Annotated in this window: 90 protein-coding genes, 1 tRNA gene and 1 riboswitch (2 of these 92 running past the window's edge); of the genes, 40 read left to right on the top strand and 51 right to left on the bottom strand. The window is 38.3% G+C overall.

Annotated features, from left to right (window positions below):
- The 7 genes in view from P1K33_RS10255 to P1K33_RS10225 are tightly spaced (at most 50 nt apart) and all read right to left on the bottom strand, a layout consistent with a single transcriptional unit that may run on beyond the window.
- Positions 1 to 1864, bottom strand: the 5' portion of a protein-coding gene (locus P1K33_RS10255) for a DUF3858 domain-containing protein (protein WP_284652872.1). The gene continues 143 nt to the left of window position 1, outside the view; the window shows 1864 of its 2007 coding nt (coding positions 1-1864); the start codon lies at positions 1862 to 1864; its stop codon lies off the left edge, out of view.
- Between the two features lie 4 nt (positions 1865 to 1868).
- Positions 1869 to 3782 carry a DUF3858 domain-containing protein gene (locus P1K33_RS10250; RefSeq protein ID WP_284652871.1) on the bottom strand — a complete coding sequence of 638 codons (1914 nt, stop codon included), beginning with the start codon at positions 3780 to 3782 and terminating at the stop codon, positions 1869 to 1871.
- Between the two features lie 50 nt (positions 3783 to 3832).
- Positions 3833 to 4285, bottom strand: coding sequence for a D-aminoacyl-tRNA deacylase (dtd, locus tag P1K33_RS10245; RefSeq protein ID WP_284652870.1), 453 nt, complete (start codon positions 4283 to 4285; stop codon positions 3833 to 3835).
- A gap of 2 nt (positions 4286 to 4287) precedes the next feature.
- Complete coding sequence (gene rsgA, locus P1K33_RS10240; protein WP_284652869.1) at positions 4288 to 5268, bottom strand: ribosome small subunit-dependent GTPase A; 981 nt, start codon at positions 5266 to 5268, stop codon at positions 4288 to 4290.
- 41 nt (positions 5269 to 5309) lie between these two features.
- Entirely contained in the window at positions 5310 to 6392 is a 1083-nt protein-coding gene (locus tag P1K33_RS10235) for a bifunctional 3-deoxy-7-phosphoheptulonate synthase/chorismate mutase type II (RefSeq protein ID WP_284652868.1), read from the bottom strand.
- Between the two features lie 35 nt (positions 6393 to 6427).
- Positions 6428 to 7570 carry a pyridoxal phosphate-dependent aminotransferase gene (locus P1K33_RS10230; protein WP_284652867.1) on the bottom strand — a complete coding sequence of 381 codons (1143 nt, stop codon included), beginning with the start codon at positions 7568 to 7570 and terminating at the stop codon, positions 6428 to 6430.
- Complete coding sequence (locus P1K33_RS10225; protein ID WP_284652866.1) at positions 7567 to 8394, bottom strand: prephenate dehydratase; 828 nt, start codon at positions 8392 to 8394, stop codon at positions 7567 to 7569. The genes P1K33_RS10230 and P1K33_RS10225 overlap by 4 nt, the downstream gene beginning before the upstream one ends.
- A gap of 336 nt (positions 8395 to 8730) precedes the next feature.
- Here P1K33_RS10225 and gldA point away from each other — a divergent pair, with 336 nt between their 5' ends.
- Entirely contained in the window at positions 8731 to 9633 is a 903-nt protein-coding gene (gene gldA / locus P1K33_RS10220) for a gliding motility-associated ABC transporter ATP-binding subunit GldA (protein WP_284652865.1), read from the top strand.
- A gap of 32 nt (positions 9634 to 9665) precedes the next feature.
- Here the strand turns inward: gldA and P1K33_RS10215 are convergent, their stop codons facing one another.
- The 12 genes from P1K33_RS10215 to P1K33_RS10160 form a co-directional block, all read right to left on the bottom strand.
- Positions 9666 to 10415 carry a head GIN domain-containing protein gene (locus tag P1K33_RS10215; protein WP_284652864.1) on the bottom strand — a complete coding sequence of 250 codons (750 nt, stop codon included), beginning with the start codon at positions 10413 to 10415 and terminating at the stop codon, positions 9666 to 9668.
- A gap of 10 nt (positions 10416 to 10425) precedes the next feature.
- On the bottom strand, positions 10426 to 11514 hold the full coding sequence (locus P1K33_RS10210) for an acyloxyacyl hydrolase (RefSeq protein ID WP_284652863.1): 1089 nt from the start codon (positions 11512 to 11514) through the stop codon (positions 10426 to 10428).
- A gap of 456 nt (positions 11515 to 11970) precedes the next feature.
- Positions 11971 to 12927, bottom strand: coding sequence for a methylenetetrahydrofolate reductase [NAD(P)H] (gene metF / locus P1K33_RS10205; RefSeq protein ID WP_284652862.1), 957 nt, complete (start codon positions 12925 to 12927; stop codon positions 11971 to 11973).
- A gap of 1 nt (position 12928) precedes the next feature.
- Entirely contained in the window at positions 12929 to 15595 is a 2667-nt protein-coding gene (gene metH / locus P1K33_RS10200) for a methionine synthase (protein WP_284652861.1), read from the bottom strand.
- Positions 15595 to 16581, bottom strand: coding sequence for a homocysteine S-methyltransferase family protein (locus tag P1K33_RS10195; protein WP_284652860.1), 987 nt, complete (start codon positions 16579 to 16581; stop codon positions 15595 to 15597). Before P1K33_RS10195 ends, metH begins: the two co-directional genes overlap by 1 nt.
- A gap of 170 nt (positions 16582 to 16751) precedes the next feature.
- Positions 16752 to 16853: riboswitch (SAM riboswitch) on the bottom strand.
- Positions 16854 to 17013: 160 nt separating this feature from the next.
- Positions 17014 to 18222 carry a sterol desaturase family protein gene (locus P1K33_RS10190; RefSeq protein ID WP_284652859.1) on the bottom strand — a complete coding sequence of 403 codons (1209 nt, stop codon included), beginning with the start codon at positions 18220 to 18222 and terminating at the stop codon, positions 17014 to 17016.
- Positions 18223 to 18279: 57 nt separating this feature from the next.
- Positions 18280 to 19380 carry a homoserine dehydrogenase family protein gene (locus P1K33_RS10185; protein ID WP_284652858.1) on the bottom strand — a complete coding sequence of 367 codons (1101 nt, stop codon included), beginning with the start codon at positions 19378 to 19380 and terminating at the stop codon, positions 18280 to 18282.
- Positions 19367 to 20368 carry an alpha/beta fold hydrolase gene (locus P1K33_RS10180; protein ID WP_284652857.1) on the bottom strand — a complete coding sequence of 334 codons (1002 nt, stop codon included), beginning with the start codon at positions 20366 to 20368 and terminating at the stop codon, positions 19367 to 19369. The genes P1K33_RS10185 and P1K33_RS10180 overlap by 14 nt, the downstream gene beginning before the upstream one ends.
- 97 nt (positions 20369 to 20465) lie before the next feature.
- The gene (locus tag P1K33_RS10175; protein WP_284652856.1) at positions 20466 to 21758 is read right to left on the bottom strand and encodes an O-acetylhomoserine aminocarboxypropyltransferase/cysteine synthase family protein; all 1293 of its coding nucleotides are present in this window, start codon (positions 21756 to 21758) and stop codon (positions 20466 to 20468) included.
- A gap of 253 nt (positions 21759 to 22011) precedes the next feature.
- On the bottom strand, positions 22012 to 22635 hold the full coding sequence (locus P1K33_RS10170) for a chromophore lyase CpcT/CpeT (protein WP_284652855.1): 624 nt from the start codon (positions 22633 to 22635) through the stop codon (positions 22012 to 22014).
- A gap of 236 nt (positions 22636 to 22871) precedes the next feature.
- Complete coding sequence (locus tag P1K33_RS10165) at positions 22872 to 24395, bottom strand: PLP-dependent transferase (RefSeq protein WP_284652854.1); 1524 nt, start codon at positions 24393 to 24395, stop codon at positions 22872 to 22874.
- Positions 24396 to 24397: 2 nt separating this feature from the next.
- The gene (locus P1K33_RS10160) at positions 24398 to 25576 is read right to left on the bottom strand and encodes a trans-sulfuration enzyme family protein (protein WP_284652853.1); all 1179 of its coding nucleotides are present in this window, start codon (positions 25574 to 25576) and stop codon (positions 24398 to 24400) included.
- Positions 25577 to 26065: 489 nt separating this feature from the next.
- Between P1K33_RS10160 and metK the strand changes: the two genes are divergently transcribed.
- Positions 26066 to 27316 carry a methionine adenosyltransferase gene (gene metK / locus P1K33_RS10155; protein ID WP_284652852.1) on the top strand — a complete coding sequence of 417 codons (1251 nt, stop codon included), beginning with the start codon at positions 26066 to 26068 and terminating at the stop codon, positions 27314 to 27316.
- 531 nt (positions 27317 to 27847) lie between these two features.
- Here the strand turns inward: metK and P1K33_RS10150 are convergent.
- Positions 27848 to 30595, bottom strand: coding sequence for a carboxypeptidase-like regulatory domain-containing protein (locus P1K33_RS10150; RefSeq protein WP_284652851.1), 2748 nt, complete (start codon positions 30593 to 30595; stop codon positions 27848 to 27850).
- A 30-nt stretch (positions 30596 to 30625) separates the two neighbouring features.
- Complete coding sequence (locus P1K33_RS10145; RefSeq protein ID WP_284652850.1) at positions 30626 to 31531, bottom strand: GLPGLI family protein; 906 nt, start codon at positions 31529 to 31531, stop codon at positions 30626 to 30628.
- Between the two features lie 118 nt (positions 31532 to 31649).
- Here P1K33_RS10145 and P1K33_RS10140 point away from each other — a divergent pair, with 118 nt between their 5' ends.
- From P1K33_RS10140 to P1K33_RS10130, 3 genes are all read left to right on the top strand, one after another.
- Positions 31650 to 32444, top strand: coding sequence for a hypothetical protein (locus tag P1K33_RS10140; protein WP_284652849.1), 795 nt, complete (start codon positions 31650 to 31652; stop codon positions 32442 to 32444).
- Positions 32444 to 33058 (top strand): deoxynucleoside kinase, encoded by a 615-nt coding sequence (locus P1K33_RS10135; RefSeq protein WP_284652848.1) that lies wholly within the window; start codon positions 32444 to 32446, stop codon positions 33056 to 33058. Before P1K33_RS10140 ends, P1K33_RS10135 begins: the two co-directional genes overlap by 1 nt.
- 121 nt (positions 33059 to 33179) lie before the next feature.
- Positions 33180 to 33572, top strand: coding sequence for a hypothetical protein (locus P1K33_RS10130; RefSeq protein ID WP_284652847.1), 393 nt, complete (start codon positions 33180 to 33182; stop codon positions 33570 to 33572).
- Between the two features lie 7 nt (positions 33573 to 33579).
- Here P1K33_RS10130 and P1K33_RS10125 read toward each other — a convergent pair whose 3' ends face one another.
- The 5 genes from P1K33_RS10125 to P1K33_RS10105 form a co-directional block, all read right to left on the bottom strand.
- Positions 33580 to 36081 carry a beta-mannosidase gene (locus P1K33_RS10125; RefSeq protein WP_284652846.1) on the bottom strand — a complete coding sequence of 834 codons (2502 nt, stop codon included), beginning with the start codon at positions 36079 to 36081 and terminating at the stop codon, positions 33580 to 33582.
- A complete protein-coding gene (locus P1K33_RS10120) occupies positions 36078 to 36746 on the bottom strand; it encodes a copper homeostasis protein CutC (RefSeq protein WP_284652844.1) in 669 nt (222 codons plus the stop codon). Before P1K33_RS10120 ends, P1K33_RS10125 begins: the two co-directional genes overlap by 4 nt.
- A 1-nt stretch (position 36747) precedes the next feature.
- Entirely contained in the window at positions 36748 to 37740 is a 993-nt protein-coding gene (locus P1K33_RS10115; protein ID WP_284652843.1) for an isoaspartyl peptidase/L-asparaginase family protein, read from the bottom strand.
- A gap of 13 nt (positions 37741 to 37753) precedes the next feature.
- Complete coding sequence (locus P1K33_RS10110) at positions 37754 to 40021, bottom strand: glycoside hydrolase family 20 protein (protein ID WP_284652842.1); 2268 nt, start codon at positions 40019 to 40021, stop codon at positions 37754 to 37756.
- Positions 40022 to 40115: 94 nt separating this feature from the next.
- Positions 40116 to 42677 carry a sodium-translocating pyrophosphatase gene (locus tag P1K33_RS10105; RefSeq protein WP_284652841.1) on the bottom strand — a complete coding sequence of 854 codons (2562 nt, stop codon included), beginning with the start codon at positions 42675 to 42677 and terminating at the stop codon, positions 40116 to 40118.
- 165 nt (positions 42678 to 42842) lie between these two features.
- Here P1K33_RS10105 and P1K33_RS10100 point away from each other — a divergent pair, with 165 nt between their 5' ends.
- Complete coding sequence (locus P1K33_RS10100; RefSeq protein WP_284652840.1) at positions 42843 to 43562, top strand: glycosyltransferase family 2 protein; 720 nt, start codon at positions 42843 to 42845, stop codon at positions 43560 to 43562.
- Here P1K33_RS10100 and P1K33_RS10095 read toward each other — a convergent pair whose 3' ends face one another.
- The 4 genes from P1K33_RS10095 to P1K33_RS10080 all read right to left on the bottom strand — a co-directional run bounded on the left by P1K33_RS10095 (position 43563) and on the right by P1K33_RS10080 (position 48886).
- The gene (locus tag P1K33_RS10095; RefSeq protein ID WP_284652839.1) at positions 43563 to 44165 is read right to left on the bottom strand and encodes a DNA-3-methyladenine glycosylase family protein; all 603 of its coding nucleotides are present in this window, start codon (positions 44163 to 44165) and stop codon (positions 43563 to 43565) included.
- Positions 44165 to 46660: a DUF5686 and carboxypeptidase-like regulatory domain-containing protein gene (locus P1K33_RS10090; protein ID WP_284652838.1), complete on the bottom strand. Its 2496-nt coding sequence runs from the start codon at positions 46658 to 46660 to the stop codon at positions 44165 to 44167. Before P1K33_RS10090 ends, P1K33_RS10095 begins: the two co-directional genes overlap by 1 nt.
- A 128-nt stretch (positions 46661 to 46788) precedes the next feature.
- Positions 46789 to 47766: a pyruvate dehydrogenase complex E1 component subunit beta gene (locus P1K33_RS10085; RefSeq protein ID WP_284652837.1), complete on the bottom strand. Its 978-nt coding sequence runs from the start codon at positions 47764 to 47766 to the stop codon at positions 46789 to 46791.
- Between the two features lie 160 nt (positions 47767 to 47926).
- On the bottom strand, positions 47927 to 48886 hold the full coding sequence (locus P1K33_RS10080; RefSeq protein WP_284652836.1) for a hypothetical protein: 960 nt from the start codon (positions 48884 to 48886) through the stop codon (positions 47927 to 47929).
- A 254-nt stretch (positions 48887 to 49140) separates the two neighbouring features.
- Here P1K33_RS10080 and P1K33_RS10075 point away from each other — a divergent pair, with 254 nt between their 5' ends.
- The 6 genes from P1K33_RS10075 to P1K33_RS10050 all read left to right on the top strand — a co-directional run bounded on the left by P1K33_RS10075 (position 49141) and on the right by P1K33_RS10050 (position 54087).
- Positions 49141 to 49887: an electron transfer flavoprotein subunit beta/FixA family protein gene (locus P1K33_RS10075; protein ID WP_284652834.1), complete on the top strand. Its 747-nt coding sequence runs from the start codon at positions 49141 to 49143 to the stop codon at positions 49885 to 49887.
- 75 nt (positions 49888 to 49962) lie between these two features.
- Positions 49963 to 50931, top strand: coding sequence for an electron transfer flavoprotein subunit alpha/FixB family protein (locus tag P1K33_RS10070; RefSeq protein WP_284652833.1), 969 nt, complete (start codon positions 49963 to 49965; stop codon positions 50929 to 50931).
- Positions 50932 to 51165: 234 nt separating this feature from the next.
- Positions 51166 to 51792 (top strand): bifunctional nuclease family protein, encoded by a 627-nt coding sequence (locus tag P1K33_RS10065; protein WP_284652832.1) that lies wholly within the window; start codon positions 51166 to 51168, stop codon positions 51790 to 51792.
- Positions 51793 to 51859: 67 nt separating this feature from the next.
- A complete protein-coding gene (locus tag P1K33_RS10060) occupies positions 51860 to 52684 on the top strand; it encodes a thymidylate synthase (RefSeq protein WP_284652831.1) in 825 nt (274 codons plus the stop codon).
- Between the two features lie 144 nt (positions 52685 to 52828).
- Complete coding sequence (locus tag P1K33_RS10055; RefSeq protein ID WP_284652829.1) at positions 52829 to 53428, top strand: hypothetical protein; 600 nt, start codon at positions 52829 to 52831, stop codon at positions 53426 to 53428.
- Positions 53429 to 53532: 104 nt separating this feature from the next.
- Positions 53533 to 54087, top strand: a complete 555-nt coding sequence (locus P1K33_RS10050) for a hypothetical protein (protein WP_284652828.1) — start codon at positions 53533 to 53535, stop codon at positions 54085 to 54087.
- Between the two features lie 36 nt (positions 54088 to 54123).
- Here P1K33_RS10050 and P1K33_RS10045 read toward each other — a convergent pair whose 3' ends face one another.
- Positions 54124 to 54420, bottom strand: coding sequence for an isoamylase early set domain-containing protein (locus tag P1K33_RS10045; protein ID WP_284652827.1), 297 nt, complete (start codon positions 54418 to 54420; stop codon positions 54124 to 54126).
- A 238-nt stretch (positions 54421 to 54658) separates the two neighbouring features.
- On the opposite strand from P1K33_RS10045, the gene P1K33_RS10040 reads away from it, so the two are divergent.
- The 4 genes from P1K33_RS10040 to porT all read left to right on the top strand — a co-directional run bounded on the left by P1K33_RS10040 (position 54659) and on the right by porT (position 57012).
- The gene (locus tag P1K33_RS10040) at positions 54659 to 54997 is read left to right on the top strand and encodes a 2TM domain-containing protein (protein ID WP_284652826.1); all 339 of its coding nucleotides are present in this window, start codon (positions 54659 to 54661) and stop codon (positions 54995 to 54997) included.
- Complete coding sequence (locus P1K33_RS10035; RefSeq protein ID WP_284652825.1) at positions 54994 to 55479, top strand: dihydrofolate reductase; 486 nt, start codon at positions 54994 to 54996, stop codon at positions 55477 to 55479. The genes P1K33_RS10040 and P1K33_RS10035 overlap by 4 nt, the downstream gene beginning before the upstream one ends.
- A gap of 74 nt (positions 55480 to 55553) precedes the next feature.
- Positions 55554 to 56288, top strand: coding sequence for a bifunctional demethylmenaquinone methyltransferase/2-methoxy-6-polyprenyl-1,4-benzoquinol methylase UbiE (gene ubiE / locus P1K33_RS10030; protein ID WP_284652824.1), 735 nt, complete (start codon positions 55554 to 55556; stop codon positions 56286 to 56288).
- A gap of 22 nt (positions 56289 to 56310) precedes the next feature.
- Positions 56311 to 57012, top strand: coding sequence for a type IX secretion/gliding motility protein PorT/SprT (porT, locus tag P1K33_RS10025; RefSeq protein WP_284652823.1), 702 nt, complete (start codon positions 56311 to 56313; stop codon positions 57010 to 57012).
- Here the strand turns inward: porT and P1K33_RS10020 are convergent.
- Complete coding sequence (locus P1K33_RS10020) at positions 57009 to 57737, bottom strand: TrmH family RNA methyltransferase (RefSeq protein WP_284652822.1); 729 nt, start codon at positions 57735 to 57737, stop codon at positions 57009 to 57011. The genes porT and P1K33_RS10020 overlap by 4 nt on opposite strands.
- 37 nt (positions 57738 to 57774) lie before the next feature.
- Between P1K33_RS10020 and tamL the strand changes: the two genes are divergently transcribed.
- The 4 genes from tamL to P1K33_RS10000 all read left to right on the top strand — a co-directional run bounded on the left by tamL (position 57775) and on the right by P1K33_RS10000 (position 63144).
- Positions 57775 to 60339, top strand: a complete 2565-nt coding sequence (tamL, locus tag P1K33_RS10015; protein ID WP_284652821.1) for a translocation and assembly module lipoprotein TamL — start codon at positions 57775 to 57777, stop codon at positions 60337 to 60339.
- 50 nt (positions 60340 to 60389) lie between these two features.
- A complete protein-coding gene (gene fbaA / locus P1K33_RS10010; RefSeq protein WP_284652820.1) occupies positions 60390 to 61457 on the top strand; it encodes a class II fructose-bisphosphate aldolase in 1068 nt (355 codons plus the stop codon).
- An 82-nt stretch (positions 61458 to 61539) separates the two neighbouring features.
- On the top strand, positions 61540 to 62394 hold the full coding sequence (gene accD, locus P1K33_RS10005) for an acetyl-CoA carboxylase, carboxyltransferase subunit beta (protein WP_284652819.1): 855 nt from the start codon (positions 61540 to 61542) through the stop codon (positions 62392 to 62394).
- Positions 62395 to 62487: 93 nt separating this feature from the next.
- On the top strand, positions 62488 to 63144 hold the full coding sequence (locus tag P1K33_RS10000; protein WP_284652818.1) for a hypothetical protein: 657 nt from the start codon (positions 62488 to 62490) through the stop codon (positions 63142 to 63144).
- Between the two features lie 8 nt (positions 63145 to 63152).
- Here the strand turns inward: P1K33_RS10000 and P1K33_RS09995 are convergent, their stop codons facing one another.
- The gene (locus P1K33_RS09995; RefSeq protein ID WP_284652817.1) at positions 63153 to 64406 is read right to left on the bottom strand and encodes an ABC transporter permease; all 1254 of its coding nucleotides are present in this window, start codon (positions 64404 to 64406) and stop codon (positions 63153 to 63155) included.
- Between the two features lie 186 nt (positions 64407 to 64592).
- Here P1K33_RS09995 and purH point away from each other — a divergent pair, with 186 nt between their 5' ends.
- The 7 genes from purH (at position 64593) to P1K33_RS09960 (ending at position 72445) form a co-directional block, all read left to right on the top strand.
- Positions 64593 to 66152, top strand: coding sequence for a bifunctional phosphoribosylaminoimidazolecarboxamide formyltransferase/IMP cyclohydrolase (purH, locus tag P1K33_RS09990; protein WP_284652816.1), 1560 nt, complete (start codon positions 64593 to 64595; stop codon positions 66150 to 66152).
- 57 nt (positions 66153 to 66209) lie between these two features.
- Positions 66210 to 67238, top strand: coding sequence for a rod shape-determining protein (locus P1K33_RS09985; protein ID WP_121312631.1), 1029 nt, complete (start codon positions 66210 to 66212; stop codon positions 67236 to 67238).
- 73 nt (positions 67239 to 67311) lie between these two features.
- A complete protein-coding gene (gene mreC, locus P1K33_RS09980) occupies positions 67312 to 68139 on the top strand; it encodes a rod shape-determining protein MreC (protein WP_284652814.1) in 828 nt (275 codons plus the stop codon).
- Complete coding sequence (locus P1K33_RS09975) at positions 68132 to 68638, top strand: rod shape-determining protein MreD (protein ID WP_284652813.1); 507 nt, start codon at positions 68132 to 68134, stop codon at positions 68636 to 68638. Before mreC ends, P1K33_RS09975 begins: the two co-directional genes overlap by 8 nt.
- Positions 68635 to 70572, top strand: a complete 1938-nt coding sequence (mrdA, locus tag P1K33_RS09970; RefSeq protein WP_284652812.1) for a penicillin-binding protein 2 — start codon at positions 68635 to 68637, stop codon at positions 70570 to 70572. Before P1K33_RS09975 ends, mrdA begins: the two co-directional genes overlap by 4 nt.
- A 12-nt stretch (positions 70573 to 70584) precedes the next feature.
- The gene (rodA, locus tag P1K33_RS09965; protein WP_284652811.1) at positions 70585 to 71847 is read left to right on the top strand and encodes a rod shape-determining protein RodA; all 1263 of its coding nucleotides are present in this window, start codon (positions 70585 to 70587) and stop codon (positions 71845 to 71847) included.
- Between the two features lie 49 nt (positions 71848 to 71896).
- Positions 71897 to 72445 carry a hypothetical protein gene (locus P1K33_RS09960; RefSeq protein WP_284652810.1) on the top strand — a complete coding sequence of 183 codons (549 nt, stop codon included), beginning with the start codon at positions 71897 to 71899 and terminating at the stop codon, positions 72443 to 72445.
- Between the two features lie 45 nt (positions 72446 to 72490).
- Here the strand turns inward: P1K33_RS09960 and P1K33_RS09955 are convergent, their stop codons facing one another.
- Positions 72491 to 74770, bottom strand: a complete 2280-nt coding sequence (locus tag P1K33_RS09955; protein WP_284652809.1) for a carboxy terminal-processing peptidase — start codon at positions 74768 to 74770, stop codon at positions 72491 to 72493.
- 208 nt (positions 74771 to 74978) lie between these two features.
- Between P1K33_RS09955 and surE the strand changes: the two genes are divergently transcribed.
- From surE to P1K33_RS09935, 4 genes are all read left to right on the top strand, one after another.
- Entirely contained in the window at positions 74979 to 75749 is a 771-nt protein-coding gene (surE, locus tag P1K33_RS09950; RefSeq protein ID WP_284652808.1) for a 5'/3'-nucleotidase SurE, read from the top strand.
- Positions 75750 to 75814: 65 nt separating this feature from the next.
- Entirely contained in the window at positions 75815 to 76927 is a 1113-nt protein-coding gene (lpxB, locus tag P1K33_RS09945) for a lipid-A-disaccharide synthase (protein ID WP_284652807.1), read from the top strand.
- A 46-nt stretch (positions 76928 to 76973) separates the two neighbouring features.
- A complete protein-coding gene (locus P1K33_RS09940) occupies positions 76974 to 77636 on the top strand; it encodes a C40 family peptidase (protein ID WP_284652806.1) in 663 nt (220 codons plus the stop codon).
- A 40-nt stretch (positions 77637 to 77676) separates the two neighbouring features.
- Positions 77677 to 79704 (top strand): ComEC/Rec2 family competence protein, encoded by a 2028-nt coding sequence (locus P1K33_RS09935; protein WP_284652805.1) that lies wholly within the window; start codon positions 77677 to 77679, stop codon positions 79702 to 79704.
- 9 nt (positions 79705 to 79713) lie between these two features.
- Here P1K33_RS09935 and P1K33_RS09930 read toward each other — a convergent pair whose 3' ends face one another.
- From P1K33_RS09930 to P1K33_RS09890, 9 genes are all read right to left on the bottom strand, one after another.
- A complete protein-coding gene (locus P1K33_RS09930; RefSeq protein ID WP_284652804.1) occupies positions 79714 to 80196 on the bottom strand; it encodes a thioredoxin family protein in 483 nt (160 codons plus the stop codon).
- Between the two features lie 54 nt (positions 80197 to 80250).
- Entirely contained in the window at positions 80251 to 81762 is a 1512-nt protein-coding gene (locus P1K33_RS09925; RefSeq protein WP_284652803.1) for a peptide MFS transporter, read from the bottom strand.
- 1 nt (position 81763) lies between these two features.
- Positions 81764 to 83422, bottom strand: a complete 1659-nt coding sequence (locus P1K33_RS09920) for a peptide MFS transporter (protein WP_284652802.1) — start codon at positions 83420 to 83422, stop codon at positions 81764 to 81766.
- Positions 83423 to 83492: 70 nt separating this feature from the next.
- Positions 83493 to 85184, bottom strand: coding sequence for a peptide MFS transporter (locus tag P1K33_RS09915; RefSeq protein WP_284652801.1), 1692 nt, complete (start codon positions 85182 to 85184; stop codon positions 83493 to 83495).
- Positions 85185 to 85324: 140 nt separating this feature from the next.
- Positions 85325 to 86455, bottom strand: coding sequence for a hypothetical protein (locus tag P1K33_RS09910; protein WP_284652800.1), 1131 nt, complete (start codon positions 86453 to 86455; stop codon positions 85325 to 85327).
- Positions 86456 to 88651, bottom strand: coding sequence for a S9 family peptidase (locus P1K33_RS09905; protein ID WP_284652798.1), 2196 nt, complete (start codon positions 88649 to 88651; stop codon positions 86456 to 86458).
- A gap of 167 nt (positions 88652 to 88818) precedes the next feature.
- A complete protein-coding gene (locus P1K33_RS09900) occupies positions 88819 to 89424 on the bottom strand; it encodes a hypothetical protein (protein WP_284652797.1) in 606 nt (201 codons plus the stop codon).
- A gap of 2 nt (positions 89425 to 89426) precedes the next feature.
- Positions 89427 to 90041, bottom strand: coding sequence for a hypothetical protein (locus tag P1K33_RS09895; protein ID WP_284652796.1), 615 nt, complete (start codon positions 90039 to 90041; stop codon positions 89427 to 89429).
- 63 nt (positions 90042 to 90104) lie between these two features.
- Positions 90105 to 90177: transfer RNA gene (locus tag P1K33_RS09890), tRNA-Phe, on the bottom strand.
- A 100-nt stretch (positions 90178 to 90277) separates the two neighbouring features.
- Here P1K33_RS09890 and P1K33_RS09885 point away from each other — a divergent pair.
- The 7 genes from P1K33_RS09885 (at position 90278) to P1K33_RS09855 (ending at position 97791) form a co-directional block, all read left to right on the top strand.
- The gene (locus P1K33_RS09885; RefSeq protein WP_284652795.1) at positions 90278 to 91006 is read left to right on the top strand and encodes a type III pantothenate kinase; all 729 of its coding nucleotides are present in this window, start codon (positions 90278 to 90280) and stop codon (positions 91004 to 91006) included.
- On the top strand, positions 91003 to 92286 hold the full coding sequence (bamG, locus tag P1K33_RS09880; protein ID WP_284652794.1) for a BamG family beta-barrel-assembly machinery protein: 1284 nt from the start codon (positions 91003 to 91005) through the stop codon (positions 92284 to 92286). The genes P1K33_RS09885 and bamG overlap by 4 nt, the downstream gene beginning before the upstream one ends.
- An 11-nt stretch (positions 92287 to 92297) precedes the next feature.
- Positions 92298 to 93572 (top strand): tetratricopeptide repeat protein, encoded by a 1275-nt coding sequence (locus tag P1K33_RS09875; protein ID WP_284652793.1) that lies wholly within the window; start codon positions 92298 to 92300, stop codon positions 93570 to 93572.
- Positions 93572 to 94123, top strand: a complete 552-nt coding sequence (lptC, locus tag P1K33_RS09870) for an LPS export ABC transporter periplasmic protein LptC (protein WP_284652792.1) — start codon at positions 93572 to 93574, stop codon at positions 94121 to 94123. Before P1K33_RS09875 ends, lptC begins: the two co-directional genes overlap by 1 nt.
- Before the next feature lie 2 nt (positions 94124 to 94125).
- Complete coding sequence (locus P1K33_RS09865; RefSeq protein WP_284652791.1) at positions 94126 to 94323, top strand: hypothetical protein; 198 nt, start codon at positions 94126 to 94128, stop codon at positions 94321 to 94323.
- Between the two features lie 3 nt (positions 94324 to 94326).
- Positions 94327 to 95586, top strand: coding sequence for a hemolysin family protein (locus tag P1K33_RS09860; protein ID WP_284652790.1), 1260 nt, complete (start codon positions 94327 to 94329; stop codon positions 95584 to 95586).
- Between the two features lie 108 nt (positions 95587 to 95694).
- On the top strand, positions 95695 to 97791 hold the full coding sequence (locus P1K33_RS09855) for a peptidylprolyl isomerase (RefSeq protein ID WP_284652789.1): 2097 nt from the start codon (positions 95695 to 95697) through the stop codon (positions 97789 to 97791).
- Between the two features lie 50 nt (positions 97792 to 97841).
- Here P1K33_RS09855 and P1K33_RS09850 read toward each other — a convergent pair whose 3' ends face one another.
- The 8 genes from P1K33_RS09850 to P1K33_RS09815 form a co-directional block, all read right to left on the bottom strand.
- Positions 97842 to 98756 carry a GYDIA family GHMP kinase gene (locus P1K33_RS09850; protein WP_284652788.1) on the bottom strand — a complete coding sequence of 305 codons (915 nt, stop codon included), beginning with the start codon at positions 98754 to 98756 and terminating at the stop codon, positions 97842 to 97844.
- A 48-nt stretch (positions 98757 to 98804) separates the two neighbouring features.
- Positions 98805 to 100121, bottom strand: coding sequence for a hydroxymethylglutaryl-CoA reductase, degradative (locus P1K33_RS09845; RefSeq protein ID WP_284652787.1), 1317 nt, complete (start codon positions 100119 to 100121; stop codon positions 98805 to 98807).
- 74 nt (positions 100122 to 100195) lie between these two features.
- Positions 100196 to 102961, bottom strand: coding sequence for an AsmA family protein (locus P1K33_RS09840; protein WP_284652786.1), 2766 nt, complete (start codon positions 102959 to 102961; stop codon positions 100196 to 100198).
- Between the two features lie 119 nt (positions 102962 to 103080).
- Positions 103081 to 105969 carry an alpha-amylase family glycosyl hydrolase gene (locus P1K33_RS09835; RefSeq protein WP_284652785.1) on the bottom strand — a complete coding sequence of 963 codons (2889 nt, stop codon included), beginning with the start codon at positions 105967 to 105969 and terminating at the stop codon, positions 103081 to 103083.
- A gap of 64 nt (positions 105970 to 106033) precedes the next feature.
- Positions 106034 to 107488: a SusE domain-containing protein gene (locus P1K33_RS09830; RefSeq protein WP_284652784.1), complete on the bottom strand. Its 1455-nt coding sequence runs from the start codon at positions 107486 to 107488 to the stop codon at positions 106034 to 106036.
- 17 nt (positions 107489 to 107505) lie between these two features.
- Positions 107506 to 108588: a SusE domain-containing protein gene (locus P1K33_RS09825; protein ID WP_284652783.1), complete on the bottom strand. Its 1083-nt coding sequence runs from the start codon at positions 108586 to 108588 to the stop codon at positions 107506 to 107508.
- Between the two features lie 16 nt (positions 108589 to 108604).
- The gene (locus P1K33_RS09820; protein ID WP_284652782.1) at positions 108605 to 110227 is read right to left on the bottom strand and encodes a RagB/SusD family nutrient uptake outer membrane protein; all 1623 of its coding nucleotides are present in this window, start codon (positions 110225 to 110227) and stop codon (positions 108605 to 108607) included.
- 10 nt (positions 110228 to 110237) lie between these two features.
- Positions 110238 to 113174, bottom strand: a complete 2937-nt coding sequence (locus tag P1K33_RS09815) for a SusC/RagA family TonB-linked outer membrane protein (protein ID WP_284652781.1) — start codon at positions 113172 to 113174, stop codon at positions 110238 to 110240.
- A gap of 226 nt (positions 113175 to 113400) precedes the next feature.
- Between P1K33_RS09815 and P1K33_RS09810 the strand changes: the two genes are divergently transcribed.
- Both P1K33_RS09810 and P1K33_RS09805 read left to right on the top strand, forming a co-directional pair.
- Entirely contained in the window at positions 113401 to 114420 is a 1020-nt protein-coding gene (locus tag P1K33_RS09810; RefSeq protein WP_284652780.1) for a LacI family DNA-binding transcriptional regulator, read from the top strand.
- A 187-nt stretch (positions 114421 to 114607) separates the two neighbouring features.
- On the top strand, positions 114608 to 115343 hold the 5' end (the start) of the coding sequence (locus P1K33_RS09805; protein WP_284652779.1) for an MFS transporter. It continues 794 nt past the right edge of the window; only the first 736 of its 1530 coding nucleotides appear in the window; its start codon is at positions 114608 to 114610; its stop codon lies beyond the right edge, outside the window.

The following is a 115343-nucleotide window of genomic DNA, read 5'->3' as shown; positions in this document are numbered from 1 at the left end:
TTGATAAATTGTATTTAAAACTTCCCATTTCTTCGGGCATCCCGACAGCTTTCGGTTGCGGCATGGTTTCAATCACATAGCCTTCGGGTAATGTCAGGCTGATATTGAACTTGTCCTGGTTCGGGTAAACAAAATCAACAGGATACTCACGGGTTTCCTGTTTGAACGGATTTTCGGTAAGGGCAAAAAACATCAAAGGGGAAACATACATTTTGTCTCCGATAATTTCTACTGCATTGGTAGAGGTAAAACTGTAATTTTCCACTATCGGTTTTGACAGGTCATCCGCATTTTGCACATCATATTCCCCAATTTCCAATCCCTGGTGTTTCTTCTCCAATTTTTCGATATAGCTTTCTTTGGCAATACCATGGTTTTTTTCCCTGAAAACAAAGGCATTGTAGTCAAAATGTTGGTCTTTGATTTTGCCGGAAACAGAACCATCTTTATTAATAGCCCCCATAATATTGACCACCTCTTTGGAATTGGAAGTTGGCATAAGATTAATTTCTGCGGAACTGCCATTCTTTCTGATAATCCTTCCAAACCAATTCAAATCGCGGATTGGCAAAATATTGGGCAGGGAGAATTTGTTGGTTGCATCAAACAGAACCACTTGGTTGTTGAGTTCTACTCCCGAAATGACATAGTCAAAAGCCGTTCTCGACGGAAAAAGCGACACTCCGTTTGAACGGGTACTGATTAAAATCGGGTTGGCTTCAATTCCCGCATACCTTAACATTGAGGTAAGCATCAGGTTGATTTCCGCTACGTTCCCTTTCCTATCCTGATAGGCCTTGCGAACACCCTCATTGCAACCGAATCCATAACTTTCATCCCAATTCATTTTGGACTTTACAAAATTAAAGACTAACCCAATCTTTTCTTCCTGAGCAGTAACTCCGTTTAATAAAGCATCCAAGTCTTTTTCAAAATATCCGGTTTTATTCAACTCTGCTCCGAAATCGTCATCATCATAAATGGTTTTTACGACGGTTTCCCAATCGGTGGTAAAGTTTTTAAACGTTTCCCCGGGAATTTGTATTGAAGAAAGTTCATATTTTACACTGGATGTATAATTTTTAATATTATTTACATACGACTCATCTTTTAAAGCGGGCACATCCTGAAGGATAAAAGTAGTTTTGGTTTCGTTATAAGAAAATTGATCCGTTGAGAAATCGGTTCTGGTACCAAATCTGTTGGAAACCCTGTCTTTAGAAGTGTAAGAAATTGATTTGCTGCCTTTATCCGTAAGGACTTGTGGTGCTATATAACCTCGAGACATCATGTTGTAAATAAAATACTCAGGGATAGCTGTCTTAAATTCAGAATACACCACAGGTATGGTACTTTGAAAATACCATTCATCAATTGAATTTGACCGCTCTGATTCCAACTCAGCTTCATATTCAATAATGGAGCCTTCTTTTACATTGGGCAAAGTGATTTTTTTTACGGACCAATAATCATTTACTTTTTCTTCAAATTCTCCATCGCTTTTGAGTTTTGTCTTTTCGATTTTATCATTAACCAAATTATAGGTTATGGCATTAGAAAAATTAAGTTTATCTTTTCCGTTACTGCCGGTATAATACCCTAAGCTTTGATTTGCCCATTCATAACCTTCCTTTTTGTAAATCTTTATTTTAATCTTGTAGGTTTTTACAATTGAGAAACCATTGTTTGTGGAAAATTCAAATCTTACATTCCCGCATTTAATTAAATAGGCCGCTACTGCCGAGGAATCTGTCGGGCATACTTTTTCGGTCAGTTCCTCAATGGTTACTTTCCCTAATTCTTTCTTTTGAGCAAAGGCCAATCCGTTGATCAGCAATATCGATATCAAGATTATTTTTTTCATGTTTTCAGGCTTTGGTTATGACAATTTTTGAATTATCGCTTTTGGCGACCGCTTCTCTGAACTTTCTGTAGGTTTCATATTTGGTTTTATCATAAAGTCCTTTTTTGATGATCAGCTTTCTTTTGCAAAGCAGTTTATCAGGACTCACCGTTAAAAATTCGATCTTATAATTCCCAAATTCATTTTCGAGCGTTACACTATTTGGTTTTGCTTCTACCACATATCCTTGTGGCAAGGTGATTTCAGTTTCCGACTCATCGGTATAACCTCTCAGCATTTCAAAGGCAAACTCTCTTGTACGGTGTTTTTTGGGTATATAAGAATTTTGATCAAAGGCATTTAGGGCAAACAATAGCTTACCATCTGAATTTTGGGCATAACCTTCGGCTTCCATCTCTAAATCTTCTACAAATTCAACACTTTTAGGATTGTTATTCAGGTTGATTTTTTTGATGGTCAAATTGTTGATATTGCTGAACTCCTCTTTGTAATCTTTAATTTGGTCATCATGGCTTTTGCGCTCTCTGACAAAATAATTGTCATACTGTATCCCTTTGGAAACCATCTTTACCTTACCGGTAAAATCACCTTCCGCAGAGATTTGATAATTCCCTTTAATGGTTCTCAGGTTCTCTGCTTCGGTAAAGGTCTTGGTTTTAACAATTTCGCCCCCTTCGGGTTTGATAAGCAATACATTTCGGTCATCGGTAAAATCGCCCTGAAAACCAAACGGATGTATTTGACTGGTACATTCCAGCCAAACCATTCCTTTATCGGTTGTTGGTAAGGTCAAAATCACATGGTTCCCCTGTATCGAAGCAAAATCGTTTTGCAGATCTCTGGTATCATCGGCACCGGCATACACCACCGTATAGTAAGAAGTAACGCCTACCGATTTCAACAAAGACCGGGTGTAATTGGTGAGTGCCTTACAATCGCCGTATCCCAATTTGTCGACATCTTTGGCCAGCATGGGTTTCCAGCCGCCAATGCCTACCTGCACGCTGACATAGCGTGTTTTATCCTGAACATATTTATAGACAATCCTCGCTATTTCAAACTGGTTTTTTTCGTTCCCGATAAGTTCCTGAAGCTTAAGTTTTGTAGCTTCCGGGATTTCTTCGGTGTCTGCCAACAGCGATTCATAATACCATTTGCCAAATTCACCCCAATTGGCTGCCTTGCCTTCCATTCCTTCCAATGAAAAATTTTCAAGGGAAAAATAAACTTCCGGGAAAATCTCATCAAAATCTGGACTCAGTTCTTCCCGTTTTTTGGCCGTTAGGTTTTTAACCGTATAGCTTACCGAAGTTGGTGTTTCCTGCTTTTGAATGGCATATTTTGAATTAAAATTCACTTCCTTTTTCTTCAGATGCAATTCGGGTTTGAAAGTAATGGTTATAGAGGCGTTTTCTGTACTCAACAAATAACCTCCCACAGGATTCCATTGCGGAATAAAAGCAGTATTTGAAGTTTCACTTTCACTTTCAAAGACCACAGTAAAAGGGTAACTTACCGGAGTATAATCAAGGTACAATGCCCGGTTGTCATTAAAAATCGAAACCCCGTCGGCTACACTAGTATCTTTAAAATCTTTCCTGCGGTAGGTTTTTACTTCTTTGCCAAAGGAGTCATAAACGGTTGCCTCAATTTTATTTACCCTGGTGTTTTTATCGTAATGCTCCGCCAAATCCAAATTCCGCAACCCCAATTCATTTAAGATGGTGGTTACTTTGGTCGTTTTGAAAGTCATTGATTTTTGCGAAGCAATATTAATGCTCAGATGGTTCGAACGAATGACCGCGTTGGCATTCTGTTTTAAACTATCAGGAAGGGAAAGCACCGAATACTCTAACTTTTGTGCAGAAACGAATACGGGAAAAAACAGTAAAAGGAAAGGGATTTTTTTAAATTTCATCGACACCTAATTTTCCCAAATATAGAAAAATTATGTTTTTATTAATAATCTTATTCTTTATTCTTGGTATCGATGATTAAAGTTACCGGTCCGTCATTGAGCAGGCTGACTTTCATGTCGGCGCCAAACTGTCCGGTTTGTACTTTTTTACCCAATTCGGTTTCCATTTGGGCAATGAATTTTTCATACAACGGAATGGCAATTTCCGGTTTGGATGCTTTGATATAGGATGGTCGATTGCCTTTTTTGGTCAGCGCATGCAATGTAAATTGGCTCACGATTATCATCTCGCCATTGGTTTCCTTTACGGATAAATTCATTACTCCGTTATCATCCGCAAAAATTCTGAGATTGGCAATTTTAGTCGCTAGCCAATCGATATCTTCCTTGGCGTCTGAGTCTTCAAAACCAACCAAAACCAATAAGCCGTTTTGGATATCGGCTACGATTTGACCTTCGATGGTCACAGAAGCTTGAGAAACTCTTTGAATAACCGCTTTCATGACTACGATTTTCTGGTTTCGTCACTGGCAATTCGGTCGTCATTGTAAATATCCGAACGGTAATGTTCGTCATCGCCTTCGAGTATTTTGAGGTAACTGTTATAACGTGACCAGGCAATCTTATTGTCTTCCAAAGCCTGTTTTACGGCACAATGTGGTTCTTCCTTGTGCAGACAGTTGTTGAATTTGCATTGGTCTTTCAGTTTAAAGAATTCAGGGAAATAATCGCTGATTTCCTGCGGTTCCATATCCACAATCCCAAAACCTTTGATTCCCGGTGTGTCAATGATTTTGGCGTCAAAAGACAAATCATACATTTCGGCAAAAGTAGTGGTATGCTGTCCTTGTTTGCTTTGTTCGGATATGTGTTTGGTTTTCAAATTCAGAGTCGGTTCCAAAGCATTGACCAAGGTGGACTTTCCCACACCGGAATGTCCCGAAAACATACTCACTTTCCCAATCATCATGGCTTTCAGTTCTTCAATTCCTTTTTTCTCCACCGCCGAAACACGCAAACATTGGTATCCAATTTCGGAATAGATGTATTGCAGGTACAATTGCTCATCGCGCATGGCTTCGTCAAAAGTGTCTATTTTATTGAATACCAAAACGGCTTCAATGCCGTAAGCTTCGGCAGTAACCAAAAACCTATCGATAAAACTGGTTGTTGTTGGCGGATTATTGATGGTAATCAAAAGAAAAACGATGTCGATATTGGAAGCGATAATATGCGTTTGTTTGGACAGATTCACCGATTTCCTGACGATATAATTCTTTCGGTCATGGATATTGTGAATCGTTCCCGTGATATCATCGGAAGTATCATCCAATTCAAAATCGACCACATCGCCAACCGCAATCGGATTGGTGCTTTTGATGTCTTTCATACGGAACTTTCCTTTGATACGGCATTCATAAACCGCATTGTCTTCGGCTTTCACTGTGTACCAACTTCCGGTAGATTTATAAACGAGTCCGGTCAATTTTTCTTGTTTTAGATTATCCTCTGCAAAAATACATTAATTTATCTGTTTATGACTTTTTCCTGATGGCTAATACTTTCCTGGTGAATGGCTTTGAAAATCCTTAGGATAAACTCTTCGCTCAGTCCTTTTTCTTCTCCGTCTAAAATCATTTTACCCAGGATTTCGTTCCAACGCTTATTCTGTAAAACCGCTACGTTCTTCTCTTTTTTCAAAGCTCCGATTTTATCCGCTACTTGCATTCTTTTGCCTAAAATCTCAAGCAATTTTCCATCGTATTCATCAATATCCACACGGAATCTTGCCAGACGATTGTTGTAATCATCGGCATCATCGGTTTCTTTACGGATTCTCAAATCCTTGAAGATTTGTTTCAAAACCGTTGGTGTTACCTGTTGTGCCGCATCACTCCAAGCATTGTCAGGATCAATATGGGTTTCTATAATCAATCCGTCATAATTCAAATCCAAAGCCTGTTGAGACACTTCCTGAATCATGTCCCGTCTTCCGGTAATATGCGACGGATCACAAATCAAAGCCAAATCAGGAAAACGGCTTTGCAATTCGATGGCCAATTGCCATTCAGGTATGTTTCTGTATTTGGTTTTATCATAGGTTGAAAATCCTCTGTGGATGACGCCCAATCTTTTGATACCGGCATTGTACAATCTTTCTACACCGCCAATCCACAAAGCCAAATCGGGGTTCACCGGATTTTTGACCAAAACAATTTTATCTGTTCCTTGCAAGGCATCGGCAATTTCCTGAACTGCAAACGGATTTACCGTTGTTCGCGCGCCAATCCACAACACATCAATATCGTGTTCCAAAGCCAACTTCACATGCGCCGAATTCGCAACTTCGGTTGCCATTAACAAACCCGTTTCAGCTTTCGCTTTTTGCATCCATTTTAATCCGATGGCACCAACGCCTTCAAATCCGCCCGGGCGTGTTCTGGGTTTCCAGATTCCCGCACGAAAAATTGACACATCAGAATCCTTTAATTCGTGTGCAATTTTCAATACCTGATCTTCGGTTTCGGCGCTGCATGGTCCGGCGATTACCAGTGGATGACTCAAATTCAGATCATCTAACCATTTTCTGTTTTCGGCTGTTATGTTCATAGCTTTTTATCTTTTGTAAAATTAATTTCTTTTGTTTAAAATCGGGCAATTGCTTCCTGTATTTTTTCTTCGGTTACACAAAGTGAAAAACGGATATAACCTTCACCATTGCTGCCAAAAATGATTCCGGGCGTTATAAAAATATGCTTCTCGATTAAAACCCTGTCAATGAATGCTTCCGCCGAAATACCTTCAGGTAATTTGGCCCAAACAAACAAACCCACACTTTTTTTATCGAAAGTACAGTTCAGTTTTTCGGCCAATTGAAAAAGCAGATTGCGTCTAGCTGTATAGACTTCATTTTGTCTGTTAAACCAATCCTTCCCTAATTTCAAGGCTTCAATCGCGCCTTTCTGAATGCCGTAAAACATACCGCTGTCCATATTGCTTTTGACTTTCAACACCGCGTCAATCAGTTTCGGATTTCCCATGACCATTCCCACGCGCCAACCAGCCATGTTGTAGGTTTTGGATAAAGAATTCAATTCTAAAGTGACCTCTTTCGCTCCATCAATTTGTAAAATCGAAATCGGATGGTCATTCAACACAAAACTGTACGGATTGTCATTGACAATCAATATGTGGTGCTTTTTGCCAAAAGCAATCAGCTTTTCAAACAACGCTTTGGTTCCATTGGCACCGGTCGGCATATGCGGATAGGAAACCCACATCAGTTTGACTTTAGACAAATCCATTTGTTCCAATTGTTCAAAATCGGGCTGCCAATCGTTAGCTGCTGTTAAATCGTAATTCACTGCTTTCGCCTGCACCAATTCGGTGACCGAAGCATAAGTCGGATAACCCGGATTGGGAATCAACACTTCATCGCCTTCGTTTAAAAATGCCAGTGAAATGTGCATGATGCCTTCTTTGGAACCCATTAACGGCAAAATCTCGGTATTGAAATCCAAAGCCACGCCAAACTGATTCGCGTAAAAATCGGCCATGCCTTTTCGCAATTCGGGTAAGCCTTGATAGCTTTGGTATTCGTGGGCTTTGTCATCAAACATAGATTTACTCATCGCTTGAATTACGGTTTTATCGGGTGCCAAATCGGGACTGCCGATGCCCATATTGATTACCGGTTTTCCATCGGCTATGAGTTGGCGTACTTCACGCAATTTTCTCGAAAAGTAGTATTCCTGAACGCTGTTTAATCGGTTGGCTGTTGTTATCATAATCTTCCGTTTTTGTATTCGCCCAAGACTTTGAAATGGGTGGTCATCAGGGCTAAAATATTTTTGGCTTTTTCATAGTGTTTGTACTTTTCAAAAATCACATCGACAAAAAAAGAATACTGAAAAGGTGTTTCAATAATCGGCATCGACTGGATTTTGGTCAGGTTGAGTTTGCAGTTGTTCATCACGTTTAACACGGTTGCCAAACTTCCGGCGGTATCATCCAACTCAAACTTTATGGAAGCCTTATTAATCTCATCTTTGGGCCATTCTTTATTGGTCGTTTTGACAATCACAAATCGGGTTTTGTTACTCTGAATGGTGTGAATCCCGGCCGCGAGAATTTCCAAATCGTATAATTTAGCCGCAATCGGAGCCGCAACAGCACCAATCCCGATGAGTTTTTGTTCCTGAATCCTACGTGCAGTTTCAGCGGTATCGCCACTTTCGACCAATTTGATATGTGGATATTGGCTAAAGAAAACGGCGCACTGCAACAACGCAATCGGATGCGAATGGACTTCTTTGATGTCTTCAATTTTTTGGCCTTTCAAGACCATTAAATTCATGTGAATATCAAGGTAATGTTCACCAATAATATGGAGATTGTTTCTATCGATTAAGGCATAATTTGGAATAATCGAACCGGCGATAGAATTCTCCAACGCCATCACGCCTTTGTGTGCCTGATTGTTCACCAAACTTTTCACCAAATCATCAAATGACATACATTCGTCCAATGCATGTTCCTGCTGGAAATATTCCTGCGCCACTTGGTGGTGAAACGAACCTTTGATGCCTTGTATTGCTATTTTTGTTTCCATTTACTTCGTACAATTCGACCTAACGGTCTCGGGTTAATCAAAAAAAAAATCCCAACTTTCGTTGGGATTTATATTATAGTTGTTTTGAAATTTACTTTTTCACATAACACAATACTAGTCCCTTTTTCTGTCCGAAGAAGAAATAAAAGAAATAGTTATAAAATGTGTTAAATTGTCTCATTGCTTTTTTTATGTTTTGCTAATGTAGAAAAATAAAACGTCCGTTTTACAAGACTTCGCAAAAAAAGTTACGGAAACGTTTTCGCTGCATCATAAAAGCAGTAATTTTTCGTTATACTTTTATTAATTATTACATTTGCTCCAAATAGTACATTTATGTCGATAGAAGTTCAAAATATTTCCAAAAGTTACGGTGCCCAAAAAGCACTGGACAATGTTTCGTTCTCCATTAAAAAAGGAGAAATCGTCGGTTTCCTTGGTCCGAATGGCGCCGGAAAATCTACTTTGATGAAAATTTTGACGACCTATATCAATGCCGATGAAGGCAAAGCTGCCGTGAATGGCAATGATGTTAACGAAGCTCAAATCCTGGTCCAAAAATCGGTGGGTTATTTGCCTGAGCACAATCCGTTGTATCTGGATTTATACATTCGTGAATATTTGGCTTTTAATGCCGATGTATATAAAGTAGCCAAATCACGTATTGAAGAAGTGATTGAACTGACCGGTTTGACTCCCGAAAGCCACAAGAAAATTGGCCAATTGTCTAAAGGTTTCCGTCAGCGTGTTGGCTTGGCCACAGCCTTACTCCACAATCCTGACGTGTTGATTTTGGACGAACCAACCACAGGATTGGATCCGAACCAATTGGTCGAAATCAGGAATGTGATTAAGAATGTCGGGAAAGACAAAACGGTTTTTCTTTCGACACATATTATGCAGGAAGTAGAAGCCATTTGCGACCGCGTGATCATCATTGACCACGGCAAAATTGTAACCGATAAAAAACTGGACAAACTGGTTTCGGAAGAAAAGGAACAAATCATCGAAGTCGAATTTGACAAAGCGATTGACGATAGCATTTTGGCCAAACTACCCAATATCAAAACCTACAAAAACAGCGGTGATAACCTTTGGTTACTGACCTTCAGCACTGACGAAGACATGCGCCCGAAAGTATTCGACTTTGCCCACGATAACAGTTTGAAAACACTTCAAATCAGTTTGAAAAGCAAAAACCTGGAACAGATTTTCAGAGAGAAAACAAAAAAGAAATAAAACAAAAAATCCCGAATTACTTCGGGATTTTTTTATGGATAGATTACTCTTCCCTGATACAATTCATCAACATCCACAACCGGTGGTACATTTTTAAGAATGATGTTTCCGGTGCTGTTCATAACACCTATAATACTTTGAATAGGTTTCACAATCATATCATTGGAACCGCGATGGTATACTTTTACATTCTGCGCTGTTAAATTCTCGGCTTCAATTCTTCCATCTCCAAAATAGAAATTAAACTCTGCAGTATTGGTTTGTCCTGTAAGATAGAAACGGGACACATTATTGTTGGCAATATTCAAATAATCATTGTTTACATTGATGATAAAATCACCGGTTCCGGCGCCACTTTCCCCGTCACCATCTTTATCCATTGAAATAAAACTAATATACGGAAAGGTCAGCGCACCATTAGAACTAATATCCCTATCGGTTTTAGAATAAACTTCCTCTAAGGTTGGCGTGGTAACCAATATCTTTACCCGGCCATAAGAACGAACCCAATTGCAACTCGTTTCGTTTTCAAATATCAATTGGTCTCCGTTTTGCCTTACTTGCACATTATCGATAAAATTTTCACCGGCTACAATTTCCACTTTGGTTTCCGGACCGTCGGTAATAACCACTTCAATCCCGCGATATACTTTTATTTTTTTAAAGGGCGCAACGGGAACTTGCTTTGTAATAATCTCACCAGTACTTTCAATGCAATCACTTGGTTTTTCACATGAAATGAAAACCAAAACCAAAGCGATAAAGAATATTGACTTTTTCATTTTCTTGTTTTTATAATCTGTAACCAATGCCAAACTCGAGCGCTTCTGCCAAAAACATATGCGTTTTGATGGTAAATCCGCCAAATATTTTATTGGTGAAATAATATTTTATCCCAACCCTGTCATACACAGGAATGTCTTTTTTAAACGGTTGGTAAACATAATAACCTATTTGCGCTTCAAGCGAAATTCGGTTAATCATCAATTCATGCCCAACAAAAATCCCAACTCTTCTGTAATCTGTATTGGCATCCAAATGATCTTCCGGATAAGCCACCGAGTAATATTTGATATATTCCTCAATCGATTTGGTCAAAAACAATTCGGCGCCCAACTGCATAGCGGTTTTTCGATTCAAACGCTTATCGGCATAAACCCCAATATGGTAAAATGGATATTGCCCGCTGTTGATGATCGGATTTTCATTGATTCCCGAACGCAACACAAAGTTGAAATGAATGGGCTGCTTGAATGATTTCTTAACCGTAGTCGTATCAGGCTGGCGTTTAAAATCTTCTGAAAAATTATAATTCAGACCAAGGTTCAGCAAATAGGTATTGATGCCGCTATTAGGCGATTTCATCCTACCGTTGGAATAATGAGTAAATAAAATTCCGGCTTGGAAACCAACATTTTTGAATAAATTCTGATTGTCATAAGCCAAACCAATATTGGTATTGCCCATCAATTTACTACCGAAAGCTTTATTGGTACTGTTGTCAACCTTGTCATAAGGATTGGTCGTATAAGCAATTCCCTGTGATAATTTTAACTGCAAATGTCTCTTCCAAAAATAGAAATTATACAACGCACCCACTGAATAATTTTGTCCCAAAGGCTGACTGTTAAAATCCTGGTATAAAAAATAACCACCATAATCAGGGTAATTATAAGCTTGATGCCATTCTTTGGAACCATCGGTTTTTTTGACAACACTCAACATAAAGCCTTGTGGATGACCGTTAACCAAATGATACATGTCTTCGGTATGCGGTAACGCATTTCCTCTCAAAATCGACGCTTCCACTGTAAAAGGATTGGTGTTTTGACCAAAAAGCGACACGGTAAACAGTAAAAAAAGCAGGTAAGTTTTCTTCATCCTAAAATTTAAAACGCACAAATATAATGGATTTGATATTAAGAGGAGAATGTCCGGTGGACATTCGGCAAATTAAACAACTTGTTGTTTAATTACTAGGAGCGAAAAGTTCGGGCATTTTTGTTGGCTAGATTCCTGCTGTCCGCTTTACTTCGGTGTCGCTCCCATCAGGGCTAATCAGTATTTGTCTTTTGCAAAAAAACTTTATATTTGAAAAAACTATCTCGTGGAAAACCTGAATAAAAATCTAACAATTACGGTTGGTATCGAACTTATTGCTGCATTTCTAATCAATTTTCCGCTCTGGACACTATTAGCAACTGTCATTAATATCATTGCGATTGTATTTTTAATAAAATACAAACCAAAAAATTATAAGTTTTCAATAGCAGGCTTAGCTTTCCTTTTTATAGTTCCTATTTGTATTGTGTTATATCTTCGGAGTCTGATACAATCCTAAAAAACGTTTTTCGCAATCGCTTTGATGTTCTCGGCTTTCCCCATAGAATAATAGTGCAACACCGGAATTCCGGCGGCTACCAATTCCTTACTTTGCTCGGTACACCATTCAATCCCGATCTCTTTTACGGCATCGTTGTCTTTGGCTTTAACCACCGCCATGATTAAATCATCGGGCAATTCCAAACTGAATCGGTGCGGAATCAAGTTCAATTGTTTCTTGGTCGCAATTGGTTTTAATCCCGGGATAATCGGAACGGTAATTCCTGCTGCGCGGCATTTGTCTACAAAATCAAAGAATTTTTTATTGTCAAAAAACATTTGCGTAATGATATATTCCGCTCCGTTTTTAATTTTTTGCTTTAAGAAATGAATATCGCTGTCCAAACTTGGTGCTTCCATGTGTTTCTCCGGATAACCGGCCACACCGATACAGAAATTGGTTTGCGCTGAATTCTTTAAATCTTCATCCAGATAAATGCCTTTGTTCAGGTTGCTAATTTGCGTTACCAGCTCGGTCGCATAGGTATTTCCGTCTTTCTCAGGATGAAAATAGGTTTCAGTTTTCAATGCGTCACCGCGAAGTGCGACAACATTATCAATGCCTAAAAAGTCCAAATCAATCAAGAGATTTTCAGTGTCTTCTTTGGTAAAACCACCACACAAAATATGCGGAATGGCATCCACATTGTATTTGTTCTGAATACCGGCACAAATTCCAACCGTTCCCGGACGTTTTTTTACGACTTTCTTTTGCAGCAAACCGCTTGGCAATTCTTTGTATTCATATTCCTCACGATGGTAGGTTACATCAATAAACGGTGGATTGAATTCCATCAACGGATCAATGCTGTCAAAAATAGATTGGATGTTTTGTCCTTTTAACGGCGGTAAAATCTCGAAGGAAAACAAAGGTTTTCCACTGGCGTTTTCTATATGCTGGGTTACTTTCATCTTAATCTGCTATGTTTGGATTGAGCCATTTGGTGGCTGTCTCTGTACTAATTCCTCTTCTTTTGGCGTAATCGATTACCTGATCTTCTTTTATTTTCCCGAGTCCGAAATACTTGCTTTCCGGATTCGCAAAATAATATCCTGAAACCGAAGATGCCGGCCACATTGCCATACTTTCCGTAAGCCTTACGCCTATTTCCTGTTCGACATTTAAAAGTTTCCAAATGGTTGGTTTTTCCAAATGATCAGGACATGCTGGATAGCCCGGTGCCGGACGAATGCCTTTGTATTCTTCGTCTATCAAATCCTGGTTCGTCAGGCTTTCATCCGAAGCATAACCCCAGAATTCCTTACGAACCTGTAAGTGTAAATATTCAGCAAAAGCTTCGGCCAATCGGTCACCTAAAGCCTTTACTAAAATCGAATTGTAATCATCTAATTGCTTTTCAAATTCGGCTGCTTTTTCATCAACACCAAAACCGGTAGTCACACAAAAACAGCCAATATAATCCTGTTTTCCGCTGTCTTTTGGCGCTACGAAATCGGCTAACGCGATGTTTGGCGCACCGGCAGTTTTTTGGGATTGTTGGCGAAGCGTTAAAAATTTGTGATTCGTTCCTTGAACTTCAATATCGTCATCATTGACCGTATTCGCAGGAAAAATTCCAAGAATACCTTTGGCGGTCAGCCATTTTTCGGAAACGATTTGGTGTAACATTTTCTGTGCATCGGCAAATAACGAAGTCGCTTGTTCGCCGACAACGGCATCAGTCAAAATCGCCGGGTATTTCCCGAACAATTCCCACGAACTGAAAAATGGTGTCCAGTCGATAAAATCAACCAAGTCAGACAATTCAACTTCAACGGTTTTGGTTCCGATAAAATTCGGTTTCACTGGTGTGAAATTATCCCAATCGAGTTGCAGTTTGTTCTTTCTGGCGTTTTCAATTGAATGATAATTTTTATCTCGGCTTCTATTTAAATAGCCTTCACGGAGTTTGTCATATTCGGCACGAACGGTTTTGGCGTAATCGACTTTGGTTTCTGCCTGCAATAAATTACTCGCCACGGTTACCGCACGCGACGCATCGTTTACGTGAACGACAGTTTCTTTGTATTCCGGAGCAATTTTCACGGCGGTATGCGCTCTCGAAGTCGTTGCACCACCGATCATTACCGGGATTTTGATATTGAGTTTGTCCATTTCTTTGGCCAAATACACCATTTCGTCTAATGACGGCGTAATCAATCCGCTCAAACCAATGATGTCAACGTTCTCGCGAACCGCAGCTTCAATGATTTTTTCCGGTGGTACCATTACGCCCAAATCGATAATTTCAAAGTTGTTACAACCCAAAACTACTGCTACTATATTTTTACCAATGTCGTGTACATCACCTTTTACCGTTGCCATCAACACCTTACCGGCTGAGGAAGATTTTCCATCTTTGGAAGCTTCTATATAAGGTAATAAATACGCCACGGCTTTTTTCATCACACGCGCCGATTTTACCACTTGTGGCAAAAACATTTTTCCGCTTCCGAATAAATCGCCCACGACATTCATTCCGGCCATCAAATTAACCTCAATCACTTCGATTGGTTTGGAGGCCAATTGGCGTGCCTCTTCGACATCTATTTCGATAAATTCATCAATCCCTTTGACTAACGAATGGGTTAATCTATCTTGAACCGAACCATTTCTCCATTCCTGGATTGCTTTTTCATTGGCTTTAAAATCGCCTTTAAAACTTTCGGCCAAATCCAATAATCTTTCGGTGGCGTCTTCTCTTCTGTTTAATAAAACATCTTCTACATGCTCTAATAAAATTGTGTCGATTTCATCATAAATCTCGAGCATTTCCGGATTTACAATTCCCATCGTCATACCGTTTTTGATGGCATGGTACAAGAACGCCGAATGCATGGCTTCACGCACTTTATCATTCCCACGGAACGAAAACGAAACGTTACTCACACCACCGGAAACACCGGCATAAGGCAAGTTTTCACGAATCCATTTGGTGGCTCGGAAAAAATCCAAAGCGTTTAATTTGTGTTCTTCCATTCCGGTGGCTACCGGGAAAATATTCGGGTCGAAGATGATGTCTTCTGCCGGGAAATGGACTTCATCGACTAAAATATCATACGAACGTTTACAGATTTCGATACGTCTTTCGTAGTTATCGGCCTGACCATCTTCGTCGAAAGCCATTACGATAACCGCGGCTCCATATCTTTTAATCAATTTCGCATGATGGATAAACGCTTCTTTCCCTTCTTTGAGTGAAATCGAATTTACGACTCCTTTTCCTTGTACCACTTTCAAACCGGCTTCGATGATCTCCCATTTGGAACTGTCAATCATCACCGGAACTCTCGCAATATCGGGTTCGGCCGCAATCAGGTTTAGGAATTTGGTCATGGCATAAACACCATCCAACATTCCTTCGTCCATGTTGACATCGATGATTTGCGCGCCACCTTCCACTTGGTTACGGGCGATATCGAGTGCTTCTTCGTAGTTGCCTTCTTTGATTAATCGGAGGAATTTACGCGAACCGGTTACATTGGTTCTTTCTCCGACGTTGATAAAATTGGATTCCGGAGTCACAATAAGCGGCTCCAAACCCGAAAGTTTTAAATATTTTGTAGTTGCTTCCGCCATTATATCGTTTCTAAAATTCTTGGTTGGAACTCTTTGGCTACATCGGCAATGGCTTTGATATGCTCTGGTGTTGTACCACAACAACCGCCAATGATGTTGACTAAATTGTCCTGTAAATATTCTTTTATTAAGGCTTGCATTTCCTCCGGTGTTTGGTCATACTGCCCGAAAGCATTCGGTAAACCGGCATTTGGATGTGCGGAAATATTCAGCGTAGTATTATGAGCTAATCTTTTTAAGTATGGTTTCAACTGGTCTGCTCCAAGTGCACAATTGAATCCGATACTCAACAAATCGATATGCTGAATCGAAATCAAAAATGCTTCTACGGTTTGTCCCGATAAAGTTCTTCCTGACGCATCGGTAATCGTTCCTGAAACCATCACAGGAATATCGAGATTGCGTTCTTCCTTTACTTCTTCGATGGCGAATAAAGCGGCTTTGGCGTTCAACGTATCAAAGATCGTTTCCACCAAAAGCACATCACAACCACCATCGATTAACGCTTCCACTTGTTGTTTGTAAGCAATACGTAAATCATCAAACGTTACGGCTCTAAATCCCGGATCGTTTACGTCTGGTGACATCGATGCGGTACGGTTTGTTGGCCCGATGGAACCCGCCACAAAACGTGGTCGGTCGGTAAATTCATCGGCTACTTCACGCGCAATTTTTGCCGATTCGTAGTTGAGTTCGTAAACCAAATCCTCTAAGTGATAATCGGCCATACCGATGGTTGTTCCGGAAAAAGTATTGGTTTCCACGATATCAGCACCAGCCTGAAAATACAAACGGTGAACTTGTTTTACGGCTTCTGGTTGGGTGATCGAAAGCAAATCGTTGTTGCCTTTTAGCGGATGTGGAAAATCCTTGAAGCGTTCGCCACGGAAATCTTCTTCAGAGAAATTGTTGCGCTGCAGCATCGTTCCCATCGCGCCGTCGAGGACGAGGATTCTTTCTTTTATAGCGTCTTGAATTTTTGACATATTCTTATTTACAAAAATGGATAACTTATTAGCCCCGATGGCAGCAGCTACCTTGTAGCGCGGACAGCGGGAAAATGGACTGCAACAATGCGCAAGCCGTTCGCTCAAGATACTGAAACAAGTTCAGCATTAATTATAGTATGTTATCATGAAAGTGAGAAGAATTCTCGGGGTTATCTGCTCCCAATTTGGGATAGAATGTAGCACCTTCTTTTGGCAAAGGGTTGCTAAGCTTTCAACGGGTCTATTCCCTCCAGCTTTCGTGATAACGAACAAAATGTTTATGAACAGTGCAAAGTAACGGCATAGAATTGGTTTTTGCAACAGTTTTAAAAAAATAAAAACCTACAACGTTTTCGTGTAATTGTCGAGCTAAAGCTCTTGTGCCTGACTGCCACTGGCAGTCCTCCTCTTAATCTCAAAGGTTTAAGGTTAGTTAGTAAATAAAAATCTTTGGTAACTCGTATGAATGGTTTTGTAAAATAGCAAGGCTAAAGTATATACCGTTAAAATTAATGCGGTCACATAGATGGTCATTACGGTTTCATTGAAAATAAAACAGAGAATGCTGAATCGGACAAACTCGAGATGGAAAATCCAGCGTTTTTGTTCGAGCATCGCGCCGGTAACTATAACGCTTAAAACGATGAATGTGGTGAGCATCCACAAATTGGGTTGCGAAATGTAGGGTGAAAACAAAATGGTGACAAAAAGGACAATGATAGTCGTAACAGTTTTAATCTGTATAGCGCGGATGAGTTTTTCAGTGTATTGGATATGGGTTACTTTTTGGGACAATTTGCGTTCCAAAAGCGTTCGGATTCTTGGGTCATGGTCATCCGGACTGCCGAAGATGACTTTGAGTTTTCCCTTAACGGTTTTTGCCAAACGCACAGCGACAATGAGTTCGAGGAAATAGTGAAAATGTTGCCAAAGGAAACTGTGGCTTCCGAGGGATTTGGTCAGGCCATATTTGGGCTCGGTTTTTTCTTCTGCGAAAGTGCCAAATATTTTGTCCCAAATAATCAGCATATCACCAAAATTCTTATCCAGATATTCGGGATTGCTGCTGTGATGCACACGATGATGCGATGGCGTTACGATAATGTATTCGAGCCAACCTAATTTCCCAACCAGTTGCGTATGCGTGAAAAAAGGATACGTTCCGTGGATGAGCAATAATACCGTAATCATCTCTGCCGGAAATCCGATGATGGGTAAAATACTCCAGAACAAACCGCGAAATACGGCTTGAATGATGGTGATTCTTGCGGCTGCGGTATAATTGAAATCATCGCTTTGGTGATGAACAATATGAGCTGCCCAAAACAGATTGATTTGGTGTCCGAAACGATGATACCAATACCAAACCAAATCGGTCGCGAGGAATAACAAAATCCACGTAATCCAATTACTTTCGATATTGAAAATGGCCCAATTCTTATTCAGCCAGGAAAACACAAAGAAGAACGAACCGGTCGTCAACAAATCCGTAATTCGTTCGGCGATGCCGACATTGATATTGGCGACACTTTCGTTAAACTGATGAACCTCTTTGTTTTTTCTTCTGCTGATGTAGTATTCCAATACCATAAAAAAGGCAAAAAACGGAATGGCTAAGGCAATTAAATCTAATTTCATTGGTTACTCTTTTTTGTTTGTTGGTTATTAAAAGAGAAGCGATTTGGTTTAGTTGAGCTACAACCAAACCGCTTCCTTGATTTTGATTTTCTCTGCAATTTTGAGAATATCGGTCAAAACGCCACGAGCCGTAACTTGTTTTCCGGCTCCGGCGCCTTGAATGACGATTGGGATTTCGCCATAGGATTTGGTATAAATCTCAATCAGATTATCGGCACCTTTGAGTTGGCCCAAGGCTGAACTTTTTGGCACCGAAATCAGTTTCACTTCCAATTGCTTTGTCTTGACATCGAGTTCGCCCACATAGCGCAGGGCATGATCATCGGCTTGGGTGATTTTGGCAATTTGAAATGGTTTGTCGAACAATGATTTGTTTACAGAATACTCCGCTTTGGAGTTGGTTTCATTTAGGTTTGGAAGCAAAAGGGATTCTATTTTGATATCGGAAAACTCAAATTCATGTTCGATTTCACGCGCCAGAATCAAAAGCTTTCTCGCCACATCATTACCGGATAAGTCTTCACGTGAATCGGGTTCGGTATAACCTAACTTCTCGGCATCGGTCAAAATTTTGGAAAACGGCAATTCCTCCGCAGAGAAACGGTTGAAGATATAGCTTAGTGAACCAGAGAATACACCACGGATTTTGGTAATTTCTTCACCCGAAAAGTGAAGATCATTTATCGTTTGAACGACAGGCAAACCAGCGCCGACATTGGTTTCGTATAAAAAGGTTTTGTCGTATTTCTTTAGGTTTCTTCTCAGTTCCTTATAAAAATCGAAGTGCAACGTATTCGCTTTTTTATTGGCGGCAACGATACTAAATCCGTTTTGGATCAGCGGAATATAATTTTTGATGATGTCCTGACTGGCAGTCGCATCAACGGCAATCAGGTTTTCCAATTGTTGTTCCTGAACATACTCGATGATGTCTTCAATTCGGAACGGAATAGCGGATTGGGCAAAATTGGCTTCCCATTGGTTTTTCAGGCCGTCTTTTTCAAAGAAAGCCAAAGTGGAATTGGTGATGATGGGAAATCTAAGGTCGATATTCTTCTTTTCGAGAAAGAACTTTTGGCTTTCGATAACCTGATTGACTAAAGTACTACCGACATTTCCGATTCCAAAAAGGACGATATTGATTCTAAGCGTTGACATAATTGTGTTGTTTTTGTTTGTTAAAAATGGGTGATAAAATTTGGGCTAATTGTTCGAATTCGATTAAGAAAGCGTCGTGTCCGTGAATGGATTGTATTTCGTGGTAAAAGACATTTTCTTTAACTGGTTTTAAAATTTCAACCGTTTCTCGGTTTTCATCCGGGATAAAAAAGTAATCCGTATCGACGGCTACTACATGGATATTTCCCTGAATTTCGTTGGCTACCGCCAAAAAATCATTTCGATCCCGAGTAATATCATTGGTTTTAAGCAAATGATTCATCAGTTTATAAGACGACAAGCGAAAGCGGTTTTTGAGCTTTACCCCGTGATTCGCCAGCCAGTTTTCAATTTGAAACACCGATGATTCGTTAAACTTATTTCTTTGAAAACGTTGGTTGATGGATTGAGGTGTTCTGTAGAGCAACATCGCGTGCAAACGGGCATCCGCAATGGGATCATCAGAATTGTTGAGCACCTGGTCCTGGATTAATACATTGGCAATGACCCAATCGGTCGCTTTCCAATCGGTGGCAATCGGAATCAAATTTTGAACACTGCTTGGTTTCAATGTCGCCATTTCCCAGGCCACAGCTCCGCCCAAACTTCCGCCAATTACGGAGAAAACCTGATTTACTTTCAGGAAATTCAGACCTTCCCAAAAGATTCTGGCCACATCGCGAATGGTAAAATCCTTATAATTGGATATCAGATTCCCAAAGTTGTCATCATAGCCATTCCCGGGAATGTTGAAGGCAATAACCGTGAAGTAATTGGTATCGATGATGTTGCCCGAGCCAATCAAATCGTTCCACCAGCCATTTTCTCCGGTAACATTGGAATTGCCCGTCAAAGCGTGATTGACTACTACAACCGGTGCGGTACCGATTGGCTGACCAAAAGTTTGATAGAACAATGGAAGATATGGACGTTGCTTTCCATTTTCCAAATCAAAATTAAACAGGTCTATTTTTTGTAAATTTTTCATGTTGCTTCTTTTTTTCTGCTTTTAAAAGACTGCCTCCAACCTCAACTTTGAAGACAGTCTTAACAAACAAACAAAACCTAGTAATTATGGTTTATCTTTAAATTAATTGAGGTGTTTTTATCGTTATAAATGCCGCTTCCAAATCGGCTTTCAAATCGTCTATGTTTTCTAAGCCTACAGACAAACGAACCAAATCTTTGGTCACGCCGGTGGCTTCCTGCTCAGCGTCGGACAATTGCTGATGTGTAGTACTCGCCGGATGGATGATTAGTGATTTGGTATCACCGATGTTCGCCAACAACGAGAACAACTTGGTTTCGTCTGCGACTTTTTTCGCTGCTTCAAATCCTCCTTTCAAACCAAAAGTCACGATACCGCTTTTGCCTTCCGGTAAATATTCATTGGCTAAGGCTTTGTATCGGGAAGTGGCCAATCCCGGATAATTTACCCAAGCTACGGCTGGCTGCGTTTGCAACCATTGGGCTAAAGCCAAAGCATTTTCGCTGTGTTTTTTGATTCTGATTTCCAATGTTTCCAAGCCTTGAATCGTTTGGAACGCGTTGAACGGACTTAGTGCCGCACCAAAATCACGCAAGCCTTCGATTCTTACTTTGGCAATAAATGAGGCTGACCCAAGCGCTTCATAGTATTTCAAACCGTGATAACCGGCTGATGGTTCTGTAAATTCAGGGAATTTCCCGTTGCTCCAGTCGAAGTTTCCGGCATCGATGATGACACCGCCAAGCGACGTTCCGTTTCCGGTAATGTATTTGGTTAACGAGTGAATGACAATGTCAGCACCATACTGAATTGGGTTTAACAAATAAGGCGTAGCCACAGTATTATCCACAATGAAAGGTACTTTGAAAGCTTTGGCTTCATTTGAAATTGCTTTCAAATCGAGTACATCCAACTTTGGATTCCCCAAACTTTCTGCAAAAAACGCTCTGGTATTTTCCTGTGCGGCTTTGGTAAAGTTATTCGGGTTTGATGGATCAACAAAAGTGGTGGTGATGCCCAATCTTGGCAAAGTCACTTTCAGCAAATTATAAGTTCCGCCATACAAACTGTTGGAAGCCACAATGTGATCGCCGGCTTTTAGTAAAACCAACAAAGTAGTGGCGATGGCTGAAGTTCCTGAGGCAGTAACTACGGCGCCGATTCCGCCTTCAAGTGCGGCCAGGCGTTGTTCGAGGATATCATTGGTTGGATTGTTCAATCGGGTGTAAATGAATCCGGCTTCGGCTAAACCAAAAAGATTGGCAGCGTGATCCGAATTGTTGAATACATACGAAGTCGTTTGGTAGATTGGAACGGCTCTGGTTCCTGCATTTTTAGTAACGTCGTGTCCTGCGTGCAATGCGTTAGTTGCGAATTTTTGTGTGCTCATGATTTAGATTTTTTTTAGATTATTATATTTTTTTTGATTTTTAGGAATAAAAAAAGTCCTTTTGGTTGGCTTACCAAAAGGACTTTAAGAACAAGTATATATACTTCGATTAAGTCATCCGCTTTTGGCAACAGGGTATGTAGATACAACACATCATCATGTGCATCATGCGGTTCATCATCATATTTTTTCCTATTGTATTCATTGCTTTATAACTTATTTGCTTTCTATTTAATTGTTTGGCGAATGTTTATTATAATTTATCAAAAACATACCCTGCTTTTTCTGCACCCCAAACTTGTTTTCCTTCTTTGTCAAATCCCTGATCCCAGGATAAAATTTGATTTTCTAACACGGTTACTTTTGAGGTGGCATAACTGGCGCCTCTCAATTCACTCGGACAAGTTTTTTCTCCGGTTTGGCCTAGAAATTTATTTTTATCAATGCGTTTCAAAACCACTTCACAGCCTTGTTTTAACTCGATGTCATTTTCAGTAAGCGCGTCAAAAGCTTCAGGTGTATTTCCTTTGCCAATCCATTCTTTCTCGTTTTTCAAGGTATAGATTTGGCTTATGAATTTGTCTCCATCCTGAACCAATTTGTAAATTCTAACTCTATACGGCTTGTCTTGCTTTTTGAAAAGTGCCTGCTCAACAAACAAATAGTGGCCTTTGCTTTTCCAGATCGGAACCATTCTAAGAGAAATATTGAAATAACTCGTATCGGCCACCGATTGCTTCTCTGAAGAATAATGACCTTGCATGATGGTAACCAGTTCATTCAAATAAGTCTCCTTATTTTGATTCTTTTTTGATTGGGCGTTTGCAGTAAAAATGCTGCCTGCTATAAGTATTACTAAAAGAATATAATTTTTCATTTTCTGTTTTGTTTATTGAATTTTCGATTTTGATTAAATAAAAAAACCTCTGCAGTTTGCAGAGGTTCAATTGTATATTTTAAAAATTTAAAAGTATGCAATAGTGTTACTCTGCGGAAGTTTCCGACATCATACGACACATATGGCACATTGTAAATCTCATTTTTTCTTGTTGATATTTGATAGAGCAAACTTGCGGACTAATTTTCACTTGACAAAATTTTTTTTAACCTTTTTTAAAAATTTAACATTTGAGTCTTTAATTTTTTGAGCTTTTCAAAGGCGAAAATTATTTCTTCAACAGGCTCAATTCCAATGGATAAGCGCAATAAATTAGGATTGATTCCAAGGGCATTTAATTTTTGTTTTCCGGCATCGGTTTTAAGATTTTCATAGTGAGCCAAATAGACATATGGCATTGCAATGGTGAATTCTGTTCCCAAACTTGGTCCTTTGGCGAGCTCTAATTGGTCATAATAAAACGCCAAATCTTCATCAAAAACGACAGAAAGTAATCCCGGAAAAGCATGCTCAGATTTTCTGATTTTGGCAAAATTGGTTTCAGAATCCTCATGGTAAACCGAATAAATTTCTTTGACAAAAGATTGGCTTTTCAGATAATCATACAGAATTCTTGTATTTTCGGAAACCTTCTTTATTCTGGTTTCATAATCCAAAATTTGAAATCCCAACCGCTGAATTTCGCCTTCAAAAGCCGGAATGACAAATTGTTCGAATTGATTTTTTATGGCTTTTACAACCGCATTTTTATCATTTAACACAATCGCGCCCAGCAACAAATCAGCATTGCCACAGGCAAATTTGGTCAAACTTTCTACGGCAACATCACAATAAGGCAGCACCTCAACATTGAATGGTGTGGCAATGGTTGAATCCACTAATAAAACGACATTGTATTTTTGGCAAAGTGTATACAGCCAAGGCAAATCAACACATTGAATCAGCGGATTGGTGGTGACTTCGGTGATTAGAACAGCGACTTCACGGTGATTGTTTTCCAGCCAATTTTCGAGTTGGTGTTTGTGGTGAATATTGATTTGCAGATGTGAATTTGTACTTCTTTTTTCGATGATTTCCATGGTGTCAACATACAACCAGCCGAGTTGTATTATGGTATTTCTGCCTTCGGATTTTCTATGATTTACAATCGCTTCACAGGCTGAAAACAAGGCGTTCATGCCACAATTGGTCAATAAAATATTGTCTTCGTCGACCTTGGAATAGCCTTTGGACAGCAACGCTTTAATTATTTTTTCTGCTGTGATAACTGCTGCTTTTTCTTCAGGGAAAATGGATTTGATTTGGCCTAAATGATATAAAACCTGTTCTGCTTTTCGGGAACTGATTAACAAGCCAACATTGCGGATATAATCTTTGCATTTCTTTAAAAACTCAGGTTCGTTATCCAAAACAAGAAACACACAGTCTTCTTCCTGAACATACTCGAATTCAGCTTTGACGAGGTATTCCAAAATGTTTTTGGCTTTTAAAGAAGTTATTGGCAACACCATTTTATCTGGGGAAATCGCATGTTTTGCTGTCACAAACTCTACTAGTTTTTCGATCAATTTATTCTGAAAAAACCTTGGGTAACCTGATTGCATTTGTGCTATCGCGTTTTGATGACCTTCTTCATAATCAATCACATTTTGAAGCAAAGGCAAGCTGACGGAAACTGCGTGTGGATTTTCCAACGGCAACGGACAGCCAAACGGAATGGGTTTGAAATAATCGCTCATGGTCAACAACTTAAAACTTCAACAACATCTTCGACTGTCAAAGCCTGGGCAATATCCTGAATCAAATCCTCAGTGTCTTCCAATCCAACAGAAATTCGAACCGTAGCGTGGCTCAACCCTTTGGCAGCTAAATCTTCTTCGGTATTGGTAGCATGGCTCATTCTGGATGGAATTTCCAAACGCGAATCGGCGCAGCCAAACGATACTTTTTCGCCAAACAATCGGCACTTTTTGATAAACTCTTCCGCTTTTTCAGGTGATTTTAGTTCTATAGTCAACACCGCCGGAATGATTTTCAATTGTCTTTTGGCCAATTCATACTGCGGGTGCGACGGCAAACCGGGATATTTCACTTCCAAAACTTCGGGATGTCTTTCTAAAAATTCGGCTAATTTCAAAGCACTCGCTTCCTGTGCTTTCATACGATAAGTCAGTGTTGGCAATCCTAGAGAAACCAAAAACACATCAAACGGGCTTTGCGCACGGCCTTGTGCGTTCGCAATGTATTTGAACTTTTCGTCCCAAATCGCTTCTTTCGAAACAATCGCTCCTGCGGTAACACTGCCGTGACCTGAAATGAATTTGGTGCTCGAAAAAACCGAGAAATCTGCCCCTAACTCGAGTGGTTGTTGCGAAGCAAAAGTCGCCATGCTATTATCCACAGCGAATAAAGCATGATGGCTTTTGGCTAATTTCCCGAGTTCTTGAATATCAACAATCTTCAGGCTGGGATTCGTTGGCGACTCGCAAACAACCAATCTGATTGCATTGGATTTTAGTATTTTTTCTACTTCTTCCAAGTTGGTGAAATCGGCATAATGCGCGGTGATGTTGTTCTTTTCGAATAAAATATTGAGCAAACGATAGGTTCCGCCATAACAATCTTTTTCGATTAAAACATGGTCATTGGTTTTCAAAACCGTTTCAAAAACCAGCGCTATGGCTGAGATTCCGGTATTGGTACAGACGCAGCCAAAACCATTTTCTGCTTTGGCAAAAATCGTTTCTAAAGCATTTCTCGTTGGATTATCCGATCGGGAATAGTCATAGACTTGTTCATCGGGCGATTGTCTTTTCAAATCAAAAGTCGCCGTGTTGTATATCGGCAAATGCGTGGCGCCATAAGTATCTTTGATTTGGGCGTTTTGCGTGATGTTGGCTAAAAGTGTTTCGAGTTGCATTGTCTTTGTGTTTAGTGTTGTTATCTGAATTATGGGTATAAAAAAACCCCTGCGGTTGCAGAGGTTCGATTGGTATATTTTATGGTTTTAAAATTATACAATAGTGTCCTCTGCGGAAAATTTCCACATCATCATTGACATATTGTACATTGTAAAATTCATTTGTTTTTGCTGTATTTTGATTTGGCAAATGTGAAAACAAAAATTGATTTAAAAAAATAAAACGTAAAAAAATATTGAAGGGTGCTAGTTATTATATATTTAAATACTACGTATTTAGAATTTTCAATTAATCATAAAAAAATCAAAAAAAGCAAAATAGTTTTTTGTATTCTAAATAGTCTTTATACATTTGCACTCGAAAAATGAGAGGAAAAATTTGAACTGATTGCAACCTCGTTAAAAAATGCTAAAGCAGAAACTCTCCTTTAGCTTTTACGGCAATCAGCTTTTTCTTCGTAACAATTAATATTAAACTAAAATATAGTTATGGCTTATTTATTTACGTCGGAGTCAGTGAGTGAAGGACATCCGGACAAGGTTGCAGACCAAATTAGTGATGCGTTAATCGACAACTTTTTAGCATTTGATGCTGAATCAAAAGTGGCGTGCGAAACATTGGTTACTACAGGGCAGGTAATTTTGGCGGGTGAAGTAAAATCGAACACTTATCTTGATGTACAACAAATTGCAAGAGAAGTAATCAAAAAGATTGGATATACGAAAAGTGAGTATATGTTTGATGCTGATTCTTGTGGTATTCTTTCAGCCATTCACGAACAATCTGCCGACATCAACCAAGGTGTTGACAGAGCAAGCAAAGAAGAGCAAGGTGCCGGTGACCAAGGAATGATGTTTGGTTATGCGACTAATGAAACGGAAAATTACATGCCATTGGCTTTGGATTTGTCTCATGCTTTGTTGATCGAATTGGCTAACTTAAGAAGAGAAAACAACGAAATCAAATACCTTCGCCCTGATGCAAAATCGCAAGTGACTTTAGAATATTCTGATGACAACAAACCGGTTAGAATTGACGCGATTGTAATTTCTACACAGCACGATGATTTTGCTGCAGAAGCAGAAATGTTGGCTAAAATCAAAAGCGATTTGATTTCGATTTTGATCCCAAGAATTAAAGCAAAATACCCACAATACGCTCATTTATTCAATGACAATATCACTTACCACATCAACCCAACCGGGAAATTCGTTATTGGCGGACCACACGGGGATACAGGTTTGACCGGAAGAAAAATTATCGTGGATACTTATGGAGGAAAAGGTGCTCACGGTGGTGGTGCATTTTCAGGAAAAGATCCATCAAAAGTGGACCGTTCTGCGGCTTATGCAACCCGTCATATCGCTAAAAACTTAGTAGCAGCCGGATTGTGTGAGGAAGTTTTGGTTCAGGTTTCTTATGCGATTGGAGTGGCAAAACCAACTTCTATCAATGTAGTAACTTATGGTACTTCAAAAGTGAATTTGACAGATGGAGAAATCAGCAAAGTAGTTGAGAATGTATTTGATATGCGTCCGTACTTTATTGAGCAACGCTTGAAATTGAGAAACCCAATCTATAGCGAAACGGCTGCTTACGGCCACATGGGACGCAAACCTGAAACGGTTACCAAAACTTTCCAATTGCCAAACGGTAGCCCAAAAACAGTAACGGTTGAGTTATTTACCTGGGAGAAATTGGATTATGTTGACAAAGTAAAAGCAGCTTTCGGATTGTAATATTCGGAACTGATTGATTATAAAAAAACCCAACTCAATGAGTTGGGTTTTTTTATGATTATGTGATATGCAAAGAATAATTTATTTGTTCATTTTCTTTGCTTGTACAAAGAAAACGAACCAAAAGAAAGTACCCCTTTTCAAGGAATTTTTAAGCTTCGCTTAAAACCATCTGGCAAACTCCGCGTCGCTTTGCTCCTGAATCTCGGAGCTTTGCTCAGACTATTCTTCCGAAAAGGTTAACCTCCTAAGAACCATTTCAAAAAAACGAGACTTTTGGCATTAGCATCTGGCAGGCGAGTGTCAAATATTTGAAGAATCCGCAAAAATGAAAAGTTGTTTGAGCGAAGCGAGTTCTTTTCATTTAGGATTCAAAAATAAATTTGACCGCCGAAGATGCAGAGCCTTGAATTTTTGCTTCTTTTGTTTAGCTTACGCTCTGTTCGGCTTCGCCTCGAGTCAAAACAAAAGAAGAATAGCCCCGATTGCAGTGGAAATCCTCGAAGAGATTGAAACGGAAAGCGGGATGGGCTACAAATTATACTTCAGACTCAGCATCACGTAACGCGGCTGCACTCTGTACTGCGACGTTCTGGTGGAGAACTGCGAGAAGTTGTCGTCGTTTAAGGAAGTCGTGTTAAGCAAGTTGGTTGCCGAGATTTTGTATTCCCATTTGCTGTCTTTGGTCTTTTGATAAATCAAGCTGGCCGAGAGGAAATCGTATTCATTTTCCACCGATTTATCATCATTATAGTAGTGATAAAACTCATATTCACTCACAAAAGAGAAGCTTTTCAGGAAGAAATAATCCAGTCTTATCGTTGGTTTATCAGTAAAGAATTTATCGGTCGGATAATCATTGATTGTATAGCTGTAGCCCAATTCGATATTCGGCCAATCCTTAAAATTAGTCGACGCTTTAAGGGTATAAGTCTGCATAAAACTTTCATTGGTTACCTGCACATCTTCCAGCGTATTTCTGTCAATCTGGATGTTATTGTACTTAGACCAATTCAAATTGATATTTAAGGAAGCTTTGTAATATTTGAGGAAAGAACGGCCATAATTCCCAAAGAATGTCAGGTTCTCATCGGCAAAATCAGAATTATAAGGTGATGAAACCTGATTCACACCGTTGAAAAAAGCCCGAGTTTTCATACCATCAACAGTACGATTATAAATTATTGCCGCTGCGATATTTTCAAAATTGAACATATTGTATTTGAAATAACGCAAAGTATGTGATTGCTGAACCGCATTTTCCAATGTTCTGTTACCGGTTGACAAACTGCTGTAGCTGTTTAAGACAAAGCCTTCCGCCTGACGGTTGATGTCTGAAAAGTTGTTGGTAAAGGCAAAATTATACGTCAGCGTTTCTGCTTTTTTGATTTGGTACAACGCTAAGAAATCTGGTAAAACCCTGGTGAAATTTTGCTTATAGCTGGTACCTAATTGTTCATTATTCAACGCATAAGTATGGAAACTTACTCCAGGAGTAAAGGTGAATTTTCCGCTTAATACTTTATAATGCAAACCTAAAAACGCATCATTGAATCGGTAATCCACATCATTGGTATTGGCTTCGTTATCCAATTCATTAACGTTTCCGTTGTCCAGAATCTGATACATGCTTGAATTGAAACTTTGATTGGAATAGGTATTCCCCAAGGTCACATTGATGTTGCTTTTTGGCGTAAGCATATAGTAATAATCCAACTTAGAATCCAATTTGTTGGTTTTTACAAAACGGTTTTGATTCAGGTTGGTTCGGTCCTGCGTTGTATCATATCCTAAAATATTGATGTCAGGTGAAGTTGATGTAAACGGGTCGGATTGTAAATCGGCGTTATAAAAAGGATCTTCATCCTGGTATAAATGCTGGGTTTCAAAAGCAAAAACGTGTTTTTCTGCCGCAGTGTAATAAAAACTCAGGTTCTGATTTACCGTAATCGGATCTTGCTTTTTGGCAGTAAAAATATTTTCGGTTTCTAAACCATTTTCATCAATGCTTTCCCTCAACAGTGAATTATTTTCATCCTGTTTGGAAAACTTGGTCAGAATATCATAATCAAACTGGAAATTGGTATTGGGCTTATAGCTGGAACTTAGTTTGAACAACCCTAAATTACTTTTCTGATGCGCTATTTCCGCTCTGTTTTCGGTAGAAGCCACTTCGGTGGAAGTTGGATCTAAAAAGTTGGTTGTCGACTTGGTTTCCAAATCGGTAACCGAAGAGGAAAGAATGGCAAAACCACTCAATGTCCATGATTTGCTTGGATTATAGGAGAAATTGGTGGCTCCGAAATCGGTCTCAATTTCTTTGGCTCGGTTGTTTCTCAGTAGTGAAATGCCCAAGTCATTGGAAGACACATTAAAACTCGAACCGCCTTTGGCCATCATACTCCTGAAACCACCGGTGAATTTAAAATAATCCTGAATCGTCAGTGGCAATTCGCCAATATTATTGAAATTGGTGATGACATTGATGCTGTATTTCGGGCTGTAATAAAACAATTTTGGGTTGACATTATAACGGTCAAACTTGTCTTCGGGACGAAAACCACCGGCTGCGGTAATGTCACCAAACCAGAAATTTTTCTTTCCGGCTTTCAATTTGATGTTCATCGCTACATTGTCCTGATTGTTTTCAACGCCTTTCAGGATAGAATTTTCGTTGTAGTTTCTCAAAACCTGTACTTTGTCAATGGCATCGGCCGGAATGTTTTTGACACCCAATTTGGTATCACCATCAAAGAAATCTTTGCCTTCGACCATTAATTTGGATACTTTTTTACCTTCTACTTCTACTTCTCCATCGGCATTGACTTCTACTCCGGGTAATTTTTTCAGCACGTCTTCCAGCTTTCTTTCGGTACCGGTTTTAAACGAATCGGCATTGTACACTATGGTGTCGCCTTTGATGGAAACCGGCATTTCGCGTACAATCTCAACACCATCCAATTCGATTCCGCCACTTTCCATGGTGATGTTTTGGGTGATGTTTTCATTTAAAGTCGTTACCGTTATCTCTTTGTTTTTCATGCCCAGATAACTCAACTTAATGGAATAAGTCGAATTGGGTTTCAGGTTTAAAACAAATTTTCCTTTGTCATTGGTTATGGCATAAGCATCCATCGCTTTGGTGCCTTGGTTCATCGCCATAATGTTAGCCATTTCGAGTGGCGCTTTGGTATTGTCTTGTATGATTCCTTCGAATCGTATGGTTTGGGCTGTAGTTATCGTTGTGACTAAAAAGAATAGCGCGACAAGTTTTTTCATGAAGTTTTTTTGAAGTTGATGTTTCGACTATTATCGGGTCATTCTCATTTGGAAACCGCCGTTTCGGCCATTATTCATCTCCTGCATTTCCGCCATTTTTTTGACAACAATTTCATCATATTCCTTTTGGGAAACTTCTTTTCCGTTGCTTGGTGCTTTTATGTCTGCTTTCTCTTTTGGATTCAAAACAACTTTAGAACAAAGAATCGTTGTTTTTCCGTCATTCACTTCCAAAATCAATCCGGGCAAACCCCAATAACCTTCGGGACCTTGATTCACCGGAATTTCCGGCGTATACCAAGCGGTCACGGTAATTTCCTTAGGCAATTCGATTCCATCCATAAAATTGGTTGACGTAGTTTTGGCTTCTTCTTTGGTCTTATCGGCTGCTTTTTCTTTTTCTTCTTCTTTTTCTTTTTTAGGCCTGAAGTTTCTGAAATCGGTTTTGCTCGCCGGGATAACCGCTGTTGCTTTGAAACAATTATAACCGCCAATCACACGGGTTTCCCCTGACATTTGCCATTTATAATTGGTCAGTGAATCTTTAACCAAAAACTCTTTTCCCATAAATTCTTTGTCGACTTTATAGGTTTTATCTTTTACATTTTTGTAATACGTTCCGCCGCCGCCCATAAAGGATGACATCATTCTCATTCCGCCACCACTTTGCCCCGGAGCTTCCAGCTTTTCTTCTTCCTTATAGATAGAAGCCGATTTGTCGAAGTTTAGAAAAAAGGTTTTCTCAAACATTTTTTTCATGCGTTCTTCAATCATTTTCTGCATTTCGGGGGAGATTTCCTTATTGCCTTCAAAACGGGATTTGAAATCAGAAGTACTGGTTTTTGATTCATAAACTGCCATGCCTTGGAAGTCTTTTTGGGCATGAGTGGCTAAATACGAGAATACTAAAAACGAAGCGAATACTATTTTTTTCATTGTTTTTGGTTTTGTTATAACAAATATGACGATTGTAATCGAAAAGTGTTACCAATGTTTTGTTAAAATATTGAGTTGGACTTATGGAAATTCGTAAGGTTTAATGTAAATTAGCACTATGATGAAAAGCGCCCTTTCCTTTATTATCCTACTCGTTTTCTCCTATAGTTTTGGCCAGAATCCGAAACTGAGAACTACCGCAATCAACTCCGAGGAATTGGAGAACAAAACCTATGTGGGTTTTGATGGCCTGGGGAACAATTATTACATCAAAAACAATGTTTTCATCAAACAAAATGAAGCGCAAACCTGGGAATATAAGAATGTGGCCTTGGGTAAAATTACTTCTGTTGACTATGTGAATCCATTAAAAATTGTGGTTTTTTACGAAGATTTCAATACCATCATTACGCTCGACAACCAACTCAACGAAATCCAGAAACTCAATCTTTTTGAAATTGACGAAACCATTTTTGCCTCCAAAACAGGCATGGCTTCGCAGAATCAATTTTGGATTTACAATGCTTTGACACAACAGATTTTGTTGTTTGATTATCTCAAAAATACCTCCAAAAACATTGGCAATCCTATAGCCGAAAGCATCAAATACACCCAATCTGATTTTAATAATTTCTATTGGATAGACGAGATCAACAATTGGTATTCGATTGATATTTTTGGTAAGGTTACTTTGCTGGCGAATATTCCGCCATTTGAAAAAATCCAAATCGTGGACAACGAAAAATTGCTGTTTTCAAGAGACAATACTCTTTATTGCCTGAACAACAAATCAAAAACGGTTTTCGAAATCGAAATTGTTGAGAAATCGTTCCAAAATTTTTATTACAAAGACCAAATTTTAGCTATTTTTACCAACCAACAAATTAAGAATTATAAAATAAAATTACCATAATGCACATAGCGGTAGCAGGAAACATAGGAGCAGGAAAGACCACACTAACCAGATTTTTAGCCAAACATTTCAAATGGGAACCTCATTTTGAGGACGTGGTTGACAATCCGTATTTGGATGATTTCTATCACCAAATGGAACGTTGGAGTTTCAACCTGCAGATTTATTTCCTGAATTCGCGTTTCAGACAAGTGCTGCAAATTCGCGAAAGCGGAAAAAATATCATTCAGGACCGAACGATTTACGAAGATGCCCACATCTTTGCACCCAATTTGCATGCGATGGGTTTGATGACCAATCGTGATTTCCAAAACTACACCGATCTTTTCGAATTGATGGAAGGCTTGGTTGGTTCACCCGATTTGCTGATTTATCTGAGAAGCTCGATTCCGAATTTGGTTTCGCAAATCCACAAACGCGGCCGTGATTATGAAAACACCATTTCGATTGACTATTTAAGCCGATTGAACGAACGTTATGAAGCCTGGATTACTACTTATGACAAAGGGAAATTGCTGATTATCGATGTTGACAATATTGATTTTGTCAATAATCCTGAGGATTTAGGAAACATCATCAACCGAATCAACGCTGAGATCAACGGTTTGTTTTAATACAGAAGCTCCATGATTGGAGCTTTTTTTTATACCTTTACGTAACGCTTTTGAAAAGGACATCCAAGTCTATCCGCTTTTGCCATGATATCACTGAATAAATAATTTAATTCAAGTCATCATGAAGTTAAAACTCCTCAAAGCAAAATTTATTTGTTTATTTTTAGCCGTGCTTATAACGCTTCAAAGTTGCGTTGTTTACAAAAAAAACTCTATTTCAATTGCTGAAGCTGAACAGACAAAAAGTAAGGTGCTGGTAGAGACAAACTCTCGGGGTGAAAAAAAGTTTGACAGAATTGAAAAAAAAGACAGTATTTATTATGGCATAAAAGTCAAGCGTAAAGAAGTCAGTTTCCCACTTAAGGAATCGGATATCGTATCCATTCGTCCTATTGACAAAGGAATCTCAACACTATTGACGATACTTATAATCGCTTTTCCCATGACCATTATTGGCATCATTGCCACTCAGGATTATTCCCCTGATTTTGGCGGATCAGAAACAAATCGATAAACCATAATTAGTGCATTGTGTCAAAGAGCGATTTGACCATTATGGTTGACACAGGTTTCGACAATTTGATTTGCATTTTCTTATTGGGTAAAACATCAAAATAATTGTCACTGAAAAAAGTATCTTCTTCCGAAGAAAGAAACACATTTTTGGCCAACACATCTGAACTGATTTCATAAATCAGTTCATCAATTTTTGTGATTTGGATAGTCGGTTTGGTCAATTGTAAATCTTTGGGTTTGACGAAATAATACAAATTACTTACAGGTGTTTGTCTTACCACAGTACTCAGCCTTTCCTTTGGTTTAAATTGCAGCGAACAAACCACTTTGCGCAAGTCGAATTGTTCAAACACCTTTTTGGAGACTTCCAAATGGACAAAAGAAAAATTACCGGGAATATTGATAAAGGTGGTATCCTCCCAAAGAAGCTTACCGTTGAAATCAAATAATTTTGTTTCAAACTCACCGTCATAGGGATTCATATTGTCATTAGTGATGGCCACATCGTACTGATTCTCCTCTTCCTTAACCGTAATTAGAAAATCCTCAAAACTGCGCTTCACTTGGTACTGCATCGCTTTCCATTTGCCAAAATAATCCACCGAACTCCACGAAGTTACAGGCCAGCAATCATTGAGTTGCCAAAACAGTGTTCCCATACAATCCGGCATAGCCGTTCGATGCGCTTCAATCGCCATTTTCATGCCGTCAGCCTGAAGCAATTGGGACACATAAATATAGTCTTCAAAGTTCGTCGCCACTTGGTAATCGCGCGCCATATACTCATTGATGGTTTTATAACCCGTATTGTGCTTTTGGTGGTGTTTGACCGCTTCGGAATCTAATTTGAGTTCGTCCTTTTTGGCAAAAGCCTGAAACGTTTTGATATCGGGCATGCCCTGAAAACCATATTCGCTCATGAATCGCCCAACCTTTTTTTGGTACATTTCAAAAGGTTCCATTCCCCACCAAACGCCCCAATAATGCGAATCTCCACTAAGTAAACTTTCCTTTCTGCCCCAACCGATTGATGGCGATGACGGCCAATAGCGGTTTTCGTTTTTGGGTAATAAATTATCTAACGTTTGCGGAATCAATTCGTGAAACAGCTTTTGGTAATCGTTCCAAATTTTAGTCGAATCCGCTTCTGAATAGTTGTATTGTTTTTGCCAGCCCCAGTTGTGCCAACCTTCATCATTCTCGTTATTGCCACACCAAAGCGCAATGCTCGGATGGTTTTGCAAACGACTGACATTATCGATAACTTCCTGTTTTACATTCTCCAGAAACGCTTCGTCACCGGGATACATCGCGCAGGCAAACATAAAATCCTGCCATACCAGAATTCCATTTTTGTCGCATTCGTCATAAAACGCATCATCGGCATAGACACCGCCGCCCCAAACGCGCAGCATATTCATATTGCTGTCAACCGCATTTTTGACAATGGATTTATAAACCGAATCGGTTGCTCTTGGTAGAAAACTATCGGGCGGAATATAATTGGCGCCTTTCATAAAAACCGGTTTTCCATTCACTTTGAAATAAAAACTTCTTCCAATCGCATCTTTTTCCTGAACCAATTCAATGGTACGCAATCCGATTTTCACGCGCTTATCCTCTAATTTTTGTTCTCCATAATACAATGAAAAGTCAGACAGGTATTGGTGTGCCACGCCCATTCCGTTAGGCCACCACAAAATAGGGTCGGAAATGGTAAATGGAATGGAAACTGTATTGGTTCCTTTTTTTAATTTCCTTTTAAACGGAACATTGCCCGAACGGATAATGTATTCATCGGACTTTGCTGCTTCAATTACAAACTGAAATTCCAATTGCGCTATCTTTTCATTCAAGTCATTCTGCTTGTAACTGACACTTTTGAAAGTAGCATTATTCCAAAAACGAAGCGCCACTCTCTTGTATATACCCGAAGTGACAAATCTTGGACCCCAATCCCAACCATAATGATATTGCGCTTTTCGGACAAAAACCTTTTCGTCTCCGGGTAAAGTATAAGACAGTTTTTTTGCTTCTTCTTTTCCTTTTTTCACTGCCGAAGCAAAAGTGATTTCGAGTTTGTTTAGCCCAACTTTCAATACTTTTTTTACATCCACTTTCCAGGTTCGAAACATATTATTGGCGGAAAGAATTTGGGTTCCGTTCAAATAAACTTCCCCAAAAGTGTCCAAACCGTCAAATTGTAAAATGGCGTTCTGATGTGTCAGCTCTTCTTTTGAAACATTAAAAGTGGTTTGGTATTGCCAATCTTCGTTTTCTATCCATTGGAGTTGTTTTTCATTGGCACCGAAAAAAGGATCGGGAATGATTTTATTGGCCAACAAATCGGTATGAACGGTTCCCGGAACTTTAGCCGGAAGCCAATTCGAATCATTTACTTTTCTGAAAGTCCATTGTTCTGAACTCAAATTGCGTTCGGTATTTTGTGACCAAAGTACCATTGGCAACAAAAAAACAATCACAAATTTCAGTAGTAAGGTTCTCATTTTAGTTTGGCTTTTAACGCTTGTATTTCTTGAGCATTTGCGGTTTGGCTTCCATCGGTAATCGCCGAAGAATGATAAAAAACGGCTTTGGTGTTTTGTTGGATAGTTTCAATATTAGTGGAACGCAAACCGCCACCGGGCATGATGACAATGCGGTTATTGGCTGCTTTGACCAATTCGGTTAAACGGTTCATCCCATCAGTAACATTTGGTTCCTGACCCGAAGTCAGTATTGTTTTAAATCCGCAATCGATGATTTGTTCCAAAGCCTCAAAGGGATTTTCAACATCATCAAAGGCACGATGAAATGTACATGGCAACGGCTCAGCCGCTTTTATCAAAGATGTATTTGACCAGACATCAACTTTATGCTCATGGGTTAAAACCCCAAAAACAAAACCATCAACGCCGGCTTCCTTTAAGTCTTGAATTACCCAATGCATAATCATTAATTCGGTCATTGAATAAACAAAATTCCCTCCTCTTTGGCGAATCATCACAAACAAATCAATCGTCACCTTACTTCTGACTTGCCTAACAATATCGGGAAGCGGAGTTGTTCCACCCAGCTCAAAATCATCACAGAGCTCTATTCTATCGGCTCCGTTTTCCTGGGCGATAAGTGCTGATTCTAAATTAAAGCAAGCGATTTCGAGTTGGGCCATTTTATTTCAAAAAGTAATCTGAATCAATTAATTTATTTCCGGAATTGTCATTTACGGCATAATTAAATCCGCCCTGAACACAATACGCGCCATAGTTCCCTTCTTTGTCCAAAGCGATAAATCCGACCTGAATGTCTTTGAGGTTTTTGTTTCGGTTCTTGGTCAGTTTTACAATGCGCGAAACGGCTTCTTCGCAAGCCTGTTGCGGTGATTTCCCCTGACGCATCAACTCGACCACCAAATGACAACCGGCAATGCGGATTACTTCTTCGCCATGGCCTGTGGCTGTGGCGGCGCCAATTTCGTTATCGACATACAAACCCGCTCCGATGATTGGCGAATCACCAACACGGCCGTGCATTTTAAACGCCATACCACTTGTGGTACACGCTCCGGACAGATTGCCGTGTGTGTCCAACGCAATCATCCCAATAGTATCGTGGTTTTCAATATTGGCTATCGGTTTGTACTGACTGGTTTTGAGCCATTCCTTCCATTCCTTTTCGGAAGCTTCAACCAAGAGATTTTCTTTTTTGAATCCTTGTGACAGGGCAAATTGCAAAGCGCCATCGCCAACTAACATTACATGTGGTGTTTTCTCCATCACTGCACGTGCCACAGAAATCGGATGTTTGATGTGTTCCAAAGCCGCTACCGAACCAATATTGGAAAACTCGTCCATGATACAGGCATCGAGTGTAACTTTTCCGTCTCTATCCGGTCTTCCGCCATAGCCAACGCTTCTTTCCTTCGGATCGGCTTCGGGGATTTTGACTCCTGCTTCGACAGCATCGAGTGCGCGACCGTTATTTTTCAATACTTCCCAGGCAGCACCATTGGCCTGTACACCAAAATTCCAGGTGGAAATGACGATCGGCTTATTCACTTTGCCTTTTGGCTTTGCCAAATTTTCTTCTTTGGAAGTGAAAGATTGCAAGGCTAGCGCCACTGAACCTAAAGCTGCTGTTTTGATAAAATTTCTGCGATTTGACATAATGTTGCTATTTTTATTCAACCCCGATTTCATCCACAAACAACCAAGCTTCTGCTCCTTCACCAGGATTTCCTGCCGGGATTTTGCCGAGATTGGCAGCTATGATTTTGATGTATCGGGCGTTTTGTGATTTAAAATTAACGACAACTTCCCCTTTTACAGCTTTGATTTCGGCTGGAGTAAGTTGTTTGATGCTTTGGAAATTTTGGTCGTCATTCGAAATTAAAACTTCAATTCCTTTTGGATAATAAATCCAGCTACCCTGACTTTCCAATACACTAACGGTTACCTTATTGATGGTTTCTGACTTTCCTAAATCAATTGTGGCATTCAAATCCTTTCCTGATAGACCGAGCCAATCTTTCCCCAGTTTACTACGGTTAGCTGAAACGCCGTCAATTAACGTAAATGCACCGCCATTGCTGTAATTTTCGTGTGGCTGATTGACCAAAGCAATTTTCTTACCTGTGGCTTTGTTTAATAAGAAAGCTTGCTCAATCGTGGCACTTTGTTGTTTGCCATTTTCGAAATAAGCCGCTTTGATGGTTTGGTTTTTATTAATCTCGATTGGATTAACATAAGAATTGGAATTGCTATTTGGAGCCGTTCCATCGGTCGTGTATTTGATTTTTTTGGCGTCATTGGCTGAATTCAATTCGAATAGAATACCATTGGCTGAAGGGCTGACTTTGGTCGTCACTTCAAAAATGGCTTTGCTGTAATTGATGCCTTTTTTATCCAATACCGAAAACTGTTGTATCAATCTATTTTGGAAATCGGCATATTTTTCAGGATTGGCAGTTCCCCAAAGCACTTCGGATAGCGCCATCATACGTGGAAAAATCATGTATTCCACTTTTTTTTCATCTTCCATATATTCTGTCCAAACATTGGCTTGTGCACCGAGAATATACTTGGCTTCTTCGGCTGATAATTCCTTTGGCGTCGGGTTAAAGGAATAGACTTTTTCTACCGGAACATAACCGCCGATGGCTAAAGGTTCGTTTTTTGGATCACCTTGGTAATAATCGAAATAACAATGCGAGCCCGGTGTCATCACTACATAATGTTTTTGTTTAGCCGCAGCAATGCCGCCTTCGGTGCCACGCCAACTCATTACAGCGGCATTAGGCGCCAATCCACCTTCAAGGATTTCGTCCCAACCGATGATTTTTCGGCCTTTGCTGTTTACAAATTTTTCTATGGTTTGGATAAAATAACTTTGGAGTTCGTGTTCGTCTTTTAATCCATTCTGTTTCATTAAAGCCTGGCAATGCGGGCAGTTTTTCCAGCGGGTTTTCGGGCATTCATCACCACCAATATGGATATATTCTGAAGGGAATAACGCCATCACTTCGGTTAAAATATTTTCGAGGAAAGTGAAAGTTTCTTCTTTGGGACAAAACACATCGTCTAAAACGCCCCATTGTTTACCTACTTCAAATGGTCCGCCGGTACAGGAATATTGTGGATAAGCTGCCAAAGCCGCAACGGCATGTCCGGGCATTTCGATTTCGGGAACGACAGTAATGTGACGTTGTTTGGCATAAGCCACCACTTCCTTGATTTGGTCCTGTGTATAAAAACCACCGTAGCGTTTGTCATCATACTTTTGGTCGCTGTAATGTCCAACCATCGAACCGTTTCGCCACGCGCCTATTTCGGTGAGTTTTGGGTATTGCTTGATTTCGATACGCCAGCCCTGGTCATCGGTTAAATGCCAATGAAACGTATTCATTTTGTACATCGCCAGATAATCAATATACTTTTTGACAAAATCTACCGCAAAGAAATGCCGGGCACAATCGAGATGCATGCCACGCCAGGCGTATTTAGGTTGGTCATAAATCATCGCACCCTGAATCTGGAACTCTTTTTGTCCTTGGCTAGGAATAAGTTGTAGTAATGATTGTATACCAAAAAAAGCACCTTGTTTCTCTGGAGCAGAAATTGAAATTTTATTCTTATTTATTAACAAATCATATGCATCATTTCGAGTATACACTAAATCATCCCTTTCAACAATTACTAAAATTTTATTCTCTTTTCGATACTCTGATGTAATCCTTAAATCAAGTCCTGTCTGGGATTTAATTGCTTCTTTTAGGTAAAGCACTTCAAACGAAGTCGTATCTCTTGTTTCAATTATAGTTTCCTTGTTCAATTTGAATTCTGAAACAGAATAATCAATGGAAGCCGGCTTAGGAATTATAGGCAAAGGATTTTGCGAAAAGGCAATATTGAAAAGCAGTACTAAAAATACGGTCAGTCTGGAAGTCATTGAAGTGTTGTTTGTCTTGGGCTAATTTAAACAAAAAACAAACAAAAAATGCCCCACGAATGTGAGGCATTTTGAATATATTTAAATGTTGCGATTATTTTACCGCAGCCACTTTAGCTTTTACTTCCGCTTCTGTACCCTCAAATTTTTGAGTAGTAGCAGTTCCGCCTACTGTAGTAGTCACAGTTGCTGTTGCTTTACCATTAGTGTTGGTAATTTCAACTCTTACGTCTTTAGTCGCAGTAGCCACTTCCTGTTTTGCACAACAGTCTTTTTTATCAGCGATAAACTTACCATCAGCACCGTAGTGAGACAAACAAGCTTCTTTTTGCTCAGGCGTACATCCTAAAGAATCACACATTGCTGCACATTCTTCTTTAGTCATGTCTTTGCATTTGCTCATATCGCATTTGCCCATATCCTTGCACTCTTTTTTCATTTCCATAGTACAAGTCACTTCTTTAGCATCAGCTGAATGACCAGCACCCAAGATTGGAGCGATTACCAATCCGATCAAACAAGTTAATTTGATCAAGATGTTCATCGATGGCCCTGAAGTATCTTTGAATGGATCACCCACAGTATCTCCGGTTACCGCTGCTTTGTGTGCATCAGAACCTTTGTATGTCATTTCTCCGTTGATTTCAACACCAGCTTCGAAAGATTTTTTAGCATTATCCCAAGCACCACCGGCGTTGTTTTGGAACACAGCCCAAAGTACACCAGAAACAGTTACTCCGGCCATATAACCACCTAACATTTCAGCGATCAATTGGTTGTTGTCTCCGTAAACTAATTTACCTAACAATACGATTGCGATAGGGAAACCGATAGTTAAAACACCAGGTAACATCATTTCTCTTAAAGCCGCTTTAGTAGAAATTTCCACACATTTACCATATTCAGGTTTTCCTGTACCTTCCATGATACCCGGAATTTCCTTGAACTGACGACGTACTTCATATACCATGTCCATTGCTGCTTTACCTACTGAATTCATTGCCAAAGCAGAGAACACCACAGGAATCATACCTCCAACGAATAACATTGCTAATACAGGTGCTTTGAAGATGTTGATACCATCAATTCCTGTGAACGTTACATAGGCCGCAAATAAAGCCAATGAAGTTAATGCCGCAGAAGCGATAGCAAAACCTTTACCTGTTGCAGCAGTAGTGTTACCAACTGAATCCAAGATGTCTGTACGAGTACGAACTTCTTTTGGTAATTCACTCATTTCAGCAATACCACCAGCGTTATCAGAGATTGGTCCGAATGCGTCGATTGCCAACTGCATAGCGGTTGTAGCCATCATTGCAGAAGCAGCCAAAGCCACACCGTAGAAACCAGCAAAAGCATAAGAAGCCCAAATTGCACCGGCGAATAATAATACGGTTGGGAAAGTCGAAATCATACCGGTAGCTAAACCAGCGATTACGTTTGTTCCTGCACCTGTAGAAGATTTTTGTACAATCGCCAATACTGGTTTTGTACCTAAACCTGTGTAATATTCTGTTACAGAAGAGATAACTCCACCTACTACCAATCCAACGATTGTAGCGTAGAATACTCTCATTGAAGAGATTTGTTGTGCGCCTTCACCATAGAATTCCATGGTCATTGTTGCAGGCAATAAATATTGAACTAAGAAGAAACATGACACTGCAGTTAAAACGATAGAAACCCAGTTTCCAACATTTAACGCACCTTGAACTTGTTTTTCTTTTGCATCATCACTTGATATTTTTACTAACATCGTTCCGATGATAGAGAATAAGATTCCGAAACCGGCAATGGCCATCGGTAATAAAATTGGACCAATACCACCGAAAGCGTCTTCGATTTTTCCGCCCATATCTTTGATTACATAGTTACCTAAAACCATCGCAGCCAAAACAGTAGCCACATAAGAACCGAACAAGTCAGCGCCCATACCAGCAACATCTCCTACGTTATCTCCTACGTTATCTGCAATAGTAGCAGGGTTACGAGGATCATCTTCAGGAATACCCGCTTCTACTTTACCTACCAAGTCAGCACCAACGTCAGCAGCTTTGGTATAAATACCACCACCTACACGGGCAAACAAAGCGATAGATTCAGCTCCAAGAGAGAAACCGGCTAATGTTTCAAGAACAACCGTCATATCCTCAGTGTTTGTCCAAACACCACCTGGCATAAAATATCTAAATAATATAATGAAGAAACCTGTCAAACCAAGAACTGCCAAACCAGCAACTCCTAATCCCATTACCGTTCCACCACCGAAAGAAACTTTCAAGGCTTGTGGTAAACTTGAACGGGCTGCCTGCGTTGTTCTTACGTTAGTTTTGGTAGCAATTTTCATTCCCATATTTCCGGCTAAGGCCGAAAAGAAAGCACCAAAAATAAAGGCAATTACAATTAACAAGTGTGTTTTAACGCCCGGTAAAAAAGTAATACCTGCCAACACAACACTTGCAATCAATACAAACACGGCTAACAATCTGTATTCTGCTTTTAAGAAAGCCAATGCACCTTCATAGATGTAATCTGAAATCTCTTTCATCTTTCCATCACCGGCATCTTGTTTTAAAACCCAGCTTCTTTTAACTGCCATAAAAAGCAATCCAATTAATGCCATCACTATTGGCACATAAATCATCAATGATTCCATAAATATAATTTTCGTTATAAATTTTATCGGTCGCAAAAGTAACAAAACTTTAACAAATAAAAACAATATAATTGGTGAATTTAGTTCGATTGTGATATAGGTATTTAAAGTAAATTATTGCTTACTAAACCAAAAAAACTATTTTTGACCTATATTTAAATCCAAATGGCACTCAAAACCCTTTCCATCATAATTCCTGCCTACAACGAAGGTCCGACTATTTATAAAATTTTGGACAAAATAAAAGCCGTTTCTCTGATAAATGAAATTAAAAAAGAAATCATTATCGTGAATGACTACAGCACGGACAATACAGTGGAAAGCATTCAAACTTATGTCCAGAGTAATCCGGAGCTAAACATTGTTTTTTTGGAACACACTGAAAACAAAGGAAAAGGAGCAGCACTTCATACCGGAATCAAAAGTGCCACGGGAGAGGTTATCGTGATTCAGGACGCCGATTTGGAATATGACCCACAGGAATACAATATTCTTCTAAAACCCATCGCTGATGATGTAGCCGATGTGGTTTACGGCAGCCGGTTTATGGGTGGAAAACCACATCGTATTTTGTTCTTTTGGCACAGTATCGGAAATAAATTTTTGACTTTTTTGAGCAATATGTTCTCCAATCTGAATTTAACCGACATGGAAACCTGTTATAAAATGTTTCGTGCCGATATTTTAAAATCGATTAAACTACAGGAAAAACGTTTTGGCTTTGAACCCGAAGTCACCCAAAAAGTAGCGCGGATTCCAAAAATCAGAATCTATGAAGTGGGAATCAGTTATTATGGAAGAACTTTTGAAGAAGGCAAAAAAATCAGTTGGAGAGATGGTTTTCACGCCATTTACTGCATCCTGAGATACGGTATTTTCAAATAGCTAAAAAATAAATTTGCGGTTTCGCTTTACGAGATAATGGTGCCAAAGAAAATAGGTCGCCATGCTTCGATAGGGTTTCCAACTTTCAGCAATTAAAATCATCGCTTCTCTATCTTCGCAACCATACAATTCCTTAATGGTATTGACCACGGCTATATCGCCAATCGGAAGGATATCAGGTGATCCCAACGAGAACATCAGATACACATCAATCGTCCAGTTGCCGATGCCTTTGATTTTGATTAATTCACTTCTGACTTCATCGGGATGTTTTTGGGAAAGGGTTTCCAAAACCAAGGTTTTGTCTAAAATGGCTTCCGCCAAAGCTTTCAGGTAAATGTTTTTTTGACGGCTGACACCACAATTCCTGAGTGTTTCTTCTGAAGCATTTTTGATGGTTTCAGGAGTAACATCGCCTAATGCATTTTCAATTTTGACATAACAGGCACGCGCCGATTCGATAGAAACCTGCTGTTCTAAAATGAGTTTGACCAAAGTCTGAAAACCCTCCGGTCGTGACGGCACAAAAGGGTTTCCGTATTGCTGATGCAATTTTTGGAACACGGCATCCTTCTCAACCAAAAAAGAAATGGCTTGTTGCATTAGAAATAAAATCCGAATGAACCTTTAATCGTAAAGTTATTGGCATCGGGCACATTCTTGTAATTGGCTCTCCAGGCAAAATCCAAACGGAAAACCTTGAAGATATTTCCAATACCGGCACTGTATTCCCAATAAGGATCCTTAGGCGCTTTATAAACCAAACCCGAAGCATTAATTGCTATGTTTTCATCAGAAACGGTTCCGTAAACACCTCTAACGCCAATGATTTCACGGAGATTTAATTTTCTCAAAGCCGGTATTCTGGCAAAAATCTTCCCTTGGAAATTGTGTTCCCATTGGAAAGTAGCATATTCATCGGCTACAAATTCATAGAAATTCAGGTTACTGAAAGTGTTTCCAATAATAAAATAGGTTTGGTTACCCGGAACCACGCTCATCAGTCCAAGCGGAATCTGTCCAAAGGTTTTCCCTAATTCCATCGTGAAATTTGAACGGCCTATAGCACCAATAATTACCGGTTGTTTGTAGTATAACTGCAATTTCTGATAATCAAAATCGCTATCCATAAGACCTTTGATTCCCGAACTGTAATTGACAAAGAATCGACTGTATGGACTGTCAATCTCACGTCTTTCCACGCCATAACCAATGGTTTTTTTCTTCGGCGTAAATTCCACCTGAAGATTGATTTCCGATTGTTTTACTTCACTGGCTGTGGTGGTAAAAGTATCATCGGTATAATAATTCAGGCTAAAAGTTTCTGCGTCTGAAGCCGACTCTAACGTTCTGTAAGAGAATCCTAATTGGAGTGTTAAATTTTTCAATGGTTCGAATTCCATAGCCAAAGTTGTCAGATTGATATTCGTCAGCTTTCCATTGGCACCGGTAGTAAACAATCCGGAAGAAGCATAACTTCTGCCCAGAACATCATTGGTCGTGGTTAAACTGGCGCCGATTTGCTCGACATCTCTTCTATTTCCACCCGAAATGATAATCCTGTTTTTCTTGTCAATCATCCATTTTCCGGAAATGCCATACTTGAATTTGTTGTCTTTAAAACCATAAGCCGTATAGCCTTGCATACGCCACAAATCATTTGGCCCAAAATACGTTCTTCCACCGGCTCTAAGCCTCAATCCTTCCACTTCATTGAATCCTATGGTAGAAAAAATAGGTCCGTAGTCCAAATGGTATTTCGGGATTTCGATATAACCGCTACCCAAAATGGAAACCAGGCTATACATCTGCTTGAATCTTTTAACCGTTTTCAGCGTATCAATCATTTTATAGATTTTCTGCTCGTCTTTATTGAGGTTTTCAAATCGGTTTTCATCCCAATATTCATCGGATCTCATATAAACCTCATTGTCTATATAATTGACTTCATTTTTAAAGAACTTTTCAGGTTTCTTTTCATTGAATTTGAAGTTTTTGTAAAGCGTAGTTCTTTTGCCATAAACTCCTTTGGATTCTTCTTTTTTACGCAGAGCAAAATCAGACATCATATAATCGCGGGTTGGCAAAAACACTGAGTCATTCAACACTTCAAATTCCTGCTCAATATAAATGTCTTTCACCCAGTTGATGTTGGCGCTTTTGGTCACTGCCATGTTGATCTTTTTGATGGCAAAAGTGGTATCATTTACCCAAAAATCCCCTTTAAAGGTCAGCTCATTTTTGCGTCGTGGATAGAACACAATATTGTAACATACTTTATTATCAATCACTGCAGTATCGGCCAAAACGTAGTTGTACACATCGATTCCGGTTCGCGATAACGGACTGGTAAAACTCTTATCAAAGAAGTTCAGATAGTTGTCATAGATATCAAAATCATTATACAAATCTTTGATGAACATGTTCACTCCATCGCCATTGCCTAAGCCTGAATTTTTGTTGGCTTTTAGAATTTCCTTGGTTTTCTTGGTTTCGTTATCACCATAAAATTCAGAGATGGATTCGTTGATGAAAATCGGGAGATACGTTTTTCCTGTTACTTTGGAAGTATCGATGTTTTTGAAAACAAACTCCATTCCCTTGAAGATTTTGCTCTTCATAAAGGCACTGTCAATGGTGTTCATGTCAAATTCTACCTTTTCGTATTTGTCATACTGGTATTGCTTGAACATTTTCAGACCGTTTTTTCTTCGGCGCTCCCAAATTTTTCTCAAAATATCCAAAGCCGGATTGTTCTTTTTGGAAGTTTTACCCGCATAGATTTTTACTTCCTTCAAAGTGTTTCCTTCTTTCAGGACGATTTTAAAATCGTAATTGACTTGTTTTGGCAACTTCACTTCGGTATCGGGAAATCCGACGAAAGAAACAACCAAAACGGTATAATTATCCGGGGATTCAATATAAAAACGACCGTCTTCATTTGAAACAACTCCGGTGGTTGAACCTTTAAAAACAACATTGGCATACGGAACCGGCTGGTTCGTGTTATCGACCACAATTCCGCTGACTTTCGTTTGGGCGGAAAGACTGGCAGTCGAAGCAATAAGTACAATAAATAGTATAAATATCTTTTTCATGGCAAAAAAAAACTCCATCGTATTTTGTATGATGAAGTTTCAAATATAGTTATTTAGATTAATTAGATTTCAGACTACTTGGATTTTTAGGTTTTTTCTAACATTCCAAGGGTCTAATTCTCATTTTTCTATTTGTAAGCTACTTTTTTTACAGCTTTAATAACATCTTCCGCATTCGGTAACCACTCTTTTAATAAGGTTGGAGAATAAGGCGCAGGTGTATCAGCTGTTGTGATTCTTTGGATTGGTGCATCTAAATAATCAAATGCTCTTTCCTGAACCATATAAGTAATCTCAGAAGCTACACTGGCAAATGGCCAGGCTTCTTCCAATACTACCAAGCGGTTTGTTTTCTTAACCGAATTGATAATCGCATCATAATCCATTGGGCGAACTGTTCTCAAGTCGATGATTTCACAAGAAATACCTTCTTTAGCCAATTCTTCAGCGGCGATAATCGCTTCTTTGATGATTTTTCCAAAAGAAACAATGGTTACATCTGTTCCTTCTCTTTTGATATCGGCAACACCTAATGGAATGGTGTATTCTTCTTCAGGTACTTCACCTTTGTCACCATACATTTGTTCTGATTCCATGAAAATCACCGGATCGTTATCGCGAATCGCTGATTTCAACAAACCTTTCGCATCATAAACCGTTGATGGCACCACTACTTTCAATCCCGGAGTGTTGGCAAACCAATTCTCGAAAGCCTGTGAGTGTGTCGCTCCTAATTGTCCCGCAGAGGCTGTTGGCCCACGGAAAACCATCGGCATTGGGAATTGTCCGGCAGACATTTGACGCATTTTGGCTGCATTGTTGATGATTTGGTCAATACCAACCAAGGAGAAGTTAAAAGTCATATATTCTACGATTGGACGACAACCGTTCATCGCTGAACCTACTGCAATTCCGGCAAAACCAAGCTCTGCAATGGGTGTATCGATTACTCTCTTTGGTCCGAATTCATCCAGCATTCCTTTTGAAGCTTTGTAAGCACCGTTGTATTCGGCTACTTCCTCACCCATTAAATATACTGATTCGTCGCGACGCATTTCTTCACTCATCGCTTCGGCTATCGCTTCTCTAAATTGTATCGTTCTCATATTTATGATTGTGTTACTGTCAATAATTTTGAAACGCAAAAATAAAAATTAAATGCGATTAAAATATTTTTTAACCGCATTTTATAATTCTATTCAAGAAAAAGAATGATAATTTTTTACGAAATCGATGTAATTAAACTATCTCTAAAATTGTACTTCACTACTTGAGTAAATTTTTCAACTCAAACTTTTGCCATCCTTGTTTTTCGGCATACCACCAAATAGAGTTGTCTTCAAACACCAATATCACCCTTGTTCCTGATGAACTGGTGAATTTCTGATAGATTTCAAGGCTTTTGATTTTTTGTCCTTTTGGTAAACCTCCAGTTTCAAGACTTCTCCAACCTTTATCTTTAGCCGCTTTCCACCATACCGAATTGTCTTCGAGTTGCAATACCAATCGCCCTTCACTTGCCGAAGGCCCACCCATCATTGACGTTTTAAGATAAGTTGTCATATTGGCAATTTTAAACCCAGACGGTAGTCCATCCGTTTCTGTTTTTTCCCATTTTTTCCCATCTGCATACCACCAAACAGTATTGTCTGCCAAAGTAACCACATATCTTGTTTCTGAACCGCCCATCATTCCAAATTTTTGGTAGGTTGAAATGTTGGTGATTTCAACATTAGCCGGCAAACCGCTTTTGTCAATTGGTTTAAAATTTTCATCCGGAGCTGACCACCAAAGCGTATTGTCGCTACTCAACATAAAAAATCTGGTTTCTGTGCCGCCAAAACTTCCAAACTTCACATAAGGTTTGAACATTTTGATCTTTGTATCGGGCTTAATGCTTTTGTTTGGAATCGATTCCCATTTGTTATCATTAAACCACCATAACGTACTATCGTCAAGAACCGCAATCAAAGTACTGTCGGCAGAAAGGAGATTGAGTTTTAAGTAAACGTGAATCGAAGCAATTTTTTTATCCGTTGGCAGACCAGTTCTGGGAACCTCGCTCCATGGTTCTTCGGCGACTGACCACCAAACACTATTGTCCGACAACAAAGTGACAAACCTAGTACCGCCCAACTTGGTGATACATTCAATGTCCTGAATAGATTTTTGGCTCCAACTGGTTCCAATAGAAATAAATGCTAATAGAATAAATAATTTCTTCATACGGTTTCAAGGTTGTTTTTATTTAGGATGCTAATATAATTTTTTTTGGCAATGATTTTACTTTCGGCAAAAAAATAATACTATTCCTGTAAAACCGCTTTTTAAACATCCCTTTTTCAGAAAACCCATACACCGAAACCATACCTTTTACGAAATCGATTGAAATTTGAAAAAATATTATGCGTGCATATAAAAAATAGAAATATATTTTATACTTTTACGCTCTGAAAAAATTCACTTAATACATAACAGTAATGAAAATATTAGTTTGCATCAGTCATGTGCCTGATACTACTTCAAAAATCAACTTCGTTAACGGTGATTCCGAATTTGATACCAACGGTGTGCAATTCGTAATCAACCCAAATGACGAGTTCGGATTAACCAGAGCGATTTGGTTCCAAGAACAACAAGGTGCTAATGTGACCGTAGTCAATGTTGGCGGACCAGATACTGAACCAACGCTTAGAAAAGCTTTAGCAATCGGTGCCAACGAAGCGATTCGTGTTAACGCTACGCCTACTGACGGCTTTTTTGTAGCGAAGCAATTGGCTGAAGTGGTTAAAACCGGTGGTTATGATTTGGTAATCTGCGGGAGAGAATCTTTGGATTACAATGGCGGAATGGTTCCGGGGATGTTGGCAGGTTTGTTAGACTACAACTTTGTAAACTCTTGTACCGAATTAAAAATTGATGGAAATACAGCCAAAGCTGCCAGAGAAATTGACGGTGGAAAAGAAACCATTGCAGCGGCTTTGCCTTTGGTAATTGGTGGCCAAAAAGGATTGGTTGAAGAGAAAGACCTTCGCATTCCTAACATGAGAGGTATCATGACAGCCAGAACCAAAGTATTGACGGTATTGGAACCGGTTGGCGCCAATGTAAATACCAAAGCGGTAAAATTTGAAAAACCGGCACCAAAATCAGCGGTGAAATTATTCTCAGCAGATGATTTGGACGGATTGGTGAACGCTTTGCATAATGAAGCAAAAGTCATTTAAATTATTATAAATTATAAATTCTGAATTTTAAATTAATTCAAAATTTAGAATTCAAAATTCAAAATAGAAAAAGATATGTCATTATTAATATACGCAGAATCGGCAGACGGAAAATTCAAGAAAGTAGCTTTTGAATTGGCTTCGTATGCGAAAAAAGTAGCCGAATCTTTAGGAACAACGGTAACCGCTGTCACAGTGAACGCCGGAAATGTTTCTGATTTATCAAAATACGGAGTAGACAAAGTTTTAAAGGTAACCAATGACAAATTGGCCAACTTCAACGCAAAAGCTTATGCTGATGTGGTAAAACACGCTGCTCAAAAAGAAGGTGCTAAAGTTATTTTGCTTTCTTCAACCACCGACAGTTTATACATGGCACCATTGGTTGCCGTTGGTTTAGACGCCGGATTTGCTTCGAATGTGGTTGGATTACCATTGAACACTTCACCTTTCCAGGTTAAAAGAAATGCGTTTTCTAACAAAGCCTTCAACATCACCGAAATTTCAACTGATGTAAAAGTTTTAAGCTTGGCGAAAAACTCATACGGATTGGTAGAAAGCGCTGCTGCAGCAACTGAAGAAGATTTTGCACCAAGTTTAAACGACGCCGATTTCAACGTAAAAGTAGAATCCGTAGAAAAAACCACCGGTAAAGTAACCATCGCCGATGCGGATATCGTAGTTTCCGGCGGACGCGGATTGAAAGGTCCTGAAAACTGGGGATTAATCGAAGATTTAGCAGCCGTTCTTGGTGCTGCTACTGCTTGTTCAAAACCGGTATCTGATTTAGGTTGGAGACCTCACAGCGAACACGTGGGCCAAACCGGAAAACCGGTAGCAACAAACTTGTACATCGCAGTAGGAATTTCTGGTGCAATTCAGCATATAGCGGGAATCAACTCTTCGAAAGTGAAAGTGGTTATCAACAGTGATGCCGAAGCACCATTCTTCAAAGTGGCTGATTATGGGATTGTTGGCGATGCGTTCGACATCTTGCCACGCCTGACACAAAAGCTAAAAGAGTTCAAAGCTCACAACTCATAAATTATTTATTAATTCACCAAAAGAGCCGTTGAAAACTTTATGTTACAACGGCTCTTTTTTTATGCTTTCCATTTTTAGAAGCGAAAACTTTTTGTTACTTTGCAATCCATTTTCCTGCTGTTCGTTGCTAGTCCCGATAAATCGGGCGCTATCCACTGCCATCAGGGCTAAATTTAAACCATAGCCTTTCAGCCTCAACAATCTGAAAGCTAAATCTGATAGCTAAAAATCATAATGAGTTTAGTAAAACTAACCATAAAAGGAATTTCTTATAGCCAAACGCAAAACGGAGCGTATGCCCTGATTTTAAATGAAGTAGATGGCGAAAGAAAATTACCAATTGTCATCGGCGCTTTTGAAGCCCAATCCATTGCCATTGCTTTGGAAAAAGAAATCAAGCCACCACGACCTTTAACCCACGATTTATTCAAAAGTTTCGCCGACCGATTCGATATTGTAGTCAAGCAAGTTATCATCCACAAATTGGTTGATGGTGTTTTCTATTCGAGCATCATTTGCGAACGCGACAAAATCGAGGAAATCATCGATGCCCGAACATCGGATGCCATTGCTTTGGCATTGCGATTCAACGCACCGATTTTCACCTATAAAAACATCTTAGACAAAGCCGGTATTTACCTCAATACCAATCCTGCCGAATTGGAAAACCAAAATACAGATGACGAAGGTGTATTGTCAACGCCTGAAACTTTCGGGTTAGATTCTGAAGGCAAAGCAGGCGATGTGTATGTCAGCATGAGTCTTTCGGAACTGCACGATGCTTTGGAAAAAGCCGTTCAGGATGAAGACTACGAAAAAGCAGCGAAAATAAGAGACGAAATTTCGAAGAGAGAATCATAAAAGCAATTAGCCGTCAGCTCTTAGCAATCAGCTAAAAGCTAAAGGCTAAAAGATAAAAGCTAAAAAAATGAAGCAATACCACGATTTAGTGCGACACGTTTTGGAAAACGGTTGCCAAAAAGGAGACAGAACAGGAACAGGAACCAAAAGTGTATTTGGTTACCAGATGCGATTTGATTTGAGTGAAGGTTTCCCTATGGTGACAACCAAAAAACTGCATTTGAAATCGATTGTCTATGAATTGCTTTGGTTCTTAAAAGGCGATACCAATATTGGTTACCTCAAAGAAAATGGGGTAAAAATCTGGGACGAATGGGCGGATGAAAATGGCGATTTGGGTCCGGTCTACGGCCACCAATGGCGCAACTGGAACAGCGAAGAAATTGACCAGATAACAGAACTTATTGAAACGCTGAAGAAAAATCCAAACAGCCGACGCATGTTGGTTTCCGCCTGGAATCCTTCGGTGTTACCTGATACTTCAAAATCTTTTGCTGAAAATGTAGCCAATGGTAAAGCGGCTTTACCGCCGTGTCATGCGTTCTTTCAGTTTTATGTCGCCGATGGCAAATTGTCTTGTCAGTTGTACCAAAGAAGCGCTGATATTTTCCTGGGCGTTCCGTTTAACATTGCGTCTTATGCCTTGTTTACGATGATGATTGCACAGGTTTGTGACTTACAGGTTGGCGAATTCATCCATACTTTTGGCGATGCCCACATTTACAACAACCATTTTGAACAAGTGGAATTGCAATTGTCGCGCGAACCAAGACCATTGCCAAAAATGATTTTAAATCCGAATGTGAAAAACATTTTCGACTTCACTTTTGAAGATTTTACGCTGGTGGATTACGACCCGCATCCGCATATTAAAGGCATAGTGGCTGTTTAGTCATTCTGACGAAACAATCCCAACCCTATTAAATTAAACCCTTGCAGTGATGTAAGGGTTTTTTGTATATTGCTAAAGGAAAAATCAAAGAATGATTTTGAATAATTCAGGGGATCCATCCTTAATAAAAACAGATAAATTGACATGAAACATATAGATAAAACACAGCATTTGCTTCCTTTGGGCTATCTTTATCTTGTAGTTTTAGGCATATTAAAGGAAACAGCTATCTTTTACCAATTGGACATCAACATCTTAAAATACTCCTCAATCATGGATGTATTGATTAGCCCGATTGCTACTGCAACTTCAAATCCGGTTGTATTCATCACCATCGTTGCCGTTTTTATTTTTTCCTATCATTTGCCATCCATTATATACAAAAATGACCATAAGAAATGGGTTCAAAAAGCATTTGAATTAAAGAAAACCAAAGCTGAAACAGAAGATTCAGAAATCAAAAACTATTATTTATTAATTTCAACAAGATTCCTAGCCACATTTTTATTATCTATTTATCTTGGTTATGGAAGTGCCGAAGGTTATATTACTTCCAAAAAAATAAAGGAAAACAAACTACATTGTGACTACAAACTGAATTTCAACACAGGGGAATCTGAGGATGTTTTCTTAGTAGAATCCAACAGTCTTTATTATTTTTATGTAGCAAAAGGCGAAAAGCACCTAAAAATTGCACCAATCAGCGGAATAAAAAATCTGGTGGTAATCAAAAACAAAAAATAAAGGCTGACGACAAGTTGACCGGATTAAATAAAAAAAACGTTCAGATAATTCTGAGCATTTTTTTATATATTTGAGGTAAGCTAAATGCTTTTAATCAATCTCTTATGAAAATATCACAATGTTTTTTCGTTGTCTTATGTCTTTTCAATCTAAACATTGCCAAAGCACAAAAGGAAATTACCGAATCAGAAATTGAGTTAAGAAGCCAGCTCAAATTTGAAGCGCTCAAAGACAGAGAAACTTTGGGTAACGGTAGCGGCACTTTTTTTATCTTGGATCTAAGCGAAGACAATAGTGACAATGGGTATTCGGTTATTTTAATTGAAAAATCAATCATCAAAAATGCTAAAGAAGTTAAACTGTATTTTAAAAAAACAGATGGTGAGCCATTTGTTATGACCATCCCAAACAATAATAATTATGTTATTGAATCTGATAAAGAGTCAAACTTCGCCGCTATTCCGTTAGGGCAATTAAGATCCGAATATAATGCACAACAGAACCTGGTTGAACCCCTTTTCTATCCTGAAGATTTTCTCTCCAAAATTTATCCCGGCTCAGAAGAAAAAGACCTTTCGGAAATTAAAAGAGTCATGCGGATTCCAATTCCAAAAAAAATAGAGCAAACTCGTTATAAAGTAAAAAAACCGCTTCGATAAATCGAAACGGTTTTTTCTTCTAACCAAAACTAAAACCTATAGTGCCAAAACACTATTTTCTGCACCGGCAAATTCGTTATAAGCATAACTATCTGCCTCTGGATCGTTTACATAAGCACCGTCCACTAAATATTTAAATTCGAAAGAATTATCTTTTGGTAAATCAAAAGTAGCTTTGAAAGTTCCGTTTTTCAATTTCGATAATTCTCCTTCAGCCGGATTCCAGTTGTTGAAATCTCCAACTACTGCTGCTGCATTTGCTTCTTTTGCCTCGATTGAAAAGGTAACTTTAACAACCGGTTTTGTTTTTATAACTTGTTTCTTGATAGCCATAACTAATTCATTTATAGATTACTGAGGCAAAGTAAAGCGATTTTTTTATACGTTTAACACGTGGAATTATTTTTACGACATTGCTAAAAACATGGCCAATTTAAAAGAAGATATACAATTTAATCACCCTTAAATTTTACATCTGTGATTAAGAAATCGGTTTCGTAATACATTATCTCAAAATGATATTTTAACATTTTAAAAATAAATTTTACCTTTAAAGCACTAATTTCGTCATATGGAACACAATCAACACGAATTATACGAATATGCAAGGGACAGAATCAGGCAAAAAAAGCGTTTGTTTATTCACCTTATTGTTTTCTTTATAGGCAGTCTCTTTTTATTCACTGCCAATCATCTGTTGAATTTCCACGACGAAACCAATTGGTGGATTTGGGTCGTAGCAGTTTGGGGTTGCCTTTTTATTTTTCATGTTATCAAAGTGCTAATCACTGATAGTTTTATGAATAAAAATTGGGAAAGAGCACAAATAGACAAATTGATGCTCAAACAAACCAAAAAAATAGAACAATTGAAAAACGACCTGGAAAACACAAAACCATCCGAAGAATGATTACACTCATAGCCGCTGTGGCCGAAAACAATGCATTGGGCAAAAACAATCAACTGCTTTGGCATTTGCCGGATGATTTTAAGCGATTCAAAACCCTGACTTCAGGACATTATATTATTATGGGACGAAAAACCTTTGAAAGTTTCCCGAAACCATTACCCAACAGAACGCATGTCATCATCACGCGCCAAAAGGATTACCAACCTGAAGGTTGCATCGTAGTGCATTCCTTAGAAAAGGCGATTGAAGTTTGCCCCAAAAGCGAAGACATTTTTGTCATTGGCGGTGGCGAAATTTACAATCAGTCGTTAACAATTGCAGACAAGGTTGACATTACGCGTGTGCATCATTCCTTTGACGCAGATACTTATTTCCCTGAAATTGATTTGGCCCAATGGCAATTGGTTTTTGAGGAATACCATCCGAAAGATGAACGGCATAAATTTGATTTTACTTTTCAAACCTATCTCAGGAAAAAATAGAGCAATTCAAATAATGCTTTATATTTGCCACCCGAGACCGATAGGTCGAATTGAACGAAGTTAAAAATTTGAGCATGTCAAAGCAAATCACTCCTTATAAAGAATCCAACTTAGGCAAAAAAGAACAAGTCACCCAGATGTTTGACAACATTTCTGGGAACTATGATGGTTTGAACAGGGTTATCTCTATGGGAATTGATGTCAAATGGAGAAAGAAAGTAATCGAATTGATCAAGGCCAAAAATCCTGAAACTGTTCTCGACATCGCTACCGGAACGGGTGATTTAGCCATCATGATGGCCGAATCTACTGCTGCAAAACGAATCATTGGACTGGACTTATCGGTAGGCATGCTTGAAGTGGGCAAGAAAAAAATTGCCTATAAAAATCTTTCAGACAAAATAGAAATGGTGGTTGGTGACAGCGAAAACATTCCTTATCCCGATCATTATTTTGATGCGATTACGGTTTCGTTTGGTATCAGAAACTTTGAAACACTCGAAAAAGGTTTGGCAGAAATCTACCGCGTATTAAAGCCAGGCGGTATTTTTGTGATTTTGGAAACTTCGGTTCCGACAAAATTCCCATTCAAACAAGGCTATGCTTTTTACACCAAGTTTATATTACCGTTGATAGGAAAATTATTTTCTAAAGACAACAACGCTTATGGCTACCTGTCAGAATCAGCAGCCAATTTCCCTTTTGGGGAAACCTTAAACAATATTTTGCGGAAAATTTCGTTTATAGAATGTAAAGCCATGCCACAAACATTCGGAGTTGCCACCATTTACACCGCCACAAAAAACTAAAACTGAAGTTGCACGCATTATAATGAAGAAATTATTTGTCCTTTTTATCCTCTTTACCCTTAACGCTCAGGCACAATTTGGGAAAAGCATCTTTTCAAAAGACCCAATCATCAACCTGGAGAATTTTGACAAGCAAAGAGTGTATTGGGGTTATTTCTTAGGCTTTAGTACTTTCGATTTCAAAACCGATTACAAAGTTCCCGGACAAGATATCAATGTGAAAGGCAATACCGGTTTTAACGTTGGATTGGTTGGGGTTTTAAGACTTCATGAATATTTGGAATTGCGTTTTGAACCGGGATTATATTATGCCAGCCGAACGCTGACTTATCCGGGTTTTACAAACGACAGAGATGCTTTGAGAGAAGTAAAAGCCACATACATCGACTTTCCGTTGATGCTGAAATTTTCTTCATTGCGTACCGGGAATGTGAGACCTTATCTTCTTGGCGGCGTTGGAACCACTTTGAACTTATCGAGTAATTCGAAATCAAAAGATGACAACTCGGAACAAAAATTCAGGGTAAAACCCTGGACACAAAATTACACGTTTGGTTTCGGGATTGATTTATACTTTGAATACTTCAAATTTTCACCATCCATCAGAGGTGTTTTTGGATTTAACGACGAGTTAATCCGTGATGATGATCCAAACAGTCCATGGACAGGCAATATAGAGTCAATGAAAACCCGTGCAGTGTTGATCAACTTTACTTTCCACTAAGAACTTCTCCTAAACTCACTCAGGAAAATAGCCGTTGCGGTAGCAACATTTAAACTTTCGGTTTGCTGCATGTCACCAAACCTCGGAATCGCGATTCTATTTTTGATTTTCTTTTCCAAATGGGCAGAAATGCCATTGGCTTCGTTGCCAAAAACCAAAATACCATCCGTTGGTAAAATTTCTTTGTAAATGTTATTTCCATCCATAAAAGTCCCAAAAACCGGAAGTGAAGTCCTACCGATATACTCATTCAAATCCACATAATTGATCTTGACTCTGGTAATCGAACCCATCGTCGCCTGGATTACTTTTGGATTGTAAACATCAACTGTTTCATTGGAACAAACCAATTGCTTTACACCAAACCAATCACACAATCGGATAATTGTTCCCAGATTCCCCGGGTCACGAATATCATCAAGCGCTACAATCAAGCCTTTGTCTTCTATCTGGCCGGCAGCCGGAATTTTAAATATAGCCAAACAGGAACTTGGCGAAGTCAGGGTCGAAATTCTTTTCATGTCAGCGGGTTTAATCTCGGTTTTTTGTGACGCATTGACGCTTTCAAAAATGGCTTCAGTAACAAATAAATGTTCAAGCACGATGTTTGATAGTAACAATTCCTGTATTACTTTTACGCCTTCGGCTATAAACAATTGATGCTCGTTTCGGTATTTTTTGTGTTGGAGACTGGTAATTAACTTTATTTGGTTTTTACTAACCATAAAATACTGTATTTTTGAATTAAATATTTCGCACCACTTGAAAAAGAGTATCACAAAAATATCATTATTTATTCTAACTGGGCTAATTATCTTTGGCTGTAACTCGACAAAAAGAGTTCCTGATGGGAAAAGACTACTTACGAAAAACGACATTTACGTTGATACTAAAAAAGACCATGGTGAGGAAATTACCAACCAGTTGTATCAAAAGCAAAACACTTCCATTTTAGGCTATCGCCTTCGACTGAACCTTTATAATCTGGCAAGACAAAAATCGGATTCGCTTTTCAAGGCCAAAATGATCAAAAACCCAAAGCGCTATTATCGAAAAGCCAAATGGCTTTCCAAAAAACAAGTCAAGCGTTTAGGCGAATCTTTCCTCTATTCCGGAATTGACAAGTTTTTGATGAAAACGGGTGAAGCGCCGGTAATATTAGATACGACCAGTACCCGAAAATCGCTTCGCCGTTTAAGATCATACTACTACAACCGCGGTTACTTTGACGTGACAGCCAAATACAAAGTGGACAGCATCGACAATAAAAAAGTCAAACTCAGATATGATATCAAAACCGGAAAGCCTTATGTTATCGACAGTATCTTTCCTATAATTGCCAGTCAGCCACTCGATTCGATTTATCAGTTGAGAAAAAAGAATTCCTTTTTAAAAGTGGGTAAACGATTCCAGACCAGTGATTATGACGAAGAGAAAAAACGCGTTACCGAAGACTTCAGAAATAACGGTGCTTTCCGATTCCAGCAGAATTATATCAGCTTAGACATTGACACCATCAACAGAAATCACAAACCTGCCTTGTATTTCTATGTTGACAATGAAAGTATCCGAACCGAGGACAGTATCAGCACCAAACCTTTTGAATTGTACAAAATCAGTAAGGTTAACATTTACACCGATCACAGCCCGACCAATCCTACCGCTCCAATTAAGGATAGTGTAACTTATAACGATTTTACGTTATATGGCGTTGAGAAATTAAAATACCGTCCGAAAGCCATCACTGATGGGATTTTTGTTACCAAAGGGAATTATTTTTCGGATTACAGAACTTCTGTTACCTCAAGGTATTTGAGTAATCTTAAGGTTTTCAACTATCCATTGATTCAATATGTAGAAGATAAAACCCAGCAGAATAGTCTGATTGCGAACATCTATCTGACACCAAGAAAAAAATATACCTTTGGTTTCTCGACTGATTTTACCCATTCCAATATTCAGGATTTTGGTATTACCGGAAGCACTTTCTTGGGCATCCGCAACGTATTTAATGGTGCCGAAACTTTTGAGCTTGGTTTTAGGGGAAATATTGGTTCCTCCAAAGATTTGGCCAATCCAAACAACACCTTCTTCAACATTTCTGAAATTGGGGTTGATGCCAAATTGAATTTTCCACGCATCTTTTTCCCTTTTAAAACCGATAAAATCATTCCGAAAACCATGATTCCTTACACTACTTTGAGTGTGGGTTATTCAAAACAAACCAATATCGGATTGGACAAACAAAACTTTACCAGCTCACTGACTTACAATTGGACGCCAAAGAAAAATACAACCTTTAGATTTGACTTAATCAATATCCAGTTTGTAAAAAACCTGAATCCGTCGAACTACTTCAATATCTATAAGTCTTCATACAACTCACTTAATGAGATTGCCCATACTTATCTTCCGTCGACTTCCGGGTACTTTAACCAAGATCCAGATAGTAACAATAGGTTGTTAATTGATTCGGGAACTACCGGATTTACCAATGATGTTCTGGGTGATCCGCCGGTTATTTCGACGTCCAGCCGTGATTATGATGAAGTCAGAAGTATTGAAGAAAGACGTGAAAGATTGACCGAAAATAATTTGATTTTTGCATCCAATATTACGTTTACCAAAACATCCAAAAAAGATTTGTTTGACAACGAATTTTATGCTTTTAAAGCCAAAATTGAATCTGCCGGAAATGTATTGTCCTTAATCGCAAAAGCTTCCCAGCAGTTAAAAAATCAAAATGGTGCCAACACCTTTTTGGATGTGGAATTTTCACAATACATCAAAACCGAATTTGAATTTATCAAGCATTGGGATTTCACGCGTAAAAAAGTTTTGGCTGCCAAAGCTTTTGCAGGAATTGCCATTCCTTATGGCAACTCCAACAGCGTTCCGTTTTCCCGAAGTTATTTTGCCGGAGGAACAAATGATATCCGAGCCTGGCAATCCTATAGCCTTGGTCCGGGTGCCAGCGGCAGTATATTTGATTTCAACGAGGCCAATATGAAACTGACCTTTAGCACCGAATTCCGATTCAATATTTTTCAGCAATTGAATGGCGCTTTGTTTACCGATGTTGGAAATATTTGGAACGTTTTAGACAATACCAAAGATGATGCGTCCATTTTCAGCGGTTTAAAATCGCTTGAGAATATCGCGGTCGGTACCGGATTTGGATTCAGATATGACTTTAATTTCTTTATCGTCCGATTGGATTTAGGGTTTAAAACTTACAATCCGGCCATGGAAGAAAACAATAGATGGTTCAAAGAAATGCGCTTTAACCGTTCCGTTTTAAATATTGGAATAAATTATCCTTTCTAAAATTAGAAATTATTATTTTTGTAACCTTAACTTAAAAACCACACAAAACAATGGCTCACAATATCAAACCAGGAGTTGCTACCGGAGATGACGTACAGGCGATTTTTAATTATGCTAAAGAAAAAGGATTTGCACTTCCTGCGGTGAACGTAATCGGTTCGAGCACTATCAATGGTGTTTTGGAAACGGCGGCTAAATTAAACGCACCGGTGATTATTCAATTCTCCAATGGTGGCGCACAATTCAATGCCGGAAAAGGACTTTCAAATGAAGGCGAAAAATCAGCTATTGCAGGTGGAATTGCCGGGGCCAAACACGTTCATACTTTGGCAGAAGCTTACGGGGCTACTGTAATTCTTCACACTGACCATTGTGCAAAAAAATTATTGCCTTGGATTGACGGTTTGCTTGACGCTTCTGAAAAACATTTTGCTGAAACCGGAAAACCATTGTACTCTTCACACATGATTGATTTATCAGAAGAGCCAATCCACGAAAACATCGAAATCTGTAAGGAATATTTAGCCCGTATGAGCAAAATGGGAATGACTTTGGAAATCGAATTGGGAATTACCGGTGGTGAAGAAGACGGTGTAGACAATTCAGATGTAGACAGCTCAAAATTATACACGCAACCTGAAGAAGTAGCTTATGCTTATGAAGAGTTGATGAAAGTGTCTCCAAAATTCACTATCGCAGCGGCTTTCGGAAACGTGCACGGGGTTTACAAACCGGGTAACGTTAAATTGACCCCGAAAATCCTGAAAAATTCACAAGATTACGTTCAGAATAAATTCAATACAGGACCAAATCCGGTTGACTTTGTTTTCCACGGTGGTTCAGGTTCAACTTTGGAAGAAATCAGAGAAGCCATTTCTTATGGTGTAATCAAAATGAACATTGACACCGACTTACAATTTGCTTTCACTGAAGGCATCAGAGATTATATGACTTCAAAAATTGATTATTTGAGAACCCAAATCGGAAGTCCGGAAGGCGCTGATTCTCCAAACAAAAAACACTACGACCCAAGAAAATGGATCCGTGAGGGAGAAATGACTTTCAACACCCGATTAGAGCAGGCATTTGCCGACTTAAATAACGTAAATACACTTTAAATTATTTTAAATTTTAAATGTTGAATTTTAAATTATTTTCACATTCAAAATTTATAATTCAAAATTTATAACAACATAAATTATGGCTTGGTTTAAAAGAACAGAAAAAGGAATTCAGACCGCTACAGAAGATAAAAAGGATGTTCCTAAAGGACTCTGGTACAAATCACCTACGGGAAAAATTATTGACCAGGATGAATTGGCAAGAAATCTATGGGTTAGCCCGGAAGATGATTTCCACGTGAGAATTGGCAGTAAAGAATACTTCGAAATCTTGTTTGACAACAATGAATTCAAAGAATTGGATGCGAAAATGACCGCCAAAGATCCACTGCACTTTGTGGATACCAAAAAATATTCAGACCGATTAAAAGACGCTCAGGAAAAAACAGGATTGAAAGATGCTGTTCGTACTGCTGTTGGAAAATCAAAAGGAAATGACTTGGTTGTTTGCTGTATGGACTTTGCTTTTATCGGTGGTTCGATGGGTGCTGTTGTGGGTGAAAAAATCGCCCGTGGTATCGATTACGCCATCAAAAACAACACGCCATTTGTGATGATTTCAAAATCGGGTGGCGCGCGTATGATGGAAGCGGCTTATTCCTTGATGCAGTTGGCTAAGACCTCCGCCAAATTAGCGCAATTGGCTGAAGCCAAAATTCCATACATTTCATTATGTACCGATCCGACAACTGGTGGAACTACGGCTTCTTACGCCATGTTAGGAGATATCAACATCTCTGAGCCTGGTGCTTTGATTGGATTTGCCGGACCACGTGTGGTTCGTGACACCACCGGAAAGGATTTACCGGAAGGTTTCCAAACCGCCGAGTTTGTATTAGACCACGGTTTCCTTGATTTTATTGCCCACAGAAAAGAACTGAAAAACAAAATCAATTTGTACATCGATTTGATTTTGAATCAGGATGTGAGATAGATTTTATCCAAATACTTTATACCAAAAAACACAAAGTTTGCGCTTTGTGTTTTTTTTATATCTTTAAAAAATAGTAAACATCAAACAGACGATATGATTGAACATGTGAAATACTTCGGAAAACTTACGGCTACAGCCGCATTATCCTGGATAAAAATAAATGCTTTAGGATTTGTCAGCCTGGTCGTCACTTTTACTTTCAGTTACTTTATATTGTTTGACGAAAAGACAAGCAGTGCCGCTGAAGTAGCCAATTCTTCAACGCTCCTCTACACCATCACCTCAAAACCTATTCAATCGATATTGCTTTTACTGATTATATTGTGTCCTGTTTTCATTTTGATTCTTGGCAATAAGTATATTGTTTCGAAAATTATCAATCGTATCGTTAATGACAAATCAGACGCTTTGCTTTATCCTGTTTTAGATAAGATTTTGGCAAAATTCAAAACCATCCAACCGGATATTATCAAAAAAGGAGCTGATTATTCTATGGTGAAATTGAAGCTTATTCATCAGGTAAAAAATGAAACGGAGAACAAATGGATTAAGCGAATTATTATTTACGGATTGGAAAAAGTGAATCTGCACAATGAAGATTTTGCCAGCCAGGATGCTGATTTCAGCACTATTTTAAAGGTAAAAACAATGGAAGCGCTACACAATATCACCGAACCAAGCCGAAAAAGTATTTGGATAGTCCTTGGTTTGCAATGGTTGTTCCTGCTGTTGATTTGGGTTTTAAACTAACCGCAAAGTTACATTCCGCTTCTGATTGCTTCCACCGGATCTAATTTGGAAGCCGAGATTGCCGGCAGAATTCCCGAAATTAATCCAACAATGATGGACAATCCGGTACCGATGATGACATTGCCAAAGCCTAAGACGAATTCAAAATCCAATACATTGGTCATCAACATCGCCAAAAGCCAAACGATAACCAGTCCAATTGTACCACCAATCAAACAAAGGATAATCGCTTCGAAAAGGAATTGAAGCAATATAAATCTATTTTTGGCGCCCAGTGATTTTTGAATCCCGATAAGATTCGTTCGCTCTTTAACCGAAACAAACATAATATTGGCAATTCCAAATCCGCCCACCAAAAACGAAAAGAAACTAATCAAAATCCCGCCCATACGCACAGTGCCTAAAAGCTCATCAATCATATCGGTCAAGCCCGATAAAATATTGATAAAAAAGTTATTGATATCACCTTCCTTAACACCTCTGACCCCGCGCAGTTTTTGAGCAATTTCTCCTTTTAAGGCATCGATGTCAATTCCTTTTTCGGGTTTTATTATGATAACAGGCAAAACTTGCGGGTTATTGTCGCCATAAATTGTTCGCAGAAAAGTAGACGGGAAAAAAGCCGAAGTATCATCGCCACCGCCAATATCCATCGATTCCCCTTTCTTTTTGGTTACGCCAATGACGGTAAATCTTTGGCCATACATGCGTACTGTTTTTCCAATCGGGTCTATTTCACCAAAAAGATTTTGGGCAATATCATGACCCAAAACCACCACTTGTTTCCCGGAATAAGATTCTGATTCATTGAAAAATCGCCCTTCGGCAAACTCCATCCGTTGTATATCCACAAACTCATAGGTTACCGGAACCATATTTACCGAACTAGACGTTACCGATTCATAATTGATGTTTTGGCTTACGGTAAAATATTGGAAACAGGAATTTTCAACATTCGTCAAGGCCGTTTTCAAATATTGGTATTCTTCAAAAGTCACATTGGGAAACTGCTCTCTTTTCCAACGCGGTACTTCTGTTGGCCCGAAAGACTGACTGGTCAAATAAATGGTATTTTTGTCCAGTGTACTCAAATCAGCCTGTATTTTTCGGTCTAGGGAATCAACCGCCGCCAAAACCGCAATAATTGAAAAGATACCAATGGTAACACCCAGTAAAGAAAGCATCGTTCGCAATTTATTGTTGCGCAAAGCATTCATGGCAAAGGCAAAACTTTCTTTAAGCAGTCTTAAGTAGAGTAACATTTATGGCTGGTTTAGGTAATGGTAAATTTCTATAAAAATAACGAAAATCCCGATTCTTTTTTACATTGTCTTATTTGTGTCAAGAAATAAAATATTGTTACAATTCTTGCTTGAATTTTGTCCTTAAAAAAACTACTTTTGTCCTCTTAAAACTAACTGTCGATTGACAGACGCAACACACACAACATGAGCACACAAAAAACAACCCGAGACCAAGGGTCGAACGGAGCGAAGCTAATCCAATCAGCCTTGATTTCAGTCTTTTCAAAAGACGGTTTAGAGCCAATTGTTCGCAAACTACACGAACAAAATGTAACCCTTTATTCTACTGGTGGAACCGAAGAATTCATCAACAAGTTAGGAATTCCTGTAGTTCCGGTTGAAGAAATCACTTCTTTTCCTGAAATTCTTGGCGGAAGAGTAAAAACTTTACACCCGAAGATTTTTGGCGGTATCTTAAACCGTCAGGACAATTCTTCGGATGTGGAGCAAATGAAGGAGTTTGATATTCCCCAAATTGACTTAGTGATTGTTGATTTATATCCTTTTGAAAAAACAGTGGCTTCCGGTGCAAGCGAAGCGGAAATCATAGAGAAAATTGACATTGGTGGCATTTCTTTGATTCGTGCTGCTGCCAAAAATTTCAAAGACACCGTAATTGTAGCTTCAGTAAATGAATATTCTCTTTTGTTGGATTTGATTTCAACACAAGATGGTACAACCACTTTGGAACAAAGAAAAGTGATGGCTGCCAAAGCTTTCCATGTTTCTTCCAATTACGACAGCGCGATTTTTAATTATTTCAATACCGATGAGACTATTTTCAAAGTAAGCATTGATAACGGACAAGTATTGCGTTACGGAGAAAATCCACACCAAAAAGGATTCTTCTTTGGCGAATTTGACAAAATGTTTACCAAATTACACGGCAAGGAATTGTCATACAACAACTTGTTGGATGTTGATGCTGCGGTGAATCTGATTTTGGAGTTTAAGGAAAACGAACCAACATTTGCTATCCTCAAACACAACAACGCCTGCGGTTTGGCTACCAGAAACACTATGAAAGAGGCTTATTTAGCGGCGCTGGCCGGTGATCCAACTTCGGCTTTTGGTGGTGTTTTGATTGCCAATGGCAATATTGATGAAGCAACTGCCAACGAAATTAACAGCTTATTCTGTGAAGTGGTGATTGCCCCAAGTTATGATGAAAAGGCAATATCAGTTTTATCTGAAAAGAAGAACAGAATTATTTTAGTGCAACATGATGTGGAACTACCTCAAAGACAGGTAAGAACCTGTTTGAATGGTTTACTGGTACAAGATAAAAACAATATCACGGACAATAAAACACACCTAACTTACGTTACTAATACAAAGCCAACCGAGCAGGAAATAGAAGATTTATTATTTGCTTCAAAAATTTGTAAAAATACCAAATCAAACACGATTGTATTTGCAAAAAACAGTACATTAGTAGCATCGGGAACAGGTCAAACTTCGCGAGTGGATGCTTTGAAACAAGCCGTTGAAAAAGCGAACACTTTTGGATTTGATTTGAATGGCGCAGTGATGGCGAGTGATGCTTTTTTCCCTTTCCCGGATTGTGTGGAATTGGCTCACAACGCAGGAATAACGGCAGTTATTCAGCCCGGCGGCTCGATAAAAGATGAGTTGAGTATTAATTTTTGCAACGAAAATAAAGTTGCAATGGTATTTACAGGCACACGTCATTTTAAACATTAATTTGTTTAACTTTGTGCGTTAAAATTTTATATAAACGTTTAAACCCTTAAAAGACTTATGGGATTTTTTGATTTCATGACCGAGGATATAGCAATTGACCTTGGTACAGCAAACACACTGATAATTCACAATGACAAAGTTGTAATTGATAGCCCCTCAATTGTAGCCCGTGACCGAATATCAGGTAAAATCATAGCGGTAGGAAAAGAAGCCAACATGATGCAGGGTAAAACCCATGAAAACATTAAGACCATACGTCCGTTGAAAGACGGTGTTATCGCTGATTTTGATGCGTCTGAAAAAATGATTTCGATGTTCATCAAAAGCATCCCGGCGTTAAAGAAAAAAATGTTCACTCCGGCGCTTCGCATGGTCGTTTGCATTCCTTCGGGAATTACTGAGGTGGAAATGCGTGCGGTAAAGGAATCGTGTGAACGTGTAAACGGAAAAGAAGTATACTTAATCCACGAACCAATGGCTGCGGCGATTGGTATTGGTATTGATATTATGCAACCGAAAGGAAACATGATTGTCGATATCGGTGGTGGAACAACAGAAATTGCGGTTATCGCTTTGGGCGGAATTGTTTGTGACAAATCGGTTAAAATTGCCGGTGACGTTTTCACCAATGATATCGTGTACTACATGAGAACACAACACAATTTATTTGTTGGAGAAAGCACTGCGGAAAAAATCAAGATTACCATCGGTGCTGCTACAGATGACTTAGAAACTCCACCAGACGATATGTCGGTTCAAGGTCGTGACTTATTGACCGGAAAACCAAAACAGGTAGAAGTATCATACAGGGAAATTGCCAAAGCTTTAGACAAATCCATCCAACGTATCGAAGATGCGATTATGGAAACCCTTTCACAAACACCACCTGAATTAGCGGCGGATATATACAACACTGGGATTTACCTTGCAGGAGGAGGTTCGATGTTGAGAGGTTTGGACAAACGTATTTCCCAAAAAACAGATTTACCGGTATATATTGCTGAAGATCCATTAAGAGCGGTAGTTCGCGGTACTGGAATGGCACTTAAAAATATTCCGAAATTCAGAAGTATTTTAATTAAATAATTAGCCGTTAAGACTATTTATTTTTTACCTTTATTTCGGCGGATATTTATAACAAACATTATACAGTTTAAAAATGCAGCAAATTTTTAATTTTATACTTAAAAACAGTAATCGCTTACTGTTTTTGCTGCTTTTGGTAATATCCCTTTCTTTAACGATTCAGTCGCATTCTTACCACAAGAGCAAAATGATTAGCTCGGCTAACTTCTTTACCGGTGGGATTTATGAAAAGGTCAACAACATAGATGAATATTTTCACTTGAGATCACAGAACGAAGAATTGGCCCAGGAAAATGCCCGATTGAAATCGCTTTTATTCAATCAGAAAGACACGACCAAACTACCCGAAATTGACACCATAAAAGGCGTAAAAAAAACCGATATCATCGTTTCTAAGGTGATTCGCAATTCCTATAATGTTCACGAAAATTACCTGACCATCAACAATGGTTCGGCTTCGGGAATCAAACCCAATATGGGTGTTATCAACAGCGCAGGTATTATCGGGATTGTGGACAACACTTCTAAAAACTATGCTACTATCATCAGTATTTTGAATGTCAAATCTCAAATCAATGCCAAAATCAAAAAATCGAATCACTTTGGTTCTTTGGTCTGGAACGGAAAAAGCACCGGATTTGTGCAGTTGATTGACGTGCCGAGATTGGCCGGCGTTCGCAAAGGCGATACAATTGTAACTGGTGAACAGTCGGTTATTTTCCCACCAAACATTGGTATCGGAACTATAGAAAATGTATATACCGACGAGGAAACAAATTATTATACGCTCAACATCCGACTGTTTAATGACATGACCAACTTAGGTCATGTGTACATCATTAAAAACAAAGATGCTGAGGAAATTACTAATCTGGAAAATAAAACCAAGAAAGATGAATAGTGCCTTGTTAGCCAATATCGCCCGTTTCATCTTGTTGCTTGCCGCACAGGTTTTGATATTCAACAGGATTGACCTGTTTGGGTTTATCAACCCGTTTCCTTATATCCTGTTCATTATACTTTTTCCGGTTAACGGAAACAAAACAGGTTTGTTGATGGCCAGTTTCTTTTTGGGGATTTTGATGGATATGTTTTGTAACTCTGGTGGTGTTCACGCTGCGGCATGTATAACGCTAGCCTATTTCAGGCCAGCCATCTTTAAATTCTCATTCGGTTTAAGTTACGAATACCAAACCGTAAAGCTGAATGATGTTTTGACACCCGAACGCTTTTCATTTATACTCATTGCGGTCGTAATCCATCACACTATTCTGTTTGTCCTCGAAGTGTTCAAACTGAGTTTCCTTTGGGACATTTTACTGCGTACTGTTTTGAGTACTGTTTTCACCATTATCACTTGTATTATTATCATCTATATCATTAAGCCAAGTAAACGATGAGAAAAGTTCTATTGCCCACAATTATTTTCGTTGTTGCGATTTTATTGGTAATACGCTTGTTTTATCTACAGGTCATTGACGATACTTTAAAACTAAAATCCGACAATAATGCCATAAAAAAGCTATACGAATATCCCGAGAGAGGTTATATTTATGATAGAAATGGTAAACTTTTGGTAGCCAATCAACCTTCTTACGACATCATGGTCATCCCAAAAGATGTCAAAGATTTAGACACGACTGAGTTTTGTACTTTACTGAATATTACCAAAGAAGATTTTCTAAAAAAAATTACCAAAGCCAAAGTCTACAGTCCAAGACTTCCTTCAGTATTTTTAGCCCAGTTGAATAAAAAAGAATATGCCGCCTTTCAGGAAATGCAAAGAAGGTTTACCGGATTTTATATTCAAAAGCGTGCTTTGAGAGATTATCAAGTGGCTTTTGGTGCCAATGTTTTTGGTTTTATCACTCAGGTAAACGAAAAAATCATTGAAAAGAACAAATATTATAACAGCGGTGATTTAATAGGAAGGCAAGGCGTTGAAGAAAGCTACGAAGAGATACTGCGTGGTATTAAGGGCATAAAATACATCCAAAAAGACAAATACAATCGTGATATTGGTTCGTATAAAGAAGGAAAATTTGACACCATTGCGGTTCAGGGAAAAGACATCAATCTGACGCTGGATGCAGAATTGCAAAAATATGGCGAAGAGCTGATGATTAACAAACGTGGCGGAATTGTAGCCATCGAACCAAGCACCGGAGAGATTTTAGCCTTAGTGACCGCACCGTCTTACGATCCTGCGATTTTGGTTGGAAGGCAACGCTCTAAGAATTACACGATGTTGTATCATGATTCCATCGCAAAACCTTTGTATGACAGAGGACTTTTAGCCGAATATACGCCTGGTTCACCTTTTAAGATCCTAACAGGATTGGTAGCATTACAAGAAGGTGTGATTGATGAAACCACAAGTTTTGTCTGCCATCATGGTTTTAGTTATGCTCCTGGACGATTTATGAGATGTCACGATTCGGGAGTTTCGATGCTGCACAATGGAATCTACAATTCGTGTAATACCTATTTTGCGAGCATTTACATGAAAACCATTAATAAATATCCAAAGGCTCCTGTTGGCGTAGATGTTTGGAGTAAGCATTTAAAAAGTTTTGGTTTAGGACAATTCATGGGTTATGATTTGCCAACCGGTAAAAGAGGAAGCCTTCCAACTTCCAAAACCTATAAGAAAATGTATCCGGGCTGGGATTGGTCAAGTAAAACCATTGTTTCCAATGCCATTGGCCAGGGAGAAGTGTTGATGACACCAATTCAATTGGCGAATATGATTGCTACGGTGGCCAACAGAGGTTTTTATTATACACCTCATATCATCAAAAAGATTAAAGGCGGCACGATTGATAAAAAGTTCACCACAAAACACGTTACGACCATTGACCGAAAATATTTCGAGCCGATGATTAGCGGATTGTTTGATGTGTACAACCTTGGAACTGCTCATGGATTAAATGTGGAAGGCATTGACATTTGCGGAAAAACAGGAACGGCGGAGAATTATACCAAGATCAACGGAAAAAGGGTAAAGCTACAAGATCACTCTATCTTCGTTGCTTTCGCACCAAAGGACAATCCAAAGATTGCCATTGCCGTATTTGTAGAAAACGGATATTGGGGTTCACGTTGGGCCGGACCAATTACGAGTTTGATGATTGAAAAATACATCAAAAGAAAAATTACCCGAAAAGATTTAGAGAAAAGAATGTTGGAAGGAAGTCTTCAGGGAGAATACAACAAATATATTGCGAATCCTGTTGAGGATACTTTAATCAACAAAAGTATTAAAACACCCGTAAAACCGGCAGCAAAAGACACCAACGGAATTAAAAAGAGTCCGACTCCGACTCAACAATAATTTCAGCGAAATATGAAAAATCAAAGTGTAACAAATAATTTAGATTGGATAAGCGTTGTCATCTACATTATCTTAGTGATAATGGGTTGGTTGAATATCTATTCTTCTTCTTTGTCTTCCATTGAACAGGAAACTTCGATTTTTGATTTCAGTCAGATTTACGGAAAGCAGTTTTTATTTATTCTTTTTTCGGTACCCATTATTTTCATAGTACTTTCCGTTGACGCTAAGTTTTATGAAAAATATTCCAGTATCATTTTCGCTGTCGCCCTATTATCACTTGCAGGATTATTTGTCTTTGGAAAAACCATCGCCGGACAGCGCTGCTGGTACGCCATAGGGAGTTTTACATTACAACCTTCTGAGTTTGCCAAAGCGGCAACTTCTTTGGCTTTAGCCAAATATTTGAGCGACGTACAAGTCAATTTAAAAGACTTCAACCGACAGGTGCAGGCGATGATTATCATCTTTCTTCCGGTAATGCTCATTTTGCCACAGCCCGATCCCGGAAGTGCTTTGATTTATACGATTTTCATTTTGGTCCTTTACCGTGAAGGTTTGCCTGCTTGGTATGTTTGGACCGGTTTTATTGCCATTATTTTATTCGTTTTAGCGCTAATCATAAAGCCTTTGGCACTGATTGGAATTGCATTGGCCGTAATTCTTTTTATCTACTACAGAAGCCGAATCATCGACCGAAACTGGATATTAAGCGCCATTATTTTGGTACTGGTTTCCGGATTTGTGTTTTCGGTGGATTATGTTTTTGAGAATGTATTCAAGCAACACCATCGTGACCGTTTTAATATCCTTTTAGGAAAAGAAGTCGATATGAAAGGTGTTGGTTATAATACCAATCAATCGGAGATTGCTATCGGCTCTGGTGGCTGGTTTGGAAAAGGTTATCTCGAAGGAACACAAACCAAAGGTGGATTCGTCCCAGAACAACACACCGATTACATCTTCACCACCGTCGGAGAAGAATGGGGATTCATCGGTTCGCTATTTGTCATTGCCCTGTTTGTGATTCTGATTATAAGGATCATTTATCTTGCGGAACGGCAAAAGACAAAGTTCAGCCGAGTCTACGGTTATTGTGTTGCGGGAATCTTATTCATCCACTTCTTTGTCAATATCGCAATGGTTGTTGGTGTGTTCCCAACGATTGGAGTGCCGCTTCCTTTCTTTTCTTATGGAGGTTCCGGACTCTGGGGATTCACTATCCTGCTCTTTATCTTCCTTAAGATGGATGCGAATAAGGTAAACGAATGGTAATTTCGGAATGGTTTTTGTAACTTTGGGATTACACTAAAAATTCCAAATCATGAAAACAAAATTTGCTTTTTTATCCTTACTCGCTTTTGGCAGCTTTTCCTTAAATGCCCAAGTGGTAAATGACAGCGTAGCCAAACCTACAGATTCCATTGCCTTAAAGCAGGTCGAACTTCAAAACACCACAAAAGACAAAGCCGCAGAAGTTTTAACCGCAGAACAAATCGCTGTCATTCAAAAGGCCACTTTAGCCAAACAAAAAGAAGCGGAAAAATTAAAAGCCGCTGCCGAAAAACAAACCAGGGCTTTAGAAAAAGAACAGAGAAAACTCGAGAAAGAGCAAAGGCAATTTGAGAAAGACCAAAAGAGAATAGCCTCGGGTGAAAAGGACTTAATCAAAATCAAAGAGAAACTCAATGATGAAAAAGAGACACTTCAAAAGATGAAAGACAAACTCGAGAAAAACAAGAAAAAAGGAAAGCTGACCGATATTGAAATTGAAGAAGCCAATATTAAAATCAGCAAACAACAAATCAAAATCAAAGAGTTACAGGAAGACCTTGATAAAACAGAAAAGAAATTAAATAAGCTTAGAACTTAAATAAAAAAGCCTCCAAATTGGAGGCTTTTTTATTGCTGTATTCGATTAAGATTTAATCACCACTTTATCTTTTTTCAATTTAGAAGACAAACCTTTGTTATTCTCCGTTTGCAAGTCATTCAGGATATGAATCGCTTCTTCGATGTAAATGTCTTTAGACAAGCTTTCATGCCATCTGTCTCTTTTCTCTTTAAGCACAGGGTCGCTTTTCATGCTTTCCACTTCATAAGGAAGCGAATTAAAGTCAAACGCATTTTTGTAATCTACAATCGGTTTGTACTTTTTATTCTTTTCTTCCAACGCTTTCTGCTCAGCCTTAAACTTATCTATGTTCAAACTGTAAACGTTCTCTTTGTTTCTTTCGTCCAACCATTTGGCATTATCATCAATCAATTGCAATTGAGAATTATTCTGCATTCTGGCTTTGCTTTTTTGAATGGTCAAATCAAAATTGTTTTGTTTGTCCCAAACTTTATAATCAGCAGCATCGATTTTGTCCCAAGGCATGGCATTGTCAATATCGCGCTCACCCATTTTCAAATAAGCATATCGGTCCGGAATGGCAATATCGCTCTTCACACCTTCCAATTGGGTTGAACCACCATTGATTCTGTAGAATTTCTGAGTCGTCGTTTTAAGCGCTCCTAAATCACCATAAGTACTGCCACGTACAAACTGATTCAAATCGATCACGTTTTGCACCGTTCCTTTACCATAAGATTGTTTGCTTCCAATCACAACACCACGTTTGTAGTCTTGAATCGCAGCAGCTAAAATCTCTGAAGCAGAAGCCGAAAACTCATTAATCATCACTACCAATGGACCGTCCCATTGTACTTTGGAATCGCGATCATACAATACTTCTTTTTTACCGGCAGCCGATTTGATTTGTACAATCGGGCCTTGCTCGATAAATAATCCGGCAATGTCAACTACCGTTTTCAAAGAACCTCCGCCGTTATCCCTAACATCCATTACGATTCCCTGAACACCTTCTTTTTTCAGTCTTTCAACCTCAATCGCTACATCTTTTCCGGCATCACGACTGTTTTGATCTTCAAAATCGATATAGAATTTAGGCAAATAAATAATACCGTATTTGAAACCGTCTTTCTCCACCACACTCGATTTAACATAGGTTTCTTCAACTTCCACCTGATCTCTGATAATGGTAATTACCTTGATGGTTCCGTCTTGTTTCTTGACGGTTAAACGAACTTCGGTGCCTCTAGGTCCTTTGATTTTTTTCACCACATCATCCAGGCGCATTCCAACCACATCTACCGGTTCGGCATCACCTTGAGCTACTTTTAAAATGATATCTCCCGATTCCAATTGCTTTCCTCTCCACGCCGGACCACCGGAAATTAATTCTGAAATCTCCGTAAAATCATTTTTCTTTTGCAAACGCGCTCCAATCCCATCAAATTTCCCACTTATACTCAAGTCGAAACGGTCTTTTTCAGTTGGGCCAAGATAAGAGGTATGCGGATCAAAACGGGAAGCAATGGCATTCACATATACAGAAAACCAATCTTCTCTATTCAAATCTTTGATAAAGCTGAAGTTGTCATTCAAAGAACTCAAAGTACTTTCTCTGGTTTCTTTCTCTAACTGTTCATATGTTTTGGGCGTTTCAGTTTGTTTTTTCTGTGCATTCTCTACAAACTTAGCTTCCAATTCAGGAGTTGAACTTTTGCCTAAGCTTTCTTTGTACTCCTTAAGTCTTTCTTCAATTGGTCGTTTTGAATCTCTGGCAATATCTTCCTGTAGTTTTTGTTTTTCCACCAAAGAAGACAAAGTTGATAATTTAACCTGCAAACGCCATCTTTCTTTCAATTCCTTAACCGATTTACAGTAAGGCATTTTCTCATAATCGGTATTAAAGGTTTCATCCTTTTTATAATCGAATGGTTCAGCCAAAGCCTCTTTATAATAGCTTTTGCTATCCTCCATACGCTTCATCAAGCGGGTGTAGGTCAACTCAAAAAATGATAAATCCTTGTTCAAGATCTGGTCATCAATTTGGGTTTCATATTTGGCAAACTCTTCGATATCTGATTGCAGGAAGAAACGCTTAGACGGATCTAAAGCATTCAAATAATCCTTATAAACCCCTTTTGAAAAAGTATCATCGATGGTTGCGGGATTATAGTGTCCTTTTTCTATGACAAAAGCCAACAATTCGATCAGCAATTTATCTTTTTCGGGATCCGACGCTTTTTTACCCGGGAATAAACTAAATCCGAGTAATCCCACTGATAATGCTAAAACTACCAGTAGTATTTTATAATTTCTTCTCATAAACTGCATTATAATATTCATTAATTATTGGTCTAAATTAAACAAAAAACCATGCCAAGAGTTTCCTCTCCAGATAAAATTTTGTTAAAAATCAGTTTAACGCACCTTGACGAAAAGCCGATTGCTTCAAAGTTATAAAAATTTGTATGTCAGCAAAGCCTTAAAATGGTTAATTTTGCCTTAATAACAAGACACACAAAAACTGTGCTATAGACCGCAAATTCAAAACATGATTACCAAACCTACGATTTTAGTAACCAATGATGACGGCATTAATGCTCCGGGAATTCGTGCCTTAATTGATGTCATGGCTGAAATTGGCGATGTCATTGTAGTCGCACCCGACAGTCCGCAAAGTGCTATGGGTCATGCAATCACTATCAATAACACTTTATATCTCGATAAGATTTCGACAGAAAATGCTACCATTACGGAATATGCCTGTTCGGGTACACCAGTGGACTGTGTAAAATTGGCAGTCAATGAAATTTTGAAAAAGAAACCTGACTTATGTGTGTCAGGTGTCAATCATGGTTCGAATTCATCCATCAATGTGATTTATTCGGGAACGATGAGCGCCGCAGTGGAAGCGGGAATTGAGAGTATTCCGGCGATTGGTTTTTCGCTGTTGGATTATGATTGGAATGCCGATTTTGAAACGATAAAACCATTCATCAAAAAAATTGCTTTGGAAGTTTTGACTAAGAAATTACCCGAAGGCACGGTTTTAAATGTGAATTTTCCGAAATTGAAATATGAAGATATCAAAGGCATCAAGGTTTGCCGTCAGGCCAAAGCCATTTGGATGGAGAAATTTGATAAAAGACAAACACCTTTCGGCAAAGATTATTATTGGCTGAGTGGCGAATTTGTCAATCAGGACAAAGGAGAAGATACCGATGAATGGGCATTGTCCAAAGGCTATATTTCTGTGGTACCGGTTCAGTTTGATTTGACTGCTCATCATGCGATACAACAATTAAATTCATGGGATTTATAATATATTAAGAATGACACGAGCGTAGCGACTGCATTTTTTACCAATAGAAAATAAATACGCAAAAAATGAAATACTATATCATTGCCGGCGAAGCTTCGGGCGATTTGCATGGTTCCAATTTGATGAAAGCGCTTTATAAGGAAGACGCTTCGGCCGACATTCGCTTTTGGGGTGGCGATTTGATGCAGAGTGTTGGAGGTACTTTGGTAAAACATTATCGTGAATTGGCTTTTATGGGATTTGCCGAAGTCGTGATGAATCTGAAAACCATCCTTAACAATATTAAAATCTGTAAGGCCGATATCGAAAAATTCTGTCCCGATGTGATTATTTTTATCGATTATCCAGGCTTTAATATGCGCATTGCCAAATGGGCAAAAGAACGCGGCATCAAAACCCATTATTATATTGCGCCTCAAATTTGGGCCTGGAAAGAAAATCGAATCAAAGCCGTTAAACGAGATTTCGACAAACTGTTTGTGATTCTTCCGTTTGAAAAAGATTTCTTTGAAGTCAAGCACCATTTTAAAGTTGATTTTGTAGGTCATCCGTTAATAGATGCGATTCACAATCGGGTTAGAACAGATGAAGCGATATTCAGAAAAGAAAACAAACTGGATGACAAACCTATTATTGCCATTCTTCCGGGAAGCCGAAAACAGGAAATTTCAAAAATGCTCAGTGTGATGCTCAGCATTGTTGACGACTTTAAAGACTATCAGTTTGTGATTGCCGGTGCGCCAAGTCAGGAGTATCATTTTTACGAACAGTTTCTGACCAATAAAAATGTCAAATTCATTTCGAATAAAACGTATGATTTACTGAGTGTGGCCCAAGCGGCATTGGTCACTTCCGGAACCGCAACTTTGGAAACCGCCTTGTTTAAAGTCCCCGAAGTGGTTTGCTATAAAGGCGGCTGGGCTTCTTATCAAATTGCCAAAAGAATCATTACACTTAAATATATTTCGTTGGTGAATTTAATTATGGATGAAGAAGTCGTTACCGAATTGATTCAGGATAAATTCAACAGCAAAAACTTAAAGATAGAACTGTCTAAATTACTGGATACTAATTACAGAAACAATTTGTTGATAAAATATGATGCGCTCGAAACCCGCTTAGGTGGTGAAGGCGCCAGTGAAAAAACTGCTAAATTTATCATAAATGATTTAAAGTAGTTCTGATTCCAAACTAAATTTTTATTTTTGTAAAAAATATTTTTTATTGAAAAACATCGCCTACATATCGCTTCTTTTGCTATTGCTCACAGCCTGTAAACCGGCTTCGAACATAGTGACTTCAAAGGATGTTGCCGTTAAAAAAGGGATGTATTCCGAACCTAAAGCGGTTCCCAATACCGTAGTGAAAAATTCGGAAAAAAAGAAGAAAACCCAACCCAGAGAAACTGCATTAAGGCAAAAACCACTTCCAAACGTAACTAAAAAAGTGGCTGTTGACAACCGAAATGAAGATGATATCATTGTTGAAAATGACGACGCCAGTTATTTGGTAAAACAATTGATCAATAGTGCTTCAGACAATTTAGGTGTTGGCTATCGCGGCGGCGGAACAACCAAAGCCGGTTTCGATTGTTCTGGTTTGATTTATTCAACCTTCCAGAAATTTGACATCATTTTACCGCGTTCGTCTCACGAAATGGCTACTATTGGCGACAAAGTTGATTTGGCGAATGCTAAAAAAGGAGATTTGATTTTCTTTATCAACAGAGGCCAAAGAAGAATCAACCATGTTGGAATGGTCGTTGAAGTTTCTGATGATGAAATCAAGTTCATTCATTCTTCTACCCAAAGCGGCGTTATTATTTCTTCTACCAAAGAGCCATATTACAATAGAACTTTCGCACAAATAAATAGGATTATACAGTAATTTTCTTGCGTAAATTAAAATTTTCGTGTAAATTAGTTACATGAAAATCTTACAATTTCCATTAGCCAAAACAACTTTAGCCTTTATTTCAGGGATACTTTTATATCAAAAGTACCAGCCTGACTCGATTTTGATCTTCTTTTCTCTTGCTATTGGAATTTTATTTCTGTTTGCTTTTCATTTTTTGGCCAAAAGAAAACCGATTTACAAATACTCTTTTGGGGCTTTTACCCTATTCGTTTCCTTCGCCATCGGAATTTCTACAGCGGCCTTTCACCAGGAAACTTTACGCCAAAACCATTATATCAACCAAATACAGGATGATGCTCCGCATGAGTTAACGATTATCATTCATGAAAAAATAAAGAACACGGTTAAGAATTCACGTTATGTTTCAAATGTAAACGCCATTGATAATCACGCCAGTTTTGGCAAAATCATTCTCAACATCAGAGAACCAAATCAAATTGCCGATTTGCCGATTGGAAGTCAGTTAAAGGTTTACGGCAGCATTTATAAAAACAAAAACCCTTTCAACCCGAATCAGTTTGATTATGGAAAATATTTAGAAACCCAGCAGGTTTACGGACAGGTTTATGTGAGTGAAAATCAGATTAGAATTGGTAAAACCGTAACAACACTTTGGTCACGCTTTTCTAATTATCGAACGGACATCATCCAAAACCTGGAGCTTTCCCATTTCAAAAAAGAAGAACTCAACATCATGATTGCCTTGCTGCTTGGGCAACAACAGGATATTTCCCCAGAAGTCCTAAAGGATTACCAATTGGCCGGAGCGGTTCATATCCTATCCGTTTCGGGATTGCATGTTGGTTTCATCCTATTGTTTGTTACTTTTCTTTTAAAACCTATCGCAAACACCAAAAGAAACGCCATAATTAAACTGGCGATAATCCTTTTATCATTGTGGAGTTATGGCATTTTGGCCGGATTAGCGCCATCGGTAGTGCGTTCTGTGACTATGTTTTCATTTGTTGCTATCGGAAATCATTTAAGGAGAACGGTCAATGTCTTTCACACTTTGCTGGTATCCATGTTTTTAATTCTGTTGTGGAAACCTTCGTTTTTATTTGATGTTGGGTTTCAATTGAGTTATCTGGCGCTATTTTTCATCCTTTGGTTGCAACCTTTGCTTTCGGATATTTGGGAACCAAAAAACAGAATCCTGAAATACACCTGGGACATACTGACCGTTTCATTTGCGGCACAAATCGGAACAATGCCCTTGAGCATTTATTATTTCCATCAATTTCCCGGATTGTTTTTTGTAACCAACGTTGTTGTATTGCCTTTACTCGGCATCATTATGATTGTTGGGCTAATTGCCATTGTAATGGCTTGCTTTGGAAAAGTGCCGTTTTGGGTAATAAAACCTTTGGAGTTTCTGATTGAAATGCAAAATACCATTATCGAATGGATTGCTTCTTTTGATCAGTTTGTATTAAAAAACATTTCGTTTACCCCTGCCATGTTTTGGGTTTCCTACTTAGTTATCATCACTGTTATTCTTTGGTTCCAGAAACCCAATTTCAAAAGAATGACAATAGCATTGTCGAGTATCATAGTGCTTCAAATTATTTTCATCAGCACCAAAAATCAAACTTACAACACCCGGGAATTGATTGTTTTTAATGCTAAAAAGAACAGTATTATTTCTGAAAGAGAAAACAATTGGGTTACTTTATACAGCAATGACAGCATTCTAAATTCTTTAGAAAACAATATAACCGTTCAATCTTATTTGGTGGCAAATTTTTGCCAAGCCAAAGCAAAAAGGAAGGCAGCCAACTTCTTATATTTTAAAGGCAAAAAAATATTACTGATAGACAGTACTGCGATTTATCCTGAAAAAATCAACCCCGATATCCTAATTATAACCTATTCCCCAAAACTGAATATGGAACGCTTGCTTGCTACTTTAAAACCTGAGCAAATCGTTGTTGACGGATCCAATTACAAAAGTTATGTCAGGCTTTGGGAAGCTACCTGCAACAAAGAAAAAATCCCTTTTCACAATACTAATGAAAAGGGATTCTATAAATACTAACTTTAAAACTTATGTTTTTTTAGTTTTAAGATTGGCTAAAATTTGATCTGCACCTTGCAGCCAGGCACTTGGTCCACCGGCTACATAACCCGTACTTCCTATTTGCTCCAAGTTAACTTTACCATCATTTTTATTTTTAGTGGCTTTCACAAACCAAACGGTTGGATATCCTCTAACGCCTAAAGCTTGTTGCAGTTCCATGTTTTGCTTTTGGATTTCAGGTTGTTGTGGTGATTTTCTTGGAAAATCCAATTCCACCAAAACCACATTATCTTTCGCCCATTTGGCAAATTCAGGTGTTTTCAAAACCTCTTTTTGCAAACGGATACACCAACCACACCAATCGCTTCCTGTGAAGAACAACATGATTGGTTTTTTTGATTTTTTGGAAACAGCCATCGCTTTATTCATGTCAGTTTCCCATTTTAATTCTTGTGCTTGTATCGTTAAAGATCCTAAAACCAGGAATAACGTAAGTGCTAATTTCTTCATATGCTATTATTTTTTTTTACAAATATATACAAAAACAGTACCAAATAATGTCACCTATTTTACATCCTGCATCAATTTTTTTACCAAAGGTGAAATCAAAATCATCAGTAAACCAGCGATTAAGGCATATAAAGCCAATTGTTCATATCCATCGGCATACACATTTAACTTTTCCAAATTTGAAGAATTTTCGGAAGCCTCTGCAATATTGGCACCCAATAATCCAGCGAAATACTGACCATAGGCACTTGCCAAAAACCACATTCCCATAATCACGGCCTGCGTTTTTTGTGGTGACAATTTGGTCATGGCACTCATTCCGATTGGTGACAAACAAAGCTCTCCAAAAGTGATGACAAACCAACCTACCGTAAATAAGTTTAAAGATGTTTTGCCATCGGCACCTGCAAAGAATTTAGTATAATAAAAAATCCAGAAACCGCCGGCCAGGAACAAGAATCCTAATCCGAATTTGATAATTGTATTTGGCTCAATTCTTCTTTTTGACATCCATATCCAAACAATCCCGACTAATGCCGCGAATATAATCACAAACAATGAGTTGGCTGAATTATTAACCCCGTTCGGACTAACTTCGACACCTAATAAATCGTTGTTCAGATTATTTAGTGCAAACAGACTCAAGGAACCGCCACTCTGCTCAAAAAATGCCCAAAAGAAAATAGAAAAAATAATAAATACTAAAGCAGCCAGCAATTTTTTATTCTCAACAGCCGAAAAATTACGCATCTCATAAAACAAATACAAAATGGAAGCCGGCCCAATAATCATCATAAAATAATCCGTGTAGAGTGTGTTTGCCACCATCAAAATAACCACCGGGACAAACGCCAGTGAAACGATATAAGTAATGATTTCGAAAGTCTTCCTTTTATTGACTTCAAGATTAGCCAATGGTGACAACCCTATGTCGCCTAAGCTTTTTTGTGTTTGTGTAAATGTCAATAAGCTAATGAACATTACCACAGAAGCAAAGCCAAAAGCATAATTCCAACGCAAATTTTCAGGAACAAAAGAAGACATCATCGACCCTTCTGCCACAGCAATACAGATGTATCCGCCAATCAAAGCCCCGAGGTTAACCCCAGCATAAAACAAAGAGAATCCGGCATCGCGACGCGTGTCTCCGTCATGGTACAATTGCCCAACCATAGAAGAAATATTAGGTTTAAAAAAACCTGTCCCGACGATGGTAAAACTAATCCCTAAAAAGAAGAATTCCTTTGGGTTGACTGCCAAAATAACACTGCCGACAATCATGAGCAAACCGCCCCAAAAAAGTGATTTTCTAAGCCCTAAAATTTTATCTGCAAACAAACCACCAATAAACGTAAAGGCATAAACCCAGGCTTGTGTGGCACCATATTGAAGTTGGGAAGCTTTATCATCCATTCCCAATTGAGAAACCATGAATACCACCAACATGCCTCGCATTCCATAAAAGCTGAAACGTTCCCACATTTCGGAGAAAAACAAATACCAAAGTTGCTTTGGATAAGCGCCTTTAAAATTCCTGATTTGTTCCAGTGTTTGATTTGTTTCCATATTAGTTGATTCCTTTTTCTTTCATTACTTTATTCAACTGTTTCAGCAAAGCAAACATCAATAAGGTTGCAAATATCAGCAAGCAGAAATTGATCCAAAAGAAATTGGCTTTGTCATCATAGGTATCCCATAAACTGGCTAAAACACCTGACATTTTATTCCCGATTGAAGTGGACAAAAACCATCCGCCCATCATCAGTGAGGTAATGTTTTTTGGGCTTAATTTAGAAACTACAGACAATCCCATCGGGCTGAGTAATAATTCTCCAATAGTGATGACACCATAATTGGCAATTAGCCACCAAACGGAAACTTTTTCGGTTCCGTTGTTGCCAATATGAACCGCTGCTACCATCACGAGAACCGATAACGCTGAAATTAACAATCCGAAAGCAATCTTAGTTGGCGTACTCGGTTCTTTTTTCCTGCTTCGTAAAAAGGTAAAAAAGGCCACTACCAATGGCGTTAAGATAATCACCCAACCCGGATTGATAGACTGACTCAAATTGGCAGACCATGTAAATATTTTGCTTCCTTCTTCAGGCAATTTCTCTTTGTGGACATTTCTGAAATACAAAGGATAATCGACTGTTTTTATTACTTCACCATCTTTTTTCTGGATTCGGAAAGCTTCATCATACAAAGCCACTGAATCCTTTTTATAAGTTAAAGTATCGGCTTGTACCAATTTAGATGCGACTACCTGGGTAGTTCCTGTTAATTCTCTATCGGTATATTTATCCCCCCAATTGTTGAGTGCTGAACCATTTAATTTGAATACGGCCCAGAACAAAATCACCACACCAAAGATGGCCAACAATGCTCCGATTGGCCTTTTGTCTTCGACCTTAGCTTTGAAATATAAACTTCCGTAAAAGAAAATCACCGGGATACAGGCAAAGATAAAAGCATCGGTACTATCCGAACCAAATATGGCGCAATCAGGATTAGCCTCCGATTGCACTCCTTTCAAAAACCAACCAATTACCCCAAAAATGATGGAAGGAAAAAGAATAAATAAAACAATTTTGTAAAATGGCATATCGCCTTCCTGCACTCCTTTTTTCTCTGTTTTATCTCCGTAATGTTTGCTGCCGAGCATAAATACAATCACTCCAATAAACATCCCGACGCCTGCCGCCATAAAGGCTTCCTGCCATCCAAAAAGGATTTTCAGTGCGGCACCAAAGAAATTACAAATGAAAGCCCCAACATTGATTCCCATATAGAAAATGTTATAGCCTTCATCCTTTTTATCTTTGTATTTTTCATCATTATAGAAATTCCCTAATAATGTTGAAATATTGGGTTTGAAAAATCCATTACCAACAATGACCAAAGTCATGGAAACATAGAGCATCGTAAGATTGTGAATCCCAATCATCATATACCCCAAGCCCATCATTAATCCACCAATGACAATTGATTTTTTATACCCCAGATAACGATCGGCAATCAAACCACCCAAAAAAGGCGTCAAGAAAACCAAGGCAATAAAAGTTCCGTACAAATCGGAGGCTTCTTTTTCGGTCATGGCAAATCCGGCCTCAACATCTTTGAGATATAAGGTAAAGATTCCAATCATTAAATAATAACCGAATCGCTCCCACATTTCGGATAAAAACAAATAAGGCAGTGCTTTAGGATGACTTTTCCACATAATTTTTTGATTTAAAAAACAAACCCACAAGGGTTTCTTGTAGGTTTGAAAGATATAATTTAAAATGCGATTATCTCACACCGTGCATCATTTTCTTGATTACCGGTGTCAATAAGAACAATATAATAGACGCAATACCACAAAGTACTACGAACACCATAAAGAACTCATATAAGTTGTGAATTTCAAAACCTGCAAATACAGGATAGTGATCACTGATTTGGTTATCAGCCAATAATTTTAATTGTTCCGGAGTTGCTACAACTGATTTGTCTAATACACCTTGCAGGTCAATTCCCAATTCTTTTGCTTTTAAGAATTTATCCCCTGTCGCCGGTAAGATAGAACCCAAAGTTCCTGACAAGGCATAACCTGCAGCATTCGAAATAAAGAATACTCCGTAAGCCAAAGAAGCAAAACGTTTTGGTGACAATTTACCAACCAATGACAATCCGATTGGAGACAAACACAACTCACCGAAGGTTTGAATTAAGTACAATAAAATCAACCAATAGATGGCTAATAATCCGCTGTTTCCTAAATCTTTTACATTGTGTGCAATGATGAAATAACTCAAGGCGATTAAGGCCAAACCAACCGATTGTTTTACGGTAGAAATTGGCTCTCTTCCATTGGCTCTTAATTTATCCCACAACATACTGAATGGGAACGCAAATGCTACTACGAACAATCCGTTGAAGATTTGCACCATCGATGGTGGCATATTCCAGCCAAAGAAGTTTCTGTCTGTTTGGTTATCGGCAATAAAAGTTAACGAAGAACCAGCCTGCTCAAATGCTGCCCAGAAGAAGATAATGAAGAATGACATGATGTAGATTACCCAGATTCTTTGCGTTTCTACTTTGGTCAACGTTTTATCCAATAAAATCAATAAGGCCAATGAAATTCCACTCGAATAAATGATTGGATAAATAATGGTTTTCACCACATTATCACCATCGGTAAAATAATTGAAAATGAAGAACAAACCAACAAAAGCCGCAATCGCAGTTCCAACAGAACCCATTGTAAAATGTGCTTTTTGAGATTCTCCTTCTTCATAATCACCTGCATCGTTTCCTGATGGCAATCCACCGATTGGTTTTCCTTCCGGAGTTACCACATATTTATTTTTAAGGAAATAAAACACAGCTGTTCCGATAATCATCGCACAGGCAGCCGCAAGGAATCCCCATTTGAAAGCGTGTACGTCTCTGATTCCACCGGCATCTTTTACGTCACCTACAATAGGACAGATAAACTGACCCAGGAAAGCTCCGATATTGATACCCATGTAGAAAATGGTAAACGCTGTATCTAATTTTGTTTTCTCTTGTTTTGGATATAAACTTCCTACCATTGAGGAAATATTCGGTTTGAAGAAACCGTTACCAAAAATAATAACCCCTAAAGCGGTCCACATTAAAGTATTGGCCAAACCTATGTTTGTTCCGAATACGCTGGCGCTGGTAAACAATAGCAATTGTCCAACTGCCATCATCATTCCGCCCAAAAGGATGCAATTTCTGTTTCCAAAGAATCTATCAGAAATAAATCCTCCTAACATTGGGGTCAAATAACAAAGGCCAAGAAAACCTCCATAAATAATGGATGCTTCTTCTTCTTTCATCATTAAGGAATTTACGAGGAATAATGTCAGGATGGCACGCATTCCGTAGAAGTTGAACCTTTCCCACATTTCGGTTCCGAATAATACCCAAAGTCCTTTTGGATGTCCTGTTTTTACTGTAGTGTCACTCATAATTATTGTTTTGGTTTGTTAAAGTTTTAGTATTTACCAGTGCAAAATACAAACAATTTCCAAACAATACGTGAGGTACAATATCAATTCACAAAAAATAACCTTTTGTGACTAATTGTTACTGGACAAAATTTAGGGTTTTAGATGAATTCCTTATACTGACCATTGTCAATATTACCAGTAAATTCAAGGAGTAGCGAATTATTTATCTCAATACAGTCGGGCAAAAAACGAAGTCTGTATTTGGCTTGGCCGATAAAGGTAAAAAAGTCATTCCGATGTATTTTAGCATCGTTTTCGAGTTCTAAAATAGCATTTATATTGTCAATTATCCTGCTCAAATAGGTTTGGCTTACAATCTCACCGCCATTAAAAACTTCAATACACATACTTTCTTCAGAGGCAAATTTCCTTCTGATGGCAAATTTTAGGAGATTGTTGAACTGGGTAGTTTTATTCCCAAATTCTATTGTTTGATTGATGATGTTTTTTGAAGGTATGGACAAAACAATTACATTCCAATTGGTGAAATTGATTTTCATCGTGGTGGCTTCGGGCAATTGGGACAACTCTAAAACCCAGCTCGTTCCTAAAACCAAAAAAACAAATATGAGTGTTGTTTTGCTGATTAGTTTGGCCAAATCTATTTGAAAAGAATAGGATTCAAAGTTAAAAACGTAAGGGACTTGGGTAATGAATAAAACAATGATACTCAACACCGCTATGAGCGCCACACTTTTCATGTTTCGATTGTAAAACGTCCGATAAAAGGAAAGGATCAAAAACCAAGTCAATATGCCCGACAATATCAAATCGGGTATCGTATTGAAACGGAAGCCATAGGTGTTGATGGTTTCACCAAAGAACAGCGCTAATACTAAAGAAACGACCGAAAGTCCTATAAAAAAAAGCAATATCCTTGTGGTGCTCTTTTTGTTGTTATAAAGATACTTTGGCGAATTGTCAAAGTAAAACAAGGCCAAAATTAAAAACAATGAATTTAAGATTGAGCACATGTTCTGACTGATTAAAGTAATCCAATTGTTCACTTTAAACGTCATAAAACCCAGTATCAACAAAGGCGAAAACGCCCAGACAAAAACAGAAAAACTAAGAAACAAAAGCCCATTATCAAATCGTTTGATAGGAATTTCGGTAGTTAGTTTTTCTTTAAACTTATTTTGAACGACCAACCAGATTGCCACTAATAAAAAGCCTCCAATAAAGGAAATTAAAAACTCTGTTATTAGATAAAACTGATGTTGGTTCATTTACAAATTCTCTTTGATAAAAGCGGTCATTTTATTGTACAGCTGCACTCGGGTTTTCCCACCCGAAATGCCGTGTGCCTTATCAGGATAAATCGCCCAGTCAAATTGCTTGTTGGCCTGCACCAAAGCCTCAATCATCTGCATGCTGTTTTGAACGTGTACATTGTCATCACCCGATCCGTGAATCAAAAGGAATTTCCCTTTTAGCTTGCTCACATGGTTGATTGGTGAATTCTCATCATAACCAGCCGCATTTTCCTGTGGTGTCTGTAAATATCTTTCGGTGTAAATGCTGTCATAAAAACGCCAGTTGGTTACCGGAGCAACCGCAATCGCCATTTTGAATACATCTGCTCCTTTAAGGATACAATTGCTGCTCATAAATCCGCCATAAGACCAGCCAAAGATGCCGATTCTGGCTTTATCTACATAGGCATAATTCCCGATAACTTTTGCCGCATCGATTTGGTCTTCTACTTCGAGTTTACCCAATTGGTTTTGGGTACATTTTTTAAATTCTGCACCTTTGTAACCCGTTCCTCTTCCATCCACACAAGCTACGATATAACCTTGTTGTGTCAGCATCATAAACCAATAATCATCGGCAGTATTCCATTTGTTGGTCACTTTTTGATCGCCCGGTCCTGAATATTGGTACATAAAAACCGGATATTTTTTGGTGGCATCAAAATCTTTTGGCTTCAGCATCCAGGCATTCAACTTGATTCCTTTTTCTGTGGTCAGTTCGAAAAATTCTTTAACCGGTAAATTGTAGTTTTTTACTTTTTCGGCCAAAGCCTTATTATCAACAATAGACTGGATTTGTTTTCCGTCTTTGGCACTATTTAAAGTATAAGTTGCCGGTTGCGTTGTGCTCGAATAGTTATTGATGAAAAATTGAAAGTTCGGACTAAAAGTCGCGGCATTGCTTCCAACCTGTTGTGATAACTTCACTTTATTTTTTCCATCCAAACCAATTCGGAATACGTCTCTGATGGTCGACCCATTTTCTACTGATTGATAGAAAATTGTTTTTGTTTTTTCATCAAAACCATAGAAAGAAGTTATTTCCCAGTTGCCTTTGGTGATTTGATTTTTCAGCTTTCCGGTTTTGTCATACAGGTAAAGGTGATTGTAACCTGATCTTTCAGCGCTCCAGATAAAGCTGTTGTCTTTTAGGAAAGTCAGGTTATCTGTAATATCCACATAAGCTTTGTCTTTTTCATTTAAAACCACTTTCGCAGCTCCGGTTGTCCCGTCGATAAAAAGTAAGTCTAAATTGTTTTGGTGGCGGTTTAAAATTTGTGCCGATAGCACATTGGCATCATTTGTCCATTTCATTCTTGGAATGTAGAAGTCGTTGTAGTTTCCAAGATTCACTTCTTTTACTGCTTTCGAATTGATATCATATAAATGCAATGACACAATTGAGTTTTTCTCACCCGCTTTCGGATATTTGAAGGTTTCAACCTCCGGATACAATGATTTTTTATAAATATTCATTGAAAACTCCGGCACCTGGCTTTCGTCAAAACGGATGAATGCTAATTTTTTACTGTCAAGACTCCAGTCGAAGGCTCGGATAAAAGCTTTTCCTTTAGGCGAACTCGGATCATTAAACTCTTCTTCATAAACCCAATCCGTAATTCCATTGATGATGCTGTTTTTTTTGCCATCCGTAGTAATTTGGGTGGATGTTTTGGAAGCCAAATCATAAACGAACAGATTGTTCTCTCTGGCGTAAGCTATCTTACTGCCATCGGGTGAAAAGGTTGGTTCCTGAATTTGGAAATCGAAAAGTTTTGTCAATTCCTTGGTCGCGATATCGTATACAAAATAATCTGCGGTAAAGGAATGCCTGTAGATTTTATTGGAATTATTGGCAATGAGGATTTTGGTTTCATTGGCATTGAAAGTATAAGCATCAATTCCTTTTAAGGCCGCATGATTTTTAGTATCAATCAATGTGGCAACCTTTTTCAAAGTGGCAAAATCGTATAAATCAATTTGGCTGCTACCCGAAGCCCTGTCGAAGTTAAGAACAGTATACTGATTGGTTGTCTGCATTGACTCCAGAGCATCCATGCCTTGTGCCCTGAAAGCACCTGCGTAAATTTCTTCAACAGTTATTTTTTGTTGGGCTACAACGGAAAAACACGATAAAAGTAAAAGGACAAAAGTTGGTTTAAATTTCATTGTAATGTTTTATTATAAAAAGCTGTCAATTTTAGTGAAAATTTTACAATCCAACTCTTATTTTTATGTTAAATGCAATTTTGAGTGGGATTTTGGGTTTTGGAATGAGGGAAAATGAAAAACCGTCAGCTTTTCAGTGACGGATTTTATCATTATGCTAATTAAAATTATTTTACGGCATTGTACTCTGTTACCATTTCTATGAAGTTTTTACCGGTGTATTGTCCGCTTTTAATTTTGCTTACAATGGCACTGTTATCGGCAAAATAAACCGGTGCATATTTTTTGAAAAAGGCACCAAAACCTATGCCTCTTGTATCCACATGAAGAAAAGTCAAAGCTGGTTCGTTTTCCCTTTTGCAATAATAATTCATTCCCGGCCCAAATCCGCCTCCGCCGGCATAAGAACTCATATACAGATTTGTTTTCCCTTTCATAACCAATTGCACCAATACTTTATCTTTTTTTATTTTATCAGAACCGTCCTTGTACAATGGCAAAACATAATATTCAATAGGAGTTCCGGCAGTAGTCTGATAAATTACCTTATCGATTTCTTCCACTTTCCAGGTATGCTTCTCTTTTCCTTTGGCCTTAATTTTGGTCACATCCAAAGAAAGCGGAAAGTCCAATTCTCCGGTAAAGGTTTCGCCATCCAACAAGTAAATGGTGGCATCCTTAATCCCGAAATTAGCATTCACTTTATCCTTTTGTGCCAAAGCTGTAAAGGTTGTAAAAAATACAAATGGTAAAATAATAAAAAGTCTTTTCATGTCTATTTTGCGTTAAATTGTTTTAGGTATTCCGTGAGCGCTTCGTAATTTGCTTTCGCAATATAACCGACAATTTCCTGGGAATTGAAATGCTTTTTGGCATTTTGCTCATACAAGGCTGTTGTTTCATCTGACGTTGTATCGGCGTAAAGCAAATTCAAGATTGCTTCGTTTTCGCTTTTACAAAACCAAAGATTGGTATCATTTACCAACGTTGACTTTCTTTTTTTAATTTCATAACCCGAATTAGTGCCATAATAAAGGCTTTCTTTTCCTTTTATAAATTCCCGGACAAAAATTTCATCATCTTTCTTTTCATACATCGCAGCATGGTCATGTTTTAGTTTTACATAGACCATTTCGCTTCCGGCTACTTTGAAAACCAACTTTGAGACTTCAGCTTTATCGTAAGTCTTATTTTTTTTGTTATTGATTTTAACCGAAATCGTCTCAGCATAGATTTCAATAGGTTGTGCGACTGCCCCATTTACCATTGTGCCGTCTGTAAGATAAACATCTACATCAGAAAAAAGCCTGCCGCCATGATTGCGCTTAACCTGGGCAGTTAAGCCATGATTTACAATGACAACCAAAAGCAACGTAATTAGGTATTTCATAAAATAAATTTCCTAAATGTAGTAAAAAACAAAAAACCCGAACGGATTGTTCGGGTTTTTTTGTGGTATCTCCAGGAATCGAACCAGGGACACATGGATTTTCAGTCCATTGCTCTACCAACTGAGCTAAGATACCTTTCGTTGTTGCGGGTGCAAATATAGAACGATTTTTAATTTATCCAAAACAAATAATGAAAAAAATCTATTCGTACCTTAGCCACATTAAATATGCTTGTATGCTATTAGCAATAGATGTTGGAAATACCCGAATCAAAGCCGCTGTCTTTGAAGGCAATACCCTTTTTGAAGTCATCACTTTTGATAAAAAGGAACTGATTGAAAAAGTTGAATTTATTTTTCTTCAGTACTCCAAAATCAAATCAATTGTTGTGGCTTCGGTTGGAAATTTAGAAAAAAATGACTTTTTATCTTTTGAAAAAAGAGCGGTAGTTTTTTTTATTTCATATGAAAGCCGCTTTCCGTTTGACAATTTATACACTACTCCAAAAACCCTCGGCATTGACCGATTGGTTTTAGCTACCGGCGCTGTCTTACAATATCCCAATCAAAACCGACTGGTTATTGATGCCGGCACTTGCATCACGTATGATTTTATTGATGAGGACAATCGATATCTTGGCGGGGCAATTTCTCCGGGGATTCGTTTGCGTTATGAATCCTTACATCAATTCACAGCAAAATTACCTTTACTGACCAAAGCCTATCCCGAATATGTGATTGGGAATTCGACCGAAGAATCCATACATTCGGGTGTGGTTAATGGCATAACTCTTGAAATTGATGGCTTTATAAATCAGTATAAAGCCCAATACGCTAAATTTATCATAATTTTAACGGGTGGAGACTCAGAATTTTTGGCTAAACGATTAAAAAATACCATATTTGCCAATTCAAATTTTCTCCTGGAAAGTTTGAACCAAACTTTTCAATACAATCAAAAATGATTAAAAAAATTGTAGTAAGCCTTTGTTTACTTATTTCATTGTCTGCCTTAGCCCAAGAGGGAACTTCTTCACCATATTCTTTTTACGGAATTGGAGATGTCAAATTTAAAGGAACCATAGACACCCGTTCAATGGGTAGCCTTTCTGTTTTCCCGGACAGTATCCACCTGAACCTTCAAAATCCTGCTCATTTTGCAAGTCTTAAACTAACTGCTTTCGCCATTGGCGGAACTTATGGCAATACCAAATCCAAATCTGAAACAGATGATGCCAAGGCCAGAAGAACCACTTTTGATTATTTAGCTATTGGAATCCCTGTTGGAAAATTAGGAATTGGTTTCGGACTTATTCCTTATTCTTCTGTTGGATATAAGATTGAAAAAAAATCACCCGTAATCAATTCACTAACAGATACGATTTACAACCGATACAATGGTATCGGCGGAGTTAACAAAGTGTTTTTAGGCTTTGGTTACCAACTGACAAAAAAAATCAACATCGGTGCTGATGTGCAATACAATTTTGGAACCATTGAGACAACCAATCTGGAAACCCAAAACGAGGTTCAATATGGATCAAAGGAAACTAACACTTCAAATGCTCAGGGCTTTAATGTTGACTTTGGAGCAACCTATCAAACAAAAATAAACAAGAAATTTTCTTTTTTCAGCAGTTTATCTTATACCCCGGAACACAGCATAAAATTGGAAAACTCCCGTAAGATTGAGGTTGTACAGTTTTCACCTGGTGGAGAAGTTAACCCTATTCAAACCGAAACTATTGCAGTCCCTAATACCACCATCAAATTACCTTCTAAACTATCATTTGGCTCAGGATTTGGTGAATTGAAAAAATGGTTGATTGGCGGAGAAGTGACTTTTTTGAATAACAGCGTTATCTCTAACAGATTTGTTGATATTGAAGGTGCGACTTTTGAAAATGCCACCCGATATAGTTTAGGAGGTTATTTCATCCCAAATTATAATTCTTATTCAAGCTATCTCAAAAGAATTACTTATCGTGCCGGATTGCGTTATGAGAATACCGGTTTGGTAATTAATAACGAGAGTACCTATTTCCGGGATAAACCGATAAATGATTTTGCTGCAAATATTGGATTTGGACTTCCTTTAGGCGGTTCTTTTTCCAAAATCGATATCGGATTTGAAATGGGTAAAAGAGGCACTAAATATTACAACTTGGTGGAAGAAAACTATTTTAACATCAGTGTAGGTTTATCCTTGAGCGATAAATGGTTTGTAAAGCGTAAATTTGATTAAAAATTTTCATTATGAAAGCAATTTTTTCTCTTATTGGTATCTTGTTCATTACAGGTATCAATGCTCAAAAATTTGATTGTTCTTCAACAATCGCTGCCTATCAGGAACTTATTAAAGCAAAAGATTTCTCAGGCGCATTTGAAAGCTGGAGTAACGTGAGGAAAAATTGTCCAAAGCAGAGCGAAACCGTTTATACTGATGGTGTAAAAATCATTCAGTATAAAATAGACAACGCTGCCAATGCCGAGGAAAAAGAAACATTGGTGAGAGACGTGATGAAATTGTATGACCAATACAATAAAAATTTCCCGTTAACCACCACCGATTTTGAAATAAGTAAAGCCATGGCTTTGCATGACAACAAAATTGACGCAAAAGAAGAAATCCTAAGTTTATTAGACAGCGGTTTTTCCAAAGCTACCGGCAACATCAATAACGCCAATGCGATTTATACCTATTTCAGTTTGTGTTATGAAAAATACAAAGCCGGAGATAAAAAATTTACCACCGATTATGTGTTAGAAAAATACACTTTGGCCAATTCCATGCTGACACAATTGCAAGACGGAAGGGAAAAAGCAGACGACTATAAAACGGCACAACGCGCGATTATCACATTGGCAAAAGATTTAACTTCTTGTGAAAATTTGGCCGCCTATTATGAAAAAGGCTATGAATTGAACAAAGACAATAATGACTGGCTTACCAGTGCGTTAAACAGTCTTTCTGCAAGATGCAGTTCAAAACCGATTTTCATTACCATGGCGCAAAAACTATACGCAGTTAAAGCCACTCCAAAATCGGCTTACTTTATGGCATTGGCCAACTTAAGACAGAGAAAGTTTGAGGAAGCCATCAAATTCTATAATGAATCTGCCGACCTGGAAACCATTCCTCAGGAAAAGGCAAAAATATATTACACCTTAGCCACCGGATTATTGGCTAATGATATGACCAAATCTAAAGAAAGCCTAAACAAAGCCTTAAAAGCTGATCCAAAAATGGGAAGAGCTTATTTGTTCCTGGCGCAACTTTATTCTAATGCTGACCAAAGTGCCTGTGGTAAAACGGAATTTGAAAAAAAAGCCATCTATTATTTAGCGATACAAACCGCTAAAAAAGCAACTGTTGCTGAACCAAAATTAAAAGCGGCTTCCGATAAAATAGAACAGGATTTGGCGAATAAAACTTTAACTCCTGCAGATATTAAGACAGCAAAAATGAATGGAAAATCCGTAACCATCGGTTGTTGGATTAACGAAACCATTACTTTTCCGGCGCAATAATGAATCCCTATTTCAGAAATAGCATCCCATTTTTGGCCATCTTATTTTGTTTGATGATTGTTTCGTGTGAAAGCAATTTCAAAGATGTGCAAAAGATGAGCGTTTCTGAATTTACACCAAGCGGAGATGCCGATTCCATTAATTTAAAATACACCGATTCCGGCAGGATTACCGCCAATTTAATCAGCCCTAAAATGCTCGATTATGCCACGGTTGAATTCCCTTATACCGAATTTCCGAAAGGCATGCACCTGACTTTATTTGATAAAAACGGCAAGCAAACTTTTATCGATGCCAACTATGCCGTTTCACACAAAACGACTAATATCATTGACTTACAGGGTAACGTAAAAATTTCCAATCAAAACGGAGAAATACTCGAAACGGAGCAATTGTATTACGATCAAAAAAATGAATGGTTTTTTACCGAAAAAAAGTTTAAATTTACTTCTCCAAAAGGAGTTTCCTATGGTGAAGGAATTGATTTCAGTAAAGACTTCAAAAAAGTAAACTCACAAAAAATATCCGGACAAGTCCAACCATCAGAATAACTATGAACTATTTAAAATTCACTTCCTACGCTTATATCATTGTTGCCATCCTTTTTGCTGTTGAAGCCTTTATTCAATTCCAGGAAGGTGACACCAACAAAGCCATTCTTATGGCTCTTTTTACAGCAGGTAGTGTTTTCCTGTTTTTTTTCAGAAGGAATTTTGCCCGAAAATTTGAAGAGCGTAACAGAAAACCCTAGCCTATGGAAATCGGAATAATCATCTTGTGTTTGATACTTTCCGCATTTTTTTCAGGAATGGAAATCGCTTTTGTTTCCTCCAATAAAATTTATCTTGAAATTGAAAAAAAACAGGATGATTTTATTTCCAAAATCCTAACCAAGCTTACCGAAAAACCATCCAAATTCATTGCCACGATGCTCGTAGGCAATAATGTAGCCATGGTCGTTTATGGTTTTTTCATGGGTGAATTGCTGATGAAATGGTTTGTCACTTTGGGTTATCACTTTACCGATTTATCCAATTTGCTGCTGCAAACGTCACTTTCAACCTTAATCGTTTTGATGACTTCAGAATTTCTGCCCAAAGTCTTTTTCCAGATTTATGCCAACAGTTTTCTGAAGTTTTTTGCCCTGCCAGCTTATTTCTTCTACCGTTTGTTCTATTATATTTCGTCGTTTATGATTTGGGTTTCGGATTATATCCTGAAGAAATTTTTCAAAACCGAAGGCGATCAGATTACGCTTTCGTTTAGCAAAGTAGAATTGGGCAATTATATCACAGAGCAAATGAACTCGGTTCAGGATCATGAAAGTGTCGATTCTGAAATTCAGATTTTCCAAAATGCATTGGAGTTTTCGGGAGTGAAAGCCAGAGACATCATGACACCGAGAACCGAACTAGTTGCCGTTGATTTATACAGCTCTGTGGTTGATTTGAGAGAACTCTTTATCGAAACCGGTTATTCCAAAATTTTGGTTTATCTCAATACTTTGGATGACATCGTAGGCTACGTGCATTCGTTTGAGCTTTTCAAAAAGCCGCGAACCATAAAATCGGTGATGATTCCGGTTGAATTTGTACCCGAAACCATCTTTATCAAAGACGTGATGAATTTGCTTACAAAAAAGCGAAAAAGCGTTGCCGTTGTTTTGGACGAATATGGTGGAACATCGGGAATTGTAACCATCGAAGACATCGTCGAAGAACTCTTTGGCGAAATTGAAGATGAACATGATTCAGACGAAGCTTTGATCGAGCAACAACTTGATAATGTTACTTACCTGTTTTCCACAAGGTTAGATGTGGAATACCTCAATGAAACGTATAAATTGAATATCCCGGAAAGCGATTCTTATGGCACTTTGGGTGGATTTATCGTCGATTTCTCCAAAGAAATTCCGCAAAAAGGAGATCAAATTACCATCGAAAACTTCCGATTTACCATCGAAGAAGCGACGAATAAGAAAATCGAATTAGTAAAAATGATACTAATAGATTAATTTAAGAAAAAAAATCAAAAAATAGTTGAAATTATAAGTAGGTGAGTATTATTATTTCACAGATAATTGTATTTTCGCAAACTGAAATAAAAATTAACATATATAGAAATGGCAGTTTTATCAAAAATTAGAAAACGCTCAGGATTACTTTTATTGGCAATAGGTTTTGCTTTATTGGCTTTTGTCGTGCAGGATTTATTCACCAAAGGATTTAAGAGTGTATCAAAAGATGTAGGAAGTGTAAATGGGAAGGATATTCCTTTTGAAGCATTTAGAGTAAAAGTGGCTAACGTTGAGAAAAACGGACAAAATGGTCAACCGATGACTGCTTTGCAAGCTTCAAACCAAGTTTGGAACCAAGAAGTAAACATTGCTTTGCTTACTGCTGAATTTGATAAATTAGGATTACGCGTTGGTGAAAAACATATCGTTGAAGTATTCAAAGGCGATCCAAACATTGGACAAAACCAAATGTTTATGAACGCTGCAGGAAAATTTGACGTAAACAAATTCAAGGATTACTTCAAATCAAACCCTGAAGGAATTCAAATGTTAAAAGAGAGAGAAAAAGACGCAGAATTGAATGCAAAATACCAAATCTACAATTCATTGGTAAAAGGTGCATTATACACTACAGAAGCTGAAGGTAAGTTTAAATATGAAGCTGAAACAAACAAAGTGAGTTTTGACTTTGTATCAGTTCCTTTCTCAACCATCAAAGACAGCGATGTTAAAATCACTGATGAAGAAATTTTGGCTTATATGAAAACCAAAGAGAAAAAATTCAAATCGGAAGAATCTCGTGAATTGGAATATGTGCTAATCGAAGAAAAACCATCTGCTGAAGACGAAGCTGAAGTTAAAAACAAAATCAATTCGTTATTGACTTCTCATGTTGAAATGAAAAATGGTAAAAATGATACTATTCCAAGTTTCCAGTCAGCGACTGACATTGCTGCGTATGTAAACGAATATTCGGACATCCCTTTTGATTCAACTTACATTGCTAAGCAGGATTTACCAAAAGAACACGCTGAACAATTATTCGGTTTGGCAAACGGACAAGTTTATGGTCCTTATATGTTTGGCAACTACTACTGTATTTCTAAAGCTATCGGAAGAAAAGCCGGAGCTAAAGCAAAAGCAAGCCACATCTTAATCAGCTGGGAAGGAACACAAGTTCCAAACAAAAAAGAGAAAAGAACCAAAGAGCAAGCCAAAGCTAAAGCTGAAGGTTTATTAGCTCAGGCATTGGCTAACCCGTCAATGTTCATGATTTTGGCCATGTCAAACTCTGATGATTCCTCTGCACAACAAGGTGGTGATTTAGGTTATTTTGGCCCTGGTCAAATGGTAAAACCGTTTAATGATTTTGTTTTCAATAATCCAATCGGAAAAATTGGCTTGGTTGAAACGGAATTCGGTTACCACGTAATCAATGTTACCGACAAACAAGACGCGATTAAATTGGCAACTATTGCTGATAAAATCGAACCATCTGAAGCAACAAATGATAAAACCTATACTCAGGCTACTAAATTTGAAATGGATGCTACATCAGGTAAAGATTTTGAAAAATTAGCCAAAGAAGCCAAATTGACTGTTAACCCTTCGGTAAGGGTTAAAGCAATCGATGAAGGTTTCGGTCCGGTTACCAATCAAAGACAAATCGTGAAATGGGCTTTTGAAGATGATACTAACATCGGAGACGTAAAGCGTTTCGAAGTAACAAATGTTGGTCACGTGATTGCCAAATTGAAAAAAGTAAACGAAAAAGGATTGATGGCTGTAGAAGATGCAAGACCACAAGTGGAGTATGTTTTGAAAAACAAAAAGAAAGCTGAAATGATTAAAGCCAAAATGAACGGAGCTTCATTGGCTGCTATCGCTGCTTCAAACAAAGTAACGGTTGTAAATGCAGTTGATTTAACTTTAGAAAACCCAGCGGTTCCGGGTGCAGGATTTGAACCAAAAGTGGTTGGAACTGCCTTCTCTTCAAAAGCAGGAGCAATTTCAAAACCAATCGAAGGTAATGCAGGAGTGTATGTTTTGACTACAAAAGCTGTAGTTAAAGCACCAGCACTTCCAAAATATACTGACTACGTAAATAAATTGAAGCCACAGGTTACCGGAAATGCCGGAAGATTTATGCAGGCGTTGAAAAACGATGCAGACATCCAGGACAACAGAGCTGATTTCTATTAATCGTAACTCACAATCATAAAAAAACCCGAAACAAAGTTTCGGGTTTTTTGTTATAATATCATTTCGTGATAAGGAATGACGGTATCAAAACCTCTTTTCCTGAAGTAATCGGTTGGGTTTTCTTTGGAAATGCTCAACACAAAATCGCCGCCCCAGGCACCCAGGCTTTTGATAACGCCATCAAAATCCTCAAAGTAGGTTTCCTTGACGGTGGCCAATTCTAAAATATTGCTCATTTCAATTTCGTGTTGTGCCAAAGCCAAAGCAAATGTCTTTGGGTCTTTTGCTTCCACAACGGTTTTGGTAATTTCATTAATCACCGGAATGGTTTTTCTAATATCAACCTGATTGCTGTAATAAGACGCAATGGCCGATTTACTGTTTTGCTTCTTATTCAAATAGACAAAGAAGATTTTGTCTGTAAAATCGGGGTGGAAATCAATCGGTTCTATGATTGGTTTATCATCAACCAACTGATAAATCACAGCGCCATTATTTTGAGCACAGGCAATGTCATAACCACTACCTCCAAAACTTCTTTTCAGCAGTTCAAAGGCGTCAATTTGCAGCCATTGGGCAATGTTGTTGATTAGTGTAGAAGATGTCCCTAAACCCCATAATTTGGGAAAGGTCAATTCGGTTCTGATTTTATATCCTTTTCCATTAGCAATGAAATCGGAATTCATCAGATAAGCTTCATGCAGAATTTCGATTAAAGTGTTTTTAATGCTTTTGGCATCATCAAAACGCTCTTTTCTGATAATCGATGCAAACGGAATGCTGTTTTCAAACCAAATGCTCTTATTGCTGTCATAACTCGTCCATTGGATAATCCCTTTGTCAGCTTCTTCTATGGTGAGACTTTGACCATATTTGGTAGGCAACGCAAAAGCTTTGGCACCATCAAGTACCACATATTCTCCTGTAATGAGTAATTTTCCGTTGCTGTAAAAGGTTTGTTTCACGAATGCTGTTTTATCATCGTTACTGTCACACTGAGCGCAGTCGAAGTGTTATTTTCTTAGATTTTCAATCAGTTCTACCACAGAAGCATGCGTCACCGTATTATTCTGAAAATACTCGGCTATCGCTTTTCGCTCTTCTGTTGTTGCTTCAAATTGATTCAAAATATTGTTCAAATGCATTTTCATATGTCCTTCCTGAATTCCGGTTGTAGTTAGTGAACGAAGCGCGGCAAAGTTTTGTGCCAAACCGGTAACCGCAACCACCTGCATTAATTCTTTTGCTGAAGGTTTACCCAGGATTTCCAGAGCCATTTTAACCAACGGATGTAAGGTTGTCAAACCGCCAACGGTTCCAAGAGCCAACGGAATTTCCATTGAAAAGGTAAAGATGTCGTTTTCTATTTTAGCATGAGACAAACTCGAATACTGTCCATTTCTGGAAGCATACGCATGAACGCCGGCTTCCACTGCGCGGAAATCATTTCCGGTGGCCAAAACTACAGAATCAATTCCATTCATGATGCCTTTGTTGTGCGTTACCGCACGGAAAGGTTCAATCTCGGCGATGCGAACGGCTTGCACGAATTTCTCGGCAAACTCTTGTGGGTTTACGATTTGCTTTTCGGCTAAATCTTCAACCGGGCAAGAAACTTCGGCACGAACAATACAATTCGGAACATAATTCGACAAAATGCTCATCACGATGGTAATGTTCTTTTCGACTTCGTTAAAATAGGGGTAATTTTGTGCTTCCTCTTTCAGGGTTTTGGCCAATTGCTCCAGACACGAATTGATAAAATTCGCACCCATGCTGTCTTTGGTTTCAAAAGTGGCGTGCAATTGATGGTAATGATCTAAATCGGAGGTTTTATCTCTGAGTCTTAATCCTAAAATTCCGCCGCCACGCTTTTGCATGTTTTTGGTAATGCTTTCGGTCGAGGCGATTAATGTTGGTTTCACCGCTTCAAAAAAAGGCTGCAGTTTTGATTTGTCACCATGGAATAAAAAGTGAACCTGCCCTATTTTCTCTGTATTGATAACAGTGGCTTTGAATCCGCCACGTGTACTCCAAAATTTAGCCGATTTGGCTGCCGCCGCGACAACCGAACTTTCCTCAATCACCATCGGCACTGAATAATACTTTCCATTGATCAGGAAATTGGGTGCAATACCCATCGGCAGGTAGAAATTGGTTATTGTATTCTCTATGAATTCGTCATGCAATTGTTGCAATTTGGCATCGCTGTTCCAATATTGTTTGAGGATTGCAACCGCTTCGGCAGGATTACTGAAATATTCGTTGGCAATCCAATTGATTTTTTCTTCTTTGGACAATTTGGAAAAGCCTGCAACTGCATTGTTCATATGCGTAGTAATAATTTATTGGCTACAAAGATAAGGGATAGCGCTTGAATTTGTGCTCCAAAAACAATTGGAAATTATTCCGGTTTTGGTTCCGTTGATATTGGCTGAGGCACTTCGCCTTCGTATTCTGTCTCCTGTAAATCTTCGGTTTGTTTGCCAATCCTGATTCTTGGATTATCCTGTGTTCCGGTTACTTTGATTGGAATTCCGATGATACCGAATGGCGGTAAGCCCAAACGCATTTTGATATTCACCTTACCATCAAAACTGGTTTGCCCTTCAATTCTCGGACGGAAACCGGAGACTTTGAATTTGAAACGTTCAATCGTGATGATATTATTTTTGATTTTGGTATTGATATCCACTTTGGTCACATCGGGATCGGTCATGGCTTCTTTGCCGGTTTTTTTGCTCACGGCATTGAACATCTTAAAGCCTTTCATTTTCACTTTCTTCACCGACAATGTTCCTTTACCGGTTAACGACGGATAAATGGGCTGCATATTGTTGTCTAAAATTCCGGAAACTTTGTAATCGAGGGAAACAATTCCTTCGGCGCTTTCGGCGGCGCTTGCCATGTCGCGGAACATTTTGACTTCGTTGTAAGCGCGTTTGATATCAAAATCCTTGGCGGCTATTTTAAAATCGAAGAAGGCTTTCTCGGTGGATTGACTTCCGTAAACCAAATCCATATTGACATTGGCACCAACCAAATCAAAACCTGATTTTTTCAATTCCAACCGGCCTTTATTGATTTTCATATTGCCTTTGAGGTTGTCAATGGCCAAACCATCCAAATTGATTTTATTCGCCGTGGCATTGAACTCCAAATCAAAATTAGACGGAATCACAACAACTCCCGACGACGCAGTTGTTTTGGTCGTATCAGCAACCGTTGTTGCTGTTTTCGACATGAATTCATCCACATTGATGTAATCGGAATGAAGTTTGAAATTGCCTTTTAAAATGGCTCTGTCAGTCAGTACAAAATCGATGACGTTCTGCAGATAGCCATTCATCTTGAAATCGGATTGCCCATAAGTGGCGACGAAATCATTGAAATTCATTTTGTCCTGATTGAACAAAAACGTTCCTTCCTTGATGACAAAAGGCTTGGGTAAATATTCGGAAGTGGTTTTGATGTTTTTCAACTTCAAAGTTCCTTTGTTCTGCAACTTGTTATAGCGACCAGCCATGGCATCTGCCTGCGAACCTTTGAACGAAACATCAGCATCGATATAACCTTCTAAGTCCAATCCTTTTTGCGAAAACACTTTGTAGATTTTGGCCAAATCCAATTCGCCTTTGGCTTTGATGTCATATTTGATATTCTCGAAATTCTGCAATTTGGCATTGACAAAAATTGGTTTGCCTTCAAATTCAAAAGATGCCGGCGTGATATTAATCATCAAATCCTCAAGCGACCCTTTATTGTCTAAAATGGTGGCAATTACATTGATATTCTGAATCGGATTTGGGTAATATTCGGTTTTAACATAACCGTTTTTGAAATTGATTTTCCCGTTGGTCACCGGAATCTTGTTGTTCTTTTTGTCGTAAACACCATTGGATTTGATATCCATATTCAACACACCACGTAAATCCATATTCTCCAAACCAAGTGCTTTGTCCATTTGAGCCAAATCGATTTTGGAGTTGATTCTGGCGCTGATATTGGGTTTTGACAAACCTTCGGTCTTGATAATCGCTTTGACATAATCCTTATCGACATTGAAGAAAATGGAATCGATGTTGACTCTCAATTTCTCCGTATCCAACGACGGCAATTTGGTATCAAAATTCAAAAAGATATTCGACACCGGAAACGGCGCATCTTTGTATTCAATCAAACCGTCACGGATTTTCATATTGAAAGCCATATCGGGTTTTTGGTTTTTAGAAGCGATGTATTTCCCTTTTAGCGTCAACGACAAATCGGTACTTCCTTTGACTTTGGTTTTTTCGAGCCAAGTCACATATTGCGGTGGCAGAGCCGTGAAGAAATCATTCAGTTTGCTGTCTTCCGATTTGATATTGAAATCCATATCGTAGCCATTGCTCAGGAAGTCAAATTTCCCTTTGAACTCCACCGGAAGTTTATTGATTTTTAAATTGTTCTGCTCGAATATAAATGCTAAGGAATTGGTATTGATTTTGGTAATCAAATCGGCGTTTACCTTTTTGTTTTTTAGATACTGTTCACCATTATAGGTAAAATCAAAAGACTCGATTTTGGCTTCGGTATACAAATCAAAAATGGCTTTATCCAAATCGCCATTTCCGATGTATTCAAATCCGCGGGCGTCAATCAGCATCTTGGTCGAACGGTCATCATAGACCAAATGGGTATTCAAAATGGCAATTTTCTCCAGGCGAAGTGCTGTATTGCTTGTGGTATCTTTTTCGGTCTCTTTGCTATCGGAGATGTAAACGTTGTAATTGGCTTCCCCTTTTTCATTGACTTTGACATTGATAAACGCATTGGAAACGTAAATCTTATCAATGTTTACCTTTTTGTCGAAAACCAAAGAACTGAGGTCAATTCCGAATGATACTTCGTTGGCTGAAAGTAAGGTTTCCTTTTGGTATGGCGCAGAACCTTTTAAGGAGAAATCGGTCAGCGTTAAAGTCAACGATGGAAAGTGGTTAAAGAAAGAAAGATTGGCTTCCTTGAAGTCTAATTCTCCGTTTAGCTTTTTATTGGCAAACGCTTTTACTTCTTCGGCAATTTTTCCGGGGAAAAGAATCGGCATCAAAAACAACAAAAGAAGGATTGAACCAAAAGTGATTCCTGTTATCTTTAAAATCCTGACTATGATTGACTTTGATGGCTTTTTCATGGTTCAAAAATACGATTCATACAAGAGACAAAAAAATTTAAGGCGAAAATTTTTATAAAAACAAAAGCCACGCTATAAAAACGTGGCTCCTGCAAAATAATTATATAACTAATCTAACCTTATTGTTTGATGACTTTCAATGTTTTTGAGCTGTTATTCAGGTCAAATGCTTTCACTAAATAAACGCCACTATTTAAGTCATTGATATCGAATTGGTAATCTTCTGATGAAACATTATCAAATGATTTAACCAATTGACCTGTAATGGAGTAAACATCCACTCTAGAAACCTGTCCTTTGATACTAAAGCTTCCTGAGGTTGGATTTGGATACAAACTAACATTGTTGATAGCACTGAATTCGCCTGTTCCTAAAGTAGCCGGTTGATTTCCATAGACTCTGAATTCTCCTGCAGGAATGGAAATATTCATATTGGTATTGGTAACCGTAATAGTTGAATTATCCATTAAATTGTACCAAGTTCCTGTAAAAGGGAATCCTGCTCCTGTATTTAAAGTGTTATCGGAAAAGTTTGTTCTGACAAAAACATAGCTTAAAGCAGCTGTCTGTGTGGTACTTGTCCAAACATCCAATCTTGGACTACCTGTTGCGCTTAAATTCCACGCAAACTGACCATTTTCAAAAACATTCTCTGTTTTTTTCAATTCAATCATTTTAGCCCAACTATTGTAAATATTCAATCTGGCCGGATCGCCAAGCCAATTGTTGGTCCAGTGAAGTTGTGGTTTTGTATCCAACTTACAATCTGGTCCTGTAAAGGAAACAACACCATTATTACATGTCCATAAAGAAGCGGTATTCCCTAATTCTCCGAAGTGCCAAATCATTTTTGGTCCGGGAACCAAAAGATGAACAGCTCCCATTGCCGGGAATCTTTGCAATACTTTAGCTAAGTTTCCTTGTGTTTGTCCTGCTTCAGTTAAGGCTTTATAGCCTACTCTTTCTTCGTCATGACTTTCTGCATAACCAATGAATCTATTGGTTGTAGCATCAGCTACACCATTGAGATCAGCATAATTTCCTTTCAATATATTGGCATATGGATCGGTCATTTTTCTCCATTGCATTATGCCTTTGGTATCTCCTGAACGAAGGTAATTAGCCCATTCCATTTCTTCTGTAGCCGAACCACCAGTTCCCAGGTGTTCAAAAATCACTAAAAAATTAGGATCATAAGACCATTGGATATCAGCATACTGTTTCAGTTTTGCAACTCTATCTGTCAGATAACTGTTTGTACATCCTTCATCTCCGCTAGTACAAGCATTGGTAAATCCTTTTGTTAAATCCCAACGGAAACCATCAATTTTATAATCTTGTATCCAGGTTCTGATTGTTTCATTAACATAAGGCGTTATAACATCTCCACCCGGTCCTGTTGTCCTAAAATGGTTGATATCACTTCCTACGCTATAAGAGTGTCTGGCTTCCTGATTAATATAAGGATTTTCAGTTGATGTTCTAAATCCTGTTCCATTAGCCCAACCATCATTGTCTGAATCTAACATCCACATTCTTTCTAATGCTGAACGTCCGAAAACATGGTTTAAAGCAATATCAAGTATTACTGCTATACCATTTTGATGACACAAATCAATCAATTCTTTCAGTTTTGCAGGAGAACCATATCTTTTATCTAATGCCATATGGTAAACGGTATTGTAACCCCAACTCATATTCCCTTCAAATTCCATTACCGGCATTAACTGAATAGCATTGATTTTTAAATTTCTAAAATAATCTATTCTATTAATCAAATCTTGATAGGTTCTGTTTGCATCAAAATCACGAATCAATACTTCATAAATTGATAAATCTTTCTTTTTAGGTTTAACAAAGTTTGTCGTTGCAGCGCTCCAGGTATAATTCCACCATGCTGTTGGTCCTGTTTGTAAAACAGATACTTCACGTTGTTGTCCGGGTGCTATATCATTATAAACCGGCAATCCCGGGAACACTCCTAAAGTTATAATTTCCGGATCATCAAATGGAGATAAAACTAATTTTGAATAAGGATCGGCTGTTTTGACTATAGCAGGTGAACCTGCCGGTAAATTAACCACATCACAAACCCAATACTGATAAGCATACATTTGTCCTGGGGTTAATCCGGTTAATTCTAACCAAAATTTTGTTGACCCTATAGCGGTATCCTTTTTCATCGCATAAGTTGCGTTTGGCTGCCAGTTATTGAAATTACCGGCTACATAAACAAAGCTTTTTAATGGAGCATTTAGCACCAATGTTGCTTTGGTTGGATCTGATGGATTGTAATTAATTCCATCAATCAAACCGGCTGGCATAGCCAAATTATTTGCTCCCGGATTGATCACAACAGCAAATTTTGCACTAAAGGTTGTTACCCCTTGTGTAATTTGCAATTCGTAATTTTTATTTACCGTAACGTTTGTATCAGTATAAGAATACGAAGCCGTTGTTGCTGTATTAATGCTGACACCATTTGCGAAAAGGGTATAAGTAGCATTTCCGTTGGTGTTGTTAGCCGTTACCGCAACGTTTGCACCGCTGGCGATAATATTATTACTATTTAGAGCCGGTGCAGTTAAAGTATATTGAAAAGCTCCAACAGGTATAAAGGCATCCGAGGTTTGCATTGTAGCATCAGCGCTTCTGAAAATAATACAAATCTGAGTTATTGAGTTTGAAGTTCCTACACCGAAATAGGTATATAAATCGGGTGTAATGGAAAGACTATAGGTATTAGCCGTTACCTGAGTCATTGTTGGTTGTGCATTATTACCCCAAACAGCGCTTCCTTTAATGTTTTGCCATTGGACTCCATTAACCGTTACACCAACATAGGCATAAATTGTCCCTGTATAGGAAGCCAGTGGAGTTCCGGTTTTGTTAAATGTAATCGTTGCCGCTTGATCTGCAAGAACTGTAGTGGGAGATGTTGTTATCTGCCCAAAAGACAAACAAGAAAACATCACCAACATTACTAATATTAAATAGTTTTTTTTCATATCAATTTGTATTTATATAAAAGGCTATCAAATAAAATGATAGCCTTTTATTTACTCTTTTTTTTTATTGTAATAGGAATATATAACTTCCATCTAAATCATTAAACCAAATGTCATATGTTCCTGCTGTTTGAACACTGATATTACTTGGAGAGTTAAACTGTCCTGTACCATAAGGTTGAGTACTACCAGAACTGCCCCAATTAGTTGACCAATCTGCATTGGCTCTAAATTTCATCTCATTTGCAGTTAGAACTACATTAGTAATATACCAAAGATGTGGATTATTAGGGTCTTGAGTCATGTTAGTATCACTTCCCCAACCATTTGCCGTTGCAGCTCCAATAATTCCCATTGTTGAATAGGTGGTTGAAATAGATCCAGTATAAGGAGTCACGGTAAAGCTTCCGCCTTGACCTACAGTAGTAAAACTATAAGTGTAATATCCAGCCGTTGGAACATTAAAAGTACCAGGGTCTGAACCACCGCCAGGATTTACAGCTAAAGTTGAATTATCATTGGTTCCCCATTGTGGTTGCCATTGTCCTTTCACTTCTAACAATTTGAACGCTCCTGCATTAAAATAACCTGTATAAATGTAATTATTAGGCGTATTTTGGTTTCTAAATACAGGGGTGTTGTTATTATTATTATTCCATCCCGGAGTAGTCGCGTCTCCTACAAAATATAGGTTAGGGAAAGCGACATTGTATGGCGTAACTGAAATAGTTAATGTAGAAGATGTTCTAACTAAAACATCCATACTTTCGTTTGTATTACTGGCTTTTATTCTTAAATCAACGTTGCCGGCAACACCAGGTGCTAGTCCAATTCCAAGCGCAACGGCATTCAAATCAGCATGAGTTACTGCTAGCGTCGTTCCATTGCTAACTGATCCTATAGCAACAGGTGCAGCAAAGCTGGTTCCTGCAAGAGCAGCTTCAACGGTGTAATCTACATCAATGTTTAAATCTGAATTTAAAACAATATCCGACCAATTAAGTGTAAGCGCAGTATCATCTGCATTACTAAGAGACAATGCATAAGCACTTCCACCGGCAGGACTTGTGAAAACCGGAGGATTAGTAGGATATGTTGTTACAAAGTAAAGTACTGAATTACTTAAAACACTTCCTGAATTGACTCTTAAAAAGATTGAGATATCTCTAAAGTTTTGAACACCTGCGTCACGAATAGCTTGATTTAATTCATCTACAGATATTGTATACTCCTTGTTACCCGTGCTACCAAGACTGATAACACTAGTGAAGTCTCCATCAAGTGACATTTCAACAATATAGTTTGAACTACCTGTTAAATCATCCTTCCAAACAATTGTCAAAGCAGGGTTATTAGGAAGTCCAAAGTTTAAGAATACTGAATTAATCTCAGGTTCGATTAATTTAAATTCTGCATCCGGTGATGTGATTTTTAAATATTCATCGGTCCCACAAGAATTTAAAACAAAGAACAATGTTAGTAATAATATACTATTTATTTTTTTTATATGATTTTTCATTATACTTTTTTTTAAGGTTATAAATTCAATGGTATCAAAATATAATGACCTGTTAAATCATTAAACCAAATATCATAATCATCTTCAACGATTACCGGAATGTTTGCTCCATTTAATGTAGCAGTTCCTGAAAAAGAAGTTGAACCACCCCAAGAAGAACTTGTATTGGTTACAAATTTCAAATCCCCTTGAGTTAAATGCACCGTATTGGCATACCAAATATGATTGTCAGATGCTAATTGAGCCATTGGAGTACTGGCAGCTGCGCTTCCTTGAATAGTCATTGAAGAAAAATTTTCTGCCCCTGAAATTGACAATGGTTCAAATGAAAAGGTATTATTACTATAATTGATTGTAAAAGTATAATACCCTGCACTAGCTATAGGATTATTATTGTAAGGAAAGGTTCCCGGATCGGTTCCTCCGCCTGGGTTAACATTAATTCCCGAACCGCCATTAGTACCCCATTGTGGTTGCCAAAGTCCCTTAACTTCCAAAACTTTAAATTGTCCGGCAGCAAAAAAACCTGCATATCTATACAAATTAGGGTTTGAACCGTCTCTAAATAAAGGTGGGTTATTGTTGTTGTTATTCCACCCCGGTTGAGTTGCATCCCCTACGATGTAATAATCCTTAAATGGGTAATTAAAATAAGGATACACGTCAAAAGTTATTACATTGGAAGGAACAGGCATACTTGATGTTGTCCCAATTGTAGAAACAACTCTTGCGTAAGCAGCATTCCATTGAAAAGGAGGCAAACCTGCAGAACCAACTGCAGAATTCAATTGATTTACTGAAAGTGTTGCACTATTAGTACTAACCGTTGTAACCGAAACCGGATTGGTAAATGCTGCATCAGAACTTACCTGAACGTTATAAAACACAGCCGTTTGTTGCCCATAATCAGCTGAAGTCCAATTCAATGTAACTGCAGGATTATTTGGATTTGTTTGGTCTAATTCTATGCTTGTAATCTCTAAATTTGACAATACAACCGGTGAAGTTTCAGAAACTCTAAATCCTGTATTGTCATCTTCACATGAAGTAACCAGCAAAACCGCAAAGAACATTTGTATTAAAATTGATATTTTTTTCATAATTTATTATTTTAAATTAATATCCAGGATTCTGGGTTAAATTAGGGTTCGCTGCTAAAGATTGTGCCGGAAGTGGGAATAACCTTAAATTATTAGAGATAGCCAATCCATTAACACCGTTTCCTTTCCACGCCCAGTTATAAGTTCCTCCTGTATATTTTCCGAAACGAATTAGGTCTTGTCTTCTGTGCCCTTCCCAGTGTAATTCTCTTGACCTTTCGTCAATAAGGAAGTCTAAAGTAACATCTGCTGTTGTCACATTGGCAAAATTTCCATCGTTAGCTCTCTCTCTTAAGGAATTGATATAGGTCAATGATTGAGATGAAGCGTTAGCAGTACTACTACCATTTGTAGCACCATCTCTTCTCATTTGGGCTTCAGCAAACATTAAATAAACGTCAGCCAATCTGAATAATGGAAAATCTGTACTTACAAATGTAGAACTGCCTCCAGGAATTCCTGTTGAACTGATATTAGAGAATTTTGATAAAATATATCCTTGGTCTTTATTAGAAATATCTGTAATCTCTAAAGTTCTGTCTCCACCACCAGAAAGAGTTTTTCTGGCATCATAATCATAGGCTACACCGTCGAATTTCTGAACAAATTGCTTTCTTAAACGCAAAGCTCCTCCCCATCCGCCTGAGCCAACTCCGAATGAAGTTCCATTAGCTTCCAACGAACCGATTTGCCCGTTCACCATCACAGTAGTTGCACCATAACTTTGAGTCACTTGTCCATCAGCTTGAATGGTGAAAATCATTTCTTCAGAGGTATCATTATCCGCTTTAAAATTATCAAGGTAATTAGGTTTCAAGGCATATCCGCCACTGATAATTTGCGAACATTGAGTCATACAATCGTCATATCTGTTTGTTCCGGTGTATACTTCTGCATTCAAATACATTTTTGCAAGTACCATTCTGGCAAAAGCTTGGTCTAATCTACCTGCTTCATTAGTTCTAGGATTTTTCAAATTTGGCAAAATTTCGTTTAATTCACTTTCAACAAAAGTAAATAACTCTGCTCTGTCATATTCTTGTCCTGCTGTGTTTATCGGATCTGCTTCTGTAACAAAAGGTGCTTTCCCATATAAATCCATAAGGTTATAGTAAGCAAAAGCTCTTAAAGCTCTAACTTCATTTCTATAATCCTGAATATCACTTAACAAAGCAGCATCCGTAACGCCTCTACCACTCAGTTTAGCTGGTGTTGTTTGACGCAAATACTCGTTTGCCAAGGCCACTTCGGCCATAGTTCTACTAAACATTCCTAAAATGATTGGATTGCTGGCATTCCAAATATTTCTTTGTAATTCTCTAGTTCCCGGGTCATTTTCATAACTCCAAATAACTTCGTCTGTGGTCAAATCCTGCATATACCACAAACATCTTGTAAACTGGCTGGTTCCAGCATCAATTCCTTGAAGGAAAGAAGAACCTGCATCGCCAGCTCCAGTCAACGCTAAATTACCATAAACTCCTGCCAATCCTGATTTATAAGCACCAGGCTGAGCAAAAAATTGTTCCGATAAAAATACGTCATCATCTGTAGGCGCTACATCTAGATCACTTGTACATGAATTCAGTACAAAGAAAAAACCTAGAAGGTAATACGCACTAATTTTTAATTTTTTCATAGTTTTTTTTTTAAAATTTAACATTTGCACCAAATAAGAAAGATCTCTGTCTTGGATAAATTGTGTTATCTCTACCATTATTAGTAATTTCAGGATCTAATCCTGAATATTCCGTAATTAAAAGTGCATTTTGCACACCCGTGAATAATCGCAATGAAGCTTTTCCGTCAATAAACTTATCGAATGTATATCCTAAAGTTACATTATCTAACCTGATAAATGAACCATTCTCAACATAGATGTCAGATAAAACAACATCAGCAGTTGTGGTAAAACCTGTACTAAGAACAGAAGTCGGAACATTTTCTAAAACACCATTGGACAATGAATTATATTGAGCTCTTCCGGCATTAACCGCATTATAAATACGGGCCCCATAACTGGCTCTTGCGTTAAATGAAAAATCGAATTTTTTGTAATTCATTGTTGAAGCAAAACCAAAAGTCATTTTTGGATCCGCGTTTTTATAGATGTATCTATCATCACCATTAATAACTCCATCTCCATTTAAATCAGCATAAGCTCCTTCAATTGGCGAGCCTGATGCATCATACAATTGTTTGTATACATAGAAAGAATATGGGGTAACTCCTTCTCTTAAAATCTGAGCAGTTCCTCCAGTTCCTGCACCTGTATCTCCAAGTAAGATGTCGGCACCGTAAGCAAGCTCATCGATTCTTCTTTTAAATGCAGTGGTGTTGAAATTAAGATTCCAATTGAAATTATTATTCTTAACAACAGCTGCGTTCACAGAGAATTCAATCCCTTTAGTTGAGAAGCTACCAATATTTTGGTATCCTGCGTTAGAGAAGTTACCACCATCAGGGAAAGCTGCATTAACAATCAACTCATCTGATACTTTGTAAAATAAATCTAAAGCTCCTGTAATTCTGTCATCGAACAATCCATAATCAAGACCTATGTTGTAAGTTGTAGTCTCTTCCCATTTTAAAGCCGGGTTGTATGGATTTGAGATAGCGATAGGAGTTGGCGTTGTTCCAAAAATGTATTGGCTCGATCCACTTCCTGTAGTATACTGCTGAAGATAAAAATTTCTTTCATTGAAATTTCCAAACTCTTGTTGTCCTGTTATACCATATCCTAATCTTAATTTCAAATCAGAAATGGTTTTTGAGTTCTTAAACGCTACATTTTTTAATTTCCACGCAAATGCTGCCGATGGGAAATTACCATACTTTTCTGCCGAAGGGAATCTTGAAGACCCATCTCTTCTCATAGTAAAGGTAAATAAGTAAGTATCGTTAAAAGCAAACTTCGTTCTTCCAAAATATCCCAACAATACATTATCTGTAAAGTCTGTAGTTTCGGGGAAATTTGAAGGTAAGTTAGGATCTAAAATATTTCCTGATGCATAGGTTTGGTTTTGACGAATCTGATAAGAATAACCCGCTTGGGCTTCAAAATCCAATTTGCCAAAAGTTTTAGTATATACTAAATAAGCATCAAATAACTTATTTCTGGCAATACTTTCCTCATGTTCTCTTTTACCATAAGGTAAGTTGTTATTACTAGGCGCAGAAGCCGCATTGTCATTCATGAATTTATTTCTTTCCCCTTGTGCCTCATCAAAACCTAAATTAACAACCGCTCTCAAAGCAGGGAAAAAATGGAATTTATAATCAATTTCGAAATTTCCGAAAATTCTATTGTTGATACCTCTGTCTTGGGTTTGTAACAATTGAGCAACCGGGTTTCTGGTTCCTAATTGTAATGTACCATCTGCATTGTAATACTCAAAGAAACCTCCATATGGTGATGCAGGATCGTACACTGGTTGTGTTGGGTTAAATCTTAAGGCCGAACCCTCAACACCGTCAGCGAATCTATTTCTTTCATTTGTAAATGTAGCATTCAATCTTACTTTTAAATGATCTTTAAAAAATGTAGGGTTTAATGCTGTAGAAATTGTATTTCTGTTAAAAGTATTGGTTAATCTCAAACCTTCTTGGTAAGTATTTCCAAAAGACAAACGCGCCGGTATTACATTGAATAAATTTCCTTTAATGGAAATATTATTGTCCACAAAATCAGTTCTTCTGTAGATTTTATCTTGCCAGTCAGTATTGGCTGTTCCCAACATCCCAACATCTCCGGGTCTTTGTTGCGTGATTAGCTCACGATAGGCATCAGCACTAAAAACGTCAATCTTATCAACTAATTTTCCTGAAGCATACTGGAAATTGTAATCTACAGATAATTTCTTTCCTCCTCTTTTAGTGGTAATGATAATAACCCCATTCGAAGCTCTTGAACCATAAATAGCTGTAGCAGAAGCATCTTTTAAAACCGTAAAACTTTCTATATCATTAGGATTCAAAGCAGCTAAAACAGAAGTCGTCCCTCTATTGTTATCAGCATTGTTTTCAATTGGCAAACCATCAATTACAATCAATGGGTCGTTAGAGGCAAACAAAGAAGAACCTCCCCTGATTCTAATTTCAGAACCAGATCCCGGCGCACCGCTTGTGTTTACTGTCAAACCGGCAACTCTACCATTAAGTAAATTCTCTGCTGTCACATTCGATCCTTTGTTAAAATCCTTTGCTGACACTGTTGTTACGGATCCTGTTGCATCTTTTTTCTTAACGGTTCCATACCCAACCTGCACTACAACTTCTTGTAATTGGTTAGCGCTTTCATCTAAGCTGATACTTACAGTTTTCTGACCAGAAAAAGTAATCGTTTTGGAGTCATATCCTATGAACGAAAAGACAACTTTGTCTCCGTTTTTTAGGCCTCCTAACTGGAATTTTCCGTCAAAATCTGTTGAGGTGCTACTGTTTGCACCTTGAACAATTACATTTACTCCCGGCAAGGGTTGATTTGATTTTCCATCAATAACAACTCCACTTAAAGTGCTCTGTGCGAGAACACTAAAAGGCAGCAACAGGAATAAAAATAACAACTTTTTGTAAATTGTTTTCATACGTTTTGTTTAGGTTAAAAATTTAATTTTGTGCTTGTACTTTTACTTCGAATGTTAAATTTATGTAAAAAAATCAATTTTCTGAATAAACGCTTGTTAAATAACCACCGAAAACGTTTTCGTGTTGAAAACTTTTCCATTATTTCATTAATTTAAGACTAAAATTGACAGAATAAAAAATAACATATATCTTTATTCAGAAAATAGTATTTATCACATTCCCAAAATGAAAAGAAAAGTAACTTTAAAACAAATTGCCAGAGAGCTTGATGTCTCCATTTCTACCGTCTCAAAATCTTTAAGAAACAGTTTGGAAATAAGCGAAGATACCCGCCAGAAAGTTCAGGCATTTGCCAAATTATACAACTACAAACCCAACAATATTGCCCTCAGTTTAAAGAACAAAAAAACCAAGACAATTTGTATTATTATTCCTGAAATTATTCATCATTTTTTTGCCACCGTGATTAGCGGCGTAGAAAATGTTGCCAACGAAAATGGGTATAACGTTTTGGTCTGTCTTTCTGACGAATCATTTGACAAAGAGGTAATTAACATGGAAATGTTGGCCAACGGAAGCATCGATGGATTTATCATGTCGCTGTCAAAAGAAACCCAGTTGAAAAAAGATTTCCACCATATCGTCGAAGTCATTAATCAGGGAATGCCGGTGGTCATGTTTGACCGTGTAACCAATGAAATTCTTTGCGACAAAGTAATCATCGATGATAATTTGGCAGCCTTTAATGCAACCCAACATTTAATCGACAAAGGCTTTAAAAAAATTGCCCTGATTTCAACGGTAGATTATGTCAGCGTTGGGAAATTAAGAACCGAAGGCTACATCAAAGCCCTAAAAAACAACGACATTAAAGTCGATGAAAACCTGATCCTGAAAATTGAAGATACCGAAAACTTCGAAGACAGCATAGCGCATCTTTTGGCCAATAACGAAATTGATGCCGTTTTTGCCGTGAACGAGCTGTTTGCCGTAACGGCTATCAAAGAAGCCAATAAATTGGGCAAAAAAGTTCCGGAGGATCTTTCTGTCATCGGATTTACCGATGGAATTATCTCTAAATATTCTTCACCAAGCATCACTACTGTGAGTCAAAACGGCGTGAAAATGGGTGGCAAAGCCGCTAAAATGCTGATAGAAAGACTGGAAGCCGAAGAAGAGGAAGAAGAACAATACAGAACCGAAGTTATCGAGACTGAATTGGTCGAAAGAGAATCCACTAAATAAAAGGGTTTTTATCAACAAAAAACGTTTGCGTAAACTGTTAATGCCATTTTTTTTAAAGGGAACAGTTACAATATAAATTCTTTATTATCTTTACCATAATTATCAAAGCTTGTACTTTACTTCGAAAACAAATTAAAGTTTTGATAAGCAAAGCGCTTATCGTTTTATAAATCAATACATTACGATAATGGAAAAGCGTAAGTTAGGTTTCTGGGAGATTTGGAACATGAGTTTCGGTTTCTTAGGAATACAATTTGGTTTTGCCCTGCAAAACGCAAACACTTCAAGAATTTTTGACACCTTAGGAGCAGAAGTTGATAAAATAGGACTTTATTGGCTTGCCGCACCATTAACGGGTCTCATCATTCAACCAATTGTTGGTTATTTTTCAGATAGGACCTGGACCAAATTAGGGAGAAGAAGACCCTACTTTCTGGCCGGTGCCATTTTATCTTCCATCGCACTGATTTTTATGCCCAATTCACCAACCCTTTGGATAGCCATTGGAACTTTGTGGATTATGGATTCTTCCATCAACATTTCGATGGAACCTTTCAGAGCTTTTGTAGGTGATAACCTGTCCGAAAAACAACGCACACTGGGTTTTGCCATGCAAAGTTTCTTTATCGGATTAGGCGCTGTTGTGGGTTCGGCCTTACCTTACGTATTTACCAATTGGTTTGACATCGAAAATACGGCTCCTGAAGGCATCGTGCCTCCATCCGTAAAATGGTCATTCTATGTCGGTGGAATCGTTTTCTTTTTAGCCGTTCTGTGGACAGTTATGAAATCAAAAGAATATTCTCCAGAGGAATTAGAAGCTTTTGAAAATAGCAAAAAAGAGAGTCAAAAAACAACAGAGACCAACATTGAACAAGGTTGTACCGAAAAAAGACAATTTAACATTGGATTGGTTTTATCCT

Origin of the sequence: Flavobacterium terrisoli (assembly GCF_030167905.1) — a bacterium.
In the GTDB taxonomy this organism is placed as follows: domain Bacteria; phylum Bacteroidota; class Bacteroidia; order Flavobacteriales; family Flavobacteriaceae; genus Flavobacterium; species Flavobacterium terrisoli.
The sequence above is the reverse complement of the archived record's forward strand: the minus strand, read 5'-3'. Positions and strand labels throughout refer to the sequence as shown.

What these genes read in the sequence shown, in the direction of transcription:
- P1K33_RS09820 (WP_284652782.1), bottom strand. Translation starts at nt 110,227, where the DNA reads ATGAAAAAATTAAAAATTAGTGCGTATTACCTTCTAGGTTTTTTCTTT.
- P1K33_RS10145 (WP_284652850.1), bottom strand. Translation starts at nt 31,531, where the DNA reads ATGAAAAAAATAGTATTCGCTTCGTTTTTAGTATTCTCGTATTTAGCC.
- P1K33_RS10105 (WP_284652841.1), bottom strand. Translation starts at nt 42,677, where the DNA reads ATGGAATCATTGATGATTTATGTGCCAATAGTGATGGCATTAATTGGA.
- P1K33_RS09925 (WP_284652803.1), bottom strand. Translation starts at nt 81,762, where the DNA reads ATGGAAACAAATCAAACACTGGAACAAATCAGGAATTTTAAAGGCGCT.
- P1K33_RS09930 (WP_284652804.1), bottom strand. Translation starts at nt 80,196, where the DNA reads ATGAAGAAATTAGCACTTACGTTATTCCTGGTTTTAGGATCTTTAACG.
- metF (WP_284652862.1), bottom strand. Translation starts at nt 12,927, where the DNA reads ATGAAAGTAACCCAGCATATAGAAAACGCCAGTGGAAAACCTTTGTTT.
- P1K33_RS09895 (WP_284652796.1), bottom strand. Translation starts at nt 90,041, where the DNA reads ATGAAATACCTAATTACGTTGCTTTTGGTTGTCATTGTAAATCATGGC.
- P1K33_RS10160 (WP_284652853.1), bottom strand. Translation starts at nt 25,576, where the DNA reads ATGCAACTCGAAACACTTTTAGCCAACATCACGCAAAACGCCCAAATC.
- purH (WP_284652816.1), top strand. Translation starts at nt 64,593, where the DNA reads ATGAGCACACAAAAAACAACCCGAGACCAAGGGTCGAACGGAGCGAAG.
- P1K33_RS10100 (WP_284652840.1), top strand. Translation starts at nt 42,843, where the DNA reads ATGGCACTCAAAACCCTTTCCATCATAATTCCTGCCTACAACGAAGGT.
- ubiE (WP_284652824.1), top strand. Translation starts at nt 55,554, where the DNA reads ATGTCAAAGCAAATCACTCCTTATAAAGAATCCAACTTAGGCAAAAAA.
- P1K33_RS10225 (WP_284652866.1), bottom strand. Translation starts at nt 8,394, where the DNA reads ATGGAAACAAAAATAGCAATACAAGGCATCAAAGGTTCGTTTCACCAC.
- P1K33_RS10190 (WP_284652859.1), bottom strand. Translation starts at nt 18,222, where the DNA reads ATGAAATTAGATTTAATTGCCTTAGCCATTCCGTTTTTTGCCTTTTTT.
- mreC (WP_284652814.1), top strand. Translation starts at nt 67,312, where the DNA reads ATGCAGCAAATTTTTAATTTTATACTTAAAAACAGTAATCGCTTACTG.
- P1K33_RS09815 (WP_284652781.1), bottom strand. Translation starts at nt 113,174, where the DNA reads ATGAAAACAATTTACAAAAAGTTGTTATTTTTATTCCTGTTGCTGCCT.
- P1K33_RS10185 (WP_284652858.1), bottom strand. Translation starts at nt 19,380, where the DNA reads ATGTCAACGCTTAGAATCAATATCGTCCTTTTTGGAATCGGAAATGTC.
- P1K33_RS10115 (WP_284652843.1), bottom strand. Translation starts at nt 37,740, where the DNA reads ATGTCAAATCGCAGAAATTTTATCAAAACAGCAGCTTTAGGTTCAGTG.
- P1K33_RS10175 (WP_284652856.1), bottom strand. Translation starts at nt 21,758, where the DNA reads ATGAGCACACAAAAATTCGCAACTAACGCATTGCACGCAGGACACGAC.
- P1K33_RS09955 (WP_284652809.1), bottom strand. Translation starts at nt 74,770, where the DNA reads ATGAATATTATAATGCAGTTTATGAGAAGAAATTATAAAATACTACTG.
- lptC (WP_284652792.1), top strand. Translation starts at nt 93,572, where the DNA reads ATGAATCCCTATTTCAGAAATAGCATCCCATTTTTGGCCATCTTATTT.
- P1K33_RS10170 (WP_284652855.1), bottom strand. Translation starts at nt 22,635, where the DNA reads ATGAAAAATTATATTCTTTTAGTAATACTTATAGCAGGCAGCATTTTT.
- P1K33_RS10045 (WP_284652827.1), bottom strand. Translation starts at nt 54,420, where the DNA reads ATGGCTATCAAGAAACAAGTTATAAAAACAAAACCGGTTGTTAAAGTT.
- surE (WP_284652808.1), top strand. Translation starts at nt 74,979, where the DNA reads ATGATTACCAAACCTACGATTTTAGTAACCAATGATGACGGCATTAAT.
- P1K33_RS09985 (WP_121312631.1), top strand. Translation starts at nt 66,210, where the DNA reads ATGGGATTTTTTGATTTCATGACCGAGGATATAGCAATTGACCTTGGT.
- P1K33_RS10080 (WP_284652836.1), bottom strand. Translation starts at nt 48,886, where the DNA reads ATGAAGAAATTATTTATTCTATTAGCATTTATTTCTATTGGAACCAGT.
- P1K33_RS09900 (WP_284652797.1), bottom strand. Translation starts at nt 89,424, where the DNA reads ATGAAAAGACTTTTTATTATTTTACCATTTGTATTTTTTACAACCTTT.
- P1K33_RS09865 (WP_284652791.1), top strand. Translation starts at nt 94,126, where the DNA reads ATGAACTATTTAAAATTCACTTCCTACGCTTATATCATTGTTGCCATC.
- P1K33_RS09960 (WP_284652810.1), top strand. Translation starts at nt 71,897, where the DNA reads ATGAAAACAAAATTTGCTTTTTTATCCTTACTCGCTTTTGGCAGCTTT.
- P1K33_RS10000 (WP_284652818.1), top strand. Translation starts at nt 62,488, where the DNA reads ATGATTGAACATGTGAAATACTTCGGAAAACTTACGGCTACAGCCGCA.
- P1K33_RS10230 (WP_284652867.1), bottom strand. Translation starts at nt 7,570, where the DNA reads ATGATAACAACAGCCAACCGATTAAACAGCGTTCAGGAATACTACTTT.
- P1K33_RS10180 (WP_284652857.1), bottom strand. Translation starts at nt 20,368, where the DNA reads ATGAAAAATTTACAAAAAATAGACCTGTTTAATTTTGATTTGGAAAAT.
- P1K33_RS10130 (WP_284652847.1), top strand. Translation starts at nt 33,180, where the DNA reads ATGAAGTTAAAACTCCTCAAAGCAAAATTTATTTGTTTATTTTTAGCC.
- accD (WP_284652819.1), top strand. Translation starts at nt 61,540, where the DNA reads ATGGCTTGGTTTAAAAGAACAGAAAAAGGAATTCAGACCGCTACAGAA.
- P1K33_RS10195 (WP_284652860.1), bottom strand. Translation starts at nt 16,581, where the DNA reads ATGTCAAAAATTCAAGACGCTATAAAAGAAAGAATCCTCGTCCTCGAC.
- bamG (WP_284652794.1), top strand. Translation starts at nt 91,003, where the DNA reads ATGATTAAAAAAATTGTAGTAAGCCTTTGTTTACTTATTTCATTGTCT.
- P1K33_RS09935 (WP_284652805.1), top strand. Translation starts at nt 77,677, where the DNA reads ATGAAAATCTTACAATTTCCATTAGCCAAAACAACTTTAGCCTTTATT.
- P1K33_RS10090 (WP_284652838.1), bottom strand. Translation starts at nt 46,660, where the DNA reads ATGAAAAAGATATTTATACTATTTATTGTACTTATTGCTTCGACTGCC.
- P1K33_RS09905 (WP_284652798.1), bottom strand. Translation starts at nt 88,651, where the DNA reads ATGAAATTTAAACCAACTTTTGTCCTTTTACTTTTATCGTGTTTTTCC.
- P1K33_RS10085 (WP_284652837.1), bottom strand. Translation starts at nt 47,766, where the DNA reads ATGAGAACGATACAATTTAGAGAAGCGATAGCCGAAGCGATGAGTGAA.
- P1K33_RS10110 (WP_284652842.1), bottom strand. Translation starts at nt 40,021, where the DNA reads ATGACTTCCAGACTGACCGTATTTTTAGTACTGCTTTTCAATATTGCC.
- P1K33_RS09875 (WP_284652793.1), top strand. Translation starts at nt 92,298, where the DNA reads ATGAAAGCAATTTTTTCTCTTATTGGTATCTTGTTCATTACAGGTATC.
- metK (WP_284652852.1), top strand. Translation starts at nt 26,066, where the DNA reads ATGGCTTATTTATTTACGTCGGAGTCAGTGAGTGAAGGACATCCGGAC.
- mrdA (WP_284652812.1), top strand. Translation starts at nt 68,635, where the DNA reads ATGAGAAAAGTTCTATTGCCCACAATTATTTTCGTTGTTGCGATTTTA.
- P1K33_RS10250 (WP_284652871.1), bottom strand. Translation starts at nt 3,782, where the DNA reads ATGAAATTTAAAAAAATCCCTTTCCTTTTACTGTTTTTTCCCGTATTC.
- P1K33_RS09975 (WP_284652813.1), top strand. Translation starts at nt 68,132, where the DNA reads ATGAATAGTGCCTTGTTAGCCAATATCGCCCGTTTCATCTTGTTGCTT.
- P1K33_RS10215 (WP_284652864.1), bottom strand. Translation starts at nt 10,415, where the DNA reads ATGAAAAAGTCAATATTCTTTATCGCTTTGGTTTTGGTTTTCATTTCA.
- P1K33_RS10050 (WP_284652828.1), top strand. Translation starts at nt 53,533, where the DNA reads ATGAAAATATCACAATGTTTTTTCGTTGTCTTATGTCTTTTCAATCTA.
- P1K33_RS10150 (WP_284652851.1), bottom strand. Translation starts at nt 30,595, where the DNA reads ATGAAAAAACTTGTCGCGCTATTCTTTTTAGTCACAACGATAACTACA.
- P1K33_RS10040 (WP_284652826.1), top strand. Translation starts at nt 54,659, where the DNA reads ATGGAACACAATCAACACGAATTATACGAATATGCAAGGGACAGAATC.
- P1K33_RS10065 (WP_284652832.1), top strand. Translation starts at nt 51,166, where the DNA reads ATGAGTTTAGTAAAACTAACCATAAAAGGAATTTCTTATAGCCAAACG.
- P1K33_RS10165 (WP_284652854.1), bottom strand. Translation starts at nt 24,395, where the DNA reads ATGAGCGATTATTTCAAACCCATTCCGTTTGGCTGTCCGTTGCCGTTG.
- P1K33_RS09910 (WP_284652800.1), bottom strand. Translation starts at nt 86,455, where the DNA reads ATGAACCAACATCAGTTTTATCTAATAACAGAGTTTTTAATTTCCTTT.
- P1K33_RS10120 (WP_284652844.1), bottom strand. Translation starts at nt 36,746, where the DNA reads ATGGCCCAACTCGAAATCGCTTGCTTTAATTTAGAATCAGCACTTATC.
- P1K33_RS09810 (WP_284652780.1), top strand. Translation starts at nt 113,401, where the DNA reads ATGAAAAGAAAAGTAACTTTAAAACAAATTGCCAGAGAGCTTGATGTC.
- P1K33_RS09995 (WP_284652817.1), bottom strand. Translation starts at nt 64,406, where the DNA reads ATGTTACTCTACTTAAGACTGCTTAAAGAAAGTTTTGCCTTTGCCATG.
- dtd (WP_284652870.1), bottom strand. Translation starts at nt 4,285, where the DNA reads ATGAAAGCGGTTATTCAAAGAGTTTCTCAAGCTTCTGTGACCATCGAA.
- gldA (WP_284652865.1), top strand. Translation starts at nt 8,731, where the DNA reads ATGTCGATAGAAGTTCAAAATATTTCCAAAAGTTACGGTGCCCAAAAA.
- P1K33_RS09885 (WP_284652795.1), top strand. Translation starts at nt 90,278, where the DNA reads ATGCTATTAGCAATAGATGTTGGAAATACCCGAATCAAAGCCGCTGTC.
- P1K33_RS10140 (WP_284652849.1), top strand. Translation starts at nt 31,650, where the DNA reads ATGATGAAAAGCGCCCTTTCCTTTATTATCCTACTCGTTTTCTCCTAT.
- P1K33_RS10035 (WP_284652825.1), top strand. Translation starts at nt 54,994, where the DNA reads ATGATTACACTCATAGCCGCTGTGGCCGAAAACAATGCATTGGGCAAA.
- P1K33_RS09845 (WP_284652787.1), bottom strand. Translation starts at nt 100,121, where the DNA reads ATGAACAATGCAGTTGCAGGCTTTTCCAAATTGTCCAAAGAAGAAAAA.
- P1K33_RS09825 (WP_284652783.1), bottom strand. Translation starts at nt 108,588, where the DNA reads ATGAAAAAAATATCAATTTTAATACAAATGTTCTTTGCGGTTTTGCTG.
- P1K33_RS09835 (WP_284652785.1), bottom strand. Translation starts at nt 105,969, where the DNA reads ATGAAAAAAAACTATTTAATATTAGTAATGTTGGTGATGTTTTCTTGT.
- P1K33_RS10020 (WP_284652822.1), bottom strand. Translation starts at nt 57,737, where the DNA reads ATGGTTAGTAAAAACCAAATAAAGTTAATTACCAGTCTCCAACACAAA.
- P1K33_RS10075 (WP_284652834.1), top strand. Translation starts at nt 49,141, where the DNA reads ATGAAAATATTAGTTTGCATCAGTCATGTGCCTGATACTACTTCAAAA.
- P1K33_RS10135 (WP_284652848.1), top strand. Translation starts at nt 32,444, where the DNA reads ATGCACATAGCGGTAGCAGGAAACATAGGAGCAGGAAAGACCACACTA.
- P1K33_RS09840 (WP_284652786.1), bottom strand. Translation starts at nt 102,961, where the DNA reads ATGAAAAAGCCATCAAAGTCAATCATAGTCAGGATTTTAAAGATAACA.
- lpxB (WP_284652807.1), top strand. Translation starts at nt 75,815, where the DNA reads ATGAAATACTATATCATTGCCGGCGAAGCTTCGGGCGATTTGCATGGT.
- P1K33_RS09915 (WP_284652801.1), bottom strand. Translation starts at nt 85,184, where the DNA reads ATGAGTGACACTACAGTAAAAACAGGACATCCAAAAGGACTTTGGGTA.
- P1K33_RS10070 (WP_284652833.1), top strand. Translation starts at nt 49,963, where the DNA reads ATGTCATTATTAATATACGCAGAATCGGCAGACGGAAAATTCAAGAAA.
- P1K33_RS10095 (WP_284652839.1), bottom strand. Translation starts at nt 44,165, where the DNA reads ATGCAACAAGCCATTTCTTTTTTGGTTGAGAAGGATGCCGTGTTCCAA.
- P1K33_RS10210 (WP_284652863.1), bottom strand. Translation starts at nt 11,514, where the DNA reads ATGAAGAAAACTTACCTGCTTTTTTTACTGTTTACCGTGTCGCTTTTT.
- porT (WP_284652823.1), top strand. Translation starts at nt 56,311, where the DNA reads ATGAAGAAATTATTTGTCCTTTTTATCCTCTTTACCCTTAACGCTCAG.
- metH (WP_284652861.1), bottom strand. Translation starts at nt 15,595, where the DNA reads ATGGCGGAAGCAACTACAAAATATTTAAAACTTTCGGGTTTGGAGCCG.
- P1K33_RS09860 (WP_284652790.1), top strand. Translation starts at nt 94,327, where the DNA reads ATGGAAATCGGAATAATCATCTTGTGTTTGATACTTTCCGCATTTTTT.
- P1K33_RS10055 (WP_284652829.1), top strand. Translation starts at nt 52,829, where the DNA reads ATGAAACATATAGATAAAACACAGCATTTGCTTCCTTTGGGCTATCTT.
- P1K33_RS10235 (WP_284652868.1), bottom strand. Translation starts at nt 6,392, where the DNA reads ATGAACATAACAGCCGAAAACAGAAAATGGTTAGATGATCTGAATTTG.
- P1K33_RS10125 (WP_284652846.1), bottom strand. Translation starts at nt 36,081, where the DNA reads ATGAGAACCTTACTACTGAAATTTGTGATTGTTTTTTTGTTGCCAATG.
- P1K33_RS10060 (WP_284652831.1), top strand. Translation starts at nt 51,860, where the DNA reads ATGAAGCAATACCACGATTTAGTGCGACACGTTTTGGAAAACGGTTGC.
- P1K33_RS09855 (WP_284652789.1), top strand. Translation starts at nt 95,695, where the DNA reads ATGGCAGTTTTATCAAAAATTAGAAAACGCTCAGGATTACTTTTATTG.
- P1K33_RS09830 (WP_284652784.1), bottom strand. Translation starts at nt 107,488, where the DNA reads ATGAAAAATCATATAAAAAAAATAAATAGTATATTATTACTAACATTG.
- fbaA (WP_284652820.1), top strand. Translation starts at nt 60,390, where the DNA reads ATGGCTCACAATATCAAACCAGGAGTTGCTACCGGAGATGACGTACAG.
- rodA (WP_284652811.1), top strand. Translation starts at nt 70,585, where the DNA reads ATGAAAAATCAAAGTGTAACAAATAATTTAGATTGGATAAGCGTTGTC.
- P1K33_RS09920 (WP_284652802.1), bottom strand. Translation starts at nt 83,422, where the DNA reads ATGTGGAAAAGTCATCCTAAAGCACTGCCTTATTTGTTTTTATCCGAA.